Origin of the sequence: Rhizobium sp. BT-226 (assembly GCF_025847085.2) — a bacterium.
Classification (GTDB): Bacteria; Pseudomonadota; Alphaproteobacteria; order Rhizobiales; family Rhizobiaceae; genus Rhizobium; species Rhizobium sophorae.
On sequence record NZ_JAOYTI010000004.1, the window covers coordinates 287429 to 398331 of the forward strand.

The 110903-nt window shown below is 61.3% G+C and carries 114 protein-coding genes, 1 pseudogene and 1 riboswitch (1 of these 116 cut by a window edge); of the genes and pseudogenes, 69 read left to right on the top strand and 46 right to left on the bottom strand.

What is annotated here, in order from left to right:
• Positions 1-319 carry the 3' portion of a DUF2585 domain-containing protein gene (locus OIU37_RS25875; RefSeq protein ID WP_168312943.1) on the top strand. Its footprint begins 269 nt before the window's first position, so only the last 319 of its 588 coding nucleotides appear in the window; the start codon falls outside the window, past its left edge; its stop codon occupies positions 317-319.
• A 152-nt stretch (positions 320-471) separates the two neighbouring features.
• Here the strand turns inward: OIU37_RS25875 and OIU37_RS25880 are convergent, their stop codons facing one another.
• From OIU37_RS25880 to ccmA, 5 genes are all read right to left on the bottom strand, one after another.
• Positions 472-1080, bottom strand: a complete 609-nt coding sequence (locus tag OIU37_RS25880; RefSeq protein ID WP_264259020.1) for a DsbE family thiol:disulfide interchange protein — start codon at positions 1078-1080, stop codon at positions 472-474.
• A complete protein-coding gene (gene ccmD / locus OIU37_RS25885) occupies positions 1077-1256 on the bottom strand; it encodes a heme exporter protein CcmD (protein WP_168312941.1) in 180 nt (59 codons plus the stop codon). Before ccmD ends, OIU37_RS25880 begins: the two co-directional genes overlap by 4 nt.
• 2 nt (positions 1257-1258) lie before the next feature.
• Positions 1259-2020 (bottom strand): heme ABC transporter permease, encoded by a 762-nt coding sequence (locus OIU37_RS25890; protein WP_264259021.1) that lies wholly within the window; start codon positions 2018-2020, stop codon positions 1259-1261.
• A 48-nt stretch (positions 2021-2068) separates the two neighbouring features.
• Positions 2069-2728, bottom strand: coding sequence for a heme exporter protein CcmB (ccmB, locus tag OIU37_RS25895; protein WP_163876132.1), 660 nt, complete (start codon positions 2726-2728; stop codon positions 2069-2071).
• Between the two features lie 271 nt (positions 2729-2999).
• Positions 3000-3647, bottom strand: a complete 648-nt coding sequence (ccmA, locus tag OIU37_RS25900) for a heme ABC exporter ATP-binding protein CcmA (protein ID WP_264259022.1) — start codon at positions 3645-3647, stop codon at positions 3000-3002.
• Between the two features lie 262 nt (positions 3648-3909).
• Here ccmA and acnA point away from each other — a divergent pair, with 262 nt between their 5' ends.
• The 3 genes from acnA to OIU37_RS25915 all read left to right on the top strand — a co-directional run bounded on the left by acnA (position 3910) and on the right by OIU37_RS25915 (position 8263).
• The gene (gene acnA / locus OIU37_RS25905) at positions 3910-6600 is read left to right on the top strand and encodes an aconitate hydratase AcnA (protein WP_264259023.1); all 2691 of its coding nucleotides are present in this window, start codon (positions 3910-3912) and stop codon (positions 6598-6600) included.
• Positions 6601-6837: 237 nt separating this feature from the next.
• A complete protein-coding gene (locus tag OIU37_RS25910) occupies positions 6838-7578 on the top strand; it encodes a thioredoxin family protein (RefSeq protein ID WP_264259024.1) in 741 nt (246 codons plus the stop codon).
• Between the two features lie 283 nt (positions 7579-7861).
• The gene (locus OIU37_RS25915; RefSeq protein WP_171604731.1) at positions 7862-8263 is read left to right on the top strand and encodes a DUF2794 domain-containing protein; all 402 of its coding nucleotides are present in this window, start codon (positions 7862-7864) and stop codon (positions 8261-8263) included.
• 6 nt (positions 8264-8269) lie between these two features.
• Here the strand turns inward: OIU37_RS25915 and OIU37_RS25920 are convergent, their stop codons facing one another.
• The 4 genes from OIU37_RS25920 to OIU37_RS25935 all read right to left on the bottom strand — a co-directional run bounded on the left by OIU37_RS25920 (position 8270) and on the right by OIU37_RS25935 (position 13087).
• A complete protein-coding gene (locus OIU37_RS25920) occupies positions 8270-8818 on the bottom strand; it encodes a GNAT family N-acetyltransferase (protein ID WP_264259025.1) in 549 nt (182 codons plus the stop codon).
• 109 nt (positions 8819-8927) lie between these two features.
• Complete coding sequence (locus OIU37_RS25925) at positions 8928-9656, bottom strand: Bax inhibitor-1/YccA family protein (protein WP_171604552.1); 729 nt, start codon at positions 9654-9656, stop codon at positions 8928-8930.
• A gap of 180 nt (positions 9657-9836) precedes the next feature.
• Positions 9837-12380, bottom strand: coding sequence for an ABC transporter permease (locus tag OIU37_RS25930; protein WP_264259026.1), 2544 nt, complete (start codon positions 12378-12380; stop codon positions 9837-9839).
• A complete protein-coding gene (locus tag OIU37_RS25935) occupies positions 12377-13087 on the bottom strand; it encodes an ABC transporter ATP-binding protein (RefSeq protein ID WP_264259027.1) in 711 nt (236 codons plus the stop codon). The genes OIU37_RS25930 and OIU37_RS25935 overlap by 4 nt, the downstream gene beginning before the upstream one ends.
• A gap of 72 nt (positions 13088-13159) precedes the next feature.
• Here OIU37_RS25935 and OIU37_RS25940 point away from each other — a divergent pair, with 72 nt between their 5' ends.
• Both OIU37_RS25940 and thpR read left to right on the top strand, forming a co-directional pair.
• Positions 13160-13804: an arylesterase gene (locus OIU37_RS25940; RefSeq protein WP_264259028.1), complete on the top strand. Its 645-nt coding sequence runs from the start codon at positions 13160-13162 to the stop codon at positions 13802-13804.
• A gap of 68 nt (positions 13805-13872) precedes the next feature.
• Positions 13873-14466, top strand: coding sequence for an RNA 2',3'-cyclic phosphodiesterase (gene thpR, locus OIU37_RS25945; RefSeq protein ID WP_264259029.1), 594 nt, complete (start codon positions 13873-13875; stop codon positions 14464-14466).
• Here the strand turns inward: thpR and OIU37_RS25950 are convergent.
• Positions 14373-14873, bottom strand: coding sequence for a low molecular weight protein-tyrosine-phosphatase (locus tag OIU37_RS25950; protein WP_182208559.1), 501 nt, complete (start codon positions 14871-14873; stop codon positions 14373-14375). The two genes, thpR and OIU37_RS25950, sit on opposite strands and share 94 nt — an antisense overlap.
• A gap of 34 nt (positions 14874-14907) precedes the next feature.
• Here OIU37_RS25950 and OIU37_RS25955 point away from each other — a divergent pair, with 34 nt between their 5' ends.
• Positions 14908-15213: a 4a-hydroxytetrahydrobiopterin dehydratase gene (locus OIU37_RS25955; protein WP_264259030.1), complete on the top strand. Its 306-nt coding sequence runs from the start codon at positions 14908-14910 to the stop codon at positions 15211-15213.
• Positions 15214-15279: 66 nt separating this feature from the next.
• Positions 15280-15672, top strand: a complete 393-nt coding sequence (locus OIU37_RS25960; RefSeq protein ID WP_171604558.1) for a YkvA family protein — start codon at positions 15280-15282, stop codon at positions 15670-15672.
• Here the strand turns inward: OIU37_RS25960 and OIU37_RS25965 are convergent.
• Entirely contained in the window at positions 15669-16229 is a 561-nt protein-coding gene (locus tag OIU37_RS25965) for a sigma-70 family RNA polymerase sigma factor (protein WP_264259031.1), read from the bottom strand. The two genes, OIU37_RS25960 and OIU37_RS25965, sit on opposite strands and share 4 nt — an antisense overlap.
• Positions 16230-16565: 336 nt before the next feature.
• On the opposite strand from OIU37_RS25965, the gene OIU37_RS25970 reads away from it, so the two are divergent.
• From OIU37_RS25970 to OIU37_RS25990, 5 genes are all read left to right on the top strand, one after another.
• The gene (locus tag OIU37_RS25970) at positions 16566-17075 is read left to right on the top strand and encodes an invasion associated locus B family protein (protein WP_171604560.1); all 510 of its coding nucleotides are present in this window, start codon (positions 16566-16568) and stop codon (positions 17073-17075) included.
• A 246-nt stretch (positions 17076-17321) separates the two neighbouring features.
• Positions 17322-18548: a 23S rRNA (adenine(2503)-C(2))-methyltransferase RlmN gene (gene rlmN / locus OIU37_RS25975; RefSeq protein ID WP_094087195.1), complete on the top strand. Its 1227-nt coding sequence runs from the start codon at positions 17322-17324 to the stop codon at positions 18546-18548.
• Positions 18549-18641: 93 nt separating this feature from the next.
• A complete protein-coding gene (locus OIU37_RS25980; RefSeq protein ID WP_264259032.1) occupies positions 18642-19595 on the top strand; it encodes an ABC transporter substrate-binding protein in 954 nt (317 codons plus the stop codon).
• Between the two features lie 123 nt (positions 19596-19718).
• Positions 19719-20597, top strand: a complete 879-nt coding sequence (locus OIU37_RS25985) for an ABC transporter permease (RefSeq protein WP_017989717.1) — start codon at positions 19719-19721, stop codon at positions 20595-20597.
• Positions 20594-21388 carry an ABC transporter ATP-binding protein gene (locus OIU37_RS25990; protein WP_171604563.1) on the top strand — a complete coding sequence of 265 codons (795 nt, stop codon included), beginning with the start codon at positions 20594-20596 and terminating at the stop codon, positions 21386-21388. The genes OIU37_RS25985 and OIU37_RS25990 overlap by 4 nt, the downstream gene beginning before the upstream one ends.
• Positions 21389-21567: 179 nt before the next feature.
• On the opposite strand, the gene OIU37_RS25995 is transcribed toward OIU37_RS25990, so the two are convergent.
• From OIU37_RS25995 to OIU37_RS26005, 3 genes are all read right to left on the bottom strand, one after another.
• Positions 21568-21933 carry a hypothetical protein gene (locus OIU37_RS25995; protein ID WP_264259035.1) on the bottom strand — a complete coding sequence of 122 codons (366 nt, stop codon included), beginning with the start codon at positions 21931-21933 and terminating at the stop codon, positions 21568-21570.
• A 256-nt stretch (positions 21934-22189) separates the two neighbouring features.
• The gene (locus OIU37_RS26000) at positions 22190-22831 is read right to left on the bottom strand and encodes a LysE family translocator (RefSeq protein WP_222354277.1); all 642 of its coding nucleotides are present in this window, start codon (positions 22829-22831) and stop codon (positions 22190-22192) included.
• Positions 22832-22915: 84 nt separating this feature from the next.
• Entirely contained in the window at positions 22916-23767 is an 852-nt protein-coding gene (locus OIU37_RS26005) for an SDR family NAD(P)-dependent oxidoreductase (protein WP_264259036.1), read from the bottom strand.
• Positions 23768-23854: 87 nt separating this feature from the next.
• Here OIU37_RS26005 and OIU37_RS26010 point away from each other — a divergent pair, with 87 nt between their 5' ends.
• Positions 23855-24046, top strand: a complete 192-nt coding sequence (locus tag OIU37_RS26010; protein WP_168312923.1) for a type II toxin-antitoxin system ParD family antitoxin — start codon at positions 23855-23857, stop codon at positions 24044-24046.
• Between the two features lie 190 nt (positions 24047-24236).
• Positions 24237-25460 carry an argininosuccinate synthase gene (locus OIU37_RS26015; RefSeq protein WP_264259037.1) on the top strand — a complete coding sequence of 408 codons (1224 nt, stop codon included), beginning with the start codon at positions 24237-24239 and terminating at the stop codon, positions 25458-25460.
• A gap of 115 nt (positions 25461-25575) precedes the next feature.
• On the opposite strand, the gene OIU37_RS26020 is transcribed toward OIU37_RS26015, so the two are convergent.
• The 3 genes from OIU37_RS26020 to OIU37_RS26030 all read right to left on the bottom strand — a co-directional run bounded on the left by OIU37_RS26020 (position 25576) and on the right by OIU37_RS26030 (position 29462).
• A complete protein-coding gene (locus OIU37_RS26020) occupies positions 25576-26784 on the bottom strand; it encodes an MFS transporter (RefSeq protein WP_180696492.1) in 1209 nt (402 codons plus the stop codon).
• Between the two features lie 59 nt (positions 26785-26843).
• The gene (locus OIU37_RS26025; protein WP_180696491.1) at positions 26844-27824 is read right to left on the bottom strand and encodes an AraC family transcriptional regulator; all 981 of its coding nucleotides are present in this window, start codon (positions 27822-27824) and stop codon (positions 26844-26846) included.
• Between the two features lie 480 nt (positions 27825-28304).
• On the bottom strand, positions 28305-29462 hold the full coding sequence (locus tag OIU37_RS26030) for an acyl-CoA dehydrogenase family protein (protein WP_180696490.1): 1158 nt from the start codon (positions 29460-29462) through the stop codon (positions 28305-28307).
• A 166-nt stretch (positions 29463-29628) separates the two neighbouring features.
• Here OIU37_RS26030 and OIU37_RS26035 point away from each other — a divergent pair, with 166 nt between their 5' ends.
• Positions 29629-30321 (top strand): helix-turn-helix domain-containing protein, encoded by a 693-nt coding sequence (locus OIU37_RS26035; protein WP_171604571.1) that lies wholly within the window; start codon positions 29629-29631, stop codon positions 30319-30321.
• 369 nt (positions 30322-30690) lie between these two features.
• Positions 30691-31332: a LysE family translocator gene (locus OIU37_RS26040; RefSeq protein WP_171604573.1), complete on the top strand. Its 642-nt coding sequence runs from the start codon at positions 30691-30693 to the stop codon at positions 31330-31332.
• A gap of 68 nt (positions 31333-31400) precedes the next feature.
• On the opposite strand, the gene OIU37_RS26045 is transcribed toward OIU37_RS26040, so the two are convergent.
• Entirely contained in the window at positions 31401-31832 is a 432-nt protein-coding gene (locus OIU37_RS26045; protein ID WP_171604575.1) for a hypothetical protein, read from the bottom strand.
• A gap of 230 nt (positions 31833-32062) precedes the next feature.
• Between OIU37_RS26045 and OIU37_RS26050 the strand changes: the two genes are divergently transcribed.
• From OIU37_RS26050 to ppa, 4 genes are all read left to right on the top strand, one after another.
• Positions 32063-34150, top strand: a complete 2088-nt coding sequence (locus OIU37_RS26050; protein WP_264259038.1) for a M3 family metallopeptidase — start codon at positions 32063-32065, stop codon at positions 34148-34150.
• 157 nt (positions 34151-34307) lie between these two features.
• On the top strand, positions 34308-36128 hold the full coding sequence (gene typA / locus OIU37_RS26055) for a translational GTPase TypA (RefSeq protein ID WP_171604578.1): 1821 nt from the start codon (positions 34308-34310) through the stop codon (positions 36126-36128).
• 248 nt (positions 36129-36376) lie between these two features.
• A complete protein-coding gene (locus tag OIU37_RS26060; RefSeq protein ID WP_003543622.1) occupies positions 36377-36883 on the top strand; it encodes a GNAT family N-acetyltransferase in 507 nt (168 codons plus the stop codon).
• 209 nt (positions 36884-37092) lie between these two features.
• Positions 37093-37626, top strand: a complete 534-nt coding sequence (ppa, locus tag OIU37_RS26065; protein ID WP_171604580.1) for an inorganic diphosphatase — start codon at positions 37093-37095, stop codon at positions 37624-37626.
• Between the two features lie 4 nt (positions 37627-37630).
• Here the strand turns inward: ppa and OIU37_RS26070 are convergent, their stop codons facing one another.
• Positions 37631-37942, bottom strand: coding sequence for a DUF167 domain-containing protein (locus tag OIU37_RS26070; RefSeq protein WP_264259040.1), 312 nt, complete (start codon positions 37940-37942; stop codon positions 37631-37633).
• Positions 37939-38229: a YggT family protein gene (locus OIU37_RS26075; protein ID WP_025396317.1), complete on the bottom strand. Its 291-nt coding sequence runs from the start codon at positions 38227-38229 to the stop codon at positions 37939-37941. The genes OIU37_RS26070 and OIU37_RS26075 overlap by 4 nt, the downstream gene beginning before the upstream one ends.
• Positions 38230-38368: 139 nt before the next feature.
• Between OIU37_RS26075 and OIU37_RS26080 the strand changes: the two genes are divergently transcribed.
• On the top strand, positions 38369-39619 hold the full coding sequence (locus OIU37_RS26080) for an MFS transporter (protein ID WP_264259041.1): 1251 nt from the start codon (positions 38369-38371) through the stop codon (positions 39617-39619).
• Positions 39620-39625: 6 nt separating this feature from the next.
• On the opposite strand, the gene OIU37_RS26085 is transcribed toward OIU37_RS26080, so the two are convergent.
• From OIU37_RS26085 to hemC, 6 genes are all read right to left on the bottom strand, one after another.
• Entirely contained in the window at positions 39626-40378 is a 753-nt protein-coding gene (locus tag OIU37_RS26085) for a glutamine amidotransferase (protein ID WP_264259042.1), read from the bottom strand.
• A complete protein-coding gene (locus tag OIU37_RS26090) occupies positions 40368-40853 on the bottom strand; it encodes a TerB family tellurite resistance protein (RefSeq protein WP_017962409.1) in 486 nt (161 codons plus the stop codon). Before OIU37_RS26090 ends, OIU37_RS26085 begins: the two co-directional genes overlap by 11 nt.
• 17 nt (positions 40854-40870) lie before the next feature.
• Positions 40871-42499 carry a heme biosynthesis protein HemY gene (locus tag OIU37_RS26095; RefSeq protein ID WP_264259043.1) on the bottom strand — a complete coding sequence of 543 codons (1629 nt, stop codon included), beginning with the start codon at positions 42497-42499 and terminating at the stop codon, positions 40871-40873.
• Positions 42500-42503: 4 nt separating this feature from the next.
• The gene (locus OIU37_RS26100; protein ID WP_264259044.1) at positions 42504-43775 is read right to left on the bottom strand and encodes a COG4223 family protein; all 1272 of its coding nucleotides are present in this window, start codon (positions 43773-43775) and stop codon (positions 42504-42506) included.
• A gap of 68 nt (positions 43776-43843) precedes the next feature.
• Positions 43844-44551 carry a uroporphyrinogen-III synthase gene (locus tag OIU37_RS26105; protein WP_264259045.1) on the bottom strand — a complete coding sequence of 236 codons (708 nt, stop codon included), beginning with the start codon at positions 44549-44551 and terminating at the stop codon, positions 43844-43846.
• A gap of 7 nt (positions 44552-44558) precedes the next feature.
• Positions 44559-45488, bottom strand: a complete 930-nt coding sequence (gene hemC / locus OIU37_RS26110; protein ID WP_077977850.1) for a hydroxymethylbilane synthase — start codon at positions 45486-45488, stop codon at positions 44559-44561.
• A gap of 72 nt (positions 45489-45560) precedes the next feature.
• Between hemC and tsaD the strand changes: the two genes are divergently transcribed.
• Genes tsaD through OIU37_RS26135 form a run of 5 tightly spaced genes read left to right on the top strand, consistent with a single transcriptional unit; the run spans position 45561 to position 49019 of the window.
• Positions 45561-46658: a tRNA (adenosine(37)-N6)-threonylcarbamoyltransferase complex transferase subunit TsaD gene (gene tsaD / locus OIU37_RS26115; RefSeq protein WP_264259047.1), complete on the top strand. Its 1098-nt coding sequence runs from the start codon at positions 45561-45563 to the stop codon at positions 46656-46658.
• Complete coding sequence (locus tag OIU37_RS26120; protein ID WP_264259048.1) at positions 46655-47638, top strand: NAD(P)H-dependent glycerol-3-phosphate dehydrogenase; 984 nt, start codon at positions 46655-46657, stop codon at positions 47636-47638. Before tsaD ends, OIU37_RS26120 begins: the two co-directional genes overlap by 4 nt.
• 9 nt (positions 47639-47647) lie before the next feature.
• Positions 47648-47941, top strand: a complete 294-nt coding sequence (locus OIU37_RS26125; RefSeq protein WP_003543605.1) for a YciI-like protein — start codon at positions 47648-47650, stop codon at positions 47939-47941.
• A 2-nt stretch (positions 47942-47943) separates the two neighbouring features.
• Positions 47944-48375 (top strand): EVE domain-containing protein, encoded by a 432-nt coding sequence (locus OIU37_RS26130; protein ID WP_003543603.1) that lies wholly within the window; start codon positions 47944-47946, stop codon positions 48373-48375.
• Positions 48372-49019, top strand: a complete 648-nt coding sequence (locus OIU37_RS26135; protein WP_264259052.1) for a methyltransferase — start codon at positions 48372-48374, stop codon at positions 49017-49019. Before OIU37_RS26130 ends, OIU37_RS26135 begins: the two co-directional genes overlap by 4 nt.
• Before the next feature lie 34 nt (positions 49020-49053).
• Here the strand turns inward: OIU37_RS26135 and OIU37_RS26140 are convergent, their stop codons facing one another.
• From OIU37_RS26140 to speB, 6 genes are all read right to left on the bottom strand, one after another.
• Entirely contained in the window at positions 49054-50856 is a 1803-nt protein-coding gene (locus OIU37_RS26140; RefSeq protein ID WP_264259053.1) for an adenine deaminase, read from the bottom strand.
• Positions 50857-51020: 164 nt separating this feature from the next.
• On the bottom strand, positions 51021-51992 hold the full coding sequence (locus OIU37_RS26145) for an ornithine cyclodeaminase family protein (protein WP_180696478.1): 972 nt from the start codon (positions 51990-51992) through the stop codon (positions 51021-51023).
• Between the two features lie 156 nt (positions 51993-52148).
• Positions 52149-52796 carry an amino acid ABC transporter permease gene (locus tag OIU37_RS26150; protein WP_017989676.1) on the bottom strand — a complete coding sequence of 216 codons (648 nt, stop codon included), beginning with the start codon at positions 52794-52796 and terminating at the stop codon, positions 52149-52151.
• Complete coding sequence (locus OIU37_RS26155) at positions 52793-53461, bottom strand: amino acid ABC transporter permease (protein WP_171604597.1); 669 nt, start codon at positions 53459-53461, stop codon at positions 52793-52795. The genes OIU37_RS26150 and OIU37_RS26155 overlap by 4 nt, the downstream gene beginning before the upstream one ends.
• Positions 53462-53605: 144 nt before the next feature.
• The gene (locus tag OIU37_RS26160) at positions 53606-54403 is read right to left on the bottom strand and encodes a transporter substrate-binding domain-containing protein (protein WP_129421968.1); all 798 of its coding nucleotides are present in this window, start codon (positions 54401-54403) and stop codon (positions 53606-53608) included.
• A gap of 84 nt (positions 54404-54487) precedes the next feature.
• Complete coding sequence (gene speB, locus OIU37_RS26165) at positions 54488-55549, bottom strand: agmatinase (RefSeq protein ID WP_264259054.1); 1062 nt, start codon at positions 55547-55549, stop codon at positions 54488-54490.
• Positions 55550-55763: 214 nt separating this feature from the next.
• Here speB and OIU37_RS26170 point away from each other — a divergent pair.
• From OIU37_RS26170 to OIU37_RS26180, 3 genes and pseudogenes are all read left to right on the top strand, one after another.
• Positions 55764-55928 (top strand): annotated as a pseudogene (locus OIU37_RS26170) (TOBE domain-containing protein); the annotation flags it as partial.
• A 134-nt stretch (positions 55929-56062) separates the two neighbouring features.
• Positions 56063-56932: a LysR family transcriptional regulator gene (locus OIU37_RS26175; protein WP_264259056.1), complete on the top strand. Its 870-nt coding sequence runs from the start codon at positions 56063-56065 to the stop codon at positions 56930-56932.
• 280 nt (positions 56933-57212) lie between these two features.
• Positions 57213-57566, top strand: a complete 354-nt coding sequence (locus OIU37_RS26180; RefSeq protein WP_264259057.1) for a RidA family protein — start codon at positions 57213-57215, stop codon at positions 57564-57566.
• A 127-nt stretch (positions 57567-57693) separates the two neighbouring features.
• Here the strand turns inward: OIU37_RS26180 and OIU37_RS26185 are convergent, their stop codons facing one another.
• On the bottom strand, positions 57694-58185 hold the full coding sequence (locus OIU37_RS26185) for a hypothetical protein (RefSeq protein ID WP_240604046.1): 492 nt from the start codon (positions 58183-58185) through the stop codon (positions 57694-57696).
• Positions 58186-58500: 315 nt separating this feature from the next.
• Here OIU37_RS26185 and sdhC point away from each other — a divergent pair, with 315 nt between their 5' ends.
• The 18 genes from sdhC to lpdA all read left to right on the top strand — a co-directional run bounded on the left by sdhC (position 58501) and on the right by lpdA (position 76007).
• Positions 58501-58896, top strand: coding sequence for a succinate dehydrogenase, cytochrome b556 subunit (gene sdhC / locus OIU37_RS26190; protein WP_012559217.1), 396 nt, complete (start codon positions 58501-58503; stop codon positions 58894-58896).
• 10 nt (positions 58897-58906) lie between these two features.
• Complete coding sequence (gene sdhD, locus OIU37_RS26195) at positions 58907-59287, top strand: succinate dehydrogenase, hydrophobic membrane anchor protein (RefSeq protein WP_264259067.1); 381 nt, start codon at positions 58907-58909, stop codon at positions 59285-59287.
• A 6-nt stretch (positions 59288-59293) separates the two neighbouring features.
• On the top strand, positions 59294-61135 hold the full coding sequence (gene sdhA / locus OIU37_RS26200; protein ID WP_171604603.1) for a succinate dehydrogenase flavoprotein subunit: 1842 nt from the start codon (positions 59294-59296) through the stop codon (positions 61133-61135).
• Position 61136: 1 nt separating this feature from the next.
• The gene (locus tag OIU37_RS26205) at positions 61137-61478 is read left to right on the top strand and encodes a succinate dehydrogenase (protein WP_264259069.1); all 342 of its coding nucleotides are present in this window, start codon (positions 61137-61139) and stop codon (positions 61476-61478) included.
• Positions 61479-61487: 9 nt separating this feature from the next.
• The gene (locus tag OIU37_RS26210; RefSeq protein WP_264259071.1) at positions 61488-62267 is read left to right on the top strand and encodes a succinate dehydrogenase iron-sulfur subunit; all 780 of its coding nucleotides are present in this window, start codon (positions 61488-61490) and stop codon (positions 62265-62267) included.
• Between the two features lie 15 nt (positions 62268-62282).
• Entirely contained in the window at positions 62283-62516 is a 234-nt protein-coding gene (locus OIU37_RS26215) for a hypothetical protein (protein ID WP_244956240.1), read from the top strand.
• Positions 62517-62652: 136 nt separating this feature from the next.
• Positions 62653-63168 (top strand): protease inhibitor Inh/omp19 family protein, encoded by a 516-nt coding sequence (locus OIU37_RS26220; RefSeq protein ID WP_171604605.1) that lies wholly within the window; start codon positions 62653-62655, stop codon positions 63166-63168.
• Positions 63169-63215: 47 nt separating this feature from the next.
• Positions 63216-64379, top strand: a complete 1164-nt coding sequence (gene zapE, locus OIU37_RS26225; RefSeq protein ID WP_264259074.1) for a cell division protein ZapE — start codon at positions 63216-63218, stop codon at positions 64377-64379.
• A gap of 177 nt (positions 64380-64556) precedes the next feature.
• The gene (mdh, locus tag OIU37_RS26230) at positions 64557-65519 is read left to right on the top strand and encodes a malate dehydrogenase (protein ID WP_264259077.1); all 963 of its coding nucleotides are present in this window, start codon (positions 64557-64559) and stop codon (positions 65517-65519) included.
• Between the two features lie 36 nt (positions 65520-65555).
• The gene (gene sucC, locus OIU37_RS26235) at positions 65556-66749 is read left to right on the top strand and encodes an ADP-forming succinate--CoA ligase subunit beta (protein ID WP_264259079.1); all 1194 of its coding nucleotides are present in this window, start codon (positions 65556-65558) and stop codon (positions 66747-66749) included.
• A 19-nt stretch (positions 66750-66768) separates the two neighbouring features.
• Positions 66769-67671, top strand: a complete 903-nt coding sequence (sucD, locus tag OIU37_RS26240) for a succinate--CoA ligase subunit alpha (protein WP_129421958.1) — start codon at positions 66769-66771, stop codon at positions 67669-67671.
• Positions 67672-67843: 172 nt separating this feature from the next.
• Positions 67844-70828, top strand: coding sequence for a 2-oxoglutarate dehydrogenase E1 component (locus tag OIU37_RS26245; protein ID WP_171604608.1), 2985 nt, complete (start codon positions 67844-67846; stop codon positions 70826-70828).
• A gap of 15 nt (positions 70829-70843) precedes the next feature.
• A complete protein-coding gene (locus tag OIU37_RS26250) occupies positions 70844-71152 on the top strand; it encodes a YciI family protein (protein ID WP_264259080.1) in 309 nt (102 codons plus the stop codon).
• Between the two features lie 39 nt (positions 71153-71191).
• Positions 71192-72466, top strand: coding sequence for a 2-oxoglutarate dehydrogenase complex dihydrolipoyllysine-residue succinyltransferase (gene odhB, locus OIU37_RS26255; RefSeq protein WP_171604609.1), 1275 nt, complete (start codon positions 71192-71194; stop codon positions 72464-72466).
• A gap of 13 nt (positions 72467-72479) precedes the next feature.
• Positions 72480-73229, top strand: coding sequence for a DUF4241 domain-containing protein (locus OIU37_RS26260; RefSeq protein WP_264259081.1), 750 nt, complete (start codon positions 72480-72482; stop codon positions 73227-73229).
• Complete coding sequence (locus tag OIU37_RS26265; protein WP_264259082.1) at positions 73226-73756, top strand: hypothetical protein; 531 nt, start codon at positions 73226-73228, stop codon at positions 73754-73756. The genes OIU37_RS26260 and OIU37_RS26265 overlap by 4 nt, the downstream gene beginning before the upstream one ends.
• A complete protein-coding gene (locus OIU37_RS26270) occupies positions 73753-74505 on the top strand; it encodes an SDR family oxidoreductase (protein ID WP_264259083.1) in 753 nt (250 codons plus the stop codon). The genes OIU37_RS26265 and OIU37_RS26270 overlap by 4 nt, the downstream gene beginning before the upstream one ends.
• Before the next feature lie 95 nt (positions 74506-74600).
• Positions 74601-76007 (top strand): dihydrolipoyl dehydrogenase, encoded by a 1407-nt coding sequence (lpdA, locus tag OIU37_RS26275; protein ID WP_264259084.1) that lies wholly within the window; start codon positions 74601-74603, stop codon positions 76005-76007.
• 124 nt (positions 76008-76131) lie between these two features.
• Here the strand turns inward: lpdA and OIU37_RS26280 are convergent, their stop codons facing one another.
• Positions 76132-77208: a TraB/GumN family protein gene (locus tag OIU37_RS26280; RefSeq protein ID WP_264259085.1), complete on the bottom strand. Its 1077-nt coding sequence runs from the start codon at positions 77206-77208 to the stop codon at positions 76132-76134.
• 192 nt (positions 77209-77400) lie between these two features.
• Positions 77401-78336, bottom strand: coding sequence for a tyrosine recombinase XerC (locus OIU37_RS26285; protein WP_264259086.1), 936 nt, complete (start codon positions 78334-78336; stop codon positions 77401-77403).
• A 139-nt stretch (positions 78337-78475) separates the two neighbouring features.
• Between OIU37_RS26285 and OIU37_RS26290 the strand changes: the two genes are divergently transcribed.
• Positions 78476-79426, top strand: coding sequence for a GNAT family N-acetyltransferase (locus OIU37_RS26290; protein ID WP_264259087.1), 951 nt, complete (start codon positions 78476-78478; stop codon positions 79424-79426).
• 14 nt (positions 79427-79440) lie between these two features.
• Entirely contained in the window at positions 79441-79938 is a 498-nt protein-coding gene (locus tag OIU37_RS26295) for a GNAT family N-acetyltransferase (RefSeq protein ID WP_264259088.1), read from the top strand.
• On the opposite strand, the gene OIU37_RS26300 is transcribed toward OIU37_RS26295, so the two are convergent.
• The 3 genes from OIU37_RS26300 to OIU37_RS26310 are packed head-to-tail and all read right to left on the bottom strand — an operon-like array spanning position 79919 to position 83447.
• On the bottom strand, positions 79919-80851 hold the full coding sequence (locus tag OIU37_RS26300) for a dihydrodipicolinate synthase family protein (RefSeq protein ID WP_264259089.1): 933 nt from the start codon (positions 80849-80851) through the stop codon (positions 79919-79921). The two genes, OIU37_RS26295 and OIU37_RS26300, sit on opposite strands and share 20 nt — an antisense overlap.
• Before the next feature lie 14 nt (positions 80852-80865).
• Complete coding sequence (locus OIU37_RS26305) at positions 80866-81738, bottom strand: amidohydrolase (RefSeq protein ID WP_264259090.1); 873 nt, start codon at positions 81736-81738, stop codon at positions 80866-80868.
• Positions 81735-83447: an IlvD/Edd family dehydratase gene (locus OIU37_RS26310; protein ID WP_264259091.1), complete on the bottom strand. Its 1713-nt coding sequence runs from the start codon at positions 83445-83447 to the stop codon at positions 81735-81737. The genes OIU37_RS26305 and OIU37_RS26310 overlap by 4 nt, the downstream gene beginning before the upstream one ends.
• Positions 83448-83686: 239 nt before the next feature.
• Here OIU37_RS26310 and OIU37_RS26315 point away from each other — a divergent pair, with 239 nt between their 5' ends.
• Entirely contained in the window at positions 83687-84712 is a 1026-nt protein-coding gene (locus tag OIU37_RS26315) for a Gfo/Idh/MocA family protein (RefSeq protein WP_264259092.1), read from the top strand.
• Positions 84713-84742: 30 nt separating this feature from the next.
• Complete coding sequence (locus OIU37_RS26320) at positions 84743-85414, top strand: GntR family transcriptional regulator (protein WP_180696457.1); 672 nt, start codon at positions 84743-84745, stop codon at positions 85412-85414.
• Between the two features lie 55 nt (positions 85415-85469).
• On the opposite strand, the gene OIU37_RS26325 is transcribed toward OIU37_RS26320, so the two are convergent.
• Positions 85470-87098, bottom strand: a complete 1629-nt coding sequence (locus OIU37_RS26325; protein ID WP_264259093.1) for a beta-xylosidase — start codon at positions 87096-87098, stop codon at positions 85470-85472.
• A gap of 350 nt (positions 87099-87448) precedes the next feature.
• Between OIU37_RS26325 and OIU37_RS26330 the strand changes: the two genes are divergently transcribed.
• The 13 genes from OIU37_RS26330 to OIU37_RS26390 all read left to right on the top strand — a co-directional run bounded on the left by OIU37_RS26330 (position 87449) and on the right by OIU37_RS26390 (position 101373).
• Positions 87449-89350: an ABC transporter substrate-binding protein gene (locus OIU37_RS26330; protein ID WP_264259094.1), complete on the top strand. Its 1902-nt coding sequence runs from the start codon at positions 87449-87451 to the stop codon at positions 89348-89350.
• 67 nt (positions 89351-89417) lie between these two features.
• Positions 89418-90422 carry an ABC transporter permease gene (locus OIU37_RS26335; RefSeq protein ID WP_029870994.1) on the top strand — a complete coding sequence of 335 codons (1005 nt, stop codon included), beginning with the start codon at positions 89418-89420 and terminating at the stop codon, positions 90420-90422.
• A gap of 6 nt (positions 90423-90428) precedes the next feature.
• Complete coding sequence (locus tag OIU37_RS26340; protein WP_168310286.1) at positions 90429-91286, top strand: ABC transporter permease; 858 nt, start codon at positions 90429-90431, stop codon at positions 91284-91286.
• Between the two features lie 4 nt (positions 91287-91290).
• Positions 91291-92325 carry an ABC transporter ATP-binding protein gene (locus OIU37_RS26345; RefSeq protein ID WP_240604059.1) on the top strand — a complete coding sequence of 345 codons (1035 nt, stop codon included), beginning with the start codon at positions 91291-91293 and terminating at the stop codon, positions 92323-92325.
• On the top strand, positions 92322-93212 hold the full coding sequence (locus OIU37_RS26350; RefSeq protein ID WP_264259096.1) for an ABC transporter ATP-binding protein: 891 nt from the start codon (positions 92322-92324) through the stop codon (positions 93210-93212). Before OIU37_RS26345 ends, OIU37_RS26350 begins: the two co-directional genes overlap by 4 nt.
• 106 nt (positions 93213-93318) lie before the next feature.
• Positions 93319-95535 carry a primosomal protein N' gene (locus OIU37_RS26355; RefSeq protein WP_264259099.1) on the top strand — a complete coding sequence of 739 codons (2217 nt, stop codon included), beginning with the start codon at positions 93319-93321 and terminating at the stop codon, positions 95533-95535.
• Positions 95536-95613: 78 nt separating this feature from the next.
• A complete protein-coding gene (locus OIU37_RS26360; RefSeq protein ID WP_264259101.1) occupies positions 95614-96003 on the top strand; it encodes a DUF4345 domain-containing protein in 390 nt (129 codons plus the stop codon).
• 255 nt (positions 96004-96258) lie between these two features.
• Positions 96259-96825 carry a F0F1 ATP synthase subunit delta gene (locus OIU37_RS26365; protein WP_264259221.1) on the top strand — a complete coding sequence of 189 codons (567 nt, stop codon included), beginning with the start codon at positions 96259-96261 and terminating at the stop codon, positions 96823-96825.
• Entirely contained in the window at positions 96825-98354 is a 1530-nt protein-coding gene (atpA, locus tag OIU37_RS26370; RefSeq protein ID WP_003589851.1) for a F0F1 ATP synthase subunit alpha, read from the top strand. The genes OIU37_RS26365 and atpA overlap by 1 nt, the downstream gene beginning before the upstream one ends.
• A gap of 28 nt (positions 98355-98382) precedes the next feature.
• Complete coding sequence (locus OIU37_RS26375; protein ID WP_264259109.1) at positions 98383-99267, top strand: F0F1 ATP synthase subunit gamma; 885 nt, start codon at positions 98383-98385, stop codon at positions 99265-99267.
• A 23-nt stretch (positions 99268-99290) separates the two neighbouring features.
• Entirely contained in the window at positions 99291-100727 is a 1437-nt protein-coding gene (atpD, locus tag OIU37_RS26380; protein ID WP_097580624.1) for a F0F1 ATP synthase subunit beta, read from the top strand.
• Positions 100727-100966 carry a hypothetical protein gene (locus tag OIU37_RS26385; RefSeq protein WP_180696451.1) on the top strand — a complete coding sequence of 80 codons (240 nt, stop codon included), beginning with the start codon at positions 100727-100729 and terminating at the stop codon, positions 100964-100966. The genes atpD and OIU37_RS26385 overlap by 1 nt, the downstream gene beginning before the upstream one ends.
• Complete coding sequence (locus tag OIU37_RS26390; RefSeq protein WP_012759246.1) at positions 100966-101373, top strand: F0F1 ATP synthase subunit epsilon; 408 nt, start codon at positions 100966-100968, stop codon at positions 101371-101373. The genes OIU37_RS26385 and OIU37_RS26390 overlap by 1 nt, the downstream gene beginning before the upstream one ends.
• 150 nt (positions 101374-101523) lie before the next feature.
• On the opposite strand, the gene OIU37_RS26395 is transcribed toward OIU37_RS26390, so the two are convergent.
• From OIU37_RS26395 to OIU37_RS26425, 7 genes are all read right to left on the bottom strand, one after another.
• Positions 101524-102261, bottom strand: coding sequence for a sugar transferase (locus OIU37_RS26395; RefSeq protein ID WP_171604629.1), 738 nt, complete (start codon positions 102259-102261; stop codon positions 101524-101526).
• Between the two features lie 167 nt (positions 102262-102428).
• On the bottom strand, positions 102429-103649 hold the full coding sequence (locus tag OIU37_RS26400; protein WP_264259117.1) for an acyltransferase: 1221 nt from the start codon (positions 103647-103649) through the stop codon (positions 102429-102431).
• A gap of 121 nt (positions 103650-103770) precedes the next feature.
• On the bottom strand, positions 103771-104781 hold the full coding sequence (locus OIU37_RS26405; protein WP_264259119.1) for an ABC transporter substrate-binding protein: 1011 nt from the start codon (positions 104779-104781) through the stop codon (positions 103771-103773).
• Between the two features lie 66 nt (positions 104782-104847).
• A complete protein-coding gene (locus tag OIU37_RS26410) occupies positions 104848-105660 on the bottom strand; it encodes an ABC transporter ATP-binding protein (RefSeq protein ID WP_180696449.1) in 813 nt (270 codons plus the stop codon).
• On the bottom strand, positions 105657-106463 hold the full coding sequence (locus OIU37_RS26415) for an ABC transporter permease (protein WP_171604633.1): 807 nt from the start codon (positions 106461-106463) through the stop codon (positions 105657-105659). Before OIU37_RS26415 ends, OIU37_RS26410 begins: the two co-directional genes overlap by 4 nt.
• Before the next feature lie 11 nt (positions 106464-106474).
• The gene (locus tag OIU37_RS26420; protein WP_264259123.1) at positions 106475-107083 is read right to left on the bottom strand and encodes a Ykof family thiamine-binding protein; all 609 of its coding nucleotides are present in this window, start codon (positions 107081-107083) and stop codon (positions 106475-106477) included.
• Positions 107074-107187, bottom strand: a riboswitch (TPP riboswitch). Its footprint overlaps the gene before it by 10 nt.
• Before the next feature lie 162 nt (positions 107188-107349).
• Complete coding sequence (locus OIU37_RS26425; protein ID WP_264259125.1) at positions 107350-107925, bottom strand: NADPH-dependent FMN reductase; 576 nt, start codon at positions 107923-107925, stop codon at positions 107350-107352.
• An 83-nt stretch (positions 107926-108008) separates the two neighbouring features.
• On the opposite strand from OIU37_RS26425, the gene soxR reads away from it, so the two are divergent.
• From soxR to OIU37_RS26445, 4 genes are all read left to right on the top strand, one after another.
• Complete coding sequence (gene soxR, locus OIU37_RS26430; RefSeq protein WP_168314778.1) at positions 108009-108473, top strand: redox-sensitive transcriptional activator SoxR; 465 nt, start codon at positions 108009-108011, stop codon at positions 108471-108473.
• Between the two features lie 111 nt (positions 108474-108584).
• On the top strand, positions 108585-109355 hold the full coding sequence (locus OIU37_RS26435; RefSeq protein ID WP_171604635.1) for an SDR family NAD(P)-dependent oxidoreductase: 771 nt from the start codon (positions 108585-108587) through the stop codon (positions 109353-109355).
• Between the two features lie 102 nt (positions 109356-109457).
• Entirely contained in the window at positions 109458-109799 is a 342-nt protein-coding gene (locus OIU37_RS26440; protein WP_129421924.1) for a helix-turn-helix transcriptional regulator, read from the top strand.
• Positions 109800-109990: 191 nt separating this feature from the next.
• A complete protein-coding gene (locus OIU37_RS26445; protein ID WP_003543441.1) occupies positions 109991-110884 on the top strand; it encodes a LysR family transcriptional regulator in 894 nt (297 codons plus the stop codon).
• The last annotated feature ends 19 nt before the right edge of the window (positions 110885-110903 follow it).

A 110903-nucleotide genomic window follows, 5' to 3' on the forward strand; every position in this document is an offset into this window, starting at 1 on the left:
GGCAAGGCTGCTGCTGGCGCTGGTAATCGAATCCGGCTGGGAGCTGCTCGAAAACTCCCCTCTCATCATCGACCGCTACCGCACGGCGACGATCGCGCTCGATTATTACGGCGACAGCATCCTGAATTCGGCGATGGACACCGTCTTCATGTGCGTCGGCTTCTTCTTCGCGCGGCGCGCACCGGTGGCGCTCACGGTTGCGATCGCCATCTTTTTCGAGATTTTCACCGGCTACATAATCCGCGACAACCTGACGCTCAATGTTGTGATGCTGATCTGGCCGGTGGAGGCGATCAAGGTCTGGCAGGGTGGGGGTTAAGACCCCTCCCAACCCCTTCCCACAAAGGGGAGGGACTAACTGGTGGCACCGCCTCGCAAACCAGGCCAACTGCACACTAGACGTTTGATAGGAAGAGCCGCGTTAAGCCTCTCCCCCTTGTGGGGAGGGTTGGGGAGGTCTTCGAGCAATCGTTACGAAGCCGGCTTCCCGAGCGCCTTTTCCATCGCAGGAAAAAGCCCTTCCTTCAGGCTGATATCGTCGAAGGGTCCGACGCGCTTGTAGAGGATCGTACCGTCAGGCCCGACCAGATAGCTTTCCGGAATGCCGTAGACACCCCAGTCTATCGCTGCCTTGCCGTTCGGATCGATGCCGATCGCCTGAAAGGGGTTGCCGAGCTCGCCGAGGAAACGCAGGGCGTTGTCGCTCTGGTCCTTGTAATTGATGGCGACGACGTTCAGGCGTCCGTCTTTTGCCAGTTCCTTCAATAGCGGATGTTCGTCCCGGCAGGGGAGGCACCATGAGGCGAAGACGTTGACGAGGGTCAGCTTGCCCTTGATTGCCGCGTCGGTCAGCGCCGGAAGGTTGGCGCCGTCGAGCGGCGGCAGGTTGAGCGCCGGCGCCTTGGTGCCGATCAGGGCGGAGGGAATTTCGGCGATGTTCTTGCCGTGGAAGTCCTGGTCGTAGAGCATCTTTGCCGCCGTGGCCGCAATGCCGCCGAAGACGACGAGCGGCAACAGCGCCAATGCGTAACGGCTCAGTCCGCGCGGCTTGGCTGCGGTGTTTTCCGGCGTGTCGTTCATTCGCCATCCCCCACACTATCCTTGGGGCGCGCCGAACGGCGGCGGATGCCGGCAGCCTCAAGGGCTGCAAGCTCCCTGCGGCGGGCGCGGCCGTCGATCCAAGTCCAAGCGGTGACGGCGACCGTCACCAGGGCGGCAAAGCCATAGGAAGCGTAGACGTAGAAGGCATGAGTCACGACTAATCCTCCCGGCTCGCCATGCGGGCGGCAAGGCGGCGCTGGGCGGCAATGCGGCGGCGCCAGATCTCGTTCCTCATCGCCATGATGTGCAGCGTGAAGAAGAGCAAGGTGAAGGCGATCGCCATGACGAAGAGCGGCCGCAGGAATTCCGGATCAATCGCCGGGCCGTCGAGACGCAGCACGCTTGCGGATTGATGCAGCGTGTTCCACCACTCGACCGAGAATTTGATGATCGGGATGTTGACGAAGCCGACGAGAATGAGCACGGCGCTGACGCGCGCGGCCTTCGACGGATCGTCGATGGCGCGGCTGAGCGCAATCAGCCCGAGATACATCAGGAAGAGAATAAAGACGGAGGTCAGCCGCGCATCCCAGACCCACCAGGTGCCCCACATCGGCTTGCCCCAGAGCGAACCGGTGACGAGCGCCAGCAGGGTGAAGGCGGCGCCGAGCGGGGCTGCGGCCTTGGCGGAGACATCGGCCAGGGGATGGCGCCAGACCAGCGTGCCGATCGCCGAAACGCTCATGATCGTATAGCACATCATCGAAAGCCAGGCCGAGGGCACATGCACATACATGATGCGCACGGTCTCGCCCTGCTGGTAATCGCCTTCGGTGGCGAAGCTCAGATAGAGGCCGACCGCGAAACAGAGGATGGTGATGCCGGCCAGCCAGGGAATGGCGCGCGCCGCCAGCGCCAGAAACCGCGTCGGGTTGGCGAGATCACTGAATTTGCTGATGGCAAGGCTCGTTTCGCTCATGTCCGCTTCCTTACCTTGATCCGGCTTTTCCCGCAATCGAACGCCCCATCAATCCGCTGTGTTTCGCAGCGCCAGGGCGGCGGCAGCCGGGCCGATGACCGCGAAGAAGAGTGTCAGCGCAATGAGGATCAGGAAGGGCGGCAGGAACGGGGCGGGATCCTCGACTGCGGCATAGGTGGCGCTGACGCCGAAGATCAGCACCGGAATGGTCAGCGGCAGCACGAGGATCGAGACCAGCAGGCCGCCACGGGGCAGCGCCACGGCAACGGCAGCACCGACGGCGCCGATGAAGGTGATGGCGGGCGAGCCGACGAGCAGCGTCAGCATGGTGGCAGCAATCGCCGTCTCGTCCATGTTCATGAAGAGGCCGAGCAGCGGCGAGGCGATGACCAGCGGCAGGCTGGTGGCCGTCCAATGGGCGAAGCATTTGACCAGCACGGTGAGGACGAGCGGCGTTTCCTGTATTAGCATCAAGTCGAGCGATCCGTCATCGCGTTCGGCCTGGAACAGGCGGTCGAGGCCGAGAAGGGCGGCGAGCAGGGCGCCGATCCAGACAATGGCGGGGCCGATGCGCGACAGCAACTTGAGATCGGGACCGACGCCGAAGGGAATGACGGCGACGATGGTCAGGAAGAACAGCACGCCGATCAGCGCACCGCCGCCGGCGCGAATCGAGAGTTTCAGGTCGCGGAAGAAGAGGGCGGTCATGCGCGGCGGCTCTCTTCCGGTGTGGTGGCCGGGGCACCCCCCTCTGCCCTGCCGGGCCCGGGGTCGAGCCACAGGTCTCGACCCGTCCTTCGGACCCCCACGAGGGGGGAGATCGGCAAGATGCACTGGCTTTGCGAAATCTTGATCGCGCGCCAAGCAGCTGCGGCCATCTGCGACGTTTGATCAGGGCAAGAGCACGACCCCAGCCGATCTCCCCCCTTGTGGGGGAGATGCCCGGCAGGGCAGAGGGGGGTAACTACACCGAGAAACATCAACCCCACACCCCCTGATCCACGCCGGCAAAGCCCGTCATCTTCAACTCCCGTGCATTCTCCAGCCCCAGCGGCTGATGTGTTGCCGCCAGCACCATGCCGCCCTTTGCCAGATGCGCCGCGATCAAATCGGCAAGCAGCCGGTCGGCGCTGGCATCGAGTGCCGCGGTCGGTTCGTCGAGGATCCAGATCGGCCGGTGAGCGACGAGCAGTTTGGCGAAGGCTATCCGGCGCTGCTGGCCGGCGGAGAGATACCCGAAGGGAAGGTGGGTGATTCCCGAAAGACCGACCGCTTCGGCGGCGTCCCCTACGGAGAGGGCGTCAGCGCCGCCTGTGTTGCCGAGAAAAGCACGCCAGAAATCGAGGTTCTCTGCAACCGTAAGTTCATTCTTCATCGCATTTCTATGGCCGAGGTAGTGGCTGACCTCGCCGGGATGTCGGTCTTCCCTGCCCTCTCCGTCGCGGAAGATGACAGTGCCTTTTTCCGGCCTCAGCAGGCCGGCGGCGACACGCAGTAAAGTGGACTTTCCCGATCCATTTCTGCCAGTCAGGACAAGCGCCTCGCCGGCCGCCAAGTGAAAGGAAATGTTAACGAAAATGAGATCCTCACCGCGCCTTGCAGCCAGATTTTCGGCGGTGAGATGCATGCGTCGGCTCTTTCCTGGTTTCGGCTTGCGGCGGGGTCAAAAAATGTCCGATTTTGACTGTGCTCGGGTATGGCAAGTTTTTAGGAAATTATCTATAAGACCTGCAACCACGCCAGCGGTCGGCGTGAATTTCATCCTTGCGCCGAACTTGGAGCGTCTGTTCCACGTGCGGACAGCGGAAATGGCCGTACCCGCATCCTGATGTGCATTAAGTGCATAGGCGTTCGCACGACTGTGTTGGCTATCAGAAACGGGGTATCTCGTGTCTAAATCTCTTGACAGTTTCAATTGTCGTTCCACGCTTTCCGTCAACGGGAAGGACTATGTCTATTACAGCCTGCCCAAGGCTGAGGCAAACGGTCTGGCCGGCGTGTCGAAGCTTCCCTATTCGATGAAGGTGCTGCTCGAAAACCTGCTGCGCTTCGAAGACGGCCAGTCGGTCACCAAGGAGCACATCCTGGCCGTTGCCGAATGGCTGAATAATAAGGGTGCGGTCGAAAACGAAATCGCCTATCGCCCGGCGCGCGTGCTGATGCAGGACTTCACCGGCGTTCCCGCCGTCGTCGATCTTGCCGCGATGCGCGACGCGATGGTGTCGCTTGGCGGCGATCCCGAGAAGATCAACCCGCTCGTTCCCGTCGATCTCGTCATCGACCACTCCGTCATCGTCGACGAATTCGGCACGCCGCAGGCTTTCGCCAGGAATGTGGAGCTGGAATACCAGCGCAACGGCGAGCGCTACCGCTTCCTGAAGTGGGGCCAGCAGGCCTTCAAGAATTTCCGCGTCGTGCCTCCCGGCACCGGTATCTGTCATCAGGTCAATCTCGAATATCTCGGCCAGACCGTCTGGACCAAGGAAGAAGACGGCGAGACGATCGCCTATCCGGATACCTGCGTCGGCACCGACAGCCACACGACGATGATCAACGGTCTCGGCGTTCTCGGCTGGGGTGTGGGCGGTATCGAAGCGGAAGCTGCGATGCTCGGCCAGCCGGTCTCGATGCTGCTGCCCGAAGTCATCGGCTTCAAGCTGACCGGCAAGCTCAAGGAAGGCGTCACGGCGACCGACCTCGTCCTCACCGTCGTGCAGATGCTGCGCAAGAAGGGCGTCGTTTCGAAGTTCGTCGAATTCTTCGGCCCCGGCATGGACAACATGCCGCTCGCCGACCGCGCGACGATCGGCAACATGGGCCCGGAATATGGCGCCACCTGCGGCTTCTTCCCGGTCGACGGCGAAACCATCAACTATCTCACTATGTCCGGCCGCACGCATGACCGGATCGCCCTCGTCGAGGCCTATTCGAAGGCGCAAGGGATGTGGCGCGAAGGCGACGGTTCCGAGCTCGTCTTCACCGATACGCTGGAACTCGATCTTAGCGACGTCGTGCCGTCGATGGCCGGCCCGAAGCGTCCGGAAGGCCGCATTTCGCTTGAGAACATCGCGACCGGTTTTGCCGGCTCCATGGATGCCGACTACAAGAAGCCCGGCCAGCTGAACAATCGCTACGCCGTCGAAGGCACGGATTTCGATCTCGGCCATGGCGACGTGGCCATCGCTGCCATCACCTCGTGCACCAACACCTCCAACCCGTCAGTACTGATCGCCGCCGGCCTTCTTGCCCGCAACGCCGTTGCCAAGGGCCTGAAGACGAAGCCGTGGGTGAAGACCTCGCTCGCACCGGGAAGCCAAGTCGTCGGCGAATATCTCGCCAAGTCGGGCCTGCAGGCCGACCTCGACAAGCTCGGCTTCAACCTGGTCGGCTTCGGCTGCACCACCTGCATCGGCAATTCCGGTCCGCTGCCGGCGCCGATCTCGAAGACGATCAACGACAAGGGCCTTATCGTTTCCGGCGTTCTCTCCGGCAACCGCAACTTCGAAGGCCGCATCTCGCCTGACGTGCAGGCGAACTACCTGGCGTCTCCGCCGCTCGTCGTTGCTTATGCGCTTGCCGGCACGGTGCAAAAGGATCTGACCAAGGAGTCGATCGGCGAGGATGAGAGCGGCAACCCGGTCTATCTCAAGGACATCTGGCCGACCTCTAAGGAAGTCCAGGAATTCATCCTGAAATACGTGACCCGCGAGCTCTACGAATCCAAGTACGCCGATGTCTTCAAGGGCGACGTCAACTGGCAGGCCGTTCAGGTTCCGCCGGGCCAGACCTATGCCTGGGACGACAATTCGACCTATGTTCAGAACCCGCCCTACTTCGTCGGCATGGGCAAGAAGGGCACCGGTGTCTCCGACATCAAGGGTGCCCGCGTTCTCGGCCTGTTCGGCGACAAGATCACCACCGACCACATCTCACCTGCCGGTTCGATCAAGGCCGCATCGCCGGCCGGCGCCTACCTCATCGGCCATGACGTCGCCGTTGCCGACTTCAACCAGTACGGCACGCGCCGCGGCAACCATGAAGTGATGATGCGCGGCACCTTCGCCAATATCCGCATCCGCAACCACATGCTCGGCCCGAACGGCAAGGAAGGTGGCTACACCATCCACTACCCGTCGAAGGAAGAGACCTCGATCTACGACGCCGCAATGCAGTATAAGCAGGAAGGCGTGCCGCTCGTCATCTTCGCCGGTGTCGAATACGGCAACGGCTCCTCACGCGACTGGGCTGCCAAGGGCACCAACCTGCTCGGCGTCAAGGCAGTGATCGCTCAGTCCTTCGAGCGCATCCATCGTTCGAACTTGGTCGGCATGGGCATCATCCCCTTCGTCTTCGAAGAGGGCACGACCTGGCAGAGCCTCGGCCTCAAGGGCGACGAACTCGTCACCATCGAAGGTCTGGAAAAGATCAAGCCGCGCGAGAAGAAGATCGCCAGGATCACCTATGGCGACGGCACCGTGAAGGAGGTTCCGCTGCTGTCGCGCGTCGATACGCTCGACGAGGTGATCTACCTCAACAATGGCGGTATCCTGCAGACGGTTCTGCGCGACCTAGCTGCCTGATTTTTAAGAGACTCCCATGATAATGGCCGCCGGAGAGCAATCTCCCGGCGGCTTTTCTTTGGTGCGACGATAGTATTTGGACGGGCTCACGATGATTTGTTTTACGCAAGTTCCGGTCGAGCTGCGTCTCACCCGTTCGTGACTTTTCGTTTGGACCCGGAAGGATTATTCGTACGTTCATATGTCAGGGCCGCCGGTTCAAACATGCCGTCGGCGCTGAAAAAGAGGTGCAGGTGAATGTCCCCCCGTTTTATGCTTCCGCTAATCGCCGGCGTTGTTCTGTCGGGCCCGCTGCAGGCCGAAGACGGCACGCCGAAAGGTGTCGTCGAACTCTTCACGTCGCAGGGCTGCTCCTCCTGTCCTCCCGCTGATGCCGCTTTTCGCAAGCTGGTGAACCAGGGCGATGTCATCGCGCTCGCCTATCATGTTGATTACTGGAACTATCTCGGCTGGGCCGATACGCTGAGCTCCAAGGAAAATACCGAGCGACAGTATGGCTATGCCAAGACGATGGGCCGCAGCAACGTCTACACGCCGCAAGCCATCGTCAACGGACGCGACCATTTGGCCGGCGCCGATCTGAATGGCATCAACACCAAGATCGACACCTATAGCAGCGAAGGCAATGGGCTGACCGTTCCGATCAGCGCCGCGATGCGCGGCGACGAGCTGGAGATCAAGATCGGCGCGGGACAGGGCAAAGCCAATGTCGTGATGGTCTATTTCGATAAGGAAAAGACGATCGACGTCGAAAAAGGCGAGAACAGCGGCCAGAAGCTCTCCTATCTGCACAGCGTCACCAATGTCGAAACCGTCGGCATGTGGGACGGCAAGGCAACCAGTCTGACGCTGCCGGCCAGCGTCCTGCAGCGGCCGCAGCTCGAGGGCTGCGCCATCCTGCTGCAATCGGCGACCGCAGACGGCGACCCGGCCGCGATCCTTGGCGCGACCGTGGTCATGGCTGGCAAAAATATCTGAAATTTCATCCGGTACGGATGAAGAACCGGGCGGCCCGGCTGAGCGTATTCGGGGCTGGGGTTAAGGTCGATACGCTCCGCCGGGCCCTTTGGCGCGCTGGCGCCAAACCGGGGATTCATAATTCTCCTGCAAATGAGGCGCTGTTTTGACTGAAATGCGGCGCTGCGGAGAAAGCGGTAGCGCTATCAGGTGCGGCCGAATGTGACGGCTGGTACTCTTGCAATTTGCGGCGGCTCGGGCAAACTGTCACCCTCCTGTCACACGCGGAGGCCTTGTGAGACTGATGACAGATCAGCCGGATTTGCGACACGGCGAAAGCCGTTCCGTCGACCATAGTTCCTCAGTCGTCGTCGATCTCAAGGAATACAAGCAAAGCAAGGACCCGCTTCCGGTGACCTTTCACCGGCGCGAACTGGACGCGATCCTCTGGATCTACGGCCGGATGGTCGGTGATGGTGAATGGCGCGACTACGCTATCGATCACTTGAAGGACAGGGCGGTCTTTTCCGTTTTCAAGCGTTCCGGCGAAATGCCGCTCTTCCGCATCGAGAAAAACCCGAAGCTCGCCGCCAAGCAGGGTGCCTATTCCGTCATCAACACCAACGGTACGATCCTGAAGCGCGGTCACGAGCTGAACCAGGTGCTGAAGGTGTTCGACAAGGCCCTGAAGCTCGTCGACAAGTAAGCCGGATTACAGCGTGCCGGGATAGACGGAGGGGTCCGGATCGGTGCAAATGCCTTCGCCGAGCGCGCGCTGCATGAACATCGTATCCAGCCAGCGGCCGTGCTTGTAGCCGGTGCCCCTCATCAGACCGACCTCCTCGAAGCCGGCCGTGCGATGAAGCGCGATCGATGCGGGGCTGGCGCCGCCGATGACGGCCGCCATCTGACGGAAGCCGAGGGTGGTGCAGCGGATGATCAGTTCGGCGAGCAGCGCCTTGCCGATGCCGCGGCCGCGGGCTTGCGGCGCCAGATAGATCGAATCCTCGACCAGCCAGCGATAGGCAGGGCGCGTGCGAAAGGCTGAGGCATAGGCATAGCCGAGCAGAGTTCCATCCGCATCGGTTGCGGCAATATAGGGATATTGCTGGCCGACGATCGCCGAAAAACGCAGTGCCATCTCGGCCTCGGAGGGCGGGACGATCTCATAGCTCGCGACGCCGTTCAGGACGGATTCGCGATAGATATCGGCAATGGCGGGAATATCGGCGTTCGAAGCATCGCGCAGGAGGAAGGACATTCGGCAGTATATCCATAAGGGCGGCAAGGGCTTTCTAAAACCATTCCGTGAAAGCCCGCGCAACAAAAAAGGCGGCCGAAGCCGCCTTTTCCATCTCAGTCTGCCCTGCTTATTTACGGTTGCCCATGAACTGCAGGAGGAACATGAAGAGGTTGATGAAGTCGAGATAGAGCGTCAGCGCGCCCATGATCGCCTTGCGGCCGGCGACGGCGACGTCATCGGCTTCCAGATACAATTCCTTGATCCGCTGCGTATCGTAGGCGGTGAGGCCTGCGAAGATCAGCACGCCGAGTACCGAGATCGCGAACTGCACGGCGGACGAGGCCAGGAAGATGTTGACCAGCGAAGCGATGATCAGGCCGAAGAGACCCATGATCAGGAACGAGCCCATCGCCGACAGATCACGCTTCGTCGTGTAGCCGTAAAGCGACAGCGCGCCAAAGGAGGCGGCGGTGACGAAGAAGGTCTGAACGACGCTCTGGCCGGTGTAGATCAGGAAGATCGACGAGAGCGACAGGCCAACGAGCGCCGCGTAGACCGCAAAGGTCGTCTGGGCGGCGGCCACCGTCATGCTATGGATCCGGAAGCTCAGGAAGAACACCAGAGCCAGCGGCGCCAGAATGACCACCCACTTCAGCGGGCTCACATAGATCGCCTGACCGAAAGCGGTCAGCTCACCATTGGCGAAGGCGAATTGGAACGACAGATATGCGGCCACACCGGTGATCGCCAGACCCAGCGCCATCAGGTTGTAGACCTTGAGCATATAAGCGCGCAGGCCTTGATCAATCATCTCGCCGGTCTGAGCGCGGCTTTGATAGTTACGAAGATCAGCCATAGTTTCCTCTTACAAGCTCCGATGGAGATACGGTGTCGGGGTTTTCGACCCGGGCGCCGCTGCGGAGCTCCAGCATGCCTGCGGATAATATGAGGCTTTCGCCCTTTGCAAACAAGAGGCTTGCAAAGGCTCTGTCGGTTAAATCGCCGTAAGGTGAAGGGTTTGGGTGCCGCTGCCCGGTCAAAGCTCGCGCAAGACGGGGGCTGCCTTCTGTCCGAGGATGCGCCAGGTGCCGATCAGGCCAATGCCGACGGTGAGTACCAGCGCGGTCACAAGCGTCAGTCCCGCCACGTCGGGCAGAAAGGTCGACGGCAGACGCATGATGCGGGCGACGATGAACCAGGCGGCGACGCTACCGGCGATCAACGCGAAGATTGCGGTCGCAAGCCCGAGGATCAGATATTCGTAGCTGAAGGCGCGGATCAGCATGGCGCGCGTGGCGCCGAGCGTCTTCAGCACCACCGCATCGTGAGTGCGCGCCCGGTTTCCGGCGGCAAGCGCGCCGGCAAGGACGAGAATCGAGGCGATGAGGGCGACGGAGGCTGCGGCGCGGATCGCGGTCGCAAGCTGTGCGACCAGCTGGTTGACGATATCGATCGCGTCCTTGACGCGCACACTGGTGATCGTCGGATAGGTGTTGGTGACGGATTTCAGGATCGCTGCATCTTCGGCCGGTGTCGAAGAAGGATCTGTCAGCGTCGCCAGCCACGCATGCGGGGCGCCGCGGAAGGTATTCGGCGAGAAGACCATGACGAAATTAATCGACAGCGATTCCCATTGGACGCGCCGTAGATTGGCGATCTTTGCCGTGATGTTGCGGCCGAGCACGTTGACGGTCACCGTATCGCCGAGCTTGAGGCCGAGTTCATGCGCCTCTTCCGAGGAGAAGGAAACGAGCGGCTCGCCGCTGTAATCCTTGTCCCACCATTTGCCTTCGGTGAGGGCAGCGTTTTCCGGCAGGGTTTCGGAATAGGTGATGCCGCGATCGCCGTTCAGCACCCAGCGGCCAGCGGCCGGCACGTTCATCTTGCTGACGTCCTCGCCGTTGAAGGCGATGATCCGGCCGCGCAGCATCGGCACTTCGACGAGTTTGCCCTGCGGCGCTTGGCCTTGGACGAGATCGCGGAAGGCGCCGACCTCGGCGCTCTGGATATCGACGAAGAAGAAGTTCGGCGCACCCTCGTTCATGCGGCCGGTCAGTTGCTGGCGCAGGTTGCCGTCGATCAGCGTCAGCGTCACCAGCAATGCCAGGCCGAGGCCGAGCGAGAGCACGACCGAGGGGGTCAGGGCGCCGGGGCGGTGGATGTTGCCGATCGCAAGCCGCAATGCCGGCGAATTGACGCGCGGGCTGCGGCGCGCAAGCCAGGCGATCAGCGCGGCGACCAGGCGCAGCACGACGAAGGCGAAGACAATCGCGCCGATGAAGACGACGGCGATGAAGCGGTCATAGGCGGTGAGGATGGCAAGCCCGGCAAGGCCGGCCATGAACAGGGCGGCAAGCAGGATGTAGGGCCAGGAGGGCAGGTGGCGGGCCTCGAAGCCCTGCTCGCGGAAGAGTGCGGTCGCCGGCACTTCGCGGGCGTGGCCGAGCGGCAGGATGGCGAAGGCGAGCGTCGTCAGGATGCCGAAGAGCGTGGCGAGCAGCAGGGCGCCGGGATAGAGGGTCGGCGTCGTCGAGACCGGCAGGAATTGCGCCAGGAATTGCGCGGCTAACATCGGCGACAGGGCGCCGATGACGAGGCCGATCAGGATGCCGCCGAGGGCGATGATGGCGATCTGGAAGAGATAGATCAGGACGACGACCTGCGCCGGCGCACCGAGACATTTGAAGGTGGCGATGGTGGTGCGCTTGGCATCCAAGAACGCGCGCACGGCATTGGCGACGCCAACGCCGCCGACGATCAGCGCGGTGAGGCCGACCAGCGTCAGGAACTGCGAGAAGCGGGTGATGTTTTCGGTGAGCGAGGGTGCGGCACGGTCACTGGTGCGGATCGCCCAGCCGGCGGAGGGGAATTCCTTGGAGGCGCGCGCCTGGATGCCCGACATCGCGGCCTTGTCTTCCAGCCGGATTTTATAGGCATGTTCGACCAGGCTTCCCGTCTGGATCAGCCCGGAGGCTTCGAGCGCCTGGCGGCTGACGAGCAGACGCGGCGCAAAGCCAAAACCTTCCGACAGCGCATCCGGCTCGGTTTTCACCGTGCCGGTGATGCTGAGCTTGACGTTGCCGAGCAGCAATTCGTCGCCGACCGCAAGCCCGAGCCGATCGAGAAGCAGTGGGGCTGCGACCGCACCATAGGTGCCGCCTTGGCCCGAAAGCAGTGCCGCAAGCGGATAGTCCGGCTCGGCCACGAACTTGCCGTAGAGTGGGTAGGCGTCATCGACGGCCTTGACCTCGACCAGCGCCTGATCGGAACCGTCGGGCTTGCGAGCCATCGAGCGCAGGCCTGTCGACACCGAAACGGTCCCGAGGCCTTCGAGGAAGCCGTTTTCCTGAGGGGTGGCTTCGCGGTTGTTGAGCTCGAAGCGGACGTCGCCGGCCAGCAGTTCCTGCCCCTGCGAGGCGATCGTGTCGGTGATCGACTGCGAAACGGAATTGACGGCGGCAATGGCGCCGGTGCCGAGCGCGATGCAGGCAAGGAAGATGTAGAAGCCGCGGATGCCGCCGCGCAACTCGCGCAGCGCCAGGCGAAAAGCGAGCGAAACGCGTGGCGTGATGATCCTCATGCGATCGCCGCTTCGCTGCGGCGGGCGGCGGCGCTGTCGCCTTCGATCCTGCCGGAGCGGACCCGAATCTGGCGCGAGCAGCGGTTTGCAAGCGAGACGTCATGGGTGACGAGAAGCAGGGTCGTGCCACGTTCGGCCTGCTTGGAGAACAGGAGGTCGGCGATCTGGCGGCCGGTCTCGGTATCGAGATTCCCGGTCGGCTCGTCGGCGATCAGCAGCGCCGGCGAGGGGGCGAGCGCCCGGGCGATCGCCACGCGCTGCTGTTCGCCGCCGGAAAGCTGGCCGGGATAGTGGTTCAGCCGTTCGCCGAGGCCGACCGATTTCAGCTCGCGATGAGCGATCTCGAAGGCGTTGCCGACATTGGCGAGCTCGAGCGGCACAGCGACGTTTTCCAGCGCCGTCATGTTGGCGATCAGGTGGAAGGACTGGAAGACGATGCCGATGTTGCGGCCACGGAAATCGGCGACCTGGTCCTCGCTGAGGCTATGGAGCGGCGTGTCGTTGATATGGATCTCGCCGCTGTCGAGTTTCTCCAGCCCCGCGAGCACCATCAGCAGGGTCGATTTGCCGGAACCGGAAGGACCGACGATGCCGACGGATTCGCCGGCATCGATATCGAGATCGATGCCCTTCAGCACATGGACGGAGGCGGCTGCGCTGCCAAGGGTCAGATCGGCGCCCTTCAACTCGATAATGGTTTTTGCCAACAGAAATCGCCCTATATAAGTCGGTAATCGAAAGGCCGCATAACGGCACCTCGCCAATCTAGGGAAACCAGGATGAGATTTAAAGTTGCCGCCCTTCAATTCACCGTCATCGCCGTCTCGCTGATCTTTGCCACTGCAGCAAATGCCCGGACGATCAATCTCGTCGGTTTCGGGGACAGTTTGATGGCGGGCTATCAGCTGCCGCCCGGCGACGGCTTTCCGGAAAAGCTGCAGGCGGCGCTGAAAGCGAAGGGGCTCGACGTCACCATCGCCAATGCCGGTGTCTCCGGCGACACGACGACGGGGGGGCTTGCGCGCATCGACTGGTCGGTGCCCGACGGCACCGATGGTGTCATTCTGGAGCTTGGCGCCAATGATGCGTTGCGCGGCATCCCGCCGGAGGAGAGCGAGAAGAATCTCGATCAGATGATTACCCGGCTAAAGGAGCGTGGGATTGCCGTGCTGCTCGCCGGAATCATAGCACCGCCGAACATGGGGGCGGATTATGCCGCACGATTCAACCCGATCTATCAGAAACTCTCGGAAAAACATGGGCTTCCCCTCTATGCCTTCTTCCTTGACGGCGTTGCGCTGGAGGCTGGCTTGAAGCTTGAGGACGGCATGCATCCAAATGCGAAAGGGGTCGACGTCATGGTCGAAAAGATGGAGCCTGCTGTCACAAATTTCGTCGAAACGATTTCTTCTGTGAAGAAATAGGGGCTTGCGCGGTTGTTGATTGCGTGATTCCGTGTGAGCACCTGCAAAAGATTCGGGGAGTGCTCGTGATGCCGAGACTGTTTGCCGCCCTCGAAATTCCGCGCAATGCGGCGATGAGTCTTTCATTGCTGCGCGGTGGCCTCCCCGGAGCACGATGGATCGATGTGGAGAATTACCACATTACTCTGCGCTTCATCGGTGATGTCGACGGCCGCACGGCCGATGAAATCGTTGAACGCCTCGACCGGATCGACCGGCCGGAATTCCAGTTCCGGCTTGAAGGCATCGGTTCGTTCGGCTCGAAGAAGCCGCATTCGGTCTGGGCCGGCGTCTCGCAATCGCCTGAAATGTATGCCCTGCAGGGCGAGATCGAGCGGATCTGCCAGCGCATCGGCCTGCCGCCGGATCCGCGCAAATTCACGCCGCATGTGACGCTGGCAAGGCTCAAATCCTCGCGGCTCGACGATGTCGTGCAATATCTGGCGGGACGCGGCAACTTCCACACCGCGACCTTCACCGCACCGCGCTTCGTGCTGCTTTCGTCACGCGAATCGGTCGGCGGCGGGCCTTACCTCACCGAGGAAGTATTCCCGTTGCACGAGGCGCGCTCGACGCCCAGCGTTTCGAGCAGGCTGTTGCAGCCGGTCAAGAGCCTGGTATAGACCAGCTCGAAACCGCCCGGGCCGCCATAATAGGGATCGGGGATCTCCTCTCCGGTTCCCAGCGCGATGTCACCAAAGAGACGGATATTCGCCCCAGGCGGTGCGCTCTTGCTAAGCGCCGCTAGGTTGTCGCGGTCCATGGCAAGGATCAGATCGAAATCCCTGAAATCCCTCGGCTGGACGCGGCGGGCGCGCTGTCCCGATATGTCAATGCCGTGACTTTTCGCGATGGCGATCGAACGCCGGTCGGGCGGCTCGCCTTCATGCCAGCCGCCGGTGCCGGCGGAATCGACCGTAAAGCCGCCGCTCAAGCCTGCCTCGGCGACGAGATCGCCAAAAATTCCCTCCGCGAGCGGAGAACGGCATATATTGCCCATGCAAACGAAGAGGATGCTGATGCGTTTCATCGGTAAACCTGTCGGAAGATGAGAGGACCATGGCATGAAAATGGAAAGACTGGAACGGGCAGCGGTTGAGGCGCAACTGGTCGAGCTTGCGGGCTGGGTGCTCAATGATGTGGGTTCTTCGATATCGAAGACATTCAAGTTCGCAAATTTCGTCGAGGCTTTCGGCTTCATGACGCAGGCAGCGCTCGCAGCCGAGAAGCTCAACCACCATCCCGAATGGTTCAACGTCTATTCCAGGGTGGATGTGACGCTGAACACGCATGATGCCGGCGGACTGACGGAGCTGGATTTCAAGCTCGCCAAAGCCATGGAGAAGGCTGCGGCGCGACGTGTCGTTTGACAGTGGGGCCGATTGAAAGCCGGTCCGCCATCACCATATGTTCGCTTGGACGAAAGGGATGCAGGGATGGACGAGGTCAAATTCGGGGAAATCCTGTTGCCGGGCGACGAGGACACCCAGAGCCGGCGCGAGAAAACCGTCAGGCAGAAATTCTGGCCGACGTTCCGGCGGGCGGTGCGGCAGATCCCGTTCTCGCGCGATGTGGTCGCCGGTTTCTATTGTGCGCTCGATTCGCAGACGCCAACGAAGGTGCGCGGCGTGCTGCTTGCGGCACTCGCCTATTTCGTCATGCCGGTCGACATGATCCCGGATATTTTCGCCGTCATCGGCTTTTCCGACGACATCGCCGTGCTTTCGGCCGCTTTCGCCATGGTGCGCGGTCATATCCGGCCGGGCCATTACGAAGCGGCCGACCGCGTTCTTGCCGACCGGCCGGAAGAAGCAATGAAGACGATTTAGGCGATTTCGCGTTCCAGCACCTTGCGGAGTTTGCCGAAGGCAAGCCGGATGCGCGACTTCACCGTGCCGAGCGGCAGCCCGGTTGATTCGGCGATCTCCGAATGCGATTGGCCGAGGAAGAAGGCGGCGCGCAGCATGTCGCGCTGCTCCTCCGGCAATTGGCCGACGGCGGCGCGTATCTTGGCGTCGCGATCGTCATTGGCGATGATTTCTTCCGCGCCGATATCGGCCGGCGGCTGCAGGGCTGGATCGGTCTCATCGAGGATGCGGGTGTTGGTGCGGCGCTGCATGTCGATGCGGCGGTTGCGGGCAATGCGGAAAAGCCAGGTCGAGAGGGATGATCGCGTGGCATCGTAGAGCTCTGCCTTGTGCCAAAGAACGATCATGATCTCCTGGACCAGTTCCTCGGCCTCGCCTGATGTCATCCTATGGCGTATCAGCCAGGCCTTCAGGCGGGGTGCGAAATAGTCGAACAGGATGGAAAAGGCCTGCTGATCGCGATCGTCCGCGACGGCCTTCGCGAGGGCAGCGAAACGCTGTCTTTCCTCGGCATCCATATCTCCTCACCAGCCCCCTGCGGCAATAATTTCGTCCCGGATTTCCAAGTCTTACTGAGGTACAACGGATTTGGGAAAGGTCAAACTCTTGCCTGAATCTTTGTGTCTTAAATTCAGCCGAACGGACGGCCAGTGCCATTGGGGCACGGTGTCGCGGTCGATACCGTCAAAGGGGCGAAAATTGACACTCGAGCTGAAATGACACAGGCAGATACAAATCGCAGCTATTGTTGACCATTTGGTAACCTGAATTAAGTCAAAATAAAGCAGATCGTGATTATGCGGCGCCCGCTATGATCGCTTCGGGCCTTGAATCGCAAGAACCGGCAGGAATCCATGTTTGTAAAAAGTATCGTATCCGCTCTCGCACTCACCCTGACCATGGCCGGAGTTGCGACAGCGCAGCAGGCTGCGCCGAACCGCATCCAGCAGTTCCAGGCATGGGGCGCCTACTCCTACAAGTCGGGCAACAGCACCGTCTGCTACGTGCTGTCCGTTCCGACGGCAAAGCAGCCGGCAAGCGTCGACCACGGCGACAATTTCTTCATCGTCTCTCAGCGTCCGGGCCAGAACATCTCCTACGAGCCGCAGGCGATGATGGGCTACACGGTCAAGGAAAATTCGAAGATCAATGTCGTCATCGACAACAAGACCTTCGTGATGTTCACCAAGGACAAGGCCGGCTGGGTCGAGAATGCTGCCCAGGAGCCGGCCCTCGTCGCGGCGATGAAGACCGGTCATTCGATGACGGTGAATGCCGTTTCGCGCAAGGGCACCGGCACCTCCTACAGCTATTCGCTCTCGGGCATCTCGGCTGCGCTGAAGCAGATCGAAACCTGCAAGTAAGCTTTTTTGTTCTCAGAGTTTCGAGGGCCGGCCTTGCGCCGGCCCTCGTCGTTTCCATCTATAGTGACGCGCGGGCAAAATGATGCTAAAGGCCGCGCAACAGCGGACAGATCGCGATATCCGTCGCCGTTCCGCCATTCAACTTCTGCCGATGTGCTGTCATGCGCCCGCAGGTCTTCCGGCTTACCGCTGAAGTCCGCGGGGTTGCGAGGAGCAGCTACATGTTTGAATTCGGGATGAATGCCTATGTCCGTCATGGATGCGATCGTTGTCACCAAGCCGCAGGCGCGCACGTCCGCCAACCTCGAGAAGCCGTCGTTGATCGGCATGTCGCGCGAGGAGATGGGGGCGGCACTCCGGGAAAAGGGTGTGGCCGAGAAGCAGATCAAGATGCGCGTCTCGCAGCTCTGGAACTGGATCTATGTGCGCGGCGTCTCCGACTTCGACCATATGACGAATGTCGCCAAGGACATGCGCGAGATGCTGAAGCAGCATTTCACCATCGCACGTCCCGAGATCGTCGAGGAGCAGGTTTCCAACGACGGCACGCGCAAATGGCTGCTGCGCTTTCCGCCGCGGGGCGCCGGGCGTCCCGTCGAGATCGAGGCCGTCTACATTCCGGAAGAGGGCCGCGGCACGCTCTGTATCTCAAGCCAGGTCGGCTGCACGCTCACCTGTTCCTTCTGTCATACCGGGACGCAGCGTCTGGTGCGCAACCTGACGGCGGAGGAAATTCTTTCGCAGCTGCTGCTTGCCCGCGATCGGCTTGGCGACTTCCCGGACCGTGAAGCGCCGCAGGGTACGATCATGCCTGCCGAGGGCCGCAAGGTCAGCAACATCGTCATGATGGGCATGGGTGAGCCGCTCTATAATTTCGATGCCGTCAAGCAGGCATTGCTGATCGCGACCGATGGCGACGGCCTGTCGCTGTCCAGGCGCCGCGTGACGCTTTCCACCTCCGGCGTCGTGCCGGAGATCTTCCGCACCGGCGAGGAAATCGGCGTCATGCTGGCGATTTCGCTGCATGCGGTGCGCGACGATCTGCGCGACATTCTCGTGCCAATCAACAAGAAGTACCCGCTGAAGGAGCTGATCGAAGCCTGCCGGACCTATCCTGGCCTTTCGAACGCGCGGCGCATCACCTTCGAATATGTGATGCTGAAGGATGTCAACGACAGCCTGGAAGACGCCAAGGGGCTGATCAAGCTCCTGAAGGGCGTGCCGGCGAAGATCAACCTCATCCCGTTCAATCCCTGGCCCGGCACCAATTATCAGTGTTCCGACTGGGAGCAGATCGAGAAGTTCGCCGATTTCATCAATTCGGCAGGTTATGCCTCGCCGATCCGCACGCCGCGCGGCCGCGACATCCTTGCTGCCTGCGGCCAGCTGAAATCGGAATCGGAACGTATGCGCAAGACCGAGCGCCTGGCCTTCGAGGCGATGATGATCGCCAATCACGGCGCCGACGACTGATCAGCAAGTTTGATCCTCGCTACAATTCTCCGCGATTGATTTCAGGGGGCGCTTTTCCTAAAAGTGCCGCCAAAATCATTCAGGAGGATCGCCATGCGCCCGATTTTACTCGCTCTTGCCGCCACTTTGGCCCTTTCCCTGCCCGCGAAGGCTGATGACGTCACCGTCGCCGTGACGGCGATCGTCGAACATCCGGCGCTGGATGCGGCGCGCAAGGGCGTTCTCGATGCGCTGACGGCCGCCGGCTACAAGGAAGGCGAGAACCTGAAATTCGTGTTCGAATCGGCGCAGGGCAATCCGGCGACGGCAGCCCAGATCGCCCGCCAGTTCGCCGGCGACGAGCCCAATGTCATCGTGCCGATCTCGACGCCATCGGCCCAGGCGGTCGTCTCCTCGACGCGTGACATTCCCGTCGTCTTCACGGCGGTGTCCGATCCGCTCGGCGCCCAGCTCGTCAAGAACATGGACAAGCCCGGCGGCAATGTCACCGGCCTCTCCGATATGTCGCCGGTCGCCGAGCACCTTGCGCTGATCAAGGAAATCCTGCCTGATGTGAAAACCATCGGCTATCTCTACAATTCCGGCGAGGCGAATTCCGTTTCGCTGCTCGCCGTGTTGAAGGCTGAAGCCGAAAAGGCTGACCTGAAGGTGGTCGAATCGGCCGCCACCAAATCGGCCGAGGTCCAGGGTGCGGCGCGTGCGCTCGTCGGCCGCGCCGATGCGATCTACATTCCGACCGACAACACGATCATCTCCGCGCTTGAAGGCGCCGTCGCGGTTGCCGAGGAGAGCAAGTTGCCGCTCTTTACCGCCGATACGGATTCGGTTTCGCGCGGCTCGATCGCCGCCCTCGGCTTCGACTATTATGATGTCGGCAAGCAGACCGGCGACATCGTCGTGCGTGTGTTGAAGGGCGAGAACCCGGGCGACATCGCGGTCAAGACTGCCGCCGGCAGCGACCTCGTCGTCAACAAGGCGGCGGCCGAGAAGATGGGGGTCACCCTGCCGCAGAGCGTGCTTTCCCGCGCTAACAAAGTCATCGAATAGTCGGCCGGTACTTCTAACGCCTTCGATGTATTCAACCGCTCTCGTTTGCACGGGAGCGGTTGTTCGTATTAAAAGGCTCCGTTTCGCGACGGGCGGAGCGGACACAAAAAGGGGCTGAAAGCCTTGAGCCAAATCGCATTCTGGGGGGCCGTCGAGCTCGGCCTGGTTTATTCTTTCGTCGCTCTGGGCGTCTATCTCGCCTTTCGAGTTCTGGATTTTCCCGACCTGACGGTCGACGGCTCGTTTCCGCTTGGTGCGGCGGTGACGGCGGTGCTGATCATTGCCGGCGTCAATGCCTGGCTTGCGGCTCTGATCGCCATGGCGGCCGGTGCCGCCGCGGGCATGGTGACGGCGCTGCTCAACGTGCGCTTCAAGATCCTCAATTTGCTCGCCTCGATCCTGACGATGATCGCACTGTTTTCGGTCAATCTGCGCGTGATGGGCAAACCCAATGTCGCCCTCATCAATGCCGACACGATGATCAGCCCGTTCTTCGGCCATGGCCTTCGCGATTTCTACGTGCGGCCGCTCTTCGTCGGTGTTCTGGTCGTCATCGCGCTCATCCTGGTCTGGCGTTTCCTGGAAAGCGATGCCGGGCTGGCAATGCGGGCGACCGGCGCCAATGCAAGGATGGCGCGGGCCCAGGGTGTCGATACCAGCCGGCAGATCTATCTCGGCATGGCGATCTCCAATGCGCTGGTGGCGCTCGGCGGCGCGCTGTTTGCCCAGACAAACGGCTTTGCCGATGTCACCTCGGGCGTCGGCACGATCGTCGTCGGTCTGGCTGCCGTCATCATAGGCGAGACGCTGCTCGGGCGGCGCGGTCTGTTGATCGCGCTTGTTGGATGCGTGCTCGGCTCGATCCTCTATCGCATCGCCATCCAGCTGGCGCTTTCGAGCGACGTCATCGGGTTGCAGGCATCCGACCTCAATTTCGTGACGGCGGTGCTGGTGACCGTGGCGCTCATCCTTCCCCGCCTTCGCGGAGGTGCCGCATCGTGATCAGCGTCAAGGACATCAAGGTTGTTTTCGGGCGCGGCACGCCGCTGCAGAAGCAGGCGCTGAACGGCGTCAGCCTGACCATTGAGCAAGGCTCCTTCGTCACGGTTATCGGCTCCAACGGCGCCGGCAAATCGACCCTGCTCGGCGTGCTCGCCGGCGACGTCATTCCGAGCGAAGGGCAAGTGCTGATCGGCAAGCACGAGGTCACACGCAAATCGACGGCGGCGCGCGCCGGTCTGGTTGCGCGCGTGTTCCAGGATCCGCTGACGGGAAGCTGCGGCGCCCTGTCGATCGAGGAAAATCTCGCTCTGGCTGCCCGGCGTGGAGAGAAGCGCGGACTTGTATCGGCGCTCGGCAGCAAGCGGCGCGACTATTTCAAGGAACGGATCGCCGAGCTCAATCTCGGTCTGGAGAACCGCCTGAAAGACCGCATGGATCTGCTCTCCGGCGGGCAGCGGCAGGCCGTTTCTCTCGTCATGGCGACGCTGGCGGGATCGGAAGTGCTGTTGCTCGACGAACATACGGCAGCACTCGACCCCGGGATGGCTGAGTTCGTCATGAACCTGACGCAGAAGATCGTCGCCGAGCGCAAGCTGACGACGATGATGGTGACGCACTCGATGCGGCAGGCGCTGGACTACGGCCATCGCACGATCATGCTGCATGGCGGCGAGATCGTTCTCGATGTGGCAGGGGACAACAGAAAGAACCTGCAGGTCGAGGATCTGATCGCGATGTTCCGCAAGATGCGCGGCCAGACGCTGGATGATGATGCGTTGCTGATCGGTTAGCGGGCAGGTGATCGTTTCACGCCCGGCGGATCGATCAATCGACCGCGGGCGGATCGATCAACCGACCGCGCGCGAATTGCTGCTGAAACACGAGCGGCGCTGCGATCCAAATATCAGATCTTCTGCTGAAAGAAGATGATATCAGTGATCATATGCCGCTCGTCCTCGGCGGGCCGTCATCAAGAGCAGACTTCCACCAGCACGCGATGGCCGTACTGGTTGAGCCATTCCGGCTGGCACTGTTCCGGGTAATAGTCGTCATCGCCGAAGAACAGACGATTTCTATCATGGAAGGCGAAACGGCCGTCGCGGTGTCCGCCGAAATGGCTAGCTCCGCCGAAATAATGCGCTCCGAAGCCGCGATCGGCGAAATTGCCGCCGCCCATATGCGTACCACCGCCGAAGTGGCCGCCGTCACGCGAGAAGCCGCCACCGCCATGGCCTCCGCCGCCGTGAGCTAAGGCAGGTGTTGTCGCTGTAAGGGACGTGGCGGCAAACGTCAGCGCAACAACTCCTGCTGTTATGATATTGCGGAACGTAATCATGGGCTTATCCTTTCAAGGTAGCTCTTCGTGAGCCGTAAAGGATATGTGGGCAGCGAAGGTGGCGTGGCCTAGCCACAATTGCCGACTTACGATCATATGTTGATCACAAGTAATCGCGCGAAAGGCATGGAATAATTTTGGAAGACGACGAAATTCGCGGTCACTGCCTGCTCCGGCATGGCGTCTCGCGAATATTGGCGTAGCTGGCGGCGGATCATTTCACGACTGCGGGCGGATCGATAAGCCGACCGCGGGCTTACCTCGCCTGGGTGAGCAGGATTTTCGCGGCGAAGATCGAGAAGACGCCGGCGAAGGTGTAGTCCATGCCGCGCAGCACTTTCTTGTTGTTCTGCAGCCAGGAGGCCAGCCAGTCGGCGGCAAAGACGACGCTTGCGTTGACCGGCATGCCGATCAGAATGAAGCAAAGCCCAAGGAAAAGCAGCTTGTGGGTGACGGCTGGATCGCCGGCGCTGACGAATTGCGGCAGGAAGGTCATGAAGAAGATGATGACCTTGGGGTTCAGGAGATTGACCCAGAAGCCTGACGAGATGTTCGAAAGTGCCGTGCCCTTTTGCTCCTCGACCTTGGCGACGGTGAGCTTCGAGCCGAAACGGATCGCCTGCACCGCCAGCCAGAGCAGATAGGCGGCACCGCCGGTCTTCAGGATCAGGAAGGCGGTCGGTGAGGCGGTGATCAGCGCCGAAATGCCGAAAGCGACCAGCATGGTGTGGACGACGATGCCGAGGCTGGTGCCGACGACAACGAAGAGCGCCGCCTTCTTGCCCTGGGCCAGCGCGCGGCTGATCGACAGCGTCATATCAGGCCCTGGGGTCGCCGCGAGCAGCAGCGTCGCGGCGGCAAAGGCGAGAAGGGTCGGAAGGCTGGGCAGGAAATCCATGACACACTCCGAAGGTCGGAAAGATCCGACGATCTCTTACCCGGCTTTCGGAAAATTACCAATCAAACCTTCTGATGGTGCCGATTACTTCTGTTCGAGGAACGCCTTGAACTTGTCGGCATAGTCCTTGTGCCAGCGCGACAGCGGCGGGCGGTTTTCGATGATATCGCCCGCGGCCCAGGCCATGCGACGTTCGTCGACCGGGCGGGCAACGTCATTGTCGGGGCAGAGAATATAGAAATCGCCGCGTTCGAGGCTTTCGACCATGAAATCGACGGTTTGCTCCGGCGTCCAGGCAGCGGCAGGTTTTTCCGCGCGGTCGCCCTTGGTGAGGCCGGTGAAGACGAAGCCGGGGATCAGAAGGTGGGCGGAGATTTTTCCGCCTTCGGTGTTGCGAAGCTCATGCTGCAACGCTTCGGTGAAGACTTTCACACCAGCCTTGGAGACGTTGTAGGCGGGGTTGCCGGGCGGCGTGGTGATGCCCTGCTTGGAGCCGGTGTTGATGATCAGGCCCGGCTCGCCATGCGAGAGCATCTTCGGGCCGAAAGTGCGCGTGCCGTTGATCACGCCCATCAGGTTGACGGCGAAGATATTGTCCCAGTTCGCCTGCGGGCTGAAGATCGAGGTTTCCGGGCCGATTCCGGCATTGTTCATCAGCACGTGCACACGGCCGAAACGCTGGAGCACGGCGCGTTCGAGCGCCTCTAGAGACTCCTTGACTGCGACGTCGGTCTCGACCGCCATCACATTTTCCTCGCCGGCAATGGCCTTGAGTTCGTTGGCGGCGTCGGCCAGCCGATCGCCGCCGAGATCGGCTATGGCGACGCTCATGCCGCGTCCGGCGAAGTATTTCGCCGCGGCAAGACCGATGCCGGAGGCGCCGCCGGTGATGACGGCAACATTGGATTTCTTGAAAATGTCTTGAATATTCGTCACGGGACTGGCCTCTCTTCGGAGCATTGTTCGGACGATGCCGAATATGGTAGTTTCGCAGTGCAAGTCAAACCTGCGAGGTACCCGCGCGTGGCCAAGGTCGTGTCCATCAGAATCGATGATCACATGGAGGAAGACGCCGGCTTGAGGCTTCCGCCGCGCAAGGCAGAGCTTGCAGCCATCGAGGCAGCCATTATCGACGGTGAGAAATCCGGCAAGCCACGGCCTTTTGATTTTGATGCTTTTATCGAGGGAAAGCGAGCACGCCGCGGCCGCCAATGAAAGCGCTTGTTCTCTCGCCAGCCGCTGCCGACGATATCGACAGGATTTATGACTCTACGGCATGAATATCGCGGCTCGTCTCTAAACTGGGCTTGTGCTGTCCGGCTTGGCCTTGCGTCACGCGCCAATCTCGCTAAAAGTGCCGCGACACCGGGTTTTGCCGGCCTTTTATGCAACGGACCTCATCATCATGGCATCATACAAAGACGTGAAGAAAGTCGTTCTCGCCTATTCGGGCGGCCTCGACACCTCGATTATCCTGAAGTGGCTGCAGACGGAGCTCGGCGCCGAAGTCGTCACCTTCACCGCCGATCTCGGCCAGGGCGAAGAGCTGGAGCCGGCGCGCAGGAAGGCTGAGATGCTCGGCATCAAGGAGATCTATATCGAGGATGTGCGCGAGGAGTTCGTGCGCGATTTCGTCTTCCCGATGTTCCGCGCCAATGCCGTTTATGAAGGCGTCTACCTGCTCGGCACCTCTATCGCCCGGCCGTTGATTTCCAAGCATCTGATCGATATCGCCCGCAAGACCGGTGCGGACGCGATCGCCCATGGCGCGACCGGCAAGGGCAACGACCAGGTTCGTTTCGAACTGTCCGCCTATGCCCTGAACCCCGACATCAAGATCATCGCGCCGTGGCGCGACTGGGCGTTCAAGAGCCGCACCGACCTGCTCGCCTTCGCCGAACAGCACCAGATCCCGGTGGCCAAGGACAAGAAGGGCGAAGCGCCGTTCTCGGTCGATGCCAACCTGCTGCATTCCTCTTCCGAGGGCAAGGTTCTGGAAGATCCGGCGCAGGAAGCTCCGGAATATGTGCATATGCGCACCATCTCGCCGGAAGCTGCCCCCGACAAGGCGACCACCATTAAGGTCGGCTTCCGCAAGGGCGATGCGGTCTCGATCAACGGTGTCGAGATGTCGCCGGCCACGCTGCTCGCGACGCTCAATAATTACGGCCGCGACAACGGCATCGGCCGCCTCGACCTGGTCGAGAACCGCTTCGTCGGCATGAAGTCGCGCGGCGTCTACGAGACGCCCGGCGGCACCATCCTGCTTACGGCGCATCGCGCTATCGAATCGATCACGCTCGACCGCGGTGCCGCCCATCTCAAGGACGAGATCATGCCGCGTTACGCCGAGCTGATCTATTACGGCTTCTGGTTCTCGCCGGAGCGCGAGATGCTGCAGGCGCTGATCGACAAGAGCCAGGAGCATGTCGAAGGCGAAGTGACGCTGAAGCTCTACAAGGGCAATGTCATGGTCATCGGCCGCGAAAGCGACAAGTCGCTCTATTCCGACAAGCTCGTCACTTTCGAGGACGATCAGGGCGCCTACGACCAGAAGGATGCGGCCGGCTTCATCAAGCTCAATGCGCTGCGCCTGCGCACGCTCGCCAAGCGCAATCTCGTGAAGTAATCGCGGTTCACCTTCGAACCGGATACGAGCCCGCCGGCATTGCCGCGCGGGCTTTTTCGTGGAGTGAGGTGGCAAACGCCCGCCTCTTCTGCTCACCGTGGCAGAGCTCGAAGAGTCAGTTGCGGGGCTGCAGCAATGCCAGAACGATAGTCGATAACGCCAAGACGGCCGTAAGTGTCAATGGCGCTGACGCACCGTAGTGATCGACAACGTAGCCGCCGAAAAGCGCACCGATGCTGATGGCGACCTGGAAGGAAACGACCATCAGGCTGCCAGCAGCCTCCAAGGCATCCGCTGCGCCGCGAGACAAGTTGGTAGGTAGTACCACCGGAGCCATCCCAAAAGCGAATCCCCAAACTGTAACCAGAGCAAACGCGATGCCGCTAAATGCACCCCAGAGTACGAGAGCAAACGCCGCAAACGCCATCAATGCGGCGGTCACAGCGAGTGCCGTACGGATATTGGCGTCTGCCAGTCGGCCTCCGGCGACATTGCCAATCACCGCGGCGATGCCAAAACCGAGAAGCGCCAAGGCAATCGGCCCCGTGCCAAGCAGGGTTACTTGTTCGAGGAAGGGTCGCACGTAGACTGAGCCGGCAAAATGTCCCGTCATCAGCAAGAGGATGGCAAGCATTCCCAGTTGAACAGTGCGCCGTTTGGTCAGCCGGAAGACGTCAGAAAGACTGTTACTTGTGTTTGCGGGTAGAGTCGGCAAGCTGAGAATCTGCAGCAGCATCGCAATCACTGCGAGGCCTGCGGTCATGGCCGTGGCGGCACGCCAGCCAAGCCAATCGCTGATCAAAGCACCCATGGATGGTGCAGCTATAGTGGCAAGAGAGACGCCCAGAGTGACTATTGCCATACCCCGCCCTGTCGCATTGGCGCCAACCAATCTCGCCACCACGGCAACTGAAAGTGCCCAGAAGCCACTTAAGGCGATGCCCAGTCCGGCTCGGCCCAATAACAATAGCCAAAAATCCGTCGCGAGGGCGGCCACGAGATTGGAGCCGATAGCCAAGGCGCTTAGGCCAACAAGGACAGTCTTCCGGTTCAATTTGCCGATGAGAACATTACTAAGTAAGGCCGTTACCGCGCCAACAGACGCGGTTGCAGTGACAACCTGACCAGCTGTTCCCTCGCTGATGCCAAGGTCACGCGCCATCGGCGTCAACAGGCCCGCGGGCAGGAATTCAGCTGACACAAGCGCAAAACTTGTGGCTGCCATTGAAATAACGGCAAACCAGGTGGTGGGGCTCCATGAACTCGGAACGGTAGAATCGAGGCCGATCGCGGTGCCGTCGAGCTGTGATGTTGTATCCGTCATTGAAATACCTCCAAGGTTTGGAGGACTTCATAGCGGAGTCTTTCAGGATGATATGTATCCTAAAGTCCGAATTCTATGTCTGTTCGTCCGGAAATGGTGCGACGCACAACGCCAGGTGAAACGCTGGTAATACGTTTAAAGGCGCGCGCGAACGAAGCTTCAGATTCGTAGCCCAGTTGAGAAGCGACCTTCGCAACCGACATATTTTGACCGAGCAACTCTCGCGCAAGCTGCATACGCAGACGGGTGAGATATCGTGCCGCGCCTTCCCCCAGGATGGCACTGAAGCGTTCAGCGAAGATCGAGCGCGATTGGCCTGCCACGCCGGCAAGGGTCTCCAGCGTCCAGTCGCGGCCGGGATCTCGGTGCATTGCTGCCAGCGCTCGACCGATATGAGGATCACGGATCGCAGCGAGCCAGCCGCTGGTCGAGGCTCCGCTGCAATTGACCCAGCAACGAATGAGCCGCGCGACGAGTACGTCGGCCATGCGTGACAAAACCGTGGCGCTGCCTATCTGGGGCTGTGACGCCTCTGCTGTCATGGCGGCGAGAAGGGGGCCGACGACCGGATCATTGCCAGCAACATCACAACCCCTGATAATCGGTGGCATCAGAGCGATCAATGGGTTGAGGGCGTTCGCATCTAAAGCCATGGAACCGCAGAACAGGGTGCTCGTCGCTCCTGTTCCTTCCTGCACCACTTCGCAGACATTGCCTCCAAACTTGGTAACCTGGCAGCTCTTAAGCGAGTCTCCGACAACATCAGGCTTGCTGGCCAACCGGTGTTCGACACCCTGCGGCAACAACACCAGATCGCCGTGTTGCAACTCCTGCCATCCCTGGGCTTCGGTATGGATCCAGCATGGTCCCTCACTGACGAAATGAAAGCGAAGCAGTTGTTGCTGCGGAAAGGCGATGCTCCATGGATCGCGGAGCTCACATCGGCCGTAGTTGACGCCGCTCAGGCGAAAGTCCTGTAGAACTTCGCTTAGTGCGTCCATGGGAACAGGCGTCGAAGATTGGGATGAACGATCAACCATTGGGCCAATTTATATGCCAGGCGTCCAGCATGCAAGTATGGCATCTGTTGTCGTGGCCGGCTCTGAGATCATCAATGGGAATGGGCGCAACTGCTCCCTTTTATTGTAGAAATCCATGTCTCAGCCTAGCTGACACTGCGACCCCGGCTCGCCAATGGCACAAAAAGCCGAGCCGGGGCTTAATCCAAACGCTGTCCGGCGGGGTGCAGCTCCTCGTCGGCTTTGTCTGAATTGAAGTCGACGACCTACATTACTGCACGGATGTCGTTACGAACTCCGGCCGCTTTAGGGCAGCAGCATCCACTGCCGCGATGGCCGATATGAGGGCGCATTGCTGCCGTGGTCGAGGTCGCATATCGGCCCAAAGCGCACAACAGGTTGCTCTGTCGTCCCTGCTGGCGGGGCTCGTCCATTCGAATTCTGGACGTCAAACGACCCACCTAGCCTATGATTCCGCGGAGTTCGTCGTTGCGCCAGGCGCTAGAAAATCTTGTCGGTGGGAAGTCCGAGCGCGAATGAACCCGCGTATTGCGCCTGGGCTCCCGGCTGCATCGGATGATAGCGAGCGCCCTGTATGTCACGGAAGCAGCGCTCCAGCCCGTTCTCTCGATAGAATGCCGCGCCGCCTGCGACCTCCATTGCAAGCTCCGTCACCTCGATAGCGTGCCGTGCGACCAAGGAGCGGCCGATCATAACCTCGTTGACGGTTTCCGCGGACGGTTCGTTTCGAGCAACTACCTCTAACATCCAGCGATGCGCGATCTGTGCGGCCCTCAAAGAGGTTTCCATGCGCCCGACCAACCCGATCACATGATCGCTGTTGGCCTTGCTACGGACCATCTTGACTGCGATGTCGCGGGCGCTCTCGGCGACGCCAAGATAGACCGCGTAGATCAGAGGAAACGCGATCATGGCGATGACTTGAAATACTGGATGCCATTGCCCCGCGCTTCTGGAAAATGCGACACTCGCATCCGGCACGAAGAGGTTTTCGATGATGATATCGTTTGACCCGGTTCCCCTCATTCCAAGTGTTCGCCACGTATCCTCTATCGAAACCTCTGGCGATGCCATCGGAACGCCGAAATGAATGACGGAGCGCGCGCCGTCCTGTTCTTCATAAACGGCACCGGTCATCAGGATGTTTCCTGCCGCCGCGCCGGAAGTGAAGCGTTTACGCGCGGTGATCTGGTATCCGCCATCAACTTTCATGGCCTTTCCCGATCCGCCGATCCAGTCCGATCCGCCGCTCGAGAGCAATATGATTTGCTCCGATGCAACACGTCTCAGGAGCGGCTCCACCGCGGCCACCTTTTGATGACGCCAGCGCCAGGCGGGGATGGCGACTTGATGGGTATGCATGGAAAAGGCAAGCGCAGTGGACCCACATGCATGAGCAATGGATTTGAGCATCTCAGAAAGTTCGGGCACTTCCGCGCCCAGCCCGCCCAATTCGATTGGAACGCCTGCCCGCACGAGTCCAGATTCCTTTAGAAGTGCGTAATTCTCGCCGACGAAGGTGTTGCTCTCGTCGATCGATGCGGCGCGTTGCGCGATGGTGGGCAGGACCGAATTGGTTAGTTCGACAATGGTCCGACCGCCGGCAAGGTTCTGTTTTGGTTCTGTAAGCCCGAGCATATCAATGCCTCCTATCTCGTGAGGATTGAGACTCTGCGCTCGTTTCACAATTGCGGCTAGTACACGAACTGTACTGAACGCCGCCGGACGTATGGCCAGGCAAGGAGCATTTGGCGGACCGGTTGTTTTGCAATATTGTGCCCGATCCAGACCGGTGGAGGTCCTTATGGTAGAGCGTGACGGCTACGGGCAATTCTGTCCAGTATCAATGGCGTCGGAAATCCTCTGCTCGCGGTGGACGACCTTGGTCGTCCGCGAATTTCTTTGCGGATCGACGCGCTTTAATGAGTTGCGTCGCGGTCTACCAAAAATGTCTCCGGCACTCCTATCAAAACGACTGAAAGAACTGGAACAATCGGGCGTCATCACGGTGACAAGGAGTGCGAACGGCATTACCGATTACCAACTCACGGCAGCGGGCGAAGAATTGAGACCTCTGATCATCGGTCTCGGAAATTGGGCTCAACGGTGGATGGAATCGCGACTTTCCTTGAACAATCTCGACCCTTCTCTGCTCATGTGGGACATGCGGCGGAGCCTCGATACAAGAAGACTTCCGACCCGCCGTTGTACGATACAGTTTCTGTACCCGGAACTTTCGGCCGCGCAAAAGAGCTGGTGGCTTGTGGTCGAAAACGGAAAAGTCGATCTCTGCAACTTCGATCCGGGCTATGATGTAGACCTTCTCGTTGAAGGGTCGCTGCGTTCGATGACCGCAATTTGGATGGGCCTCACGACCATACGTCAGGAAACCGATGCAGAAACGCTCAAACTTGAAGGGGACAGGGTCCTGGCGCGCGACATGCAGGAATGGCTCGGTCTTAGTGTGTTTGCCAAAACCCCCCGGATGAGGGCTTGAACCATCGAAGGCGAGTGGTTCTGACGGATACAGCCCAGCAACGAAGACCCGTCACCCAGCCGGAAAATTGGCACGCATTCCTGCAGAAGCCGATGCCCGCTCTTGGCGCATAGCCGCTCAATCGACTGCTAAACCGGAATGAGCCGCCGCGGGCAGCAGCTTTCGGCGTAGACGATCTGGCTCTTGGATGACGGAATTGCGGGCGCGCAAAGCAGCCGCATCCTTCAACAACGAACAGATGTCCGCCTCGGGTCGAACGCCGCCTCCGGTAGCGTTTGCTACCTGATCCCACTCTTCGTGGCAGTGCACCACCCTTGACGGACGGCCGTGATCGCTTAGTCTGTTGTCATCATCCTCCGGAGCATTTCCATGACGCAGTCTTTGCTCTTCGGCGCCTTTCTGGCGGCGCTCTTTTACGTGCTCATTCCGGGACCCGCCTTTTTGCAGCTGCTCGGCATCGGCGCCGGGCAGGGCCGCAAGGCGGGCGCCTTCTTCATGATGGGGCATCTGGTCGGGGATCTTATCTGGTCGTCGCTGGCGCTGATCGCGATCGTCGGGGCAAAGACGATCGGAACCTACGTCTTCGACCTGCTCGGCCTTGCCTGCGGCTTCTACCTCGCCTGGATCGGCTGGAGCGCCGTCAATGCCAAGCCGAAAGCGGAGGGTCAGGCGCTGGTGGTGGTCGAGCGGCCGTTTCGCCGCGGTCTGATCTTCGGCGTCACCAATCCGAAGGGCTATCCGGTGGCGCTCGCCACCTTCACGGCGCTGGTTGCAGGCTCGGCCGGCGCGCTCGATTTCGAAGCGTTGCCGGTGCTGCTCGTCGTGTCGTTCGTCGGTTTCGTGACGGCCGACATCATCCTGATCGGCATCATCGGCGCCGGTACGGTGCGCCGCTTCTATCGTGCCCATGAACGGCTGATCGTGCGCTGCTCCGGCGTGCTTTTCATGGGATTTGCCGCTCAGGCGCTCTGGCACGCAACGCCCGGCCTGCTCGGCTGGCGGAAGGCCTGATCTAGAGCGCGTCGCGCCAAGCGTGCAACATGCGACGCGCTTGTTCTTGGATTTATGCGTGCGTGAGGTCACGCATTCAGGAAGCTGACGATCGATTTCAGCGTCTGGACCTCTTCAGAATCGCCGATCGACATGGCGATCTGCAGCTGATTCTTGTAGTAATCGAGGAAATTGAAGCTGGTGCCGTCGGTGACGCTGGAGAGATCGATGATGTTGCCGAGCGGATCGATCGCATGCATCGGCAGCGGTTCCGAGATCGCGGCGTAGGTGTTTTGATCAATCAGGCCACTGTCGAAACCCTGGCGTGCGTAATTGCGCAGTTCTCCAGGGCTGACCGCGGTGAAATCCGGGCCTTCGCCAACATCGTCTTCGATCTGGAACGAGGCCGGGGCGGGAGCTCTGGTCTCGATTTGAATATCAGAGGTCTTCGAACTTTTTGCGTTATTAGGATTGTTTTTAAAAAGCAAACTCTGAGAAGACCGCACAGAAAAAATTTCCATGGCGCATGTCCCCTTACAAGAAGATCACCTGGAAACTAGCGCTTGCGCGTGATTCGCGTCAATCGTTAACGATTGGTTAATTTTCACGTATCAATTGTTGTCCACCAGATTTGGCAGGCGCCCGCCAAATTTGCCAGGCGGGGCAAAAGGTCCCTCCCGGGCAACATACCAATTCTACGACGGCTCTCCTATATTGACGATCCATCTGCATGCCAAAAGGGAATTCTCCGATGCCTTCTCCACATGATTTCAATCCGGCGCTGGTGACCTGGGACGGTCTTCACGGCCTGCCGCGTTTCGATGCCCTGGATGATGGCGATTTCGCCGCCGCCTTCGAAGCCGCGCTTGCCGCGCATGAAAAGGAGATCGACGAGATCGCCGGAAACGGCGATGCGCCGACATTCGACAATACCGTCGTGGCGCTGGAGATTGCCGGCGATGCGCTGTCGCGTGTCTCCGCGCTGTTCTGGAACAAGGCGGGCGCGCATACCAATGATGTGATCCAGGCGCTGGAGCGGGAGATCTCGCCGAAGATGTCGCGCCACTATTCGAAGATCGGGATGAATGCAGCGCTTTTTGCCCGCATCGACATGCTCTGGGAGAGCCGCGAGACGCTTGGCCTGACGCTCGAACAGACACGCGTGCTGGAACGCCACTGGAAAGGCTTCGTCAAATCGGGTGCCAAGCTCGAAAAGGCCGAACAGGAAAAACTCGCCGCGATCAATGAAAAGCTTGCCGGCCTCGGGACGCAATTCGGCCAGAACGTGCTGGCCGACGAGAAAGCCTGGGCATTGGTCCTTTCGGACAGCGCCGAGCTTGAGGGCCTGCCGGAATTCCTTCGCGACGCGATGGCGGCAGCAGCGCGCGAGCGCGGCGAGGAGGGCAAATACGCGGTGACGCTGTCGCGCTCGATCATCGAGCCCTTCCTCACCTTCTCGGAGCGCCGCGATCTGCGCGAGCAGGCTTTCAAGGCGTGGGTGGCGCGCGGCGAAAATGACGGGGAGACGGACAATCGCGCCGTCATCAGGGAAACGCTGGCGCTGCGCCATCAGGTAGCGTCGCTGCTCGGCTACGGCAATTTCGCCGAGCTGAAGCTCGACAACACGATGGCGAAGACGGCGGATGCGGTGAACGGCCTGCTCAAGGCCGTCTGGGCGCGGGCGGTGAAACGCGCCGGCGAGGAGGAGGCCGATATCGCCGCGCTGATCGCCGAGGAAGGCCGAAACCACGAGGTGATGCCTTGGGACTGGCGCCACTATGCCGAAAAGATCCGGGCGCGGAAGTTCGATTTCTCCGAGGCCGAGCTCAAGCCTTATCTGCAGCTCGAGAAGATCATCGAAGCCTGCTTCGATGTGGCCGGCCGGCTGTTCGGCATCCGGGCGGTCGAGAAGAAGGGCGTGGCCGCCTATCACCCGGATGTCAGGGTGTTCGAAATCAGGGATCGCGAGGACAAGCTCGTCGCCCTGTTCCTCGGCGATTATTTCGCCCGCAGCTCGAAACGATCAGGCGCCTGGATGAGCTCGTTGCAGTCGCAGCACAGGCTGGAGCTGAAGAACGGCCGCCACGGCGAGTTGCCGATCATCTATAATGTCTGCAACTTCGCCAAGCCAGCGGAAGGCAAGCCGGCGCTGCTGTCGCTCGATGATGCCCGCACGCTGTTCCACGAATTCGGCCATGCGCTGCACGGCATGCTTTCGAACGTCACCTATCCCTCGGTTGCTGGCACCGGCGTTTCGCGCGATTTCGTCGAGCTGCCGTCGCAGCTCTATGAGCACTGGCTGACGGTGCCCGATATTCTGAAGCGCTATGCCGTGCATGTCGAAACCGGCGAGCCGATGCCGCAGGCCCTGCTCGACAAAGTGCTTGCCGCCCGCACCTTCAATGCCGGCTTCAATACGGTCGAGTTCACCTCGTCGGCGCTGGTCGATATGGCGTTTCACACGAGAACGGCCGTCGAGGACCCGATGGCGGTGCAGGCGGAGGTGCTGGCCGAGATCGGCATGCCGAAGTCGATCGTCATGCGCCATGCAACGCCGCACTTCCAGCACATCTTCTCCGGCGGCTATTCGGCCGGCTATTACTCCTACATGTGGTCGGAGGTGCTCGACGCCGACGCCTTTGCCGCCTTCGAGGAGACGGGAGACGCCTTCAACGGCGAGATGGCGCGCAAGCTCAAGGACAATATCTATTCCGTCGGCGGTTCGGTCGATCCGGAAGACGCCTACAAGGCCTTCCGCGGCAAGCTGCCGAGCCCGGATGCGATGCTTGTCAAAAAAGGACTTTCGACCTTCGAGGAATTGACAGGCAGCGACGCCTAAGACAATTTGATGACACGCTATGATGCGGCGGGGCGACAGCCTTGCCGCAGCTTTTGCGCGTTCCCCCCTTTCGCAAACGCAAAAAAAACTGTATGGACGCCCCAAACTAATAGGCGCGTCCTCTAGAGCGTGCGCCCCAGCCTCAGAGATTTCACATATGGCACTTCGCAATATCGCGATCATCGCGCACGTTGACCATGGCAAAACGACCCTGGTGGATGAGCTTCTCAAGCAGTCCGGCTCGTTCCGCGAAAATCAGCGTGTCGCTGAACGCGTGATGGACTCGAACGATCTCGAAAAGGAACGCGGCATCACCATTCTCGCCAAGGCGACCTCGGTGGAATGGAAGGGTGTTCGCATCAACATCGTCGACACCCCCGGCCACGCCGACTTTGGCGGTGAAGTGGAGCGCATTCTCTCCATGGTGGATGGCGCGATCGTTCTCGTCGATGCCTCCGAAGGCCCGATGCCGCAGACCAAGTTCGTGGTCGGCAAGGCGCTGAAGGTCGGTCTTCGTCCGATTGTCGCGATCAACAAGATCGACCGTCCGGACGGCCGCCACGAAGAAGTCATCAACGAAGTCTTCGATCTTTTCGCCAATCTCGATGCGACCGACGAGCAGCTCGACTTCCCGATCCTCTACGGTTCCGGCCGCGACGGCTGGATGAACGTCAATCCGGAAGGTCCGAAGGATCAGGGTCTTGCGCCGCTTCTCGACCTGGTGCTCAAGCATGTTCCGGAGCCGACCGTCCACGAAGGTCCGTTCACCATGATCGGCACGATCCTCGAAGCCAACCCCTTCCTCGGCCGCATCATCACCGGTCGTATCAATTCCGGCTCCATCAAGCCGAACCAGGCCGTGAAGGTTCTCCACGCCGACGGCAAGACGATCGAAACCGGCCGTATTTCCAAGATCCTCGCCTTCCGCGGTATTGAACGTCAACCGATCGAAGAAGCGCATCAGGGCGATATTGTTGCGATTGCCGGCCTTTCCAAGGGCACGGTCGCCGACACCTTCTGCGATCCCTCGATCACCGAGCCGCTGCAGGCGCAGCCGATCGATCCGCCGACTGTCACCATGTCGTTCATCGTCAACGATAGCCCGCTGGCGGGCACCGAGGGCGACAAGGTGACGAGCCGCGTCATCCGCGACCGTCTCTTCAAGGAAGCGGAAGGCAACGTCGCCCTGAAGATCGAAGAAGCCGAAGGCAAGGATTCGTTCTACGTGTCCGGCCGCGGCGAACTTCAGCTCGCCGTTCTCATCGAAACCATGCGTCGCGAAGGCTTCGAGCTTGCCGTGTCGCGTCCGCGCGTCGTGATGCACAAGGATGAAAACGGCCAGCTTCTGGAGCCGATCGAGGAGGTCGTCGTCGACGTCGACGAAGAACATTCCGGTGTCGTTGTGCAGAAGATGTCCGAGCGCAAGGCCGAAATGGTCGAGCTGCGTCCGTCGGGCGGCAACCGTCTTCGCTTGCGTTTCTACGCACCGACCCGTGGCCTGATCGGCTACCAGTCGGAACTGCTGACGGATACGCGCGGTACGGCGATCATGAACCGCCTGTTCCACGACTACCAGCCCTACAAGGGTGTGATCGGTGGCCGCGTCAACGGCGTGCTGCTCGCCAACGCTGCCGGCGAAGCCGTCGCCTATGCGATGTTCAACCTGGAGGATCGCGGCCCGATGATTATCGAGCCGGGCGAAAAGGTCTATGCCGGCATGATCATCGGCATCCATTCGCGCGACAACGACCTTGAAGTCAACGTCCTGAAGGGCAAGCAGCTCACCAACATCCGCGCCGCCGGCAAGGACGAAGCGGTGAAGCTGACGCCGCCGATCCGCATGACGCTTGATCGCGCGCTCTCCTGGATTCAGGATGACGAGCTGATGGAAGTGACGCCGAAGAATATTCGTCTGCGCAAGATGTATCTCGACGCAAACGATCGCAAGCGTTTCGAAAAGACCAAGGCGGCGCTCTGAGCGCCACTCAAAGCGCTACAGCGGCTTGGGTCTCTCGAAAAGAGGCGCGGCGCTGGAGAGTAATCCTTCAAAACCCCGGCCTTCGCGCCGGGGTTTTTTTATTGTGCGCCGCGTCGATTCCATCTTGTGACAATCGTTAAAAAAGCGTTAACTTTTGACCATCGTCCACATGTTAAGTCTGTGGGCAATGGACCGGAATGCGGTATCGCATATGGTTAATTGCCTCTGGCGGGACCAGAGTAAGCGTTATGAAGACGTTGTCGATCGATGTCCGGCGGGCCGAGCCGCAAGATGCCCGAGCCATATCGGAAACACACAGGCTTGCCTGGCAACACACCTATGCGGGCATCATTCCGCATCGTGCACTGACGCAGATGATCGAGCGGCGCGGCGAAAGCTGGTGGCGCAAGGCAACGCGCGGACCGGCGACGCTGCTGGTTCTCGATGTTGCCGGAACGGTCGCCGGCTATGCGACGCTCGGCCTCAACCGCGCCCGCGCTCTGCCGCAGGAAGGTGAGATTTACGAGCTTTATCTTCGCCCCGAGTATCAGGGCATCGGCCTCGGCAGAATGCTGTTCGGCGAGGCGCGCCGGCTCTTGAAGTCGCTCGGCTGCAACGGGCTGGTCGTCTGGTGCCTCGAGGATAATGAGACCGCCAGCCACTTCTACCGCAATCATGGCGGTGTCGATTTCTGCGAAGGCATGGAAAGTTTCGACCACAGGCAATTGAAGAAGATCGGCTTCATCTGGAGCTGAACGGTCTACACACAATTCAAAGTGCCACAGTGTCCTTCGGCGTCTGAAAAGACGTGTGGGGCTGGAGTCAGTGGTCGCCTATCTCCTCTTAGAAACTTTTGATGTGAATGTGGCCCGGTGCAGTCAAGCATTGGTGCTGTGCCATGTTGCGTTGCCACATGAAACTGATTATCTGGCTGCCAGCACATTCAACCTCGCGGGAGTTTCTTATGCGCATCGACGCCATTTCAATCGGTAATAATCCACCTGAGGACGTCAACGTAATCGTCGAGGTTCCGGTCGGCGGTCATCCCATCAAGTATGAGATGGACAAGGAAGCCGGCACGCTGGTGGTCGATCGTTTCCTCTATACGCCGATGACCTATCCGGGCAATTATGGTTTCGTGCCGCACACGCTGTCGGAAGACGGCGACCCGATCGACGTCCTGATCGCCAGCACCCGCCCGCTGGTTCCCGGCTGTGTCATCAATGTGCGCCCGATCGGCGTCCTGAAGATGGAAGACAATTCCGGCAAGGACGAGAAGATCATCGCCGTGCCGTCGCCGAAGCTGACGCTGCGTTATGAGAAGGTGAAGGACTACACCGATCTTCCCGAGATCACGCTGAAGCAGATCGAGCATTTCTTCGAGCACTACAAGGATCTGGAACCCGGCAAGTGGGTGAAGATCTTCGGCTGGGGCGACTCCAAGGAAGCCGGCGCACTCATCCTCGAAGCCGTAGAGCGCGCCAAGAAGAAAGGCTGATCGCTCAGCCTAAAAATATCTCGAGCTTTTTTACCAAATCCTCCGGATCGCCGTCGATCCGGAGGATTTTTTTGCGCGCGGTCTCACCCGAGACGAGGCTGACGCTGGATTTGGGAATGCGCAGGGATTTTGCGATCAAAAGCATGAGCGCCTTGTTGGCCTTGCCTTTCTCGGGCACGGCAGTGACGCGTGCCTTCACGAACGCTTCACCCTCGCCGTCGGCCTCAACGCCGTCGAGAGCATCACGCCCGCCATTCGGCGTCAGCCGGACGGCGAGGCGCAGATGGTCATCGAAAAGGCTCCAGGGACGGCTCAAGCGACCAGCGGGTACAGCGTGGTCCAGAGCAGGGTGCGCAGGAAGAAGATGATCAGCAGCAGGATGATCGGCGAAATGTCGATGCCGCCAAGGTTCGGCAGCCGGCGGCGGATCGGCTTCAGCACCGGTTCGGTGACATTATAGAGGAATGTGCCGACCGAATTGACGAACTGATTGCTGGAATTGATAACATTGAAAGCATAGAGCCAGGAAAAAATGGCACTGGCAATCAGGATCCAGGTGTAAATATTCAAAGCCAAATCAATGGTTTGAAACAGCGCAAACATCATCGTCTCCAATTCGTTGTTGACAGACATGTAGACATTGGCGACTAAACGGGCAAGTGCCGTGTGGAAACGCACGGTGAATCATGTTTAACGGGCGGCTTTGCAGCTATTCCGGCGTCCGTCTCCTCGGAAAACATCCATGTCGTTTTCGCCCACCGGAGACCGTTTTGCCGCGTTCCGGCATTCGTCCTACACGCGGTTCTTCTTCGCGCGCTTCCTGCTTTCCTTCTCGCAGCAGATCGTCAGCGTCGCGGTCGGCTGGCAGATGTACGACCAGACGGGCAGCGCGATCTATCTCGGTTTGATCGGTCTCGTGCAGTTCCTGCCGTCGCTGCTGCTCATCCTCGTCACCGGCTCGGTGGCCGACCGGTACAATCGCCGGGCGATCGCCGCCCTCTGCTCGCTGGTGAGCGCGCTCTGCACGCTGGCACTGCTTGTCATGACTTTGATGGGAAGCTTTACGCCGCTGCCTGTCTTCGCGGTGCTTTTGATCTTCGGCATCGAGCGCGCCTTCATGTCGCCGGCAGTCCAGTCGCTGGCGCCCAATCTCGTGCCGGAGGAGGCACTCTCCAATGCGATCGCCTGGAATTCGTCGTCCTGGCAGCTCGCGGCAATCACCGGGCCGGTGCTCGGCGGTTTGCTCTACGGTGTCAGTGCGCCGACTGCCTATACGGTGGCGGTGATCTTTTCCGTGCTCGGTGCCGCCCTTCTCTACATGATCCCGAAACCGGTGCAGAAGACGACCGGCGAGACCAAGAGCTGGGCGATGATCCTCGGCGGCTTTAGTTTCATCCGTGCCGAAAAGGTGGTGCTCGGGGCGATTTCGCTTGATCTCTTCGCCGTGCTGCTCGGCGGGGCCACGGCACTGATGCCGATTTTTGCGCGCGATATCCTCACCCTCGGTCCCTGGGGCCTCGGACTGCTGCGCGCCGCACCCGGACTTGGCGCCATCGTCATGGCGATCTTCCTTGCCGCCTATCCGCTCAAACATCGCGCCGGCATTTACATGTTCATCGGCGTTGCCCTGTTCGGCGCCGGAACGATCATCTTCGGCGTCTCGACCAACACCGAGGTCTCGATCGCGGCGCTGGCGCTGATGGGAGCGGCCGACATGGTGTCGGTCTATGTGCGCGAGAGCCTGATTGCGCTCTGGACGCCGGATCAGCTGCGCGGCCGCGTCAATGCGGTCAATATGGTCTTCGTCGGCGCTTCGAACGAGCTCGGGGAATTCAGGGCGGGCACGATGGCGGCGATCTTCGGCGCGGTGCCGGCGGTCGTCATCGGCGGGATCGGTACCCTTATCGTGGCGGCGATCTGGGCGTCGAGTTTTCCCAAGTTGCGCCGGATCGATACGCTCGACGCGCCCAGCGCATCGTCGGAATCGATTTAAGGAAGGTTACGCGCGAAGGGCGATAGAAGACGTCGCCTTCGCTGTCTTTCCTTCGAAGACGGTGTCGAGGAATTCGGTCAGCCAGGCTTTCAGCGGCGCGTCGAACAGCATGCGGCCTTCGAGATGTTCGCGGCCCTGCTGGGCATTCGGCAGGATGAAGCGATGGGCGCCATGCACGACCCAGCGATGCATCATCGCCCGGGTCAGTTCGGCATGGAACTGCAGGCCCCAGGCGTTGCCGTCGTAGCGGAAGGCCTGGTTCGGATAGGCATCGCCCTCGGCCAGCAGGTCGGCGCCGTGCGGCAGCTCGAATCCTTCGCGGTGGAAATGATAGACCATTTTCGGCCAGTGCATCAGCAGGCGGCCCTTCTCGGTCGGGTGCAGCGGATACCAGCCGATCTCCGTCGAGCCGTCGGCATTCGACTGCACCTTGCCGCCGAGATGACGCACCAGCATCTGCGCGCCGAGGCAGATGCCGAGATAGGGGCGTTTTTCCCGCAGCGGAATGTCGATCCAGTCGATCTCCTTCTTGACGAAGTCATCGGGATCATTGGCGCTCATCGGCCCGCCGAAGACGACGACGCCGGCATGGTCTTCGAGCGTCGTCGGAAGCGGCTGGCCCAGAACCGGACGACGGATATCGAGGCGATAGCCCTTTTCGACAAGCAATTGGCCGACACGGCCGGGGCTCGACCGCTCCTGATGCAGGACGATAAGAATCGGGCGGCCGTCGCGGTTCGGGTTTTGCTCAGTCGGCATCATCTTGCGCAACCTGGACGTCTGTCACCCTGGCGGCGGCCTCCTGCCGCTTCTGGATGCGCTCGCGCGAGGAGACGCCGAGCAGATCGGCGATACGCCAGATCACATGGTCTTCCATCTCGCTGCGCTCGCCATCGGCATAGACGATGTCCCAGAGGATGCCGATCAGCTCCAGCCGTTGCTCGGTATTGAGATGGCGCTTCAGGTCGGCGGTGAAGCGATAATAGTCGACGGCGGAGCTTTCGGCCTCGAGGCCGGCGGCCATCAGAGCATCGAGCTGCTTGCCGTCGAGCGCATACTGCTCCTTCAGGAGCTTGCGCAGCCGTTTCTTCTCGCTGGCTTTGATCTGGCCGTCGGCCTCCATGACCTGCATGCAGAGCGCTGCCACTGTGATGCGCGGATCATCAGGGGCAAAGCCTTTCTTCGGATTGTCGGCGGTGAGCTTCTGGAAAAATGCCTGAAAGCGTTCGAACATGCGGTTTTCGTTCCATTTCAGAAAAGGCGGAGCCGTGTCTTGGGTTCCGGTTCCACCCTGGGATCGCGAACGCCGGGATCATCCGGCAGTCCGCCAAAGAAAGGTTTTGCCTCGCTTGGCGCCGGCGCTTTGTCGCTCACGGCCGGTTCGACGGGTTTCGGTTTTGCCGATGTCGGTGCTGGTGCCGGTGCCGGCGTGGGGCGCACAGCCTCAGCAATCGTCGCGGCGCGTTCAAGCTCAATGATGCGATGGTCGTTGACCGGGCTTTCCGGCTTAACGTCACGCAGTGGCGGCAATGTCTTCAAAGCGGTTTCGATCGAGGCTGGCGCCGAACCGTCTTCGAGTGCACCCTCGATCTGGCCGAAGGGCGCCTTCCATTCGAAGGCGTCGAGGCGGCCGGTCACCGGCGATACCGGCAGCCACTTGTCCGATACGAAGCCGTCTGCCACCCAGGCCGGATCGCGCGGCGCCTTGAGCGCCTGGGCCAGCCAATGGCGCACGCGGCCCTGGTCTCCGGTCTCGGCTTCCTCGATGTCGGCCAGAAGCAGGTAGGCTGCTTCACGCGGCTGCATGCGCGCCGCTGCCTCCGCCTTGGCGCGAGCCTTGGCAAATTGCTGCGCATCGAGGGCTGCCTGGGCGACGACGAGCAGGGATTCGACGTTGTTCGGGCGCTGCCCTTCCAGCCGCTCGGCGCGCTTCAGCCGGTCGAGCGTGGAATCGCCGCTGCGGGCCCTGACATAGGCTTGGCCGATCTCGGGATGAGGGGCCGATTTCCATGCCTGTTCAAGGATCGAGGCGGCCTTGCGCACGCCGCCTTCGCGGAACAGCGCCTTTGCGGCGATGAGGGCTGCCGGAATGAAATCGGCGGCAAGCTTCAGCGCCTGCAGAGCGTCGTCGCGGGCACCTGTCGGGTTGCTTTCCAGCTTCTCACCGGCGCGCGCCGTCAGGAGGACGGCTTGCAGACGGTTGGCTTCGGCCTTTTCGACGACGCGGGCGGCCTTCTGCTGTTCGAGCAGGCGGATCGCATCGTCCCAGCGGCCGGCCTGGCTGCGATATTCGAGCGTCGCCTGCGCGGCCCAGGGCAGATATGGCGCGTTGTCGGCGGCCTTTTCGGCATATTGGCGGGCGGCCTCGTTGGCCCCGAGACGGCGGGCTTCCAGATAGAGGCCGCGCAGACCGAGTTCGCGCGTCTCGGGATCGTTGGCCATGGCCTCGAACTTGGCGCGCGCCTCATCATGGCGACCTTCGATCAGGGCGGCCTGGGCCTCGAGCAGGTTGATCAGCGGTTCCTGATCGGCGCGGATCAGGCCGCGCGAACGCGCGGCCATCTTGCGGGCAAGCAGCGCGTTGCCGGCGCCGGCGGCGATCAGGCCGGTCGACAGCGCCTGATAACCGCGGTCCCGCTTGCGGGCGCGGAAATAACGCGTCACCGAATACGGCGAGGTCCAGACCAGGCGGACGAACCACCAGGCGATCATCACGGCGGCGACGAGGGCGATGATCGCGCTGGCGGCGACGATCAGCTTCGTCTGGTAGATCTGGCCTTCCCAGATCAGCGAGAGGTCGCCGGGACGATCGGCGAGCCAGGAGAAGCCATAGGCGAGAAGCAGCACGAAGAGGGCGAAGACGACAAGGCGGATCAGCATGGTCTCATCCCTCCTTGCCGGTGCCGGAGACCGCTTTCGACAGCGCCCCGCCGACCAGTTCCTCGACGCGGATGCGCGCTTCGAGCGATTGCTTGAAGGCGGCGGAGGCCTGTTTGCCGAGGGCGGGCAGGCTGTTCCATTCGGCGGAAGCGCCGGGCAGGTCGCCGTTCTTCACCTTCTCCTCCATGCGGGCGGCGATGGCCTCGACGCTTTCACCCTCGATATTGCCGACCGGACGAACGGTCACCAGCGACTTGGCGCTCGACATCAGCCGGTCAGACCAGCTCTGGTTCGGATCCGGCTGATTCACGGCTTCGACGATCGCGGTGGCGACGTCGGGAACCTCGCGCACCAGCTCGGTGCGTGAGGGAACGCCGGTTTGGGCAAAGGCTCTAAGGTCGGCGGCGGCTGGATCGTCGGGTGCGACGCCGGCCAAGGTGTCGAGTTCGGCCAGGAACGGGCCACCGCGATCGATCGCCGCCTTCAGAGCGGCAGCAGCGATCGCCCGGGCAACGGCAACGTCCTCGCGCGGCTCGTTCAGCTTCTTTTCGGCCTCTTCGAGGCGCTTGGCGATATCGGCGCCGCTCGTCGTCTGCTGCTCGGAAGACTGGGCAAGCGTTGAGCGCAGCTGGTCGACCTGACCGGTCAGTTCCGCAATCTTCTGGTTGAGTGCCTCGACGTTAGCAGAATCGGCTGGTGCAGCGACTGCCGGGGCATTGGCAGCCGTTTCCAGCGCAGCGACGCGTTTCGCAAGCTCGCCGTCGTCCGTGCCCACCGGATTGGCGGCAAGGTTGGCGACGGCCTGTTTCAGGCCGTCGATCTCACCGGCAAGATCGGCCGTCTCCTGCGAGGTCGTCTGCGGCGCAGACGAGCCCGGGAGGTAACCCGCATATTGGATAGCGCCGGCGCCAAGCAGCGCCACGAGGCCGCCGAAGATGCCGGCGGCAATGAGACCAGAGGTGCCGGCGCCCTTCGGCGCGGGCGGTTCGGGAGGAGGGGTGAAGGAAGGTTCCTCGGCTACCGGTTCGGCCTCCGGAGCATCCATCGCAGGCTTCTCTTCATATTCGGCATGCGACGCAGTCTCGGTTTCGGGCGGCAGGCCTACATCGGCTGCAGCGGTGCCGTCGGCGTCGGCGGTTTCATTGTCTACCGGTTTTTCGGTATCGGCTGCAGCGGCGAATTCCTGTGCATCGAGGTCGATCGTGACCGGCTCGTCGGCGCTCTTCGAATGGCGTGGCGGGTTTCCCGATACCATGAGGTCCTCTTTATTCTGCATTGCAACGAAACTAGACAGTGATGCCAGTTAAGGGAAGAGGTTAGATCAAATTTGGGCAGCTAGAGCCTTCAAAGCAGCGACAAAAGGCTTTTCTCATCCGGCATCGGCGAAATCAGTACGGTTTTTTTCAGAGCCGTCGGAATGGCTTGCGCCACCGCCTCGCTGAGGCAGAGAAGGCGGGCTGCACTGTGTTCCAGCAGGGCCGATCGCAGTTCCGGCACGCGGAAGAAATCCTCTGCCGTCTGGCGGGAATAGAAGAGGATGGCGTCCGGGTAACCGTTAGCGACGATCGCGTCGATCTCGGCGGGATCGGGGGCGGTCGGCTGCATGCGGTAGCATTCGGCGACGGAAAAATGGATGCCGAGTTCGCGCAATCGCCTTTCAAAGGCCTCGGCGCGCGGTGTGCCGGCGAGGTAGAGCAGCGAGCCCGGTTTCTCCGCCGCAACGAGATCGGCGAGATCGCCGCCGTTGCCTCGGGATGAGGCAACCGATCGGAAGCCGAGGCTGCGCGCCTCGTCCGCCGTCGTTTCGCCGACCGCAAAAAGCGGGCGGGCAAGATGCGGGTGAAGTTGCTCGCCGAGCGCGGAGAGGACCCTGATGGCTTCGGCGCTGGTCACCGCGATTGCGCCGCTGGTGGTTGCAAGCGCGTCTGCGGCGGCATAGCTGTCGTGCAGCGGCTGACGCAGCGGCAGCAGCAGCGGCTCGTGGCCCATATCGCGCAGACGTTGTGCGGTTCTCGTCGCCGAATGCGCGGGGCGGGTGACGAGCACGCGCATGGCCGCTTCAGTGCCAGTCGTCGAAAAAGGCGCTGCCGGCCCTGGCGCGCACGTCCTGGCCGGCGCGGGTGCCGAGTGCTGCCGCATCGCGGCGGTGGCCGTCGGTCGTCACCGCATGCTGGCTGCGGCCGTCAGGGGTGATGATGAGGCCGGAGAACCGGATCAGGTCGCCTTCGCAGACGGCATAACCGCCGATTGGCGTGCGGCAGGAGCCGTCGAGCGCGGCGAGGAAGGCACGTTCGCAGGAGACGGTGTCGAAGGTCGGGCCGTCGTTGACCGGCGCCAGCAGATCGTCGACCCTGGCGTCGCCGATGCGGCTTTCGATGCAGATCGCTCCCTGCGCCGGCGCCGGCGGGAAGGTGTCGGGGTCGAGGATATCGGTCAGCACGTCGACCTTGCCGAGACGCTTCAGACCGGCAAGCGCCAGCAGGGTCGCATCAACCTCGCCCGCTTCGAGCTTGCGCAGGCGCGTTTCGACCAGGCCGCGGAAGGTGACCACATTGATATCCGGTCGCATCCGGCGGATCAGCGCCTGGCGGCGGAGCGACGAGGAGCCGACGGTGGCGCCATGCGGCAGGTCGATCAGTTTGCGCGCAGTGCGACCGATGACGGCGTCGCGGATATCTTCACGCGGCAGATAGGCAGAGAGATAAAGCCCCTCGGGCAGCTTCGTCGCCATGTCCTTGGCGGAATGCACGGCGAAATCGAGCTCGCCGGCGGCAAGCTTCTGTTCGAGCTCTTCGGTGAACAGGCCCTTGCCGCCGATCTCGGCCAGCGACCGGTCGGTGATGCGGTCGCCCTTGGTGGTCAGCACGACGATCTCGAACATGTCCTCGGGCAGATGATGCGCCGCCATCAGCCTGTCGCGGGCCTCATGCGCCTGGGCAAGCGCCAGCGGGCTGCCCCGCGTGCCGATCCGGAAAGGTTTTGTTTGCATCCGCTCTATTCCGTTGTTACCGGAGTTCTCGTAAACGGGTTTCCATCCCATCGCAATCAACGAACAGGCTTCATGGTTCCCTTTCTGCGCATCCTTGGCATCGAAACGAGCTGCGACGAGACCGCCGCCGCGGTTGTCGAGCGCGATGCTGAGGGGCATTCCAACGTGCTGTCGGATGTCGTGCTGTCCCAGCTCGACGAGCATAGCGCCTATGGCGGCGTGGTGCCAGAGATCGCCGCACGCGCCCATGTCGAGGCACTGGACGAGCTGATCGAGGAAGCGCTGAAGCGCGCCAATCTGTCGCTCAACGATGTCGACGCCATCGCCGCCACCTCGGGGCCGGGGCTGATCGGCGGGCTGCTAGTCGGGTTGATGACCGGCAAGGCGATCGCCAGAGCCGCCGGCAAGCCGCTCTATGCGATCAACCATCTCGAAGGCCATGCGCTGACGGCGCGGCTGACGGACGGGTTGTCCTTTCCCTATCTGATGCTGCTCGTCTCCGGCGGCCATACCCAGCTCATCCTGGTGCGTGGTGTCGGGCAGTACGAGCGCTGGGGCACGACGATCGACGATGCGCTCGGCGAAGCCTTCGACAAGACGGCAAAGCTGCTCGGCCTGCCCTATCCCGGTGGGCCGGCGGTGGAGCGAATGGCGCAAGCCGGCAATCCCGATCGCTTCCACTTTCCGCGGCCGCTGGTCGGCGAGGCGAGGCTCGACTTCTCCTTTTCCGGCCTGAAGACAGCGGTGCGGCAGGCGGCGCAGGATATCGCGCCGCTCAGCGATCAGGACGTCGCGGATATCTGCGCCTCGTTCCAGAAGGCGGTTTCGCGGACGCTGAAGGACCGTATCGGCCGCGGCCTGCAGCGATTCAAGATGGAGTTTCCAGCGACCGGTGCAAAGCCGGCGCTCGTCGTTGCCGGCGGTGTCGCCGCCAATCTCGAACTGCGCGGCACGCTGCAGGCGCTGTGCGACAAGAACGGCTTCCGCTTCGTCGCGCCGCCGCTCAGGCTCTGCACCGACAATGCCGTGATGATCGCCTGGGCGGGACTGGAGCGGATGGCGACCGGTGCTGCACCGGATGCGCTCGACGTGCAGCCGCGGTCGCGCTGGCCGCTCGATTCCAATGCGGAAACGCTGATCGGTTTCGGAAAACGAGGGGCCAAGGCATGAGCGAAAACATCGCCGTCGTCGGATCGGGGGCTTTCGGCACGGCGCTTGCTGCCGTCATCGCGCTTGCCGGGCGAAGTGCGGTGACGCTCGTTGGGCGTAATCCGTCACTGATTGCCGATCTGAAGGCCGAACGGCTGCATGATGCGGTGCTGCCCGGCATTCTCCTGCCCGATACGCTGGAATTTTCTGCCGAGGCGGATGCGATCACCGGTGCCTCCATCGTGCTGTTTGCAATGCCGTCGCAGGCCCAGGCCGATGCGGCGCGGCAATACGGACCTTATCTTTCCAAGGATGCTGTCGTCGTCACCTGTGCCAAGGGTATCGAACGGGCGACCGGCAATCTTCTGACCGACATGCTGGAACGGGAACTGCCGGACCATTCCGTCGCTGTGCTCTCCGGTCCGGGTTTTGCCGCTGATATCGCCAAAGGCCTGCCGACGGCGATGGCGATTGCTGCAGCCGACATGGAAATTGCGGAGCGGCTCGCTCAGGCGATTTCCGGGCGGACCTTCCGGCTCTACGCTTCCAACGACCGGATCGGCGTGCAGCTCGGCGGCGCGCTGAAGAATGTGCTGGCGATCGCCTGCGGCATCGTCGAAGGCCGCGGCATCGGCGATTCCGCGCGTGCGGCGCTGATTGCGCGCGGTCTTGCCGAGATGTCGCGTTTCGTCGTCGCCAAGGGCGGGCAGGCGGACACGGTGCGCGGACTTTCCGGCCTCGGCGATCTGGTGCTGACGGCAACGAGCCATCAATCGCGAAACCTCCGCTTCGGCATCGCGCTGGGGCGCGGCCAAAAGACCGATCCCCTGCAGGGTGCGTTGGTGGAGGGCGCGTTTGCCGCCTCCGTCGCCTCGCGGCTTGCGGCGGAATTGAAGGTCAGCATGCCGATCACCGATGCCGTTTCCGCCATCATCGACGGCAGGCTCGATATCGCGGAGGCGATAGAGCAGCTGATGACGCGTCCGATCACCACCGAATAGGAGACAGACATGCTTTTCGCCCTTCTCTGCAAGGACAAACCGGGACATCTGAACGTGCGGATGGATACGCGTCCGACGCATATCGAGCATCTGAACAAGCTGAATGCCGAGGGCACGCTGAAGATCGCCGGCCCGTTTCTCGATGACGACGGCAAGCCCTGCGGCAGCCTGATCATCGTCGAAGCGGAATCGAAAGAGGCGGCGCGTGCGCTTGCCGATGCCGATCCCTATGCCAAGGCCGGACTGTTTGAAAGCGTCGACGTCAAGGCCTACAACTGGGTCTTCAACAAACCGGAGGCGTGAGCATGGCGCACTGGCTCTATAAATCCGAACCCGCCTCCTGGTCCTGGGAGCAGCAGAAGGCTGCCGGCGAAAAGGGCACGGAATGGACCGGCGTCCGCAACTATCTGGCGCGCAACAACATGCGGGCGATGCAGATCGGCGACAAAGGCTTTTTCTATCATTCCAATGATGGACTGGAGATCGTCGGCATCGTTGAAGTCTGCGCCCTGTCGCATCCCGATTCTTCCGCCAAGGGCGATCCGAAGTGGGATTGCGTCGACATCCGCGCCGTCATGGACGTGCCGAAGCCGGTGACGTTGAAGGACGTCAAGGCGAGCGAGAAGCTCGCTAAGATGGCGCTCGTCACCTCGATGCGGCTTTCGGTGCAGCCGGTGACCGAGGAAGAATATCTCGAAGTCTGCCGCATGGGCGGATTGGACAATCCGCCGCGTTGAAGACCGACCCGCAAGCCTTCATCCGCGCCAATACCAGCCTGATGCCGCCGCCGCATGTGCCGGAGATTTCGCTCCATCTGGCGAGCGAGGCGCATGAGCTCTGGCTGAAGACCGAGGAGGAGTTGGAGGCGATCGGCCTGCCGCCACCCTTCTGGGCTTTTGCCTGGGCGGGCGGGCAGGGACTGGCGCGCTACGTTCTCGATCATCCGGAAATGGTGCGCGGCAAGCGCGTGCTCGATTTCGCCAGCGGCTCCGGCATTGTCGGCATTGCGGCTGTCATGGCCGGTGCCCGGGAAGTCACGGCCGCCGATGTCGATCCCTGGGCGGAAGCCGCAGTCCGGCTGAATGCCGCAGCCAACCGCGTTTCGCTCGGATTTACCGGTGCCGATCTGATCGGGCAGGCCGTCGATGCGGATATCGTGCTTGCCGGCGACGTCTTCTACGACCGCACTTTCGCCGATGCGCTCGTTCCCTGGTTCGCCAAGCTGGCAGCCGACGGCAAGTGGGTGCTGGTCGGAGACCCCGGACGCAGTTACCTGCCGCGGGATCGGCTGGAATTCTGCGCGGTTTATGAGGTGCCGGTGACGCGGGCGCTGGAGGACAGCGAAATCAAGAAGACGACGGTGTGGCGCTTCGCTCCTTAGGTCGGACCGACATTCAGGTTTCGACCATGCGCAATCAAGCCTTTTCGAAGAGCGGCGAGATCACCATTTCCGGCACCAGCACCAGGCCCTTGTCGGTTATCCGGATTTCCGGGATGACTGATAGCGGGATGAGGTTGAAGCCCATATAGGCGATGGTGCAGCCTGCCTTTTCCCATTCGAGCTTCAAGGCCTTTACCTCGTCCGCGACCTGGTGCACGCGCTGGTCGGACAAAAGCCCGGCGATCGGCAGCGGCACCATGGCCGTCACCTTGCCGTCCATGACGACACAGACGCCACCCTGTCTTTCCTCGATCGCGTCGAGCGCCACCTGCATGTCCGCGGCATTCGTGCCGGCGACGATGATGTTGTGGCTGTCGTGGCCGACCGAGGATGCGACAGCGCCTTGTCTGAGCCCGAAGCCGTTGAGCAGTCCGTGGGCGACATTGCCGGCAGACTTGCCGTGACGTTCCACCACCGTCACGAAGCAGAGGTCGTGCCTGTCGAAATGCGCCTGCCAGTCATTGGCCGGTTCCAGCGTGACGGTGACATGGCCGAGGGTAATGCCAGGCAGCTCCGTCTTGATCGTATGAGCGACGACCGTCTCTGTCGGTAGGTCCGGTGTCAGCTTGAGATTTTTTGGCAGCTTGACCGTGTGGTAGGCGGCATCCGGATAGCGGTACGGTTTCGACAGGGCTTCGTCGAGGATCGGCGTGATCTTCTTGCCGTCGACGACGAGTTCGCCCCCATACCAGGTGCTGACCGGCGTAAGGTCGTCGCTGAGAAGCACCAGGTCGGCGCGGCGTCCGCCGCCCAGACCGCCGATTTCGCCTTCCATGCCGAACCGCGTCGCGCCGTGCAGCGAACCCATCGCCCAGGCCTGTTCCGGCCTCATGCCGTATTTCACGGCTTCGCGCGTTACCCAGTCCAAGCCGAAGGCGAGCAGATCTTCCGCATCACGGTCGTCGGTGCAGACGGCGACGCGCTTGTGGGAGGCGCCGAGCTCGGTGATCGTCTTGATCGCCTGCGGCAGCGAATGCCAGGGAGTCGTCGGCGGGCCGCCGCGCAGGAAGATCCATACGCCGGCTTCCAGCAGGTCGTCGGCAATGTCGCGGTCGATGGCTTCATGCGTGTCGGTGACGCCGGATGCGGCATAGGCGGCAACGAACTCCCGTCCGTAGACATGGCCCGACACCGGCCTGCCGCGCCCGAGTGCTGCAGCCAGGATCGCATGGCTGCGCTCGTCGCCCATCGCAACGGGGACGAAATCCATCTTCTCACCGAGAGCCACGGCTTCCGGCCATTTGTCGAACAGGGCGGCGATCTTGTCCGGCGTCAGGTCGCCGCCGGCTGTTTCCAGATCCGGCGTCGTCGCCGGTACGGTGCTCGGCACGGTCAGGAAGATCGACAGCGGCGCCTGCCGTGCATCCTCGAGCATGGCCTCGACGCCGGCGACGTCCATGACATTGCCGATCTCGTGGCTGTCGCAGAAGATCGTCGTCGTGCCGTTGAGGAGCGCCGCTTCCGCATAGGCGCAGGCCGTCACCATCGAGGATTCGATATGGATATGCGGATCGACCAGGCCCGGGGCGATGATGCCGCCCCTGGCGTCGTAGAGCTTGGCGCTCCCGCCCCTGTAGCTGCCGGCCGGCTTCACGGCTGCGATGCGGCCCCCCGAAATCCAGACTTCGCGTCCGTCGAGAAAGCGTTCCGAATAGGTGGATAAGACGCGCGCGCCCTGGATGACCAGGTCGGGTTCGCGACGAGCGGAGGCGACATCGGCAAGTCGGCGGGTCATGGTCGAGAGCGGCTGAACGGAGAAGCGGGTAAGCGTGCTCATGTAAACCTCATTTCCAAGGCTCGGGGGAGGACTGGCGAGATTGTAGGGAACGCCGTCGGGGGAAGGAAGCACGAATAGCTCTTGTTTCTGGCGCAGGTCCAGGACAAGTGGAGCAGGGCGACAGGCGCGTTCCGATCATTCGCGATCGCCCGGACCCAAAGACGTCAGCCGGCGATCGAGGCGGCTTCATACACCATCGTCGCGGCGGCAAGATCAGCCAATGCCGTTCCGACAGCCTTGTAGAGAGTGATCTCGCCGTTGGACGCCCGCGCTGGAACATCCCGGCGACACAGCTCGCCAAGTGTCGCACGCACCTCATCCGCAGCAATGACGCCGGCCCTGATCGGCTGAACCAGATCGCCGGCTTCGTGAAGGGCTTCGTGCGTGTCGATATAGACAGACGAGCGCCGAAGCGCCTCGTCATCGGCCTCGCGCATCGCCGGGGTGAAGCCGCCGATCAGATCGACATGGGTGCCCGGCCGCAGCCATTCGCCCCGGATAAGCGGTGCTGTCGCCAGCGTCGCCGCGCTGACGATATCGGCTCGCCGCACTGCTGCTTCCAGATCCGTGACGGCAGTGGCCTGGAGCCCACGTTGCCGGAGGCTCTGCGCCAGCCGTTCGGCGCTGGCGGGATTGATATCCCAGATATCGACATCGGCGATCGGCCGGACGGCGCGGTAGGCATCGGGTATGAGGCTCGCGACGCGGCCCGCGCCGATCACCAGCAGACGGCGTGCATCCTCTCGAGCAAGATAATCCGCGGCAAGGGCCGATGCCGCTACCGTGCGGCGCGCCGTGATCGTATTTCCGTCAAGTAGTGCAAGCTGCATCCCGGTCCGGCCATCATAGAGCATGTAAGTCGAGGTCAAACCGGGAATGCCGCGCACCGTGTTGCCGGGAAAGACGGTGACGATCTTGATGCCAAGGTAGCGCTCCGACCGGTGCGTTTCATGCCAGGCGGGCATCAGAAGCAGCGTCGCATCCGGCTCGCCGCTATTGGCTATCGTGTGGTGATGCCGTACCGGCACGACACAGCCTTCGGCAAATGCTTGCCGTAGGGTCGCGACCAGCGGGCCGAAAGGGAGGAGCTCGCCCGTTATCCGGGCATCCAGTATACGGATTTGTGTGTCGGTCATTGAAACGATCTCCCAGTAAGGTCTGACTGCTGGATAAGGCGAGTTCTGTGTAATGGAACGAGAGCAGCGTCGCCGCTGCGCGGCGTACCGGCTTTTCAACCGGCATCGGCCCTTTGGACACGTCGTTGCGAGGGAATGCGGAGCATTGAGCACCGCTCAGCCAAACGCCGCCTTCTTCTCCAGAAATCTAGCGTATTGCGTCAGCGGATAGCACAGGGCGAAGAAGATCACCGCGACGAGACCGTAGACCTTGAAAGGTTCGAAGGTCGCGTTGTTGATGGCGTTTGCGGTTTTCAGCAGTTCGTCGAAGCCGAGGATCGAGGCCAGTGCGGTGCTCTTGATCAACTGGACCAAGAACCCGACGGTCGGCGCGCGCGTGATCCGAAAAGCCTGCGGCAGGATGACAAGGCGAAGTTCGAGGAGACGATGCAAGCCCAGGCTGGCTGCGGCGTCCCATTGCCCGCGCGGCACCGCCTCGACGCCGCTCCGCCAGATTTCGGCAAGGTAAGCGCTGGCGTAGAACGTCAGGCCGCAAACGGCGGCGGTCCATGACTCGATCCGGAAGCCGAGCATCGGCAGGCCGAAGAACATCAGAAAGAGCTGCATGAGGAGCGGCGTTCCCTGAAACAGGGCAATGTAGCCGGACGCGAAGCTGCGCGGCCAGCGCGTTTTCGATATGCGTGCAGACAGAATCGCCAGGCCGACGATGGCGCCGCCGGCAAAGGCTGCGAGCGAAAGCAGCAGGGTCCAGCGTGTCGCGAAGACAAGATTGCGCAGAATGTCCCAGAAGGTGAACTCAATCATGCCAGACCGGCTCCCAGAAAACGGCGCTTCCCGGCGAAAAGGAGCCGGCGAAGTGCGGCGGACATCGAAAGATAGATCAACGTCGCCACCAGATAGGTCTCGAAGGAGCGGAAGGTGCGCGACTGAAGCAGATCGGCCTCCTGCGCCAGCTCGCGGACGGATATTTGCGAAACAACCGCCGATTCCAGCATCATGATGATGATCTGGCTCGTCAGCGCCGGAAAGATGATGGCGATCGCTTGCGGCAGGATGATCTTGAAGAACACCAGCCGAGGCCTGAGGCCGAGTGCCTGCGCCGCCTCTTTCTGGCCTCTCGGTATGGCGTCGAGCCCGGCCCCGACCACCTCGATCGTGTAGGCCGCCATGTTGAGGGTCATGGCAAGGACGGCGGCAGTGATCGGATCGAGGCGAATGCCGAGGCTAGGCAAGCCAAAGAAGATGAAGAACAGCTGCACCAGGAATGGCGTGTTGCGCATGATCTCCACATACAGGCCGACGGCCTTGCGCAACCATGGATAAGGTCCCCGGCGCGCAGCCGCGCCGAGAATGCTGAGAACGATCCCGAGGACCGATGTGGAGATCGTCAGTGCAAGCGTCGTGCCTGCGCCATAAGCCAGAGCTCCCATGCCGTCCCAAAGCCAATTGAAATCGAGGCTGTATCTCATCGCTTGTCCTTTGGAGCCGGATGATCCGGGCCCGGTCGGCCCGAAATCCCGATCCGCCTCTCAACCAAAGAATTGAAGCATGATGCCACCGCAATCGCTTGCAGTTTTCGGCATCATGCTTTGGTGAGTGGGAGGCGGTGCTCGTCAGTCCTTCAGGTTTTCAGGGTTGAGCGGCGCTTTCAGCCAACTCTTCGAGCTTGCGTCGAGCGAACCATCGGCGATCATTGCGGCGACGCTGTCATTGACAGCCTTCTTCAGGCCTTCCTCGCCCTTGCGGAGCGCGATGTGCGAGGGGGAGCTGAGGAGCTGGAACTTCTGCTCCGGCTTCAGCTCGTCCTGTCGTGCCAGGACCTGCGCACCGACATCGTTGCCGACGACCATCAACTGGGTCTGGCCGGATATGAAGGCCTGGATGACCGAATTATAGTTCTCGAAACGCTGGATCGCAGCCGAGCCGGGGGCGACGGCCGTCAGCGACGTGTCTTCGAGCGTCCCACGATTGACGGCAACGGTCTTGTCGGCGAGGTCTTCCTTGCCGCTCACCTTCAGCGCAGCCGGACCGATGACGGCGATATAGTAGGGGGCGTACGCGGCGGCAAAATCGATAACCTCGGCACGCTCCTTCGAATAGCCGACGCTCATCAGCAGGTCGACACGGTCGTCGTTCAGGTAGGCGATCCTGTTCTGGCCGGTAACACTGACGAGATTGAGTTTCACGCCGAGCCCGTCGGCGATCTTCTGGGCGACGTCGACGTCATAGCCCTTGATGCTCATATCGGCGCTTGCCGAAGAGAAGGGCGGGAAATCGGAGAAGATGCCGATGTTTATCTCGCCTGCGGCCTTGATATCGGCAAGTTCGTCGGCCTGCGCGGCCCCTGCCAGGATGCCGAATACGGCAATTGCCGCGGTGGCGGTGTAGCGCAATTTCATAAGAGCAGTCATGTCGTTCCCCTTTTTGAGACGTGTTGTGCGACAGGTGATGGATGGCAGCGGGCACGAGGCACGCTGCCGTTGTGGAGCTGGTTCTCAGGTCACCTTTGTCCTGACCGCGGGACTGAACATCGCGAGGCACAGGAGTTCGAAAAGGACCTGCGCGGCGATCTGCGCGGTGTTGGTGGTGTTGTCGTATTGCGGCGCGATTTCCACGACGTCGCCACCGACGAGGTTGATGCCCTTGAAACCGCGCAGCAGGGTTAGGGCCTCCCTCGGCTGAAGCCCGCCGACTTCTGGCGTGCCGGTTCCCGGAGCGAAGGCCGGATCGAGGCTGTCCACGTCGAAACTGAGATAGGTCGGACCGGCGCCGACAACCTCCAGAGCCTTTGCGATCACGGCCTTGAGCCCCATCTCCGCCACCTCTTCGGCGTGAATGACGGTCATGCCGGAGGCAAAGGAGAACTCCCAGAGATATTCGGCGCCGCCGCGGATGCCGATCTGGATCGTACGCTTTGGATCGAGCACGCCTGCCAGAACCGCCTCGCGGAAGGGCGCGCCGTGATGGAACTTGGAGCCCTCATAGGGACCAGCGGTGTCGCAATGAGCGTCGATGTGGATCATGCCTACCGGCTGGCTGGCCGCCAGGCCCTTGAGGATGGCGCCGGAGATCGAATGGTCGCCGCCGACCGACAGCGGGATAACCCCGGTTGCCGCGATCATCCGGTAGCAGGCCTCGATGTCGGCATGACACTCGGCCAGGCCGAACCGGCTGCGCATCGGCACGTCGCCGACATCGGCGACCTTTAGCCCTCCCATCGGCGCGACACGCAGAACATGCTCGTAAGGCCCCACACGCTCGACCGCCCGAACGGCCCGCGGGCCTAGCCGCGCGCCGGCGCGATTGGTGACGCCGAGGTCCATCGGCACGCCGATCAAAGCCACGTCAAGCGCCTCAAGCACCTCGGGCCGCAAACCGTTCTCGATGAAACGGGCATCCAGAAAGGTCGCAGGATCGGCGAAGGGCCATTTGCGGCTGTCGCCGTCCTTGAATACGCTCGCCGCCACGGCGCGGAAGTGCGGATCTTCCATCTCCCCGCCTGCAGCGTTGCCGAAGCGCTTTCTCAAGTCTTCCAGAAAATCCCGGTCAATGGTCAAGGCAGGCTCCCACGGTATTGATGCTGCCATCATCATCGGCGCCGCCCGCTTTTCTTGGAACCGCGAAAATTCGAGAGGGGATATAACGATTCTTGATAGACCAGGTCTGCCGAGGCTCCGCGATGCGGCTAGCGCGTCCATCGGTATATTCAGAAAACTTTATAACCCGGCGAGAATTTTCCCACTACCGCGGTTGGTAACCTCCAAGCAGTCTGCCGACGTCGTGACACTCGGTGCCTTCAGGCATGTCGTTCTGGACCTCGTCAGTGGCGACCGCATAATCTCGGCTTGCCCGAACCGCGCAGACATAGCCTTCGCTCGCGGGCAGGAGATCAGCGTTTCCATTCCGCCCGAGGCATGCGTTCTCTTCGCGCGATAAGCTGGCATTGATGGGGCCGCAGCCTGCACTGCGCCCGGGGGCTAAGGGTCACCAGTTGCCGGAAGGACATGGTTCGTCCAATATCCACTTACGGGCAGAGAGGCCCTCGGCTCTCGAGCGCCACAAAGTATGGAATGCGGCTTCTGATGCTTGATCTTGATTCCTATCTGCTTCGTGCATTTCTGACCGTCGCGGAGATCGGCACCGTCAATGGAGCAGCCGTCAAGCTGAACAGAACGCAGGCGGCCGTGAGCATGCAGATCCGCAAGCTGGAGGAGCTTGTCGGCGTTACGCTGTTTTCGCGTTCGTCAAAAGGCCTCGAGCTGACGAGCCATGGGCAGATCATGCTGGCTTATGCCCGCGAAATGGTCGCCCTCAGCGACGAGGTCGGGAAAAGGCTGACAGGCAAGATGATCGAGGACCGCATTCGCCTCGGCGTCGTTGAGGACTTCGCAGCAGGCCACCTGATCGACATTCTTAGTGACTTCCGAGCCCAGAACCCGAAGGTCGAGATCGACATCATTGTCGAGCCGAATCGCCGCCTCGCCAAACTGTTTGAAGACAGGAAGCTGGATCTCGTGGTTTGCGACATCACCTGCCTCTCGCGAAAACCGACCCTGATCTGGACCGAATATTTGATGTGGACGGTCAGATCCGACTTCGTGGTGGATGCAGAAAAACCGCTTCCCATCATTATGTTCGAGGAGGAGTGTCCCTGGACGCTCCCGACGATTGCGGCGCTGTCCCAGCGGAACGTCAGATGGAAGACGGCGTGTGTCGCATCGACGCTGGTCGCCATGGCGACCGCGGTTCGCGTCGGTATCGGTATCGCGCCAATGATGCTCACCACGAAACCGGAGGGCTGCCGGACGCTTGACAGATCGGCGGATCTGCCCGGTCCGGTGCGCATCGAGATCGGTCTGTATGCTCAACCCGAGACGGCCGAAGGCGCGCGCTACCTTGTGGACTTCATTTCGCGGCATACGGCCATATTGTCCAGCTAGAGCATGATGCCGAAAAGTGTGATCGGTTTTCGGAGGCCATCATGTTCTAAAGCGCGTCGCGATCTTTCAGATTCGCTGTCGCGCTTTAGGTCTTTGTTTTTACGCATGTCGTTGTCGCAAAACCGCTGCACACTTTTGCGCGACATGCTTTAGGAGCGTTCAGCTTCCATTATATCGGGTCAATTTAATTCCCTCTACCGGAGTGGCCAGCGAAGCCCCACAGTGATCCATGAAGGGTCGACGGCCCAATCTCGAGCATTGATGGAAGTCTGCGAATACGATGATGGGGCAAGCCAAAGTTGACGAAACTCTCCTCGCGGATGCCGCCTATCTGCCTGGCCAAGTTGCAAACCTCACGCGGGGAGCGAGCGTGACGGCGCAGACCAACGAAATACTGGAGCGCATCGATGACATGCTGCTGCGCGAAGGTACCGACAAGTCAGAAATCATTCTCGCCAACATCTGGCTCAGCGATCTTGCCTCATTCGAGGAAATGAACAGAGCCTGGGATGCTTGGATGCCGGATAGCGGAACGCCACGGCGGGCGACGTTTGAGGACAAGAATCTCCCGCCGATGTGCGCCATCCGTATTGACGTAGCCGCGTCACGAAAGAGTGGGGCCGGGCACATTTGAGCCGCCTATGTTCGTCATCGTGCCCTAAAGCGCGTCGCAATCTTTCAAATTCGCTCCTCGCGCTTTAGGTCTTTGTTCTCACGCATGTCGTTGTCGCAAAACCGCGGCACACTTTGCGCGACATGCTCTAAGGCCGGATGACGCAGACATTGGCCTCATAGGCACAGGGATCGTCCTGCACTGCAATATCGATGACTTTCGCTTTCGGGGCCAGCGGCTCAGGCCGCGCGGGAGGATAGAAGCCATAGCGCTCGCCGCCGACATAGGTTCCGCCATCGGCCTGATAGACGTAAGACGTACCAGCATAGGTGTCGCCGCCGTCACTCTGCGCCTGGGGTACGACGACGATGATATTGTTGCGGGTGACGCGATTGGTCGCCGGCGATGAAAACTGTTTCAGGAACGGCATCCGTTCTTTGCGGTTCCGATATCGATAGGCATTGTCGAAACGGATGCCGCGATTGCGCCAGTTCACACGTTCGCCGAGAAGCAGTCCGCCATGAAAAGCGTGGCGGTGGTCGGAAAAGCGACGATCATGACGGCGGTCGCCGGCTTCGGCGGGAAGTGCAGCGAGTGCGGACAGGGCAAGCAGGGCGACTGCGGACAGACTGCGAAACATGGGTGGCCGGCCTCCGGAATTCCGATCCCTAACAAATCGTTAACGCCAGATTGCGCCAAAAGGCGGCGCTTGTCCATTCAGGTCCGACAACCGGCACAAAATTTGAGCGGAAGAGACCAGTTTCTTTAGCCTGCAAACTTCCCGGTAACGCGAATCGATTAAATTAAAAGCAGACAGCGATTGTGCTTGTCGTCGGCGTTCCCGGTGATTAAACGTCGCAATTGATGCAACGCACACAGAGAATTTTGTCATTCGTGTGGTTGACTGAGCATGCTCCGAAATCCGGGAGCGCAGAGAAGCCGCCGCGAGGTTCTGATGGCGAACGTGACAAATAACCGGCCCCTATCGCCGCATCTGCAAATCTACAAGCCTATTCCCACCATGGTCATGTCCATCGTCCACCGCATTACCGGCGGCGCGCTCTACGTCGGCACGCTGCTCGTCGCCTGGTGGCTGATCGCGGCGGCAAGCGGCCAGGGCTCCTATGACTGGGCCAACTGGGTGCTCGGCAGCCTTCTCGGCAAGCTCGTGCTTCTCGGCTATACCTGGGCGTTGCTGCACCACATGCTCGGCGGCTTCCGCCACTTCATGTGGGATCTCGGCTATGGCTTCGGGAAAGAATTCTCGACCAAGCTCGCCATCGCCAACATCATCGGGTCGCTCTGTCTGACCGTGCTGGTCTGGGTGATCGGCTTCCTCATTCGCTTCTGAAGGTCCTCTCATGGATATGCGCACCCCCCTCGGCAAGGTTCGCGGGCTCGGCTCCGCCAAGGACGGCACGGACCATTTCTGGCGCCAGCGGCTGACGGCCGTCGCCAATGTTCCGCTCATCCTGTTCTTCGTCATCTTCATGCTCGCCTATGCCGGCGCGCCCTATGCGGATGTGGTTCGCGCGCTGTCGAACCCCTTCATCGCGGTCGTCATGGGGCTGATGGTGATCTCCGGAGTCATTCACATGAGGCTCGGCATGCAGGTCATCATCGAGGATTACGTGCATGGCGAGTTCGGCAAGATCGCTCTCCTGATGCTGAACACGTTCTTTGCGATCCTGATTGCCGGCCTCTGTCTCTTCGCCATTCTGAAAATCGCATTCGTAGGATAGACTGACATGGCACCGACTTCACCCGCCCAGAATGGCAAAGCCTACAAGTATGTCGATCACTCCTACGACGTGATCGTCGTCGGCGCCGGCGGCGCCGGGCTGCGCGCCACGCTCGGCATGGCCGAGCAGGGTTTCCGCACGGCCTGCATCACCAAGGTCTTCCCGACCCGCTCGCATACGGTCGCGGCCCAGGGCGGCATCGCCGCTTCGCTGCGCAACATGACGCCGGATAGCTGGCAGTGGCACCTCTACGACACCGTCAAGGGTTCCGACTGGCTCGGCGACGTTGACGCCATGCAATATCTCACTATGGAAGCGCCGAAGGCGGTCTATGAGCTCGAGCATTACGGCGTGCCGTTCTCGCGCAACGAGGAAGGCAAGATCTATCAGCGCCCGTTCGGCGGCCATATGCAGAATTACGGCGAAGGCCCGCCGGTACAGCGCACCTGCGCCGTCGCCGACCGTACCGGCCACGCCATCCTGCATACGCTTTACGGCCAGTCGCTGCGCAACAATGCCGAATTCTTCATCGAGTATTTCGCGCTCGACCTGATCATGTCGGAAGACGGCAGCCGCTGCATCGGCGTCGTCGCCTGGTGCCTCGATGACGGCACGATCCACCGCTTCGCCGCCAAGATGGTAGTGCTGGCGACCGGCGGCTACGGCCGCGCCTATTTCTCGGCAACATCAGCCCATACCTGCACCGGCGACGGCGGAGGCATGGTGGCGCGCGCCGGCCTGCCGCTGCAGGACATGGAATTCGTCCAGTTCCATCCGACCGGCATTTACGGTTCGGGCTGTCTGATCACCGAAGGCGCGCGCGGCGAAGGCGGCTATCTCGTCAATTCCGAGGGCGAGCGCTTCATGGAGCGTTACGCGCCTTCGGCCAAGGACCTTGCCTCGCGCGACGTCGTTTCGCGCTGCATGACTCTGGAAATCCGCGAGGGCCGCGGTGTCGGCAAGGCGAAGGACCACATTTTCCTGCATCTCGATCATCTCGATCCGGCCGTTCTTCATGAACGCCTGCCGGGGATTTCCGAGAGCGCTAAGATCTTCGCCGGCGTCGACGTCACGCGCGAGCCGATCCCGGTTCTGCCGACCGTTCACTACAATATGGGCGGCATTCCCACGAATTATTGGGGCGAAGTGCTGAACGCCGACGGTGCCAATCCGGAACGGATCATCCCCGGTTTGATGGCCGTGGGTGAAGCCGGCTGTGCCTCGGTGCACGGCGCCAACCGCCTCGGCTCCAACTCGCTGATCGACCTCGTGGTCTTCGGCCGGGCCGCTGCGATCCGCGCCGGCGAGGTGATCGACCGCGCTGCGCCGATCCCGCATCTCAATGTCGCAGCCTGCGACAAGATCATGGACCGCTTCGACGGTCTGCGTCATGCCAGCGGCGGCACGCCGACGGCGGAACTGCGCGAGAAGATGCAGCGCGCCATGCAGGAAGACGCCGCCGTCTTCCGCACGCAGGAATCGCTGGAATCCGGCTGCCAGCGTATCTCGGCGATCTGGGGCGAGATGAAGGACATCAAGGTCACCGACCGCTCGATGATCTGGAACTCGGATCTGGTCGAGACGCTGGAGCTGCAGAACCTGATGGCCAACGCCATCACCACCATCTACGGCGCTGAGGCCCGCAAGGAGAGCCGCGGTTCGCATGCACGCGAAGACTATACCGAAGGTGCATTCGCCGGCCGCGACGACGTCAACTGGCGCAAACACACGCTCGCCTGGGTCAACGAGGCAGGCGACGTCAAGCTCGACTACCGGCCGGTTCACACCGAGCTCATTGCCGAAGGCATCGATCCGCACAAGATCGAGCCGAAGGCGCGTGTATACTAAAATGAAGAAAGCTGTCTTTCTCTCGATTGTCGCGGTTACCTTGATGGTGTCGTCCTCTGCCTTGCCGGCCGATCGCTACAAGTTGCGAGCTCCAGGCGGCGTCGGTGCCGCCACAAGTAACGAAGTTGGAGTTTGGAATTCGGCCAAAGCGGCTCAGGCTGCCCACGATTCCCTGGTTGTCGGCAATCAGTTCATGTCCAAGGATCTCGCTTGTGTGGTTCGACCCGGAACTAAAGCAGATGTTTTGGAACGTTCTGGTGCAGTGGCCTTCGTTCGTGCCAGCAACGCTGTGTTCGGCGGTTGCAAGGGTTATGTGAAGACAGAATTCCTGTCGGCAAACTAGGATCTTACTATGGTTGAACTCGCTCTCCCCAAAAACTCCCAGATGCGCGAAGGCAAGGTCTGGCCGAAGCCGGCGGGTGCGACGAACACCCGCGAGTTCCGCGTCTACCGCTGGAGCCCCGACGACGGTCAGAACCCGTCGATCGATACCTTCTACATCGATGTCGACGATTGCGGCCCGATGGTGCTCGACGGTCTGCTCTACGTCAAGAACAAGATCGACCCGACGCTGACGCTGCGCCGCTCCTGTCGCGAGGGCATCTGCGGCTCCTGCGCGATGAATATCGACGGCACGAATACGCTCGCCTGCACCAAAGGTCTCGACGATATCAAGGGTGCGGTGAAGATCTATCCGCTGCCGCATCTGCCCGTCGTCAAGGATCTGGTTCCGGACCTCACCAATTTCTATGCCCAGCATCGTTCGATCGAGCCGTGGCTGAAGACGGTGTCGCCGGCGCCGGCCAAGGAATGGAAGCAGAGCCACGAGGACCGGCAGAAGCTCGACGGCCTCTATGAATGCATCCTCTGCGCCTGCTGCTCGACCTCCTGTCCGAGCTATTGGTGGAATGGCGACCGCTATCTCGGTCCGGCCGTTCTGCTGCAGGCCTATCGCTGGCTGATCGATTCCAGAGACGAGGCGACCGGCGAGCGCCTCGACAATCTCGAGGACCCGTTCCGCCTCTATCGCTGCCACACGATCATGAACTGTGCGCAGACCTGCCCGAAGGGCCTCAACCCGGCCAAGGCGATCGCCGAAATCAAGAAGATGATGGTCGAGCGCCGCGTTTGATCAGCCTCGGTACCGATGGCGGGGATAGACGGCTTCGATCCCGAAGCCGTCACCGAGATCAGGTCGTGGCTTGCCTCGGTGCGCGAACAAGGCCTCTGCATCGGTGCTGGTGCAATCCCTCTGCAGGGTGCGCTGGAGCGCCATTCCGGGATATTGGGTGAGTTCGACAGGGATCCTGACAGAGATGAACGCGCGCACCACCTTGCTGACAAATTCTATGTGCAGGAAGTTTTGCAGCGGGACAGTTGAACTGTATCGTTTTTTGGTTAGTTGTTGTCACGGGCAATTTATGCCGCCCGACTTGATTAACCAAAGCGAATTACGATAATCGGACTTGTCTCACGCCCGTTTCTCTACGGCGATGGCCGAATTCAGGAGTATGATGATGCAGTTGCGATATGCGATGACAGGTCTGGTGGTGGTTCTGTCGCTAGCCGGTTGTCAGCGTACGGCATATGATTACAGCTCCAACGCCAGTGCCGGCCCGGCGCCGTTGACGGCGCAGCCCGTTCCCTCGGTGCAGGGCGGGCAGCTTCCGCCGCCGACCGGCAGCTCGCAGTTTCCGGCCGCGCCGACGGCGACGGCGCCGATGCCGGGCGCTCAGCCCGGCGCAATGGCCGCGAATGCGCTCGATATCACCAAGGAATCGATGGTCGGAAGCTGGCGTGTCAACGGCAGCTGCGACATGTTCCTGACGCTGACCAATCTCGGCAGCGGATCGCGCGGCGGAACGCGTGGCTGCGTCGGCGAGCTGACGGCGATGGGCTCCTGGGAGGTCGCCGGCAAGCAGGTGCTGCTCAAGGACCGCTCGGGCAACCAGCTCGGCAGCGTCTACAAGACGGCAGATAACCGTTTTGAGGGACAGACGAGCACAGGTCAGTCGATCAGTCTCAGCCGGTAAATGTTCCGGCGGGTCTCCGCCGTTGACTGACAGGCGGATATGCCCTCATGCAACCAATGCCGGATTATGCGCTCAGCGTCTGCGAACAGCTTAAAGCGCTGACCGCATCGGGCGCGCTCCAGGTCGATTCCGCTCAATTAGACGTGGCAAAGAGCCTCGACCGGGTGCTCGCCGGGCTGAAGCAGCGGCGGCCGGCGGCAAAATCGAGCGCGCTCGGCTGGCTGTTTGCCGCCAAGAAGAAATCCGCCGACGGCATCAAGGGGCTTTATATCCACGGCAGCGTCGGGCGCGGCAAGACCATGCTGATGGACATGTTTTTCGCCATGGCGCCATGCCGGAAGAAACGCCGGGCGCATTTCCACGAATTCATGGCAGATGTGCACAACCGCATCGCGGCGCACCGGCTGAAGCTCAAGAACGGCGAGACCAGGCAGGCCGATCCGATGCCGCCGGTCGCGGCAGCGCTCTACGACGAGGCAGAACTGCTCTGCTTCGACGAGTTCACGGTCACCGACATCGCCGATGCGATGATCCTGTCGCGGCTGTTCTCCGAGCTTTTCGCGCGCGGATGCGTGCTGGTCGCGACCTCGAACGTCGAGCCCGACAATCTCTACACGGATGGTCTCAATCGCGGCCTCTTCCTGCCCTTCGTCGCCTTGCTGAAGCAGCATGTCGATGTCGTCACCCTGGATTCGCCGACCGACTACCGGATGGAGAAGCTGAGCAGTCAGCCGGTCTATCTGGTGCCGATCAACGAGCATAACGACATGGCGATGGACGCGTCCTGGACGCAGGCGCTGCATGGGCGCAAGGCGCAACCGCTGGATATCCCGATGAAGGGGCGCCACATCCATGTACCGCTCGCCGTCGACCGCATGGCGCGCTTCTCTTTCGCCGATCTTTGCGACAAACCGCTCGGCGCGGTCGACTTTCTGGCCATCGCCGAACGTTTCGATACGGTCTTCCTCGATCACATTCCGTTGCTCGGGCCGGAAAAGCGGAACCAGATCAAACGGTTCATCATTCTTGTCGATACGTTCTACGATCATGCCGTGCGGCTTTACATTTCCGCGGCGGCCATGCCGGAGGAACTGCTGCTGCATCGCCGGGGCACCGAGAGCTTCGAATTCGACCGCACGGCATCGCGCTTGTTCGAGATGCGCAGTGCGGAATATCTTGCGCTGCACCATGAAAAACGCGCCGCAGAGTAACAATTTGGTGACAGAATATCTTACGTTTACGTAAGAATTTTTGTATCTAAACGATTGAAAACGCTGCATCAAAATTAATGGATTGCCATTTTTGGGCTTTGGGTCTATGCGATTGCGTCATTGGGCGGTGCCTTGCGCGTCCGTCCGACGAATTTGATCGCAAAGGAAACAGCGAAAATGGCGCGTAACAAGATCGCACTCATTGGTTCTGGCATGATTGGTGGCACGCTGGCGCACCTCGCCGGCCTGAAGGAACTGGGCGACATCGTTCTCTTCGACATCGCGGACGGCATTCCCCAGGGCAAGGGTCTCGATATTTCCCAGTCGTCGCCGGTCGAAGGCTTCGACGTCAATCTGACGGGCGCCAGCGACTATTCCGCGATCGAGGGCGCTGACGTCTGCATCGTCACGGCGGGCGTCGCCCGCAAGCCCGGCATGAGCCGTGATGACCTTCTCGGCATCAACCTCAAGGTCATGGAGCAGGTCGGCGCCGGCATCAAGAAATATGCTCCCAACGCCTTCGTGATCTGCATCACCAATCCGCTCGACGCCATGGTCTGGGCGCTGCAGAAGTTTTCCGGTCTTCCGGCCAACAAGGTCGTCGGAATGGCCGGCGTTCTCGACTCCTCGCGTTTCCGTCTTTTCCTCGCCAAGGAATTCAACGTGTCCGTCCAGGACGTCACGGCCTTCGTTCTCGGCGGCCACGGCGACACGATGGTGCCGCTCGCCCGCTATTCGACGGTCGGCGGCATTCCGCTCACCGATCTCGTCAACATGGGCTGGGTCACCAAGGAGCGCCTCGAAGAGATCATCCAGCGCACCCGTGACGGCGGCGCCGAAATCGTCGGCCTGCTGAAGACCGGCTCGGCCTATTACGCGCCGGCCGCCTCGGCGATCGAGATGGCCGAATCCTACCTCAAGGACAAGAAGCGCGTTCTGCCCTGCGCGGCCCACCTCTCCGGTCAGTACGGCGTCAAGGACATGTATGTCGGCGTTCCCACCGTCATCGGCGCCGGCGGCGTCGAGCGCATCATCGAGATCGATCTCAACAAGACCGAGAAGGAAGCCTTCGACAAGTCCGTCGGCGCCGTCGCCGGTCTCTGCGAAGCCTGCATCAACATCGCGCCTGCCCTCAAGTAGTCGCTGGGCTGAAGTAATCGAAACAGGGATACACCCATGAACATTCATGAATATCAGGCCAAGGCTCTGCTGAAGGGCTATGGCGCGCCGGTTGCCGAAGGTGTGGCTATTCTCAAGGTTGAAGAAGCCGAGGCTGCCGCCAAGTCGCTTCCCGGTCCGCTTTACGTGGTCAAGAGCCAAATCCATGCCGGCGGCCGCGGCAAGGGCAAGTTCAAGGAGCTGTCGCCGGAAGCCAAGGGCGGCGTGCGTCTCGCCAAGTCGATCGACGAAGTCGTCGCCCATGCCAAGGAAATGCTGGGCAACACGCTGGTGACGGCGCAGACCGGCGAAACCGGCAAGCAGGTCAACCGCCTTTACATCGAAGACGGCGCCGACATCGCTCGCGAGCTCTATTGCTCGCTGCTGGTCGACCGCTCGGTCGGTCGCGTGGCCTTCGTGGTCTCCACCGAAGGCGGCATGGACATCGAAGCTGTCGCCCACGACACGCCCGAGAGGATCCAGACGATCGCCATCGATCCGGAAGCCGGCGTGACGGCTGCCGACGTTGCTGCGATTTCCAAGGCTTTTCAGCTCGAGGGTGCTGCGGCCGAAGACGCCAAGACGCTTTTCCCGATGCTCTACAAGGCCTTCGGCGAGAAAGACATGGCTCTGCTGGAGATCAACCCGCTGATCGTCATGAAGGACGGCCATCTGCGCGTCCTCGATGCCAAGATGTCTTTCGATGGCAATGCGCTCTTCCGTCACGACGACGTCAAGGTGCTGCGGGACGAGACCGAAGAAGACGCCAAGGAAATCGAGGCCTCGAAGTGGGACCTCGCCTATGTCGCGCTCGACGGCAACATCGGCTGCATGGTCAATGGTGCAGGCCTTGCCATGGCGACGATGGACATCATCAAGCTCTACGGCAAGGAGCCGGCTAACTTCTGCGACGTCGGCGGCGGCGCCGGCAAGGAGAAGGTTGCTGCCGCTTTCAAGATCATCACCGCAGACCCCAAGGTCGAAGGCATTCTCGTCAACATCTTCGGCGGCATCATGAAGTGCGACGTCATTGCCGAAGGCGTGATTGCCGCGGTCAAGGAAGTCGGCCTCAAGGTTCCGCTCGTCGTGCGCCTTGAGGGCACCAATGTCGAGCTCGGCAAGAAGATCCTGAACGAGTCGGGTCTGGCGATCACGGCGGCCGACGACTTGGACGATGCGGCCAAGAAGATCGTCGCGGCGATCAACGGCTAATTTTGAAGGATCTGAAAGAATGTCTATTCTCGTCAATAAAGACACCAAGGTCCTCGTTCAGGGGCTGACCGGCAAGACCGGCACGTTCCACACCGAACAGGCGCTTGCCTACTACGGCACCCAGATGGTCGGCGGTATCCATCCGAAAAAGGGTGGCGAAACCTGGACCGGCGCAAAGGGCGAAAGCCTGCCGATCTTCGCAACCGTTGCCGAGGGCAAGGAAAAGACCGGTGCCAACGCGACCGTCATCTATGTTCCGCCGGCAGGAGCCGCCGACGCGATCATCGAGGCGATCGACGCCGAGATCCCGTTCATCACCTGCATCACCGAAGGCATCCCGGTCATGGACATGGTGCGGGTCAAGGCTCGCCTCGACCGCTCCACGTCGCGCCTGCTCGGCCCGAACTGCCCGGGTATCCTGACGCCGGAAGAATGCAAGATCGGCATCATGCCGGGCTCGATCTTCCGCAAGGGTTCGGTCGGTATCGTTTCCCGCTCGGGCACGCTGACCTATGAAGCCGTGTTCCAGACCTCCAACGAAGGTCTCGGCCAGACGACGGCCGTCGGCATCGGCGGCGACCCGGTCAAGGGCACCGAGTTCATCGACGTCCTGGAAATGTTCCTGGCAGACGAAGCCACCCAGTCGATCATCATGATCGGCGAAATCGGTGGTGCGGCTGAAGAAGACGCAGCGCAGTTCCTCAAGGACGAAGCCAAGAAGGGCCGCAAGAAGCCGATGGCCGGCTTCATTGCCGGTCGTACGGCGCCGAAGGGCCGAACCATGGGCCATGCCGGCGCTGTGGTTTCCGGCGGCAAGGGCGATGCGGAATCGAAGATCGCGGCGATGGAATCGGCAGGCATCAAGGTATCTCCCTCTCCGGCCCGCCTTGGCAAGACGCTGGTTGAAGTCCTCAAGGGCTAAGCCACCTATATAGACCGGGCGGAGGAACGGCATCTGCGCCTTCCGCCCGGCCTCGACAGCACGAGACCAGCAGATGCGCCGCGGACAGGCGGCAATCGGAATGCGGCAGCCGGCCATCAAGCCGGCAAATTCATCAAAGTCAGGAGGCGGACGGAAGCGTCCGCATATCACCATGGCACGGCAAGAAGCCAACGAGCAGTTTCAGATCACCTCGTTTCTGGATGGCGCCAACGCTGCCTATATCGAGCAGCTTTACGCGCGGTACGAAGAAGATCCGGCATCGGTCGACGATCAGTGGCGTTCCTTTTTCAAGGCGCTGGAGGAGGATCCCAGCGATGTGAAAAGGGCGGCCAAGGGCGCTTCCTGGCGCAAGAAGAACTGGCCGCTTCAGGCAAGCGGCGATCTCGTCTCGGCGCTCGACGGTGATTGGGGCATCGTCGAGAAGGTGATCGAGACCAAGGTCAAGGCCAAGGCCGAAGCTGCAGGTAAGCCTGCCGACAGCACCGAGGTGCTGCAGGCGACGCGCGATTCCGTGCGTGCCATCATGATGATCCGTGCCTATCGAATGCGCGGCCACCTGCACGCCAAGCTCGACCCGCTCGGCATTGCTGCCGCGGTCGAAGACTATCACGAGCTTTCGCCCGAAAATTACGGCTTCACGGCCGCCGACTACGATCGCAAGATCTTCATCGATAATGTGCTCGGCCTCGAATATGCGACGCTCCGCGAGATGATCGAAATCCTCGAGCGCACCTATTGCTCGACCCTCGGCGTCGAATTCATGCACATCTCCAATCCGGAAGAAAAAGCCTGGATCCAGGAGCGCATCGAAGGACCGGACAAGGGTGTGGCCTTCACGTCGGAAGGCAAGAAGGCGATCCTTGCCAAGCTCGTCGAAGCCGAAGGCTACGAACAGTTCCTCGACGTCAAGTTCAAGGGCACGAAGCGTTTCGGTCTCGACGGCGGCGAATCGCTGATCCCTGCGCTGGAGCAGATCCTCAAGCGCGGTGGTCATCTCGGCCTCAAGGAAGCCGTGTTCGGCATGGCCCATCGCGGCCGCCTCAACGTGCTCTCCCAGGTCATGGGCAAGCCGCACCGGGCGATCTTCCATGAGTTCAAGGGCGGCTCGGCCGCTCCCGACGAGGTTGAGGGCTCGGGTGACGTCAAGTACCATCTCGGCGCCTCTTCCGACCGCGAATTCGACGGCAACAAGATCCACGTTTCGCTGACGGCGAACCCGTCGCATCTCGAAATCGTCGATCCCGTCGTCATGGGCAAGGCCCGCGCCAAGCAGGACATGAATGCCACCGTCTGGGACGGCGACATCATCCCGCTTTCCGAACGCGCCAAGGTGCTGCCGCTGCTGATCCACGGCGACGCGGCCTTTGCCGGCCAGGGTGTCATTGCCGAAATTCTCGGCCTTTCCGGTCTACGCGGTCACCGCGTCGCCGGCACCATGCATGTGATCATCAACAACCAGATCGGCTTCACAACCAACCCGGCCTTTTCGCGCTCGTCGCCTTATCCATCCGACGTCGCCAAGATGATCGAGGCGCCGATCCTGCACGTCAACGGCGACGATCCCGAAGCGGTGGTCTATGGGGCGAAGATCGCCACCGAATTCCGCATGAAGTTCCACAAGCCGGTCGTGCTCGACCTGTTCTGCTACCGCCGCTACGGCCACAATGAAGGCGATGAACCGTCCTTCACGCAGCCGAAGATGTACAAGGTGATCCGCGCCCACAAGACCGTGCTGCAGCTCTACGCGGCCCGTCTCGTTGCCGAGGGCCTGCTCACCGACGGTGAAGTGGAGAAGATGAAGGCCGACTGGCGCGCCCATCTCGAACAGGAGTTCGAGGCCGGCCAGCACTACAAGCCGAACAAGGCCGACTGGCTGGACGGCGAGTGGTCGGGCCTGCGCACGGCCGACAATGCCGACGAGCAGCGCCGCGGCAAGACCGCCGTGCCGATGAAGACGCTGAAGGAGATCGGCCGCAAGCTGTCCGAGATCCCGGCGGGCTTCAACGCGCACCGCACGATCCAGCGTTTTATGGAAAACCGCGCCAACATGATCGCCACCGGCGAGGGTATCGACTGGGCGATGGCCGAAGCGCTCTCCTTCGGCGCGCTCTGCGTCGAAGGCAGCAAGATCCGCCTCTCCGGCCAGGATTGCGAACGCGGCACCTTCTCGCAGCGCCACTCGGTTCTTTACGATCAGGAAACCGAAGAGCGTTACATCCCGCTCGCCAATCTTTCGCCGACGCAGGGGCGCTACGAAGTCATCAATTCGATGCTTTCGGAAGAGGCCGTGCTCGGTTTCGAATATGGCTATTCGCTTGCCCGCCCGAATGCGCTGACGCTCTGGGAAGCCCAGTTCGGCGATTTCGCCAACGGCGCGCAGGTGGTCTTCGACCAGTTCATCTCGTCGGGCGAACGCAAGTGGCTGCGTATGTCGGGGCTCGTCTGCCTGCTGCCGCACGGCTATGAAGGTCAGGGTCCGGAACACTCCTCGGCCCGCCTTGAGCGTTTCCTGCAGCTTTGCGCGGAAGACAACATGCAGGTCGCCAACGTCACGACGCCGGCGAACTACTTCCACATCCTGCGCCGGCAGCTGAAGCGTGACTTCCGCAAGCCGCTGATCCTGATGACGCCGAAGTCGCTGCTGCGCCACAAGCGGGCGGTCTCGACGCTTGCCGAAATGGCCGGCGAATCCGCCTTCCACCGCCTGCTCTGGGACGATGCCGAGGTGATCAAGGACGGCCCGATCAAGCTGCAGAAGGATAACAAGATCCGCCGTGTCGTCCTGTGCTCCGGCAAGGTCTATTACGATCTTCTCGAAGAGCGTGAAAAGCGCGGCATCGACGACATCTATCTCCTGCGTGTCGAACAGCTCTATCCGTTCCCGGCAAAGGCGCTGATCAACGAGCTGTCGCGCTTCCGCAATGCCGAGATGGTCTGGTGCCAGGAAGAGCCGAAGAACATGGGCGCATGGTCGTTTATCGACCCCTTCCTCGAATGGGTGCTCGCCCATATCGACGCAAAGTACCAGCGCGTCCGCTATACCGGCCGTCCGGCCGCCGCCTCGCCGGCGACGGGCCTGATGTCCAAGCATCTGTCGCAGCTCGCCGCATTCCTCGAGGATGCATTGGGCGGTTAAAACGAGGGGGGCGCAATGGCTTATTTCTTTCTGAGACTGCTGCCGCCGCGCCCCACTTTCCCGCATGACGGGACCGGGGAGGAAATGGCGGCGATGAAACGCCATGCCGAATACTGGCATCGGAACGCTCTTGCGGGATCGGCGATCATCGTCGGCCCCGTCTTCGAGGGTGAAGGCGCCTGGGGCATGGCGATCGTCGAGGTCGAGGATCAGGCGGCGGCGCAGGTTCTTGCCAACGGCGATCCGATCATCGCTTCCGGTTTCGGTTTCCGCTTCGATATCCTGCCGATGCCCTCGATCATCTCGCGGCCGCCCGCCGTCTGAAACGCATAAACGAAAACACACGAAATCAGGATCTGAACAATGGCCACAGAAATCCGCGTTCCAACTCTCGGTGAATCCGTCAGCGAGGCAACCGTCGGCACCTGGTTCAAGAAGGTCGGCGACGCCATCAAGGCCGACGAGCCGATTCTCGAGCTTGAAACCGACAAGGTGACCATCGAAGTTCCGGCACCCGCCTCCGGCACGCTTTCGGAAATCGTCGTTGCCGCCGGCGAGACCGTCGGCCTCGGCGCTCTGCTCGGCCAGATCGCCGAAGGTGCTGCCGCTGCTGCGGCGCCGGCTGCTGCTGCACCGGCCGCGGCGCCTGCTGCTTCCGCTCCCGCCCAACCGGCCGCCGCTCCGCCCCAGCCGGCGGTTGCCGCTGCTGCTGCGTCGTCATCGAGCGCCTCCGTCTCCACCATGCCGCCGGCACCGGCAGCTTCGAAGATGCTTGCCGAAAACAACCTTTCCGCCGATCAGATCGACGGTAGCGGCAAGCGCGGCCAGGTGCTGAAGGGCGACGTCATCGCCGCCGTTGCCAAGGGCATTTCCGCTCCGGCGGCCGCACCCGCGGCGACGCCTGCCGCCGCGCGCGGCCCGTCGACGGTCGAGGATGCCTCGCGCGAAGAGCGCGTGAAGATGACGCGCCTGCGCCAGACGATCGCCAAGCGCCTCAAGGATGCGCAGAACACCGCCGCCATGCTGACCACCTACAACGAGGTGGACATGAAGGCGGTCATGGATCTGCGCAACAAGTACAAGGACATTTTCGAGAAGAAGCACGGCGTCAAGCTCGGCTTTATGGGCTTCTTCACCAAGGCCGTGACGCATGCGCTGAAGGAACTGCCGGCCGTCAACGCCGAAATCGACGGCACCGACGTCATCTACAAGAACTACTGCCATGTCGGCATGGCCGTCGGCACCGACAAAGGCCTCGTCGTTCCTGTCATCCGCGACGCCGACCAGATGTCGATCGCCGAAATCGAGAAGGAACTCGGCCGTCTTGCCAAGGCAGCCCGTGATGGCTCGCTCTCCATGGCCGACATGCAGGGCGGCACCTTCACCATCACCAATGGCGGCGTCTACGGTTCGCTGATGTCTTCGCCGATCCTCAACGCACCACAGTCCGGCATTCTCGGCATGCACAAGATCCAGGAGCGGCCGGTTGCGATCGGCGGTCAGGTGGTCATCCGTCCGATGATGTATCTGGCGCTGTCCTACGATCACCGCATCGTCGACGGCAAGGAAGCGGTCACCTTCCTCGTGCGCGTCAAGGAAAGCCTGGAAGATCCGGAACGCTTGGTTCTCGATCTCTAAGGGAGCGCTTTCGATGCGGAACCGGATTATGCGAGCGGCGCGCCTTCTTCTTTGCGCTGCCGCCGCGCATGTCCCGGCCTCCGCATCGGCCGCCAGCTGGGATATCGGCAAGGCAAGCAGCAATTTCGAGCTGGTGGCGCTTGGTGATGCCGAACTCTCCGGGCGGTCGATCGACGTGATCCACATGGGCAATGTCGAGCTGACATCGGGGCGCATCGTTGCCGCCGACCCGCTTGCGCAACCCGACCGTCCGGCGCTCGCAAGAACGGTTGCGCCAGGCGACTATCCAGTGACGCTCTACCAGGCCTTCGGGCGCGTCGCCGCCGCCAGCATGCGGTTTGCCGAGGGCAAGCCGGATCATTGGGAGCTTGCGGTCCTGCCCGGGCAGGACCCGGCGACGCTGAAGGACGGCGAGATCTTCGGCTATCCCGTCGATGCCGGCCTCGGCTGTTACATGGACGCCGATACGCCTGATCTGATCGGAGAGCGCGAAGAGCAGGTGCAGGCGCAGAAACCGGATTCCGACGTCAACTATTACGACGACGTGCTGGCGTCGGACCTCGATGCCAACAAGGGCATCTATGCGCTGCACCGGCCGGTCGCCGGCCGACGAGGCAATGTCGCGGTGTTCTGGAGCGGCTGGGGCGACGGTTTCTATCCGGTTTTCTGGGGGCTCGACAGGGATGGCCGCGCGCTGGTGCTGCTGACGGATTTCAGCGTTGTCGAGAATGCCGACGGACGGAAGGAGCCGAAGCTGCAATGAGCGGAAGGAGCGGGATCACGACGAGACGGACAGGCGTGGCTGCAATCGCAGCCGCCGCGTTTTTCGTTGTGCCGGCCTCCACCTTCGGTGCGGAATGCAAGCAGGAGCAGGCTGTCTACGCCGATCGCGACGGTGCCTATGAATTGCGCTTTGCACCGCTGAATTCTCCATCGGCCGCCGCCAGCAACCAGTTCAAGGTCAGCGCGCTGAAGACATCTGTTGTGATGGAAGGTTATGTCATGCCCTCGGAAGATCCGGTGCGCGCCATCGGCATCCTGATGTTCAACTGCCCCGAAGGCGACGCTACCGGCGCCGATCTCGATGCCTGCACGGTCTGGCAGGGCGCCGTCTATGGCATGGATGCCGAGGGCGAGATGGACAACCTGCAGCCCGAAGGGGCTGCGGCGGCCGAAAAGCTCGTTCTCCCCGGCCTTGGTCCCGCCATTCGCGAATCCAGCGCCTGGGGCGAGGGCAAGGCTACGGTGGCACCCTGGGACGTGCTGACATTTAAGGAGTGTGCGACATGAGCGATGCACCTGTTGTTCTCGTTACCGGCGGAAGCCGGGGTATCGGCGCTGCGGCCGCGCGGCTCGCCGCACGTCGGGGCTGGCGTGTTGCGGTGAATTACGCCGCCAACCGCCAAGCCGCGGATGCCGTCGTGGCTTCGATCACTGAGGCCGGCGGCGAGGCCGTGGCGATCCAGGGCGATGTCGGCAATGCTGCGGATATCGTCTCGATGTTTACGGCAGTGGACCGGCATTTCGGCCGGCTCGACGGGCTCGTCAACAATGCCGGCATCGTCGATTATCCCCAGCGCGTCGACGAGATGTCGGTAGAGCGGATCGAGCGCATGCTGCGCGTCAATGTGACTGGCTCGATACTCTGCGCCGCGGAGGCGATACGTCGCATGTCGAGCCGGCATGGCGGGAAGGGTGGGGCGATCGTCAACATCTCGTCGATGGCGGCGATTCTCGGTTCCGCGACGCAGTATGTCGATTATGCCGCTTCGAAGGCAGCGATCGACACCTTCACTGTCGGGCTGGCGCGTGAGGTCGCTGCCGAGGGCATTCGCGTGAATGCGATAAGGCCCGGCGTCATCGAAACCGACCTGCATGCCTCCGGCGGTTTGCCGGATCGCCCGCGCGAGTTGGCGCCGTCGATCCCGATGCAGCGCGCCGGCACGCCCGAGGAGGTGGCGGATGCGATCCTCTATCTTCTGTCACCTTCGGCTTCCTATGTAACCGGCGCGATCCTCAATGTGAGCGGCGGCCGCTAGACCGACAGGTGAAAACAACATGCGGTATGTTCTCGAATTCCTCGGCCTGATGTCGCGCGCGGCCAATTAACGAAAAATCCAAAGGGAAAGAAGCAATGTCCTACGATGTGATCATTATCGGAACCGGCCCGGGCGGCTATGTTTGCGCTGTGAAGGCAGCCCAGCTTGGCCTCAAGGTTGCCGTCGTCGAAAGGCGGGCGACCTATGGCGGCACCTGCCTGAACGTCGGCTGCATTCCGTCGAAGGCGTTGCTGCATGCCTCCGAAATGTTCCATCAGGCGGGCCACGGGATGAGCGCGCTCGGCATCGACGTGCCGGCGCCGACGCTCAATCTCGGCAATATGATGGCCCACAAGGATGCGACGGTGAAGTCGAATGTCGACGGCGTCGCCTTCCTCTTCAAGAAGAACAAGATCGATGCCTTCCAGGGCATCGGCAAGATCGTCTCGGCCGGCAAGGTCTCCGTCACCGCCGATGACGGCAAGGTGCAGGAGATCGAAGGCAAGAATATCGTCATCGCCACCGGCTCCGACGTCGCCGGCATTCCCGGCGTGCAGGTCGAGATCGATGAAAAGACCATCATCTCGTCCACTGGCGGCATCGCGCTGGAAAAGGTGCCGGAAACGCTGATCGTCGTCGGCGGCGGCGTCATCGGCCTCGAGCTCGGTTCGGTCTGGTCGCGCCTCGGCGCCAAAGTCACCGTCGTCGAATATCTCGACACCATCCTTGGCGGCATGGACGGCGAAGTCTCCAAGCAATTCCAGCGCATGCTCGCCAAGCAGGGCATCGATTTCAATCTCAGCGCCAAGGTCACCGGCGTCGAAAAGGGGGACAAGGGCGCCAAGGTCACCTTCGAGCCGGTCAAGGGCGGCGACAAGGTGACGCTCGACGCCGAGGTCGTGCTGATTGCCACCGGCCGCAAGCCCTATACGGCGGGCCTCGGCCTCGAAGAAGCCGGTGTTACGCTCGACAATCGCGGCCGCGTCGAGATCGACGGTCACTACAAGACCAATGTCGACGGCATCTATGCGATCGGCGATGTGGTCAAGGGTCCGATGCTGGCGCACAAGGCGGAAGACGAGGGCGTGGCGCTTGCCGAAATCCTCGCCGGGCAGCAGGGCCATGTGAACTACGAGGTCATTCCCAGCGTCGTCTACACCCAGCCGGAAATCGCTTCCGTCGGCAAGACCGAGGAAGAGCTGAAGGCGGCGGGCGTCGCCTACAAGGTCGGCAAGTTCCCGTTCACGGCGAACGGCCGGGCGCGTGCGATGCTGGCGACCGACGGCTTCGTCAAGATCCTTGCCGACAAGGAAACCGACCGGGTGCTCGGCGGCCATATCGTCGGCTTCGGCGCCGGCGAGATGATCCACGAGATCGCCGTGCTGATGGAGTTCGGCGGTTCGTCGGAAGATCTCGGCCGTATCTGCCACGCGCATCCCACAATGTCGGAAGCGGTGAAAGAGGCTGCGCTCGCAACCTTCTTCAAGCCGATCCATATGTAATCTTACATATTCATAACAACGCTTACGCCGCTTGCCGTGAGGCAGGCGGCTGTTTTATTCGGTGCATATGGGCGCTGTTGAAAAGCAGCGTGCTCAGTCGAATACCAGCTGACCGCAGGCGGCCTCAATTCACCGCAGTCACGGTGAAGCCCTGCTGGCGCAGCAGTTCGATGACGCCGTCCTTGCCGGGCAGATGCAGGGCGCCGACGGCCATGAAGACGTTGCCGCCGTCGAGGATGGGCGCTGCGCGCTCGGCCATCACCTTGTTGCGGTCGAGGATGACGCGCTGTTCGAAGGCGGCATAATCGCTGTTTTCGCCTTCTTCCTTCGGTGTCACGGTTTTCAGCATCGGCATGGTCATGCCGATGTCGCCGGAGAGGTAGAGGTCGGTCATCGTCTCGACGACGTCGCTCATCTTGTCGCCGAGTTCCAGCGTCTCGATCAGCGATTTCAGATGGAATTCGACCGGCAGATCGGCCATGGCCTGGATCTGCTCGGCAAGGGTTTCCAGCCCCTTGACCTGCTTGCCTTCGGCAATCGCATCAGTGGCGATCTTCTGGTCGAGGAACTGCGCGCCTTTTGCCTTGCGGGCGATTTCGCAGGCCGGCAGGGCGACGGCGCTGGAAATCATCCAGGGTCGCATCCGGGAAACGGCGCTGATCGGGATACCGCGCTGCTTGAGGCCGGTTTCGAGACGCTTGTAATCCTCGGGGGAAAGCAGTTTGTCGATCGTCGTGCCGTCGGTGAACATCGTCAGCTCCGGCTTTGCGAGCAGGGCGGCGGTCGCCTTCCGCTCATCGAGGATCTCATCGGATTCGATGATGATCGTGTCGGCGGCGTCGTGGGCTGCCTGGGCGCTCGGCGGCAGGGCAAGCACGCGCGGATCGGTGACATGCATGCTGCCGAGCAGCCACGAGGCTGCAAGTCCCGGCTTCTCGATCTTCCAGAATATGCCCCTGCCGTTCGGCGTGGCGCCGGCTTCCTTCAGCGCCTCTGCGTAGCGGTCAGGGTCGTTCCGCTGCAGCTCGACCATCAGGTTGCGGCCGGTGCAGGCCACGTCTTCGGCCGCTGCCGGCCTTGCAGTCAGGAAGGCGGCAAACAGGGCGGCAAGAAGCAGCATGTGAAAGGCTGCGATCAGCCAGAGCAACAGATTGGCCGGCACTGCGAGGTAAGACGTCCGGCGGCCGATTGATGTCGTCATGATGGGTGTTCCGATCACATGCCTTGTGCGTTTCATGCTCTACGCCCGGCTTGCGCATATTCCTTTAAGAGAATGCCTTAACGGAAGCTTAAAGCGCCTCTCATCAAATTGGAGTCATGCGAGGCGCTTTAAGCCCTATGGTTTATGCATGTCGTTGTCCCAAAACCGCTGCGCACTTTTGGGCGACATGCATTACGCGCGCGGATGCGCCCGATCATACACCTCGAGCAGCCGCGATGCATCGACGCCGGTATAGACCTGTGTTGTGGAAAGGCTGGCATGGCCGAGCAATTCCTGGATGGTGCGCAGATCACCGCCACCGGCAAGCAGATGGGTGGCGAAGGAGTGGCGCAGTGCATGGGGTGTCGCCGTCTCCGGCAGACCGAAGGCGCTGCGCATCTTCTGCATGGTGCGCTGGATGATCGCCGCCTGCAGCTTGCCGCCGCGGGCGCCGCGAAACAGCGGCTCTCCGCTTGCGAGATGGTATGGGCAGAGCGCTCGGTATTTCTCGACGGCATCGAAGACCACAGACAGCAGCGGCACCAGCCGCGTGTTGTTGCCCTTGCCGGTGATGCGCAGCGTCGTCGCGCCCTTCTGCAGGGCGGCGGGAGTAAGATCCAGCGCTTCGGAGATGCGCAGGCCGCAGCCGTAGAGCAGCGTCATGACAGCGGCGTCGCGCGCCGCAATCCAGGGTTCGTCATGGAGTTGGGCGTCGTCGCTGACGACGGTGATCGCCTGGGTGTCCGACAGCGGCTTGGGCAGTGATTTCGGCTGTTTCGGCGAGCGCACCGCGCCGGCGCCTGCGGCGTTGACCAGGCCCTTCTTTTCGAGGTGGCGCAGCAGCGAACGAAGACCGGCGAGATTGCGGCCGAGCGATCGGGCACCGGACCCCTGCTTGCGCCGGGCCGCCAGGAAGGCGCGGAAATCGGCGGAGCGCAACTCCCTGATATCGCCAAGCGTCGCCGGGCCGGCGAGATGGCCGGTCAGAAAGGTCAGAAACTGGCGGGTATCGCGCTCGTAAGCGTCGAGCGTGTGCTCGGAAAGACGGCGCTCACTGGCGAGGTTTTCGAGCCACGCGGCCCGTTCCGCCATCAGGCGCTGATCGGCGATAACAAGCAGTTCGTTCACGTTGCTGGCCTTGATTTTGCCTTCAAGTCCGCCAATTTGGAGCAGGAACAGTTATGGAATTGCTAATGCCGGCCAAGCCTTTGTCATCCTTCGATCATATTCTACTGCGATAGCTTATTCCCCATAGACAGGATCTTTCATGGCACGGCGCGATTCCATGACGGCTTTCGGACAGCTCGCGGAAGCGATCGCTCTCGTTTCACAGGGAAAGCCCGGTCATATCGTCGATACGCTGATTGCCGAACGCGGCCAGAGGATCGTGAAAAATCCGCTCTGGCCGGTCATGCGGCCATTCCTCTATACGCTGCTGCGCTACAACAAGGCGCTCGAATTCGCCAATGCGGTCGCCAAAATGCCGGGCTTCCAATCGTTCGAATATCTGAGCGACGTGCTGAAGCTCGACATCGGCATCACCCATGGCGAACGCATTCCCGATACCGGCGGCTTCATCCTCGTCAGCAACCATCCGACCGGCATCGCCGACGGCGTTGCCGTGTTCGATCTTTTGAAAACGCGCCGGCCGGACATGATGTTCTTTGCCAATCGCGATGCCATCCGCGTCAATCCGCGGTTTGCCGAGATGATCATTCCCGTCGAATGGCGGGAGGAGCACAAGAGCAAGCTGAAAGCGCGCGAAACGCTACAGCTGACGAACCATGCGGTGAAAGAAGGCAAGGCGACAGTGCTCTTTCCCTCGGGCCGCATCGCCTATTGGGCGAATGGCCGGCTGAATGAACGCCCATGGAAGACCTCGGCCGTCGGGTTGGCGCGCAAATACAATCTGCCGATCCTTCCCGTCCATATGACGGCACGCAATTCCGGCCTGTTCTACTGGCTGGCGAAGTGGTCGACCGAGCTTCGCGACATGACCGTGTTCCACGAACTGTTGAACAAACGCGGCGACCGCTTCGATTTCGTCATCGGCAATCTTATTCCGGCCGAACAGCTGGACGGCGATCTCAACGAGGTGACGAAGGCGCTGGAGAAACATACGGTGCACGACATGGCTAGGGATGGCGACGCGAGTTTCGTGCCGGTCGGCTTGCCGGTTGCGGCGTCGCGCAGCAAGATTCCGGTTCCTGCAATCTAACCACCGGCATTGCCATGACGATCGATATCCGCCGGCTCCGCGATCGGTTGCCGCGGGAAATCGCAGATCTCGAAAGCGAGGCTCGACAGGAAGGCCATCGCCATGTCGCCCGCCTTATCGACGAATGGTCGATCGGCGATAACAGGTTCGAACATCACGGCGAAAGGCTGCTTGGCGCCTATGTCGATGACGTGCTCGCCGGCATCGGCGGCATGACTGTCGAAACGGCCATGTCAGGGGCGCTGCGGATGCGGCGTTTCTACATTCGTCGCGCAATGCGCGGGCGCGGCATCGGCCGGATGCTTGCCATGGCTCCGCTCGACCATGCGTCTTCCTTCTGCACCGTCGTCACCGTTCATGCGGGAAACGATGATGCGGCGAGGTTCTGGGAGTCGCTCGGGTTTCAGCCTTACGGACGAGATGGATATACCCATCTGCTCGCGCTGCAGCACCATAGCGATGATCCAGCGGCTTCGAATTTGCGCCCGTGTGTTACGCCCCGATCTCCTTGAGGCGGATGGCCTGGCGTGCCAGCAAGCGCTCGACATCGGCAATGTCGAGCGGCGAGAGCCTGGCGCCCGGCTTGCGCAGGGTGGCGGACTTGATCACGCCGCGTTTGGCAAGCACGTATTTGCGCGAGGCAAGGCCGATGCCCTGCTGCTGTTCGTAGCGGGCGAGCGGCAGATAGGCATCGAAGATCGCATGGGCGCGATCGGGATTTCCGGCTGCATAGGCCTCGACGACGCCAACCATCATCTCCGGATAACAAAAGCCGGTCATGGCGCCATCGGCACCGCGGCCCATCTCTTCGGGCAGGAAAAGCCCGCCATTGCCGCAGAGGATCGAGATGCGCCGCATGGCGCCCTTGTCGCTGGCGGCGCGAAGTGCTGAGATCTTCGACAGACCCGGCCAATCCTCATGCTTGAGCATGACGCAATTCGGTACCTCGTTGACGATGCGTTCGATGACCTTGGGCGCGATCGTCACATTGGTGGTGAGCGGATAATCCTGCAGCACGAAGGGCGTATCGCCCAGGGCCTCGCCGACCGACTGGTAGAAGGCGAAAGCCTGATCGTCGGTCTTGACGGTCCAGGGTGGCGCGACCATGACGCCGGCGGCACCCCCGCCCATGACGGCTTCGGCGAGTTCGCTCATCGGCGCAAGCCCAGGCGCCGACACGCCGACGACGACGGGAAGGAGCCCGTCGAGGCGCTTCAGCACCCGTTCGACGACTGTCCGCGATTCCTCGGCGGTCAGCTTCGGAGCCTCGCCGAGCTGACCAAGCACCGTCAGGCCGGTGACGCCGGCACTCTCGTAGAAATCGACCATGCTGTCGATACTGGCGAGATCGAGCGCGCCGTCATCGGTGAAGGGGGTTACGGCGATCACATAGACGCCCTTGGCATCTTCAGTCAGTCTGGCCATTGGTGCTCTCCAATTCAGCGGCCGAAGAACAGCGCTTCGGCATTTCGAACAAAAATCTTTTCAGCAATCGCGGGGTCGTCGATGGCGGCCAGCATGGTTTCTACCAGCTCAGCGTCATCGGGCATGCCGTCCCACAATTCGGTGTGCGGCCAATCGCTGCCCCAGAGCAACCTTTCCGCATGGCTGGCGGCAAGAGCGCAGGCGACCTCGGTGAAACCGTCGTAATTCACATCCTTCGTCAGACGATAGGGCGCGGTTACTTTGACGTAGGCCTCGGCTCTGTCCATCAGTCTTTTCAGCGCATCGACATGCAATGATCTCGTTTCTCTGGCAAGCGGAATGAAGCCGAGATGATCGATGACGATGGGCAGGCGGGTGCCGGACAGCGTTGTTGCAATATCGGAAAGTTGTTCGGGATTGATCTGCAACTGCAGCGACCAGCCGAGAGGGGCAATGCTTTGCGCCAGTGTCCTGGCGGCGGCGAGCGGGAGGCCGCCCTTGTTGCGCGTATTGATCCGCACGCCGCGCACGCCGAGCCGGTCAAGCTGCTCTATCTCGGTCTTGGCGGTTTCGGGGTCGATGACGACGATGCCGCGCAGACGATCTGGATAGGCGGCAAGCGCATCGAGCAGCACCCTGTTGTCGAGGCCATAGACGCTTGGCTGCACCAATACGCCCCTGGCGATGCCAAGGCTGCCGGAGAATTCGATCCAGTCGGAAATCGTCGCGATGTCAGGCGTGTAGCTGCGTGGGGTGTTGAGCGGAGCGCCGGCTCGAAAGACGTGGAAATGCGTATCGACCGTGCCTCGCGGCAGTGCCGCCCGGGGCAGCCGCGTCAGCGGCCGGCGGGGCAGGCAAAGCGGCGCCTCCAAATCAGCGGCGCTCATCGCGCGTCGAGCTCCTCGCTTTGCAGGAAATCGAAGTCGGCACCTTCGTCAGCCTGGAGCACGCGCTCCTGATAGAGCTTCGCATAGCCGCGCGACGGGGCAGGGGAAGGCCGGTTGACGACTTCAAGCATGCGGCGATCGAATTCCGCCTGGTCGATATCGAGATCGATACGCCGGCCCTCGACGTCGAGGCGAATGCGATCGCCGGTGCGGACGATCGCCAGAGGGCCGCCATCGGCGGCTTCAGGCGCGATATGCAGGATGATCGTGCCGAAGGCCGTGCCGCTCATGCGGGCATCGGAAATCCGCACCATGTCCTTTACGCCCTGCCGCGCGAGCCTGCGGGGGATGGGTAGATAGCCGGCTTCCGGCATTCCGGGCGCGCCCTTTGGTCCGGCATTGCGCAGAACCAGAACGTCATCGGCATGGACGTCGAGATCGTCGCGGTCGATGCGCAGCGTCATATCCTCGACCGAATCGAAGACGACGGCGCGTCCGATATGCTGCAGCAGATCCTTGGAGGCAGCCGATTGTTTGATGACAGCGCCGCGCGGCGCAAGATTGCCTTGCAGGACGGCGATCGTCCCGATCGGCTTCAACGGTTTCTCGACGGTGAGGATGATGGTCTGGCCCGGCTCGTCGACGACATCGTCGATGATTTCGCCGATCGTTCTGCCGTAGACCGTCGGGGCGCTGCCGTCGACTTCATGGCGCACCGCCTTCAACAGAGCCGGGACGCCGCCCGCCTCGTGGAACTGCTCCATATAATGCTGGCCGGAGGGCTGCAGGTCGACGAGCAGTGGAATGCTTCGGCCCAGCCGGTCGAGTTCGGCCATGTCGAGACGCAGGCCGAGGCGGCCGGTGATTGCGGCAAGATGGACGACGGCGTTGGTCGAGCCGCCCATCGCCTGCAGCGCGACGAGACCGTTGCGGATTGCTTGCGGCGTCAGGATATCGCGCACCGTTGGGGCAGCCTCATCCATGGCGAGACGTGCGGCGACACGGCCTGTCTCCTCGGCAAGGCGAACCCGTTCGGATTCGACGGCGGGCGCCGAACCGGCGCGAGGGAGGCAGAGACCCATGACTTCGGTCAGGTTCGCCATGGTGCTCGCCGTGCCCATCACCGTGCAGGTGCCGATCGAGCTGGCCAGCTTGTTGTTGACCTCGGCGATCTCGGCCTCGTCGATCTCTCCGGCGCGGAAGCGTCCCCAGAAACGGCGGCAATCCGTGCAGGCGCCAAGCCGTTCGCCCTTGTGGTGGCCGACGGCCATCGGCCCGGTCGGCAGGAAGATCGCCGGTATCTCGCTGCTGGCGGCCGCCATGATCTGGGCCGGCAGGGTCTTGTCGCAGCCGCCGATCAGGACGACGGCATCCATTGGCTGGGCGCGGATCATCTCTTCCGTTTCCATCGCCATCAAGTTGCGCAGATACATCGAGGTCGGCGAGGCAAAGCTCTCGTGGATCGAGATCGTCGGAAATACCATGGGCATCGCACCGGCCAGCATCACGCCGCGCTTGGTTGCCTCGATGAGTTGCGGCACATTGCCGTGACAAGGATTGAAATCACTGTAGGTATTGGCGATGCCGACGATTGGACGGTCGAGCGCATCGTCCGAATAACCCATGGCCTTGATGAATGCTTTGCGCAGGAAAAGGGAGAATCCCTGATCGCCATAACTCGTCAGCTTGCGGCGAAGACCGTTCGACAAACCTGTTCCTCCCTCGCCAAATTGATCCATGGCCGTGGCGTCAGGGTAGAGGGATACGAAGGATTGTCAATAAATAAGATGGCGCCACTGTATCGTATTTTTGGATTTCGTCGGCAATCACCATAAAATACAACGGGAATCTCGAAATTCGTGCTTTCGATTATCAATCAACCGATTGGCTTTTGCGAAGAAGCAGGATAGATTATTGATAAAATGGGATTGAATACAGAGGAAGCGCGATGATGGGAACGGAACGACGGCGTATCGGCATTGTCGGTGCCGGCTGGGTCAGTGCCTACCATCTGCCGGCATGGATGCGGCAATCGGAAAGAGCCGAGGTCGTAGCGATTGCCGACCCGTCGCCGAGCGCCATCGAAGCCCGGCTTGCCGCCTTCGATATCGCGCGCATCTATACGAGCGTGCAGGCGATGCTGGATGCTGAGCAGCTCGATGCCGTTGATATCTGCGCGCCGCGGGAATTCCATGTCGAACTGGTCCGGCTGGCGGCAGCAAAGGACCTCGACATCATCTGCCAGAAGCCGCTCGCACCCTCCTACGACGAGGCGGTCGACCTGCTGGCAAGCCTTTCCGGCAGGGGCCGGCTGATGATCCACGAGAACTGGAGATTCCGCGCTTATTATCGGCGGCTGAAGGCGTGGCTCGACGGGGGGCTTGCCGGCGAGATCCGCCAGGTGCAGTTCGAATTCCTGTCCAGCGGCATGATCGCGGATGCGGAGGGAAGAAGGCCGGCGCTGATACGCCAGCCGTTCTTCCGGACGCAGGAGCGGCTGCTGGTCATGGAAGTCATGATCCATCATCTCGATACGCTGAGATATCTTCTGGGCGAGATGCAGGTGGTTAGTGCACGGCTTGAGAGGAGCAATCGTGATATCGTCGCGGAGGATGTCGCAAGCGTCGTCCTGCGCCGGACGAGCGACGGGGTTCTCGTCACCATCAATGCCAATCTCGCCGCGCATGGCGCGCCGCCGACGCCGCGCGATCACCTGCGCATCTTCGGGGCGCGCGGCACGCTCGAACTTAACGGCAATCTGCTCTCGGCTGAGGGTGCGCAGCAGCGCCGGGAAAGCTTCGATCCCGACGAGATCTACCAGGGCGCCTATGACGCGACCATTGCGCATTTCCTCGACAGCCTCGATGGAAAGGTCGCGATGGAGACATCGCCGGGCGATAACATCAAGACGCTTGCGCTTGTCGAGGATATCTATCGCCTGAGCCGGTTCGACCCGGAACGCGATCCACTGTAACATGGCCCGCCGCCGTCAGAGGAGATGACATTGCAGACGCTCAACGAAAGCCGCGAAGAGGGCATCGAGCATGATGATCTAAGCATTGCCCGCGCGTTGGAGGAGGACATTATTTTCGGGCGGCTTGCGCCCGGAACCCGCCTGACCGAAGACACGCTCCTTGCCCGCTTTCATGTCACGCGCCATTTCGCCCGGCAGGCGATCGTGCAGCTCGAGACGATGGGCATCGTTGTTCGGGAGCGCAACAAGGGGGCGACGGTCCGTTCGCTGACTGCTCGCCAGGTTCAGGAAATCTACGATGTGCGTGAGTTGCTGCAACGGCAGGCAGCGCTGTGGATAAAGCTGCCGGCGCCAGAGGCATTGATCGCGGAGCTGCTGGCGCTGCACGAGGAGCATGGCCGCCACGTCGAATCCGGCTATCTCAGGGGTGTGCACGAGGCCAACGACAAATTTCACCTGACGCTCTTCGGCGCCTGCGGTAATGCCCATCTGGTGCAATCGATCGAGCTCTATATGCGGCTCAGCCTGCCGGTGCGCGCCAATTCGATGTCGAGCAAGGAGTCGCTACGCATCTCGCACGAACATCACCGGATGATGATCGAGATGCTGCGCGGTGAAGATAACTGGGTTCTCGCCCAGCTCTGCGTCGACCATCTGCAGCCGAGCAAGAAACGCTATCTTGCCTATGTCAGCGAGAATTGACCGGTCGTTTGAAAGGGAGCGCAGACTTTCGATCGCGCTCCCTTCGCCTAACGGCTCACCAATCAAGGCGCAGGAGAGACACGCCCTGACGCGGTAGGGAGACCTTGAGGGCGATCCTGCCGTCATCGACCTTGACCGACGCCTCACCGTCGATCTCGGCGAGCTTTCCCGAGGCTTCCAGTCTGGCATAGTCTTCGCCGGCCGGATTCTGCGGCTTGCCCATCGCCTTCCAGACGCCAAAGGCGTTGGAATGCTCCTCGTCCATCCTGAAATGCTTGAGCGAGGCGGACTTGTCGCCCCAGCCGTCGAGATTGACCGTGATATTGGCGGTCGGCCCGGCTTCATCATCGTCGTGATAATGCCAGAGGAGAATGGAAACGCCCTTGTCGTCGCGGGTCGCCACGACATTGACATCGGGCTTGCCGCGAACGCCATGGCTCATGATATCTTCGATATCACGGCGATAATCGCTTTCCGATTCCAGCCAGTCGCCGCCGAGTTTGCCAAGCATGCGGAAGCCGTTGAGGACAGCCTTGTCGACGCCATTGGTTGCAAGATCGCGGAAGCCGTCGAAATAGGGCTGATCGTCGAAGAGGAAGGCCCAGGTGACCGCGCCTTCGATGTGGATGTTGGCGCGTCGTGCAAGCTCATAGGTGCGGATCATGCTTTCGACGACATAGACGCCGTAGAGCGGGCCGTTGCGATAGCCGTTCTGGGGATGAACGCGTGCGGAGCAGGCCGCACAGCCTTCCGGATCGGATTCGCCGATCACCACGGGCAGGTGCCGGAGTTCCGGAAACTCGTTGATGACGGCAAGGTTCGTCTCGATGTCGCGGAGCTGCTTGTGCAAGCCCATCCGGACGTGACCCTCGTAGATCACAGGGTTGCCCTTGGCGTGGAAGGCGAGGAAATCGATCGGCGACTTGTTGTCGACCACATGCTTGAGGAAGGCGCGCAGAAAGGTCTGGGCTTTTTCGTTGGCAAAGGCGCCGCAGGTGTGCGGCCCGCCGACGCGGGCCTTCGGAAGCGCGCGTTTCAAGGCCTTGGCGCTGACGTCATACATTTCGCAAAACTGCGGGATGGTGCCGGTCCAATAGTGACCGTCCGGCTCGTTCCAGACTTCCCACGGCCAGCTGGAAACAACGTCTTCGCCATATCTTTCGGCAAGATGGCGCGCCCATGCTTCGATCAGGTCGCCCCATTTCTTCAGGTCGTTTGGCGGGGCCGTCCAGCCGGTGGTGATCGTTGCGTATTTGTCGGCCGGCTCCCATTGGTGGCGATAAGGACCGTCGAAATCGGAGAGCGCTTCGGGCGTGAAGCCGATCTGGATGAGCGGGATGTTGCCGGCTTCGACATAGGTGTCGAAGATCTTGTCGATGACCGTCCAATCATAAACAGGATTGCCGTTCGCATCCTCGGTATAGGCATTGGTCGAACCCCATTTGAGGGCAGGCAGGCCATCGCCGCTGGTCAGAAGATTGTGCGCGCGGATGCGGGGCGGCTCGGGGCTGAGCTCCGTCAGTTCCTTGAGCAGCTTCCTGCCGTGCGGGGAGTAAGTGTAGTTCGGCTCGTCGTATCCGAACCAGTTCCATAAGGGTTCGTATTTGCCGGTCGGCCGGTTGGCGTGAACGGAAATTGTCACGTCATAGGGGCTGCTCATCCTGGTGTCCTCTTGAACGGTCATGCCAAAGCCTCCTCCCGAAAGCAGCTGACCTGTCTGGTGATGAAGTACGGCCTCTTGGGAGGGCGCCGCGCTCGCCGCAAAAGCTAAGCCAAACGCTCACTTTGTCAATAATATAAAAAAGCGCATCACTGCCATGCGCCAAAACTGCCTGAAAATGCGCAATTTTTTATAGCCTGTCAAATTATCAGTTGCCGTTTCTCAAAAAATTGTCGATAACTATGGCGTGAGTTCTCCCGCCGCCGAGGAGTGCATGTGCCCTGCGGCACGCGCAGGCAGGGGTTCGCTGGACGCCATCGTCAATTGATTACGGGAAGCGCTCGCCGTGGCGAGTTAAGGAGGAGGAACATCCGATGAAGTTCCGTAAATATGCAGCCATTGCCTTATTGTCGCTCATGGCCCTTCCGGCATTTGCGCAGGATTTCATTGCCGGCATACCGCGCAACGAAACGCTGATCATCCAGGGTACGCCGCAGCAGAATGCCGACTGGTTCAACCTCTGGGCTCCGGGCGGCGGGGCGGCGGCAAACATCAACGGCCTGCAGCAGCTGACTACCGATACGCTGTGGTTCATCAATCCCGAAGGCGGCAAGGATGCCTGGCAGAATGCGCTGGCCAGCGAGCCGCCGAGCTACAACGCCGATTTCACCGAGATGACGGTGAAATTGCGCAAGGGCATCTTCTGGAGCGACGGCGTCGAATTCACCAGCGATGACGTGGTCTATACCGTGCAGACGCAGATCGACCATCCCGGCATGGCCTGGAGCGCGCCCTTCACCGTCAATGTCGCGAGCATGGAAAATCCGGATCCGCAGACGGTCGTCTTCCATCTGAAGAAACCGAACTCGCGCTTCCACACCCTTTTCACCGTGCGCTGGAATGCGGCCTGGATCATGCCGAAGCACGTCTTCGAGAAAGCCGCAGATCCGCTGTCCTTCAACAATAATCCGCCGGTTTCGCTCGGGCCCTACCAGCTGCAGAGCTATGACAAGGGCGGCAACTGGACGATCTGGAAGCTGCGCGACGACTGGCAGCGCACGTCGATCGGCCTGGCTGCGGCACAGCCGCCCGAGGTCAAATACGTCGTCTATCGTGCGGCCGGCAATCCGGAGGCCCGCGTCATCGAGCAGCGCAACCACAATCTCGACGTCATCAACGACATGGCGCCCGAGGGCATGTTCTCGATCATGCGCGACAGCAAGAGCACGGCTTCCTGGCTGAAGGGCTTTCCTTTCGCGCATCCGGACCCGACGCTGCCTTCCGTTCTCTTCAATACGAAGAAGGCTCCCTTCGACAATAAGGACGTGCGCTGGGCTCTCGCTCTGCTGATCGACATCCGCGAAGTGGCGCTTGGCTCCTATCGCGGCGCGGCCAATATCGCCGCCCTTGCTACGCCGCCGACGGGTTCTGCCCCGGACGATTATTACGCACCGATGCAGGACTGGCTGACGAATTTCGAACTCGACACCGGTTCCCGCAAGATCAAGCCCTACGATCCGAATATCTCGGCGCAGATCGCCAATATGGTGCGTAGCCAATGGGCCGATCAGATCCCGACCGATCCGGCCAAGCTGCAGCGTACATTCGGCTTCGGCTGGTGGAAGAAGGACGTTGAGGCTGCGACCGAGCTGCTGCAGAAGGCAGGCTTCAAGAAAAGCGGCCGCCAGTGGGTGAAGCCTGACGGCACGCCCTTTACGATCCGCCTGCAGGTGGAAGGCGATGCCATCCCAACGCTTGCCCGCGCCGGCACGGTGATTGCCCAGCAATGGTCGCAAGCCGGCATCGCCACCAAGGTCGATGTCGCCGGCCCGACCAATGGCCAGCGCCTCAGCACCGGCGATTTCGAGACCGCGATCTACTGGAGCATCGAGACCTGGGGCGGTCATCCCGACCTCTCCTTCTTCCTCGACAGCTATCATTCGGAGTTCATCAAGCCGGTCGGGCAGATCCAGCCGCCGCGCAATCTGCAGCGCTGGCAGGATCCGCGTCTCGATCAGCTGATCGAGAAGAACCGATCGATCGCCTTCGATTCGCCGGATGTCGCCAAGCTAGGCCAGGACTTCCTGAAGCTTGCCGTCGAGGAAATGCCGATGATCCCGCTGATGGCCTACAACAAGTTCGCGCCGCTCGATACGACCTATTGGACCAACTATCCGAGTGCGGACAACCCCTATTCGGCCTCGGGTCCGAATTGGTCGAACATCCGCTACATGGTGGTCGGGCTAAAGGCCAATCCGGATGCGCCGAAGCCTTGATCGAGGCACAACAAAGGAAACAGCCGGCCGCCGGCTGTTTCCGTTCTGCTATTGAAGGGTCGATGTCATGAACGGCTTTCTGATCTATGCGGCAAAACGCTTTCTGCAATTTCTCTTCGTGGTCTTCACCGGCATCACGCTGGCCTTCCTGATCGCGCATTTTTCGCCGGTCGATCCGATCGAGCAGACCGTATCGCTGTTGACGAGCTTCGGTTCCACCGATCCACAGGCCGTCGAAATCCTTCGCGAATCGCTGCGTGAGCTTTACGGCACCGGCGGACCACTGCTGGACCAGTATTTCACCTTCTGGGGCCGCGTCCTGACCGGCGATTTCGGCCCGTCTCTCTCCTCTTTCCCGACCCCCGTCATGACCGTTATCGGCCGGGCGCTCCCCTGGACGGTCGGGCTTCTGACGCTCGCAACGATCATTTCCTGGATCATCGGCAATTTTCTCGGCGCGCTTGCCGGCTATTTCCGCAGCAGCAAGCTGCTGAAGGTTGCTGGCATCGTCATCATGGCGCTACAGCCGATCCCGACCTACATCATCGGCCTCAGCCTGGTGATCCTCTTCGGTTTCATCTGGCCGATCCTGCCGATCAGCGACGGTGCGCAGGTCAATCTCGCGCCCGCCTTCAACTGGGCCTTCATCAGCTCGGTGATCGAACACGGCATCCTGCCGGCCCTGACCCTCGTGCTCGTCGGCATCGGCGGCTGGTTCATCTCGATGCGCTCGCTGGTTTCCAACATCGTCACCGACGACCACGTCGTCTATGCCGAACTTGGCGGCGTGCGCTCGCGCAGCATCTTTTCGCAATATGTGGCGCGCAACGCCATGCTGCCGCAGGTCACCGGCCTGGCGCTCAGTCTTGGCAACGTCTTCGGCGGCGCCGTCATCGTCGAGTTCGTCTTCAATTATCCCGGGATCGGCAAGCTTCTGATCTCCGGCATTTATTCCGGCGATTACAGCCTGGTGCTCGGTGTCACCACAATTGCCATCATCGCGGTTGCCGCCGCGGTCTTCGTGATCGACATCATCTATCCGCTGATCGATCCACGCGTGAAACTGGGGTAATCCGTGATGTTCAAAGTCCTCAGAGACCTGCTGCGCTACAACAAGGAGTTCCTGCTCGGAACCATCCTGATCGCTATCATCCTGGCGCTGATCGTGGTGTCGTTCTTCTCGCCCTATGACGAGAATGCCATCTATGTCGTTGCGCCCGACATGCCCCCTTCGGCCGAATTCTGGCTCGGCACCACCTCGCGCGGCCAGGAGGTTTTCTGGCAGATCGCCGCCTCGATGCGCAATACGCTGTTCTTCGGCATCATCGTCGCCTTTGTCAGCCGCATCATCGCCATCGCCGTCGGGCTGATCTCCGGCTATATCGGTGGCCGGACCGACCAGATCATCATGGCGGTCAACGATACGCTCGGCGCACTACCGAACATTCCGATCCTGCTGCTTCTGGTCTTCGTGCTCCGCGACCAGATGACGTGGTTCATGCTGGCGATCACCGCAGCGCTGCTCGGATGGACGCATGACAGCCGCCTGATCCGTTCCGTCGCCCTGTCTCTCCGGCAGCGGGAATTCACCCGGCACGCGGTCTTCTCGGGCATGCGCACACGGCAGATCCTCATCCGCGAACACCTGCCCTATGTCATGCCGATCGTCTTCTTCACGACGATGAACAATATGATCTGGGCGATCGGCCTCGAGGTGACACTCTCGGTGCTCGGATTTTCCGACATCAACCGGCCGACGATCGGCGGCATGATCTACTGGGCCAATGCGCATTCCGCGATGGTATCGGGCATATGGTGGTGGGTCGCCTTTCCGATGCTCTTCGTCGTCATCCTATTCCTTGGCCTGTTCATGCTCGCCATGTCGGTCAACGAATATATCGACCCGCGTTCGCGGCTCGCCCGCATGGGAGCTTGAGGAGATGCAGAACCTGATGAGGACGCAGCCTTTGACCCTTGCTGAAAACGCCATGGACGCACTGACGATCGACGGGCTGAAATGCTATTACGTCAATGACTATTTCGGCGTGCGACGGGAGATCCGCGCGGTCGACGATATCAGCCTGACCATCCGCAGGAATGAGATCTACGGCATTGCCGGCGAATCCTCGAGCGGCAAGACATCGCTGATCAAGACGCTGGCCGGCGCCATCCGGCCGCCGATGCGCGTCGTCGGCGGAACGGTGAAATTCAATTTTGCCGACGGACCGATCGATGTCTACGGCGAACCAATCAAGATGAAGGCGGCACGCTGGCGTCATCTTTCCTACATCATGCAGGGCTCGATGAACGTGCTGAACCCGGTCAGAAGGGTCAAACACGCCTTCACCGATTTTGCCTCCCGCCATATGAACCTCGATCCCGCCGCCTTCCGGGCGCGCGTCGAGGCGCATCTTGCCAGGCTGCATCTCGATCCGCATGTGCTCGAGGCCTTTCCGCATCAGCTTTCGGGCGGCATGCGCCAGCGTCTGACGATTGCTCTCGCCACTGTCTGCGAGCCGGAATTCATCATCGCCGACGAGCCGACGACGGCGCTCGACGTGCTCGTGCAGCAGGACGTTCTGGCGCTGATCAAGGAAGTGCAGGCCCGCATGCAGTCCTCGGTCATCTTCGTGACTCACGACATGTCGGTGCATGCCGCCATCACCGACCGGCTGGCCATCATGTATGCGGGACGGCTGGCCGAGGAGGGGCCGACGCAGGCGATCTTCGACAATCCCCAGCATCCCTACACCGTCCACCTGATCGGCAGCCTGCCGCGCATCGGTGATGTCTCGACGCGAAAGAGCCTCAGGGGCAAGCCGCCGGCCCTTTCGGATCCGCCTTCGGGATGCCGTTTCCATCCACGCTGTCCGATCGCGATCGACAAATGCGCACGTGAAGTGCCGGCCATGCTGCCGAGCGCGACGGGCGGGCGGGTCGCATGCTTTCGTGCCGGGGAGTACCAGATCCAATGAGCAGCAATTTCCTTCTCGAACTCGACCATGTGACCAAGCTCTTTCCGATCGGCGGTTTCTTCTCGCGCGAAAAGATGAAGGCGGTCGACGATGTCAGCTTTGCGCTTACCGCCGACAAGCCCGAGATATTCACGATTGTCGGCGAATCCGGCTCCGGAAAATCGACGCTGGCGAAAATGATCCTCGGCAGCGAAAAGGCCGATCGGGGCAGCATTCATTTCGACGGTACGGATGTGAAGGCGGTGCGTTCCCGCAGGGATCGCGAGGCTTTCATGGCCAAGGTCCAGCCGGTCTTTCAAAATCCGTTCGAAGCTTTCAATCCGCTGACGCGGATCGACGAGTATCTGCTGGCCACCGCCCATCGCTTCAAGGGAGCAAAGAGCCGCGCCGAGAAAGAGGCGCTTGCCGACGTTGCCCTCCAGCGCGTCGGCCTGTCGATGGCGGAGATAAAAGGCCGCTTCTCGCACGAGCTTTCAGGCGGCCAATTGCAGCGCATCGCCGTCGCTCGTGCGCTGATACCCGAGCCGAAGCTGATCGTGGCGGACGAGCCGGTGTCGATGGTCGACGCATCGCTGCGCATGTCGATCGTCAATCTCTTCCGGGATCTGCGTGACGCTCTCAACGTCTCGATCGTCTACATCACCCATGACCTTGCGACGGCCTATTACATTTCCGACCGCGTGGTGATCATGCGCAAGGGCGTGGTGGTGGAGAGCGGAGATGCCAGGGACGTGCTCGAACATCCGAAACACGCCTATTCGATCGCGTTGAAGAACGCTGTCCTGCCGCCCAATCCGCGCGAGGCATCGGCGATCCTGCGCCTGCGGCAACGCAATGCCGAGACAAGTGAAGCCTATTCCGGCAGTGGCGACCGCCTTGCCAGGTGAAGCGCAATTTCTGAGCTTCACCCTTTAAATCGTCGCGACGACCCGGAACGCGTCGCTCCCTCTTTGCGGTTCCAATTCGATCGATTTGCGGGCATGGTCTCGCGCGATGAGCACAGATTCGTCCGATCTCTTTGGCGCGCTTTTCGAAGCACCGCCCGCGAACCGAACGGTTCCCGTGCTGGTGCCGATGCCGGCGCCGAAACCCTATTCCTATTCGGTGCCGGATGGCATGGCGGTCGAGCCCGGCTCGGTCGTGCAGGTGCCGCTCGGGCCTCGGCAGGTGATCGGCGTCGTCTGGGACGGCGGCGAGGACGGTGTCGATCCGAAGAAGCTCCGGCCGATCAGCCATGTCTTCGACTGCCCGCCGCTCTCCAGCGAGATGCGCGATTTCATCGACTGGGTAGCGACCTATACGCTCTCGCCTCCCGGCCTCGTCGCGCGCATGGCGCTCCGGGCGCCGAACGCCTTCGAGCCGGAACCGATGGTGGAGGGGCTGAGGCTCGTCGGCGGCGAACCGGAGCGGATGACGCCGGCGCGCGCCCGGGTGCTTGACACCGCCTCCGACGGCTTTTCATGGACACGCAGCGGCCTTGCGCATGCGGCGGGCGTCTCGACGAGTGTCGTCGATGGGCTGATCACGCTCGGTATCTTCGAGACTGTATTCCTGCCGCCGCCGCCGGTCGTTGCGATGCCGGATCCGGATTTTGCCGCCGCACGTCTCGAAGGGCCGCAGAAGCAGGCGGCCGAAGAGATCGTTTCCGATGTCGGCAAGGGCGAATTTTCGGTGTCGCTGATCGACGGGGTGACCGGCTCCGGCAAGACCGAGGTTTATTTCGAGGCGATTGCCGAGACGCTGAAACGTGGCAAGCAGGTGCTGATCCTGCTGCCGGAGATCGCGCTGACGGCCAGTTTCATGGAGCGCTTCCAGGACCGCTTCGGGGCAAAGCCGGCCGAATGGCATTCCGATCTTGCGCCGCGCATGCGCGAGAAGGTCTGGCGCCAGGCGGTGACCGGCGAAGTGCGCGTCGTGGCGGGCGCCCGCTCGGCGCTCTTCCTGCCCTTCGAGGATCTCGGCCTGATCATCGTCGACGAGGAACACGATCCCGCTTACAAGCAGGAGGATCGCGTCTTCTACAATGCTCGTGACATGGCTGTCGTGCGCGGCCGCATCGGCGATTTTCCCGTCATTCTGGTATCGGCGACGCCGTCGGTCGAAAGCCAGGTCAACGGCCAGAGCGGGCGCTACAGCACCGTCCACCTGCCGACGCGTTTCGGCGATGCAGCGATGCCGGATCTGCATCTGGTCGATATGCGCAGGCACGCGCCGGAGCGGGGCGGCTTCCTGTCGCCGGTGCTGATCCGGGCGATCGGCAAGACGGTGGAGAAGCGCGAACAGGCGTTGCTCTTTCTCAATCGGCGCGGTTATGCGCCGCTGACGCTCTGCCGGGTCTGCGGCCACCGGTTCCAATGCCCGCAATGTTCGAGCTGGCTGGTGGAGCATCGTTTCCGCAAGCAGCTGCAATGCCATCAATGCGGACATGCCGAGCGCACGCCGGAGGCGTGCCCGGAATGCGGCACACTCGACCATCTCGTCGCCTGCGGGCCAGGCGTCGAGCGCATCGCCGAGGAGGTGGAACGGCATTTCCCGGAGGCGCGAACGATCGTTCTCTCCTCGGATATCATGGGCGGGGTGAAGCGGCTGCGGCTGGAGCTGGAAGCGATCGCCAAGGGCGAAGCCGATATCGTCATCGGCACCCAGCTTGTGGCCAAGGGCCACAACTTTCCGCTGATGACGCTGGTCGGCATCGTCGATGCCGATCTTGGCCTTGCCAATGGCGATCCGCGCGCGGCCGAGCGCACCTTCCAGCTTTTGTCGCAGGTGACGGGCCGGGCCGGGCGCACCGGGCTTAAGAGCCATGGGCTGCTGCAGACCTATCAGCCGCAGCATCCTGTCATGCAGGCAATTGTTTCCGGCGATTCCGACGCTTTCTACGAGCGCGAGATCACCGAACGCGAACGCGCCCTATTGCCGCCCTTCGGCAGGCTCGCCTCGATCATCGTTTCGGCTGAAACCCGCCATGATGCTGAAAACCATGCGCGCGGCATGCGCAACGCCGCACCGCAGGTGTCGGGTATCTCGGTGCTCGGCCCGGCCGAAGCGCCGCTTGCGCTGGTGCGCGGCCGCCACCGCTTCCGTCTTTTGGTCCACGGGAGGCGGAACTCGGACATGCAGGGGTTCCTGCGGGCGATGCTGTCGCAATCGCCCAAGGAGCGCGGATCGGTGCAGGTGCAGCTGGATATCGATCCGCAGAGTTTTCTCTGAATGATGACGCCGCCATTCCCTCCTTTTTCCGCCCATGCCATAAAACACTGATTCATCCGGGTGATTTGGGGCTGATGCATGGAGTTTTACTTTCCGACCGAGCTTGGCGAACAGCTTGCCTTTTGCTCCGCCGCTTTCACGGCACTCGCCGGCTTCATCATGATGTTTGCGCCGGGCCATACTTTCCGTCTTCTCGGTCTGCAGGCGCAGGAGGGGCGGCCGGAAGGCTTCGGCGAGGGACGCTCGATGGGTGGTTTCTATCTCGGTTTCGGGCTGGCGGCGATCATGCTCGCCCAGGACTGGATCTATATGGCGCTCGGCGCCTCCTTCGCGATGGCTGCCTTTGCCCGTGTCATCTCGATCCTGTCCGATAAGGGGAGTAATCTCGTCAACTATTTACTCCTGGTTGTGCAGATCGCTTTGGCCGCGCTACCGCTGCTCTACGTTTTCGGCTTCACCCAGACGTGACTCTCGCTGCCGGCAGATGGCTTCTTCGGCCTGCTTTCAGGCCATTGCGCGATTTTGCAGACAGAAATTCATGTGAAAGGCGTATTCGGGCATTACGCGTGTTGCGAGTCCGAACATCCTATGTTAGACGGACCCCGAATTTCGGAAGAAGCAAGAGGCTTCTCTTGTGATTTCTGGGGGAAATCAAAACGAATTCAAGATCATAGGTTCGGCGCCCGCCGAGAGCCGGATTTTGGGTTGAAATCAGGGAAATTTGTGCCAGTGGCAGACACGTCCCAGCTTACTTCTGGTGTTGCAGAACGCTATGCCTCGTCGCTTTTCGAACTGGCGCTCGAGCAGGGCGCCGTCGACAGCGTAACCGCCGATCTTGACCATTTCCAGGCTATGCTGGATGAAAGCGCCGATCTGAAGCGCTTCGTCGCAAGCCCGGTTTTTTCCGCTGAAGACCAGATGAAGGCGATTGTCACCATCAGCGAGAAGGCCGGCATCAGCGGTTTCTTCGCCAATTTCCTGAAGGTCGTGGCACGCAACCGCCGCCTGTTTGCCCTGCCGGGCATGATCAAGGCCTTCCGCATCATCGCCGCGAACCATCGCGGTGAAATCTCCGCCGAGGTCACCTCGGCACATGCGCTTTCGCAAGCGCAGGAAACCGAATTGAAGGTGGCACTCAAGAGCGTTACCGGCAAAGACGTGACGATTGCCGTCACGGTTGATCCGTCAATTCTTGGTGGTCTGATCGTGAAGGTCGGGTCCCGCCAGATTGATACGTCTCTTCGTACCAAACTCTCTACCCTTAAGCTCGCATTGAAAGAGGTTGGCTGATGGATATCCGCGCCGCGGAAATTTCCGCAATTCTCAAAGACCAGATTAAAAATTTCGGCAAAGAGGCAGAAGTCTCGGAAGTCGGCCAGGTTCTCTCCGTCGGTGACGGTATCGCTCGTGTCTATGGTCTGGACAATGTCCAGGCCGGTGAAATGGTCGAGTTCCCGGGCGGCATCCGCGGCATGGCGCTGAACCTCGAATCCGACAATGTCGGCGTCGTCATCTTCGGCTCCGACCGCGACATCAAGGAAGGCGACACCGTCAAGCGGACCGGCGCCATCGTTGACGTTCCGGTTGGTCCGGAACTGCTTGGCCGCGTCGTCGACGCGCTCGGCAATCCGATCGACGGCAAGGGCCCGATCAACGCGACACGCCGTTCGCGCGTCGACGTCAAGGCTCCCGGCATCATTCCGCGCAAGTCGGTTCATGAGCCGATGTCGACCGGCCTCAAGGCCATCGACGCGCTGATCCCGGTTGGCCGCGGCCAGCGCGAGCTGGTCATCGGTGACCGCCAGACCGGCAAGACCGCGATCCTTCTCGATGCCTTCCTCAACCAGAAGGCCATTCACGACAACGGTCCGGAAGGCGAAAAGCTTTACTGCGTCTACGTCGCCGTCGGTCAGAAGCGTTCGACCGTCGCCCAGTTCGTCAAGGTGCTCGAAGAGCGCGGTGCACTGAAGTATTCGATCATCGTTGCCGCCACCGCTTCCGATCCGGCGCCGATGCAGTTCCTGGCTCCGTTTGCCGGCTGCGCCATGGGCGAATATTTCCGTGACAACGGCATGCATGCGCTGATCGGCTACGACGACTTGTCCAAGCAGGCCGTGTCCTACCGCCAGATGTCGCTGCTGCTGCGCCGCCCGCCGGGCCGCGAAGCCTATCCGGGCGACGTTTTCTACCTGCACTCGCGCCTGCTCGAGCGCGCTGCGAAGATGAACGACGACAAGGGCGCCGGTTCGCTGACCGCTCTGCCGGTCATCGAAACGCAGGGCAACGACGTGTCGGCCTTCATTCCGACTAACGTCATCTCAATCACCGACGGTCAGATCTTCCTTGAAACCGACCTGTTCTATCAGGGTATCCGCCCGGCCGTGAACGTCGGCCTGTCGGTTTCCCGCGTCGGTTCGTCGGCACAGATCAAGGCGATGAAGCAGGTTGCCGGCTCGATCAAGGGCGAGCTCGCCCAGTATCGCGAAATGGCCGCCTTCGCCCAGTTCGGTTCGGACCTCGACGCTGCGACACAGCGCCTGCTGAACCGTGGTGCACGCCTGACCGAACTCCTGAAGCAGCCGCAGTTCTCGCCGCTGAAGACGGAAGAGCAGGTCGCCGTGATCTTTGCAGGCGTCAACGGCTATCTCGACAAGCTGCCGGTCGCTTCGGTCGGCAAGTTCGAGCAGGGCTTCCTCTCATATCTGCGTTCGGAAGGCTCCGCCATCCTCGACGCGATCCGCACGGAAAAGGCAATCAGCGACGATACCAAGGGCAAGCTCACCGCTGCTCTCGATAGCTTCGCAAAGTCTTTCTCGTAATCAGGCCCTAAGTTAGGACGGATCACGGATGCCTTCACTTAAGGATCTGAAAAACCGGATCGCCTCCGTCAAGGCGACGCAGAAGATCACCAAGGCGATGAAAATGGTCGCCGCGGCGAAGCTTCGGCGTGCGCAGGAGGCGGCCGAGGCCGCCCGGCCTTATTCGCAGCGCATGGGTGCGGTTCTGGCGAACATTGCCAAGGCCGTCACCGATGCCGACGGCGCACCGACGCTGATGACCGGCACGGGCCAGGACAAGGTCCATCTGCTGGTGGTCTGCACGGCCGAACGTGGTCTTTGCGGCGGTTTCAACTCGCAGATCGCCCGCTTTGCACGCGAACATGTCCGCAAGCTGCTTGCCGAAGGCAAGACGGTGAAGATCTTCACCGTCGGCAAGAAGGGTCACGACATCCTTCGCCGCGAATTCTCGTCGCTGATCATCGAGCGCAAGGAATTGCGCGACGTCAAGCGCGTCGGCTTCGAGAATGCGGACCAGATCGGCAAGCGCATCATCGAGATGTATGCTGCCGGCGAGTTCGACGTCTGCACGCTGTTCTATTCCGAGTTCAAGTCGGTGATCAGTCAGATTCCGACGGCGCAGCAGCTCATCCCGGCTTCAACGGGAGCTGGGCAGACCGAAGATGCCGTACATGCAGGCGCCGTCTACGAATACGAGCCGGATCCGGCATCGATCCTCGAAGATCTGATCCCGCGCAACATCTCCGTCCAGATCTTCCGCGCGCTCCTTGAGAACGTCGCAGGTGAGATGGGCGCCAAGATGAGCGCTATGGACAATGCGACGCGTAATGCCGGTGAGATGATCAACAAGCTGACGCTGAGCTACAACCGCCAGCGTCAGGCGCAGATCACCAAGGAACTCATTGAAATCATTTCGGGCGCGGAAGCGCTCTGAGGCTAGGAAAAGAGGGTCAGAAAATGGCTGAGGCAGCTACCCCCAAGATCGGCTCTGTCGGCAGAGTCACCCAGGTTATCGGCGCCGTCGTCGACGTTGCTTTCGAAGGCGAACTGCCGAAGATCCTGAACGCGCTGGAAACCACCAACCACGGCAACCGCCTGGTTCTCGAAGTTGCGCAGCACCTTGGCGAAAACGTCGTCCGTACCATCGCGATGGACTCGAGCGAAGGTCTCGTCCGAGGCCAGGAAGTCGCCGATACCGGCGCTCCGATCATGGTTCCGGTCGGCAACGAGACGCTCGGCCGCATCATGAACGTCATCGGCGAGCCGGTTGACGAAGCCGGTCCGCTGGTCACTGCTCACAAGCGCGCCATCCACCAGGATGCGCCGTCTTATGTCGAGCAGTCGACGGAATCGCAGATCCTCGTCACCGGCATCAAGGTCGTCGATCTTCTGGCTCCTTACGCACGCGGCGGCAAGATCGGCCTGTTCGGCGGCGCCGGCGTCGGAAAGACCGTTCTGATCATGGAACTGATCAACAACGTCGCCAAGGCGCATGGTGGTTACTCGGTTTTTGCCGGTGTCGGTGAACGCACGCGCGAAGGCAACGACCTCTATCACGAAATGATCGAATCGAACGTCAACAAGCATGGCGGCGGCGAAGGCTCGAAGGCGGCACTTGTTTACGGTCAGATGAATGAACCGCCGGGCGCCCGCGCCCGCGTCGCCCTGACCGGCCTGACGGTCGCCGAACACTTCCGCGACCAGGGCCAGGACGTTCTGTTCTTCGTCGACAACATCTTCCGCTTCACGCAGGCAGGTTCCGAAGTGTCGGCTCTGCTCGGCCGCATCCCGTCGGCCGTCGGTTATCAGCCGACGCTCGCAACCGACATGGGCCAGATGCAGGAACGCATCACCACGACGACGACCGGCTCGATCACCTCGGTTCAGGCCATTTACGTTCCGGCCGACGACTTGACCGACCCGGCGCCGGCGACCTCGTTTGCTCACCTTGACGCAACGACGGTTCTGTCGCGCTCGATCGCTGAAAAGGGCATCTATCCGGCGGTCGATCCGCTCGACTCCACCTCGCGCATGCTCGATCCGATGGTCGTCGGCGAAGAGCACTACGAAGTCGCCCGTAAGGTCCAGTCGACGCTGCAGCGCTACAAGGCCCTGCAGGACATCATCGCGATCCTTGGCATGGACGAACTGTCCGAAGAGGACAAGATCGCTGTCGCGCGCGCCCGCAAGATCGAGCGTTTCCTGTCGCAGCCGTTCTTCGTCGCCGAAGTCTTCACCGGCTCGCCGGGTAAGCTGGTTGCTCTCGAAGACACGATCAAGGGCTTCAAGGGCCTCGTCAACGGCGAATACGATCATCTGCCGGAAGCTGCCTTCTACATGGTCGGCTCGATGGAAGAAGCGGTCGAAAAGGCCAAGAAGCTCGCAGCTGCTTAATGAGCGATGCGCTAGACGAGATATTCTGCTGCGACTCCCTGAAAGGGGTCGTGGCGGATCTTCCGGAACCAACAGCGCCGACTGTCTATCGCGCCGATAATGGCGTGCTGATGATGGTGGTGGGGTTGGTCCAGAGCGAGGAAGGCCTCGGTTATCTCGACCAAGCGATAATGCACTGCCCGTTCTGCGGGACTAAATTGCAAGATGCGAAAGCCATAGCCGAGAAGGTAAGTCACTGATGGCTGACAATTTCAACTTTGAGCTCGTTTCGCCGGAGCGTCTGCTGCTGTCGGAGATGGTGACCGAGGTCGTCATCCCCGCGACTGAAGGCGAGATGACGGTCATGGCAAACCATGCGCCGACGATGACGACGATCAAGCCGGGCGTCGTGAGCGTGCGTTCGGCCTCCGGTAAGAAGCAGGACTACGTGGTGTTCGGCGGTTTTGCCGATATCCTGCCGACCGGCTGCACATTGCTTGCCGAATCCGCGGTTCCGGTCGAGGAACTCCATAAGGACGAACTGACCCGTCGCATCGAGGCCGCCCGCAAGGAACTCGAACATGCCGAGCTGCACGAGCACAAGTCGAAGCTCGAACACTTCATCATGGAACTGACGCATCTGCGCGGCGTCGTCCAGCAGGATTGATCGCAACCGACTGCGACGATCAAAGGCGGCTTTAACAGCCGCCTTTTTTGTGTCTGTTCACCTGTCGGAATACGGCAGAGAGCGTCCAGCGGGCGGCTTGAAATGAAGAAGCGGCCGATAGGGCCGATGTACCAAGATGCCGGCTTCGGCTCAGAAGCCGGTGCCGCCGCGCAGCTCGATGACGACCGTCTTGAACAGTATCTTAAGATCGAGCAGCAGGCTGAAATTCCTGACGTAATAGATATCACAGGCGATGCGGGCGCGGGCTTCCAACGGTCGTGCCGTCGGGCCGCGCCAGCCGCGTGTCTGGGCAAGACCGGTAATGCCGGGGCGCATGATATGGCGGTGGTGGTAGTCCGGCACCAGTTCCTCGTAGAGCTGGCCGGCTGCCCGCATATTGATGGCGTGGCAGCGCGGCCCGACCAGCGACATGTCACCCTTGAGGACGTTCAGCAACTGCGGCAGCTCGTCGATATTGGTCTTGCGGAGCACCGCGCCGATGCCTGTCACCCGGCTGTCGCCCTTGACCGTCTGTTGGATGCCGCTGGGATCGCAAGCTTCGGCGCGCATCGATCGGAATTTGAAGACCGTGATCTTCTGGCCGTTCAATCCCCAGCGGATCTGGCGGAAAAACACCGGACCGCCGTCGTCGAGTTTGATGAAAAGCGCGATTGCCAGAAAAAGCGGCGCCAGCACGATGAGGGCACTGACTGAGGCGACGATATCGATCAAACGCTTCACACCCAGCCGCACAGCCATTTTTCTTTCGACAAGGGAGAAGCTATCCGGCTGGCGAATGTTGGAGTTCGCTATAACCAGGGTCTTGGTTTTGTCCTGACGCTGAGATGGATCGAAGCGCGAATTCGTCTTCGAAGTAAAAGCATTCATTACGCAAGGTCCACAAGTTTAGATGCGATACTGAACAGCAAGGAGACAGATACATCGTCACGTATCGTTTGTCATCGGTATAAATAAGAATTCCGTAACCCTAAAGACGCCAAAAATGGGAGTATTTCGCGTTAACCTTAACGCCTGTAGTTGCGCTATCCGGAAACTTATACTTTGAAAGGAGTAGCCCGATTGGATTGGCGGGATGTCAGTCGATTTCCGACGTCGATCGCCGGTTTTTCCAGCAGGTGGTAGCTGAGGCTTGCTACCAGAAGGATGAGCGCTGCCGCCAGCCCGCAAGATTGCAGCCAGCCGGTGACGACATTTTCCGAGGAAACGCCGAACGAACCCGGGTCGAGCCTCTGGATCAATAGCAGGATGATCTCCTGCCAAATATAGATGCCGAAGGAGATCTTTGCGATATAGCGGACAGGAGCGTTGTCGAGCAGCCTGCCTAGATGTTGCGAATGGCTGAGCGAAACGAGCGCCGTTGCGACCGCCAGCGGAAAGACCGGAAAGCCATAGGGGATTTCGAGCCAGCCGTAAGCTTCGGCGGAGCCGCCGGGCGATATGACGAGGCGGTAGCCGGCAATGGCGAGGGCGAGCAGCGCTGCGGCATCGAACCAGGAGGAGCGCCTTCTTGGCACCATGGCCTCGACGCCGGCGGCAAGCGCACCGAGCGCGAAGACGGCGAAGAAGCCGATCGGATTATATCTCGGCATCCATTCCTTCGCCCCGCCCTGCAGGCCGTACTGCCAGCCGCGTCCGATGTCGTTGAGCGGAAACAGGGTGAGGATCAGCAAATGAGCCAGGAGTACGGCTGTGATGACGCATAACCAGGCCAAGCGAGCAAACAACGGGCGCTGCCTGAGGACGGGCAAACGAAAAAGCAGGAGAAAGCAGACCGGCAGAAGCACATAGCTGGTGACCTCGAAGGGAATGGACCAGAGCGGCCCGTCGGCTTCGACAGGAAAGAAGGTGCGCCAATGCCACTGGCTCATGAACAGCAGCCCGGAGATGTAGCGGAACGTTAGCTCCTGGGTCAGCGGCAGGGCAAGCAGCGTCAGGCTGAGGGCGAAGCTGACGGTGGCGGCGAACCAGAAGCCCGGAGCGATGCGCGCCATCCTGCGGATCGTGTAATGCCGCAGGCTCGGCATGTCGCTGCCCGCGTCGAGCGCACGCCAGAAGGGATGAGCAAGAAGAAAGCCGCTGAGCACGAAGAAGATGGCAACGCCGAAATTACCGAAGCGGAGGATGTTTGCGGTCGGTCCGAGTTCGTCGGGGATTTTGCGCATATCCAGCCGCAGCGCGAAGTGGTGGGCAAGCACCAGCAGACAGGCCGTCGCGCGCAGAAAGTCCGCTCCGGCCAATCTCTCCTGTTGTCGCATCTTATCCCCCGCCCTGCCCGGAGCATGATGCCGAAAAGTGTCAACGGTTTTCGGATGGCATCATGCTCCGGGTCCCGGATTTTGCAGCGGAAAGCCGCGACGGGCAAGGCAGGCGTTGGGCTCAGTCGAGAAGTTCGTTGGTATAATAGGTGGAAAAGTCCGGCTTCTCCTTGAGTGCGGCGCCATTCGCATCGACCAGAATGCCATTCTCGAGCAGGAAGCCGCCGAGGGCCTCGGCCTTTGCCGGGTCGAGCGTACCGATCACGCCGGCCTCGGATTTCAGAAAGTGCCCCTCGATCAATGCCTCCTGAGAAGCCTTTACCAGTTCCGCATTCATCAGCGCGCCGTTGCTTCCAGAGATCAGCAGGTCGCAGGCTTCGTCGGGATGGTCGACGGAGTAGGCATAACCCTTTCGTGTCGCCTGGATGAAGGCGCGGGCGTGTTCCCGGTTTGCCGAGAGATAGGCGTCGCTGGAGACGATGACCGTTGTCTGCTCGTCGGGAATGCCATAATCGGAATAGTGGAAGCGGCCGATCTTCCGGTTTTCCAGTTCGGCCGCGATGCCTTCCCAGGTGTAGATCTCCAGCGTGAAATCGATCGAGCCATTGTCCAGCGCCTCGTAAGCGGAGGTGCCGAGGGTAACGGTTTTGACGTCGCCCTTGCCGCCGTCATTGCGGATCATCGCGGAGATCAGCGCGCTCTCCCAGGTTCCGCCAAAGCCGCCATAGGTCTTGCCGTCGAGGTCTTTCGGGCTCTTGATGTCGTCGCGTCCACCCTTGAAGATCAGGCGTGCGGTTTCCGTCTGGACGACGCCGTAGACCATCTTCACGTCACCGCCGCCGGCGCGCTGCGTGAGGGTCTCGATCTCACTGCTGATGCCGAAATCGGCAACGCCGTTCGACACCAGCGTTCCGGCGCTGGTATCGGTGAAGGGGAGAATCTCGACATCGAGCCCGGCCGCCTCATAGAAGCCCTTCGCCTTGGCGACATAGATGCCGATATGGTTGGTGTTGGGTGTCCAGTCGAGCGCGATGCGAACCTTTGCGGGTGCCGATTGGGCGAAGGCGGTGTGGCCGGCGAGGCTTGCCGCGATGGCGGCGAAGATCGTCTGGCGGCGGGTGAGAAGCAGCATGGTGACCTCCTCAGGTCTCTAGAGCATGATGCCGAAGTGTGAGCGGTTTTCGGACGACATCATGCTCTAACTCTTTAAATTAGAACAGGATTCAGATTTTCGGCCGGCCGGCCTAAAATCATCCTGTTCTAGCGGATGAAGCAGGGTTTGCAGGATTTCGGTTTCGATCGCCTGGGCCGCCGGCGAGCCGAGATCGGCGATGCTTCTCGGACGGGGCAGGGGAACGCGGAATTCGCGGATAATACGCGCCGGACGGGCCGAAAGCACGTAGATCCGGTCGGAGAGGAACACGGCCTCGCGAACATCATGGGTGATCAGCAGCGCCGTCCAGCGGTGCTCGGTCCACATGCCCTGCAGCCATTCCTGGATCTGCGTGCGCGTCAGCGCGTCGAGCGCGCCGAAAGGCTCGTCGAGCAGCAGCATGTCTTGGGTCTGGACGACGGTGCGCAACAGCGCGGCGCGCTGACGCATGCCGCCGGACAGTTCGGAGGGATAGTGGTGTTCGAAGCCGGCAAGGCCGAAGCTCTCGAACAAAGGCGCCACAGTGGCGCGGGCCGCGCGGCGGCTCATGCCCTTCACCTCGAGGCCGAGTGCCGCATTGTCGATGATCCGGCGCCAGGGCATCAGCGCATCGCGCTGCGGCATGAAGGCGAAGGAATGCGGCGCCTGTTCCAGCGGCGCGCCCTTGAAAAGCATGGCGCCGGAATCGGGTCGAAGCGCCTGTGTCAGCAGTCGCAACACCGTCGATTTTCCGGAGCCGGACGGGCCGACGATCGAAACGAACTCGCCGTCTGCGACAGCGAGCGAAATATCGCCCAGCACCCTCATGCCGTCGAAGGATTTCGAGATGTTGCGCAGTTCAACCATTGCATCGCTCATCGGCGCCGCTCTCCGGATGGTTGCCAAGGCATGACGAGGCGCTGGATCATCAGCGTCAGCCCGAACAGGCAGAGTGTCAGCACGGCGCTGACGACGACGGCGGCGAGCACGAGATCGGGACGGAAATTGTTCTTGGCGTTGAGAATATAAATGCCGAGGCCGCGGGCGGCGCCGGCATATTCGGCAAAGATCGCGCCGACGACAGCATAGGTGATCGAGATCCTGAGGCCGGCGAAGAAATAGGGCAGCGAGGAGGGAAGCCGGGCCAGGCGGAAAATGCGCCAGCGGCTCGCCTTCATCGAATTCAGCAATTCGGCGATGTCGCGGTCGGTCGATTCATAGCCCTGCAGCAAGGCGACGAGCAGCGGAAAGAAGGTGACGAGCGCCACCAGCAGGACCTTCGGCAACAGGCCGAAGCCGAACCAGAGGACGACGAGGGGCGCGATCGCCACCAGCGGCAGGGTCTGGCTGGCGATGAAGATCGGCAGCAATGCCCGGCGCATGAAGGGCATGAAATCCATAAGGATCGATGAGACGAAGGCGAAGGCTAGCGACAGCGCGAAACCGCCGACTGTCGCGCCGAGCGTCGGCCAGGTGTTTGATATCAGCGCCTCGCGGTTCAGCCAGCCCTGAATGACGATGCGTGACGGCGCCGGCAGGATGGAAGGTTTGATGCCGGAAAGATCGACATAGAGTTCCCATGCTGCCAAGAAGACGCAGCCGGCGAGTAAGGCAGGTATTCCCCGGTAGAGAGCCGCGCGAAGCGCGGCAAGGCGCGAAACCAATGGTGGTGACGGTGTCATCGGCGTTCGATTCACGCTTTCGTCGGGCTATTGGCAGACATCGTGATGTCGAGGGTCACATGCCCGTCGGGGTCGCCGAAGCGATAGAAGGCCTCGCGAATGGTTGCGAAGACGGCGCCGGCATCGCCAGAAAGCCTGGTGCAGAAATTCTTGGCGCGGTCGAAGGTGCCGGAACGTTTCAGAAAGTCGATGCAGCCATAGATCTCGTCCATATGGCTGCCGATTCCCATGACGTAGAGCGAGAATTGCGCAGCGGTCGGCTGCCCGGTCTCGGCGGTGGTTTCAACGGCGGCAAGTGCGGCTGTTATACGATCGGCAAGCGGTTCTGCCTGGCCAAGGGAGGGGTTGCTGCCGCAGATGGCGTCGTCGGGCTCGCCCGGGCAGCCGCGTGAAACAGCAGTGGACAATACGCAATGCTCGCCGGTTTTTGCGGCGGCGACGAAAAGATCGTGCATGGCGGCGAAGAGAATGTCAGGCGGGCCGACCAGCAGTGTGGAGATGTCGTCGATCTCGATGCGCAGCCGGTCGCGATAGGGATCCAGCGCCTTGACGGCATCGAGAATGATGCCGACGAAATTGTCGGACATCGGATAGAGTGACACTTGTGCGCCTGAGAACATCTGAACCTCGCTCCGCTGGCATTACCCAGATCAGCTTTGAAGGGTCCAGAGGCTTGCGCCTCACATCTCAGCCCCGGCAATACGGAGCTCCCCTGTTATTTGCGCGGAAACTATCACCGGGGTTTTCTCCCCGCAACCGCAAAATTGCGATCCCGTCCGTGCGGCCGGAATGAACCGGATGTGACGGAAAACACCCGGGCGGAGGATCTGCCCGGGTGTTCCCAAAGGTTCCGTACCTGCCGGGAACGGAACCGGAGCCCTTCGTCTCAAGCGGCGATATCGGCGTAGGGATGATCACCGCGCGCGGCAATGAGCGCCCGCGTCCACCATTCCAGCCGCGCCATCATCCGGTCGAGCGTGTGCAGAGCGTCGCTCGGATCGTCAAGCCGTCCGGCGACGTCGAAGCGGCTCCATGGCGCGGAAAAGCTGACCGAATCGCGGACGGTGACGGCGTGGAGTTCCGCAAAGACGAGCCGTAATTGCTCGACCGCGCGCAAGCCACCGGAGATGCCGCCATAGGAAACAAAGGCGACCGGCTTGCCCTGCCAGGGCTCGAAAAACAGATCGATGGTCGATTTCAACGCGGCGCTGAAGCTGTGATTGTATTCCGGCGTGACGATGATGAAGGCGTCGGCCGTGCCGAGCCGCCCGGCGAGCCTGTCGATTTCGGGGTGCGCCATGTCACGGTCGGGCGGCAGCGCAAAATCCAGTGGATCGATGATGTCGATATCGAATTGCGGGAAGCGGACGAGCTCCTGCGTCAGCCATTTGACCACCCGGTCGCAGATGCGGCCCTTTCTTGTGCTTCCGTAGATCACCGCCAGCCTGATGGATGTTTTCATGCGCCGCTCCTTCTCGCGATTGGGCTTTACGATTGCTGGAGCAAGGCTTATAAAACCTCAACTAATCTTGAGGTCAAGAGGCAATGGATACAATTCCGGCAACGCCGCTCGGCAAGCTCCTGACTGTCGGCGAAGTGGCGGAGCGCAGCGGCCTGGCCGTCTCGGCGCTGCATTTTTACGAGACCAAGGGGCTGATCTCGAGCATCCGCTCCCGCGGCAATCAACGGCGCTATGGGCGCGATGTGCTTCGCCGGCTCGGCATCATCAAGGTGGCGCAGCGTGTCGGCATTCCGCTTTCGGAGATCCAGGCGGCGTTCGAGTCCCTGCCGCAGGGGCGCACGCCGACCGTCGCCGATTGGCAGACGCTGTCGGCGCTGTGGAAGGATGATCTCGACGCGCGAATCAGGCGGCTTAGCCTGCTGCGCGACCGTCTGACCGGCTGCATCGGCTGCGGCTGCCTGTCGATCGAAAGCTGTCCGTTGCGCAATCCCTGCGACCGGCTCGGCAAGGAAGGGCCGGGCGCGCGGCTTCTGGAGACCGAAAACTAACCCCTGTCCTCACCAGGAAAGATCGATACGCGCCTTTCTTTCAGTCGGCGCGCTCATATGTTAAGGGCGAATGACACAACCGGCGGCACTGTCCGCGAGGAGGACGGCTTCGTGTTCCATCCCAGACTGTTCGAAAATCGCAATGTCGTAGTGACTGGCGCCGGCCGCGGCATCGGCCTTGAAGTGGCCCGGCAGTTCCTGGACTGCGGCGCGAAGGTGATCGTCCATACCGGGCGCAAGCCGGGACGCGACCTGCCGGATTTCCTGCTGACGGCTGAATCCGAAAGACGGGCGCTGCTGCTTAATGCCGATTTCTCCGCGGTCGGTGGGGCAGCGCAATTTGCCGAGGATGCTCTCGCCTTCTTTGATAAGGTCGATGTGCTCGTCAACAATGCCGGCACCATGCTTGGCCGTTTTCCCGCTGCCACGCTCACCGACGCAGAATATGAGGCGGTCGTGCGGCTCAACCAGACATCGGTCGTGGCGCTGACGCGGGCGTTGTTGCCGGCATTGAAGGCGGCTGAAGGCGCAGCCATCGTCAACACGGTTTCGATTTCGGCGCTGACCGGCGGCAGCCCCGGCTCTTCGATCTATTCGGCCTCGAAAGCCTTCGTTGCGACCTATTCCAAGGCGCTTGCCCGTGAGCTTGCACCGGACGGAATCCGCGTCAATTGCGTGTCGCCAGGAACGATCGAGACGGATTTCCATGAGCGCTATTCCTCCCGCGAAAAGCTGGAGCAGACGAGAAAGTCCATCCCCCTGCAGCGGCTCGGCACGGCGGAGGATTGTGCTCCCGCCTATCTGTTCCTGGCGGCTCCCGCCCTCTCGGGTTACATCACCGGACAGGTGATCGAGATCAATGGCGGTCAGCTTATCTGCTGATTTACTTGGACCTTTTTTGACATTTCTTCATTTTGACCAATTCGCTTCTGCGAATATGCTATTGTGCTGATCTACCTCATCGCCGTCCTTCCGAGATACCGAATGCCGTTGCCCAAACCCAAGCCGGGGATGACCGGCCACGAATTGCACACACTCGCTGGAAAAGCCCATGAAGCGAGCGATCTGCTGAAAGCGCTAGCGCACCAGACCCGGCTTCTGATCCTCTGCATACTGGCGAACGAGGAGCGGACGGTGAGTGAAATCGAAAATATCCTCGGCATACAGCAGGCAATGGTCTCGCAGCAACTGGCGCGGTTAAGGCTCGAAGGCCTGGTCCATACGCGCCGTCAGGGCAGGCTGGTCTATTACAGCATCGGCAATGTCAGCGTGCTTGCCTTCCTCGAATCGCTGTTCGATCTTTTTCCGGCTGCAGAAAACAGTTAGAGCATGATGCCGAAAAGTGTGCGCGGTTTTCGGACGACATCCTGCTCTATTTCTTTGATTTAGATCAGGATTCAGATTTTAGGCCGATCGGGCCTAAAATCATCCTGATCTAGAGATCGCCCTTGCGGAGCACGGCTGCTGCGTCAAAGATGAACTGACCCGGATGATGTCATGCCGGATCGGGAGACCGGATGATCGACAAGCTGGAATTCTTCATCGCCCTTGCCAATGAAAAGCACTTTGGCCGCGCCGCGGAGGAGTGCGGGATCTCGCAGCCGACGCTTTCGGCGGCCATCCGGCAGCTCGAGGATCAGCTCGGCGTCATGCTGGTGCAGCGCGGTTCGCGGTTCCAGGGACTGACGCCGGAGGGACAGCGCGTGCTCGAATGGGCCCGGCGCATCGTCGGCGATGCCCGCACCATGCGCGAGGAGATGCGTGCCGCGCGCCGCGGCCTTTCCGGCCACATCCGCCTCGCCGCCATTCCGACCGCGCTCGCCATGCTGTCGCGCATCACCACGCCTTTTCAGGAGCGGCATCCCGGCGTGACCTTCTCGATCGTCTCGCGGAATTCGCTGCAGGTACTGAGCATGCTCGAAAACCTCGAAATCGATGCCGGCATCACCTATCTCGAAAACGAACCGCTCGGCCGCGTCACGACCGTTCCCCTCTATGCCGAGCGCTATAATCTGATCACGGCTGCCGGCAGCCCGCTGTCGGATCGCGACAACGTGACCTGGCGGGAGATCGGCGACCTTCGGCTTTGTCTATTGACTGCCGACATGCAGAACCGCCGCATCATCAACCGCCACTTGACGGAAGCAGGCGCCACGGCGCATCCGACGCTTGAATCCAACTCGATGATCGTACTGTTCTCGCATGTCAGGACCGGACGCTGGGCGAGCATCATGCCGCGCAACGTTGCAAAATCCTTCGGATTTCCGGTCGAAATTCGCATGATCCCGATCGTCGAGCCGGAGGCGCATCATCTGGTCGGCCTTGTTGCGCCTTATCGCGAGCCGTTTACGCCGCTTGTCTCGGCTTTGCTGCATGAAGCGAGAGTGCTCGTGCAAGATGAAGAACTTTGATAGAGAAAAGCTATCAAGC

Excerpts from the sequence above, each read along its gene's own strand:
- OIU37_RS25880 (WP_264259020.1), bottom strand. The coding sequence starts at position 1,080 with ATGAACGACACGCCGGAAAACACCGCAGCCAAGCCGCGCGGACTGAGC.
- OIU37_RS25890 (WP_264259021.1), bottom strand. The coding sequence starts at position 2,020 with ATGAGCGAAACGAGCCTTGCCATCAGCAAATTCAGTGATCTCGCCAAC.
- ccmB (WP_163876132.1), bottom strand. The coding sequence starts at position 2,728 with ATGACCGCCCTCTTCTTCCGCGACCTGAAACTCTCGATTCGCGCCGGC.
- ccmA (WP_264259022.1), bottom strand. The coding sequence starts at position 3,647 with ATGCATCTCACCGCCGAAAATCTGGCTGCAAGGCGCGGTGAGGATCTC.
- OIU37_RS25910 (WP_264259024.1), top strand. The coding sequence starts at position 6,838 with ATGTCCCCCCGTTTTATGCTTCCGCTAATCGCCGGCGTTGTTCTGTCG.
- OIU37_RS25915 (WP_171604731.1), top strand. The coding sequence starts at position 7,862 with ATGACAGATCAGCCGGATTTGCGACACGGCGAAAGCCGTTCCGTCGAC.
- OIU37_RS25920 (WP_264259025.1), bottom strand. The coding sequence starts at position 8,818 with ATGTCCTTCCTCCTGCGCGATGCTTCGAACGCCGATATTCCCGCCATT.
- OIU37_RS25925 (WP_171604552.1), bottom strand. The coding sequence starts at position 9,656 with ATGGCTGATCTTCGTAACTATCAAAGCCGCGCTCAGACCGGCGAGATG.
- OIU37_RS25930 (WP_264259026.1), bottom strand. The coding sequence starts at position 12,380 with ATGAGGATCATCACGCCACGCGTTTCGCTCGCTTTTCGCCTGGCGCTG.
- OIU37_RS25940 (WP_264259028.1), top strand. The coding sequence starts at position 13,160 with ATGAGATTTAAAGTTGCCGCCCTTCAATTCACCGTCATCGCCGTCTCG.
- thpR (WP_264259029.1), top strand. The coding sequence starts at position 13,873 with ATGCCGAGACTGTTTGCCGCCCTCGAAATTCCGCGCAATGCGGCGATG.
- OIU37_RS25950 (WP_182208559.1), bottom strand. The coding sequence starts at position 14,873 with ATGAAACGCATCAGCATCCTCTTCGTTTGCATGGGCAATATATGCCGT.
- OIU37_RS25955 (WP_264259030.1), top strand. The coding sequence starts at position 14,908 with ATGAAAATGGAAAGACTGGAACGGGCAGCGGTTGAGGCGCAACTGGTC.
- OIU37_RS25960 (WP_171604558.1), top strand. The coding sequence starts at position 15,280 with ATGGACGAGGTCAAATTCGGGGAAATCCTGTTGCCGGGCGACGAGGAC.
- OIU37_RS25965 (WP_264259031.1), bottom strand. The coding sequence starts at position 16,229 with ATGGATGCCGAGGAAAGACAGCGTTTCGCTGCCCTCGCGAAGGCCGTC.
- OIU37_RS25970 (WP_171604560.1), top strand. The coding sequence starts at position 16,566 with ATGTTTGTAAAAAGTATCGTATCCGCTCTCGCACTCACCCTGACCATG.
- rlmN (WP_094087195.1), top strand. The coding sequence starts at position 17,322 with ATGTCCGTCATGGATGCGATCGTTGTCACCAAGCCGCAGGCGCGCACG.
- OIU37_RS25980 (WP_264259032.1), top strand. The coding sequence starts at position 18,642 with ATGCGCCCGATTTTACTCGCTCTTGCCGCCACTTTGGCCCTTTCCCTG.
- OIU37_RS25995 (WP_264259035.1), bottom strand. The coding sequence starts at position 21,933 with ATGATTACGTTCCGCAATATCATAACAGCAGGAGTTGTTGCGCTGACG.
- OIU37_RS26000 (WP_222354277.1), bottom strand. The coding sequence starts at position 22,831 with ATGGATTTCCTGCCCAGCCTTCCGACCCTTCTCGCCTTTGCCGCCGCG.
- OIU37_RS26015 (WP_264259037.1), top strand. The coding sequence starts at position 24,237 with ATGGCATCATACAAAGACGTGAAGAAAGTCGTTCTCGCCTATTCGGGC.
- OIU37_RS26020 (WP_180696492.1), bottom strand. The coding sequence starts at position 26,784 with ATGACGGATACAACATCACAGCTCGACGGCACCGCGATCGGCCTCGAT.
- OIU37_RS26025 (WP_180696491.1), bottom strand. The coding sequence starts at position 27,824 with ATGGTTGATCGTTCATCCCAATCTTCGACGCCTGTTCCCATGGACGCA.
- OIU37_RS26030 (WP_180696490.1), bottom strand. The coding sequence starts at position 29,462 with ATGCTCGGGCTTACAGAACCAAAACAGAACCTTGCCGGCGGTCGGACC.
- OIU37_RS26035 (WP_171604571.1), top strand. The coding sequence starts at position 29,629 with ATGGTAGAGCGTGACGGCTACGGGCAATTCTGTCCAGTATCAATGGCG.
- OIU37_RS26040 (WP_171604573.1), top strand. The coding sequence starts at position 30,691 with ATGACGCAGTCTTTGCTCTTCGGCGCCTTTCTGGCGGCGCTCTTTTAC.
- OIU37_RS26045 (WP_171604575.1), bottom strand. The coding sequence starts at position 31,832 with ATGGAAATTTTTTCTGTGCGGTCTTCTCAGAGTTTGCTTTTTAAAAAC.
- OIU37_RS26050 (WP_264259038.1), top strand. The coding sequence starts at position 32,063 with ATGCCTTCTCCACATGATTTCAATCCGGCGCTGGTGACCTGGGACGGT.
- typA (WP_171604578.1), top strand. The coding sequence starts at position 34,308 with ATGGCACTTCGCAATATCGCGATCATCGCGCACGTTGACCATGGCAAA.
- OIU37_RS26060 (WP_003543622.1), top strand. The coding sequence starts at position 36,377 with ATGAAGACGTTGTCGATCGATGTCCGGCGGGCCGAGCCGCAAGATGCC.
- ppa (WP_171604580.1), top strand. The coding sequence starts at position 37,093 with ATGCGCATCGACGCCATTTCAATCGGTAATAATCCACCTGAGGACGTC.
- OIU37_RS26075 (WP_025396317.1), bottom strand. The coding sequence starts at position 38,229 with ATGTTTGCGCTGTTTCAAACCATTGATTTGGCTTTGAATATTTACACC.
- OIU37_RS26080 (WP_264259041.1), top strand. The coding sequence starts at position 38,369 with ATGTCGTTTTCGCCCACCGGAGACCGTTTTGCCGCGTTCCGGCATTCG.
- OIU37_RS26085 (WP_264259042.1), bottom strand. The coding sequence starts at position 40,378 with ATGCCGACTGAGCAAAACCCGAACCGCGACGGCCGCCCGATTCTTATC.
- OIU37_RS26090 (WP_017962409.1), bottom strand. The coding sequence starts at position 40,853 with ATGTTCGAACGCTTTCAGGCATTTTTCCAGAAGCTCACCGCCGACAAT.
- OIU37_RS26095 (WP_264259043.1), bottom strand. The coding sequence starts at position 42,499 with ATGCTGATCCGCCTTGTCGTCTTCGCCCTCTTCGTGCTGCTTCTCGCC.
- OIU37_RS26100 (WP_264259044.1), bottom strand. The coding sequence starts at position 43,775 with ATGCAGAATAAAGAGGACCTCATGGTATCGGGAAACCCGCCACGCCAT.
- OIU37_RS26105 (WP_264259045.1), bottom strand. The coding sequence starts at position 44,551 with ATGCGCGTGCTCGTCACCCGCCCCGCGCATTCGGCGACGAGAACCGCA.
- hemC (WP_077977850.1), bottom strand. The coding sequence starts at position 45,488 with ATGCAAACAAAACCTTTCCGGATCGGCACGCGGGGCAGCCCGCTGGCG.
- tsaD (WP_264259047.1), top strand. The coding sequence starts at position 45,561 with ATGGTTCCCTTTCTGCGCATCCTTGGCATCGAAACGAGCTGCGACGAG.
- OIU37_RS26120 (WP_264259048.1), top strand. The coding sequence starts at position 46,655 with ATGAGCGAAAACATCGCCGTCGTCGGATCGGGGGCTTTCGGCACGGCG.
- OIU37_RS26125 (WP_003543605.1), top strand. The coding sequence starts at position 47,648 with ATGCTTTTCGCCCTTCTCTGCAAGGACAAACCGGGACATCTGAACGTG.
- OIU37_RS26130 (WP_003543603.1), top strand. The coding sequence starts at position 47,944 with ATGGCGCACTGGCTCTATAAATCCGAACCCGCCTCCTGGTCCTGGGAG.
- OIU37_RS26140 (WP_264259053.1), bottom strand. The coding sequence starts at position 50,856 with ATGAGCACGCTTACCCGCTTCTCCGTTCAGCCGCTCTCGACCATGACC.
- OIU37_RS26145 (WP_180696478.1), bottom strand. The coding sequence starts at position 51,992 with ATGACCGACACACAAATCCGTATACTGGATGCCCGGATAACGGGCGAG.
- OIU37_RS26150 (WP_017989676.1), bottom strand. The coding sequence starts at position 52,796 with ATGATTGAGTTCACCTTCTGGGACATTCTGCGCAATCTTGTCTTCGCG.
- OIU37_RS26155 (WP_171604597.1), bottom strand. The coding sequence starts at position 53,461 with ATGAGATACAGCCTCGATTTCAATTGGCTTTGGGACGGCATGGGAGCT.
- OIU37_RS26160 (WP_129421968.1), bottom strand. The coding sequence starts at position 54,403 with ATGACTGCTCTTATGAAATTGCGCTACACCGCCACCGCGGCAATTGCC.
- OIU37_RS26175 (WP_264259056.1), top strand. The coding sequence starts at position 56,063 with ATGCGGCTTCTGATGCTTGATCTTGATTCCTATCTGCTTCGTGCATTT.
- OIU37_RS26180 (WP_264259057.1), top strand. The coding sequence starts at position 57,213 with ATGATGGGGCAAGCCAAAGTTGACGAAACTCTCCTCGCGGATGCCGCC.
- OIU37_RS26185 (WP_240604046.1), bottom strand. The coding sequence starts at position 58,185 with ATGTTTCGCAGTCTGTCCGCAGTCGCCCTGCTTGCCCTGTCCGCACTC.
- sdhC (WP_012559217.1), top strand. The coding sequence starts at position 58,501 with ATGGCGAACGTGACAAATAACCGGCCCCTATCGCCGCATCTGCAAATC.
- sdhD (WP_264259067.1), top strand. The coding sequence starts at position 58,907 with ATGGATATGCGCACCCCCCTCGGCAAGGTTCGCGGGCTCGGCTCCGCC.
- sdhA (WP_171604603.1), top strand. The coding sequence starts at position 59,294 with ATGGCACCGACTTCACCCGCCCAGAATGGCAAAGCCTACAAGTATGTC.
- OIU37_RS26205 (WP_264259069.1), top strand. The coding sequence starts at position 61,137 with ATGAAGAAAGCTGTCTTTCTCTCGATTGTCGCGGTTACCTTGATGGTG.
- OIU37_RS26210 (WP_264259071.1), top strand. The coding sequence starts at position 61,488 with ATGGTTGAACTCGCTCTCCCCAAAAACTCCCAGATGCGCGAAGGCAAG.
- OIU37_RS26215 (WP_244956240.1), top strand. The coding sequence starts at position 62,283 with ATGGCGGGGATAGACGGCTTCGATCCCGAAGCCGTCACCGAGATCAGG.
- OIU37_RS26220 (WP_171604605.1), top strand. The coding sequence starts at position 62,653 with ATGCAGTTGCGATATGCGATGACAGGTCTGGTGGTGGTTCTGTCGCTA.
- zapE (WP_264259074.1), top strand. The coding sequence starts at position 63,216 with ATGCAACCAATGCCGGATTATGCGCTCAGCGTCTGCGAACAGCTTAAA.
- mdh (WP_264259077.1), top strand. The coding sequence starts at position 64,557 with ATGGCGCGTAACAAGATCGCACTCATTGGTTCTGGCATGATTGGTGGC.
- sucC (WP_264259079.1), top strand. The coding sequence starts at position 65,556 with ATGAACATTCATGAATATCAGGCCAAGGCTCTGCTGAAGGGCTATGGC.
- sucD (WP_129421958.1), top strand. The coding sequence starts at position 66,769 with ATGTCTATTCTCGTCAATAAAGACACCAAGGTCCTCGTTCAGGGGCTG.
- OIU37_RS26245 (WP_171604608.1), top strand. The coding sequence starts at position 67,844 with ATGGCACGGCAAGAAGCCAACGAGCAGTTTCAGATCACCTCGTTTCTG.
- OIU37_RS26250 (WP_264259080.1), top strand. The coding sequence starts at position 70,844 with ATGGCTTATTTCTTTCTGAGACTGCTGCCGCCGCGCCCCACTTTCCCG.
- odhB (WP_171604609.1), top strand. The coding sequence starts at position 71,192 with ATGGCCACAGAAATCCGCGTTCCAACTCTCGGTGAATCCGTCAGCGAG.
- OIU37_RS26260 (WP_264259081.1), top strand. The coding sequence starts at position 72,480 with ATGCGGAACCGGATTATGCGAGCGGCGCGCCTTCTTCTTTGCGCTGCC.
- OIU37_RS26265 (WP_264259082.1), top strand. The coding sequence starts at position 73,226 with ATGAGCGGAAGGAGCGGGATCACGACGAGACGGACAGGCGTGGCTGCA.
- OIU37_RS26270 (WP_264259083.1), top strand. The coding sequence starts at position 73,753 with ATGAGCGATGCACCTGTTGTTCTCGTTACCGGCGGAAGCCGGGGTATC.
- lpdA (WP_264259084.1), top strand. The coding sequence starts at position 74,601 with ATGTCCTACGATGTGATCATTATCGGAACCGGCCCGGGCGGCTATGTT.
- OIU37_RS26280 (WP_264259085.1), bottom strand. The coding sequence starts at position 77,208 with ATGACGACATCAATCGGCCGCCGGACGTCTTACCTCGCAGTGCCGGCC.
- OIU37_RS26290 (WP_264259087.1), top strand. The coding sequence starts at position 78,476 with ATGGCACGGCGCGATTCCATGACGGCTTTCGGACAGCTCGCGGAAGCG.
- OIU37_RS26295 (WP_264259088.1), top strand. The coding sequence starts at position 79,441 with ATGACGATCGATATCCGCCGGCTCCGCGATCGGTTGCCGCGGGAAATC.
- OIU37_RS26300 (WP_264259089.1), bottom strand. The coding sequence starts at position 80,851 with ATGGCCAGACTGACTGAAGATGCCAAGGGCGTCTATGTGATCGCCGTA.
- OIU37_RS26305 (WP_264259090.1), bottom strand. The coding sequence starts at position 81,738 with ATGAGCGCCGCTGATTTGGAGGCGCCGCTTTGCCTGCCCCGCCGGCCG.
- OIU37_RS26315 (WP_264259092.1), top strand. The coding sequence starts at position 83,687 with ATGATGGGAACGGAACGACGGCGTATCGGCATTGTCGGTGCCGGCTGG.
- OIU37_RS26325 (WP_264259093.1), bottom strand. The coding sequence starts at position 87,098 with ATGACCGTTCAAGAGGACACCAGGATGAGCAGCCCCTATGACGTGACA.
- OIU37_RS26330 (WP_264259094.1), top strand. The coding sequence starts at position 87,449 with ATGAAGTTCCGTAAATATGCAGCCATTGCCTTATTGTCGCTCATGGCC.
- OIU37_RS26335 (WP_029870994.1), top strand. The coding sequence starts at position 89,418 with ATGAACGGCTTTCTGATCTATGCGGCAAAACGCTTTCTGCAATTTCTC.
- OIU37_RS26340 (WP_168310286.1), top strand. The coding sequence starts at position 90,429 with ATGTTCAAAGTCCTCAGAGACCTGCTGCGCTACAACAAGGAGTTCCTG.
- OIU37_RS26345 (WP_240604059.1), top strand. The coding sequence starts at position 91,291 with ATGCAGAACCTGATGAGGACGCAGCCTTTGACCCTTGCTGAAAACGCC.
- OIU37_RS26350 (WP_264259096.1), top strand. The coding sequence starts at position 92,322 with ATGAGCAGCAATTTCCTTCTCGAACTCGACCATGTGACCAAGCTCTTT.
- OIU37_RS26355 (WP_264259099.1), top strand. The coding sequence starts at position 93,319 with ATGAGCACAGATTCGTCCGATCTCTTTGGCGCGCTTTTCGAAGCACCG.
- OIU37_RS26360 (WP_264259101.1), top strand. The coding sequence starts at position 95,614 with ATGGAGTTTTACTTTCCGACCGAGCTTGGCGAACAGCTTGCCTTTTGC.
- atpA (WP_003589851.1), top strand. The coding sequence starts at position 96,825 with ATGGATATCCGCGCCGCGGAAATTTCCGCAATTCTCAAAGACCAGATT.
- OIU37_RS26375 (WP_264259109.1), top strand. The coding sequence starts at position 98,383 with ATGCCTTCACTTAAGGATCTGAAAAACCGGATCGCCTCCGTCAAGGCG.
- atpD (WP_097580624.1), top strand. The coding sequence starts at position 99,291 with ATGGCTGAGGCAGCTACCCCCAAGATCGGCTCTGTCGGCAGAGTCACC.
- OIU37_RS26385 (WP_180696451.1), top strand. The coding sequence starts at position 100,727 with ATGAGCGATGCGCTAGACGAGATATTCTGCTGCGACTCCCTGAAAGGG.
- OIU37_RS26390 (WP_012759246.1), top strand. The coding sequence starts at position 100,966 with ATGGCTGACAATTTCAACTTTGAGCTCGTTTCGCCGGAGCGTCTGCTG.
- OIU37_RS26395 (WP_171604629.1), bottom strand. The coding sequence starts at position 102,261 with ATGAATGCTTTTACTTCGAAGACGAATTCGCGCTTCGATCCATCTCAG.
- OIU37_RS26400 (WP_264259117.1), bottom strand. The coding sequence starts at position 103,649 with ATGCGACAACAGGAGAGATTGGCCGGAGCGGACTTTCTGCGCGCGACG.
- OIU37_RS26405 (WP_264259119.1), bottom strand. The coding sequence starts at position 104,781 with ATGCTGCTTCTCACCCGCCGCCAGACGATCTTCGCCGCCATCGCGGCA.
- OIU37_RS26410 (WP_180696449.1), bottom strand. The coding sequence starts at position 105,660 with ATGAGCGATGCAATGGTTGAACTGCGCAACATCTCGAAATCCTTCGAC.
- OIU37_RS26415 (WP_171604633.1), bottom strand. The coding sequence starts at position 106,463 with ATGACACCGTCACCACCATTGGTTTCGCGCCTTGCCGCGCTTCGCGCG.
- OIU37_RS26420 (WP_264259123.1), bottom strand. The coding sequence starts at position 107,083 with ATGTTCTCAGGCGCACAAGTGTCACTCTATCCGATGTCCGACAATTTC.
- OIU37_RS26425 (WP_264259125.1), bottom strand. The coding sequence starts at position 107,925 with ATGAAAACATCCATCAGGCTGGCGGTGATCTACGGAAGCACAAGAAAG.
- soxR (WP_168314778.1), top strand. The coding sequence starts at position 108,009 with ATGGATACAATTCCGGCAACGCCGCTCGGCAAGCTCCTGACTGTCGGC.
- OIU37_RS26440 (WP_129421924.1), top strand. The coding sequence starts at position 109,458 with ATGCCGTTGCCCAAACCCAAGCCGGGGATGACCGGCCACGAATTGCAC.
- OIU37_RS26445 (WP_003543441.1), top strand. The coding sequence starts at position 109,991 with ATGATCGACAAGCTGGAATTCTTCATCGCCCTTGCCAATGAAAAGCAC.